The 88,390-nt window shown below is 46.8% G+C and carries 76 protein-coding genes and 1 rRNA gene (1 of these 77 running past the window's edge); 28 read left to right on the top strand and 49 right to left on the bottom strand.

Annotated elements, in window-relative coordinates; genetic code table 11:
• The first annotated feature begins 3 nt into the window (after positions 1 to 3).
• Positions 4 to 119, top strand: a 5S ribosomal RNA gene (gene rrf, locus MO387_RS07270).
• A 288-nt stretch (positions 120 to 407) separates the two neighbouring features.
• Complete coding sequence (locus tag MO387_RS07265) at positions 408 to 2,858, top strand: GGDEF domain-containing phosphodiesterase (protein WP_242326161.1); 2,451 nt, start codon at positions 408 to 410, stop codon at positions 2,856 to 2,858.
• Here the strand turns inward: MO387_RS07265 and MO387_RS07260 are convergent.
• Both MO387_RS07260 and MO387_RS07255 read right to left on the bottom strand, forming a co-directional pair.
• Positions 2,815 to 3,798 (bottom strand): alpha/beta fold hydrolase, encoded by a 984-nt coding sequence (locus tag MO387_RS07260; RefSeq protein ID WP_242326159.1) that lies wholly within the window; start codon positions 3,796 to 3,798, stop codon positions 2,815 to 2,817. The two genes, MO387_RS07265 and MO387_RS07260, sit on opposite strands and share 44 nt — an antisense overlap.
• Positions 3,799 to 3,893: 95 nt before the next feature.
• On the bottom strand, positions 3,894 to 5,705 hold the full coding sequence (locus MO387_RS07255) for a DUF885 domain-containing protein (RefSeq protein WP_242326157.1): 1,812 nt from the start codon (positions 5,703 to 5,705) through the stop codon (positions 3,894 to 3,896).
• A gap of 210 nt (positions 5,706 to 5,915) precedes the next feature.
• Here MO387_RS07255 and add point away from each other — a divergent pair, with 210 nt between their 5' ends.
• Positions 5,916 to 6,911: an adenosine deaminase gene (gene add, locus MO387_RS07250; protein WP_242326155.1), complete on the top strand. Its 996-nt coding sequence runs from the start codon at positions 5,916 to 5,918 to the stop codon at positions 6,909 to 6,911.
• A gap of 93 nt (positions 6,912 to 7,004) precedes the next feature.
• Here the strand turns inward: add and hemN are convergent, their stop codons facing one another.
• The 5 genes from hemN to MO387_RS07225 form a co-directional block, all read right to left on the bottom strand.
• Positions 7,005 to 8,381 (bottom strand): oxygen-independent coproporphyrinogen III oxidase, encoded by a 1,377-nt coding sequence (gene hemN / locus MO387_RS07245; protein WP_006084752.1) that lies wholly within the window; start codon positions 8,379 to 8,381, stop codon positions 7,005 to 7,007.
• Between the two features lie 261 nt (positions 8,382 to 8,642).
• The gene (locus MO387_RS07240) at positions 8,643 to 9,101 is read right to left on the bottom strand and encodes a DUF2489 domain-containing protein (RefSeq protein ID WP_242326154.1); all 459 of its coding nucleotides are present in this window, start codon (positions 9,099 to 9,101) and stop codon (positions 8,643 to 8,645) included.
• Positions 9,102 to 9,175: 74 nt separating this feature from the next.
• Positions 9,176 to 9,736, bottom strand: coding sequence for a Der GTPase-activating protein YihI (yihI, locus tag MO387_RS07235; protein WP_006079359.1), 561 nt, complete (start codon positions 9,734 to 9,736; stop codon positions 9,176 to 9,178).
• Positions 9,737 to 9,826: 90 nt separating this feature from the next.
• Positions 9,827 to 10,465, bottom strand: coding sequence for a class I SAM-dependent methyltransferase (locus MO387_RS07230; protein WP_107950056.1), 639 nt, complete (start codon positions 10,463 to 10,465; stop codon positions 9,827 to 9,829).
• Between the two features lie 821 nt (positions 10,466 to 11,286).
• Positions 11,287 to 11,910, bottom strand: a complete 624-nt coding sequence (locus MO387_RS07225; RefSeq protein WP_006079361.1) for a c-type cytochrome — start codon at positions 11,908 to 11,910, stop codon at positions 11,287 to 11,289.
• A gap of 168 nt (positions 11,911 to 12,078) precedes the next feature.
• On the opposite strand from MO387_RS07225, the gene yihA reads away from it, so the two are divergent.
• Positions 12,079 to 12,738, top strand: coding sequence for a ribosome biogenesis GTP-binding protein YihA/YsxC (gene yihA / locus MO387_RS07220; RefSeq protein WP_006079362.1), 660 nt, complete (start codon positions 12,079 to 12,081; stop codon positions 12,736 to 12,738).
• Between the two features lie 1,270 nt (positions 12,739 to 14,008).
• Here yihA and polA read toward each other — a convergent pair.
• A complete protein-coding gene (gene polA / locus MO387_RS07215) occupies positions 14,009 to 16,774 on the bottom strand; it encodes a DNA polymerase I (protein ID WP_242326152.1) in 2,766 nt (921 codons plus the stop codon).
• Between the two features lie 387 nt (positions 16,775 to 17,161).
• Between polA and elbB the strand changes: the two genes are divergently transcribed.
• Positions 17,162 to 17,824, top strand: a complete 663-nt coding sequence (gene elbB, locus MO387_RS07210) for an isoprenoid biosynthesis glyoxalase ElbB (protein ID WP_006084747.1) — start codon at positions 17,162 to 17,164, stop codon at positions 17,822 to 17,824.
• Between the two features lie 81 nt (positions 17,825 to 17,905).
• Here elbB and glpG read toward each other — a convergent pair whose 3' ends face one another.
• The 5 genes from glpG to MO387_RS07185 form a co-directional block, all read right to left on the bottom strand.
• On the bottom strand, positions 17,906 to 18,751 hold the full coding sequence (glpG, locus tag MO387_RS07205; RefSeq protein ID WP_107950052.1) for a rhomboid family intramembrane serine protease GlpG: 846 nt from the start codon (positions 18,749 to 18,751) through the stop codon (positions 17,906 to 17,908).
• A complete protein-coding gene (glpE, locus tag MO387_RS07200) occupies positions 18,748 to 19,053 on the bottom strand; it encodes a thiosulfate sulfurtransferase GlpE (protein ID WP_006084745.1) in 306 nt (101 codons plus the stop codon). The genes glpG and glpE overlap by 4 nt, the downstream gene beginning before the upstream one ends.
• Before the next feature lie 101 nt (positions 19,054 to 19,154).
• Positions 19,155 to 20,180, bottom strand: coding sequence for an L-threonine 3-dehydrogenase (tdh, locus tag MO387_RS07195; RefSeq protein WP_220591547.1), 1,026 nt, complete (start codon positions 20,178 to 20,180; stop codon positions 19,155 to 19,157).
• 11 nt (positions 20,181 to 20,191) lie between these two features.
• Positions 20,192 to 21,385, bottom strand: a complete 1,194-nt coding sequence (locus MO387_RS07190) for a glycine C-acetyltransferase (protein ID WP_242326150.1) — start codon at positions 21,383 to 21,385, stop codon at positions 20,192 to 20,194.
• 287 nt (positions 21,386 to 21,672) lie between these two features.
• Positions 21,673 to 22,320 (bottom strand): TetR/AcrR family transcriptional regulator, encoded by a 648-nt coding sequence (locus tag MO387_RS07185; protein WP_107950050.1) that lies wholly within the window; start codon positions 22,318 to 22,320, stop codon positions 21,673 to 21,675.
• 142 nt (positions 22,321 to 22,462) lie between these two features.
• Here MO387_RS07185 and waaA point away from each other — a divergent pair, with 142 nt between their 5' ends.
• Positions 22,463 to 23,728: a lipid IV(A) 3-deoxy-D-manno-octulosonic acid transferase gene (waaA, locus tag MO387_RS07180; RefSeq protein WP_107950048.1), complete on the top strand. Its 1,266-nt coding sequence runs from the start codon at positions 22,463 to 22,465 to the stop codon at positions 23,726 to 23,728.
• 26 nt (positions 23,729 to 23,754) lie between these two features.
• On the opposite strand, the gene MO387_RS07175 is transcribed toward waaA, so the two are convergent.
• Positions 23,755 to 24,510, bottom strand: coding sequence for a 3-deoxy-D-manno-octulosonic acid kinase (locus tag MO387_RS07175; RefSeq protein ID WP_107950046.1), 756 nt, complete (start codon positions 24,508 to 24,510; stop codon positions 23,755 to 23,757).
• 98 nt (positions 24,511 to 24,608) lie between these two features.
• On the opposite strand from MO387_RS07175, the gene MO387_RS07170 reads away from it, so the two are divergent.
• From MO387_RS07170 to MO387_RS07155, 4 genes are all read left to right on the top strand, one after another.
• A complete protein-coding gene (locus MO387_RS07170; protein ID WP_107950044.1) occupies positions 24,609 to 25,658 on the top strand; it encodes a glycosyltransferase family 9 protein in 1,050 nt (349 codons plus the stop codon).
• A gap of 24 nt (positions 25,659 to 25,682) precedes the next feature.
• Entirely contained in the window at positions 25,683 to 26,756 is a 1,074-nt protein-coding gene (locus tag MO387_RS07165; RefSeq protein ID WP_107950042.1) for a hypothetical protein, read from the top strand.
• An 84-nt stretch (positions 26,757 to 26,840) separates the two neighbouring features.
• Entirely contained in the window at positions 26,841 to 27,947 is a 1,107-nt protein-coding gene (gene vioA, locus MO387_RS07160) for a dTDP-4-amino-4,6-dideoxy-D-glucose aminotransferase VioA (RefSeq protein WP_107950040.1), read from the top strand.
• Entirely contained in the window at positions 27,947 to 28,507 is a 561-nt protein-coding gene (locus MO387_RS07155) for a galactoside O-acetyltransferase (protein ID WP_107950038.1), read from the top strand. Before vioA ends, MO387_RS07155 begins: the two co-directional genes overlap by 1 nt.
• Before the next feature lie 74 nt (positions 28,508 to 28,581).
• Here the strand turns inward: MO387_RS07155 and MO387_RS07150 are convergent, their stop codons facing one another.
• The gene (locus MO387_RS07150; protein ID WP_107950036.1) at positions 28,582 to 29,496 is read right to left on the bottom strand and encodes a WavQ; all 915 of its coding nucleotides are present in this window, start codon (positions 29,494 to 29,496) and stop codon (positions 28,582 to 28,584) included.
• A gap of 291 nt (positions 29,497 to 29,787) precedes the next feature.
• On the opposite strand from MO387_RS07150, the gene rfbB reads away from it, so the two are divergent.
• The 7 genes from rfbB (at position 29,788) to MO387_RS07115 (ending at position 36,251) form a co-directional block, all read left to right on the top strand.
• Positions 29,788 to 30,846: a dTDP-glucose 4,6-dehydratase gene (gene rfbB / locus MO387_RS07145; RefSeq protein ID WP_107950034.1), complete on the top strand. Its 1,059-nt coding sequence runs from the start codon at positions 29,788 to 29,790 to the stop codon at positions 30,844 to 30,846.
• Positions 30,847 to 30,934: 88 nt separating this feature from the next.
• Complete coding sequence (gene rfbA / locus MO387_RS07140; RefSeq protein WP_107950032.1) at positions 30,935 to 31,804, top strand: glucose-1-phosphate thymidylyltransferase RfbA; 870 nt, start codon at positions 30,935 to 30,937, stop codon at positions 31,802 to 31,804.
• A 47-nt stretch (positions 31,805 to 31,851) separates the two neighbouring features.
• Positions 31,852 to 32,733 (top strand): dTDP-4-dehydrorhamnose reductase, encoded by an 882-nt coding sequence (gene rfbD / locus MO387_RS07135; protein WP_107950030.1) that lies wholly within the window; start codon positions 31,852 to 31,854, stop codon positions 32,731 to 32,733.
• A gap of 10 nt (positions 32,734 to 32,743) precedes the next feature.
• Complete coding sequence (gene rfbC / locus MO387_RS07130) at positions 32,744 to 33,283, top strand: dTDP-4-dehydrorhamnose 3,5-epimerase (protein WP_107950028.1); 540 nt, start codon at positions 32,744 to 32,746, stop codon at positions 33,281 to 33,283.
• 20 nt (positions 33,284 to 33,303) lie between these two features.
• Positions 33,304 to 34,134, top strand: a complete 831-nt coding sequence (locus MO387_RS07125; protein WP_107950026.1) for a hypothetical protein — start codon at positions 33,304 to 33,306, stop codon at positions 34,132 to 34,134.
• A gap of 70 nt (positions 34,135 to 34,204) precedes the next feature.
• On the top strand, positions 34,205 to 34,696 hold the full coding sequence (gene coaD, locus MO387_RS07120) for a pantetheine-phosphate adenylyltransferase (protein WP_006084735.1): 492 nt from the start codon (positions 34,205 to 34,207) through the stop codon (positions 34,694 to 34,696).
• Between the two features lie 79 nt (positions 34,697 to 34,775).
• Positions 34,776 to 36,251 (top strand): capsule assembly Wzi family protein, encoded by a 1,476-nt coding sequence (locus tag MO387_RS07115; protein ID WP_107950024.1) that lies wholly within the window; start codon positions 34,776 to 34,778, stop codon positions 36,249 to 36,251.
• A 74-nt stretch (positions 36,252 to 36,325) separates the two neighbouring features.
• Here MO387_RS07115 and mutM read toward each other — a convergent pair whose 3' ends face one another.
• The 8 genes from mutM to MO387_RS07075 all read right to left on the bottom strand — a co-directional run bounded on the left by mutM (position 36,326) and on the right by MO387_RS07075 (position 43,381).
• Complete coding sequence (mutM, locus tag MO387_RS07110) at positions 36,326 to 37,141, bottom strand: bifunctional DNA-formamidopyrimidine glycosylase/DNA-(apurinic or apyrimidinic site) lyase (RefSeq protein WP_011845381.1); 816 nt, start codon at positions 37,139 to 37,141, stop codon at positions 36,326 to 36,328.
• Between the two features lie 34 nt (positions 37,142 to 37,175).
• Positions 37,176 to 37,631, bottom strand: coding sequence for a hypothetical protein (locus tag MO387_RS07105; protein ID WP_006084727.1), 456 nt, complete (start codon positions 37,629 to 37,631; stop codon positions 37,176 to 37,178).
• A gap of 88 nt (positions 37,632 to 37,719) precedes the next feature.
• Positions 37,720 to 38,703, bottom strand: coding sequence for a GTP 3',8-cyclase MoaA (moaA, locus tag MO387_RS07100; protein ID WP_107950022.1), 984 nt, complete (start codon positions 38,701 to 38,703; stop codon positions 37,720 to 37,722).
• Positions 38,704 to 38,719: 16 nt separating this feature from the next.
• Positions 38,720 to 40,531, bottom strand: coding sequence for a bifunctional molybdopterin-guanine dinucleotide biosynthesis adaptor protein MobB/molybdopterin molybdotransferase MoeA (locus MO387_RS07095; RefSeq protein WP_107950020.1), 1,812 nt, complete (start codon positions 40,529 to 40,531; stop codon positions 38,720 to 38,722).
• Between the two features lie 33 nt (positions 40,532 to 40,564).
• On the bottom strand, positions 40,565 to 41,155 hold the full coding sequence (gene mobA / locus MO387_RS07090) for a molybdenum cofactor guanylyltransferase MobA (RefSeq protein ID WP_006084724.1): 591 nt from the start codon (positions 41,153 to 41,155) through the stop codon (positions 40,565 to 40,567).
• The gene (locus MO387_RS07085; RefSeq protein WP_107950018.1) at positions 41,139 to 41,849 is read right to left on the bottom strand and encodes an energy-coupling factor ABC transporter ATP-binding protein; all 711 of its coding nucleotides are present in this window, start codon (positions 41,847 to 41,849) and stop codon (positions 41,139 to 41,141) included. Before MO387_RS07085 ends, mobA begins: the two co-directional genes overlap by 17 nt.
• 3 nt (positions 41,850 to 41,852) lie before the next feature.
• A complete protein-coding gene (locus MO387_RS07080; protein ID WP_006079398.1) occupies positions 41,853 to 42,560 on the bottom strand; it encodes an ABC transporter permease in 708 nt (235 codons plus the stop codon).
• Positions 42,557 to 43,381, bottom strand: a complete 825-nt coding sequence (locus tag MO387_RS07075) for a substrate-binding domain-containing protein (protein WP_006079399.1) — start codon at positions 43,379 to 43,381, stop codon at positions 42,557 to 42,559. Before MO387_RS07075 ends, MO387_RS07080 begins: the two co-directional genes overlap by 4 nt.
• Before the next feature lie 284 nt (positions 43,382 to 43,665).
• Between MO387_RS07075 and MO387_RS07070 the strand changes: the two genes are divergently transcribed.
• Positions 43,666 to 45,048: a sigma-54 dependent transcriptional regulator gene (locus MO387_RS07070; RefSeq protein ID WP_006079400.1), complete on the top strand. Its 1,383-nt coding sequence runs from the start codon at positions 43,666 to 43,668 to the stop codon at positions 45,046 to 45,048.
• 1 nt (position 45,049) lies between these two features.
• Complete coding sequence (locus MO387_RS07065; protein WP_006079401.1) at positions 45,050 to 47,203, top strand: cache domain-containing protein; 2,154 nt, start codon at positions 45,050 to 45,052, stop codon at positions 47,201 to 47,203.
• A gap of 350 nt (positions 47,204 to 47,553) precedes the next feature.
• Here the strand turns inward: MO387_RS07065 and MO387_RS07060 are convergent, their stop codons facing one another.
• Both MO387_RS07060 and MO387_RS07055 read right to left on the bottom strand, forming a co-directional pair.
• Positions 47,554 to 48,012, bottom strand: coding sequence for a GNAT family N-acetyltransferase (locus MO387_RS07060; protein WP_107950016.1), 459 nt, complete (start codon positions 48,010 to 48,012; stop codon positions 47,554 to 47,556).
• 100 nt (positions 48,013 to 48,112) lie between these two features.
• Positions 48,113 to 48,772, bottom strand: a complete 660-nt coding sequence (locus MO387_RS07055; protein ID WP_106648874.1) for a 7-cyano-7-deazaguanine/7-aminomethyl-7-deazaguanine transporter — start codon at positions 48,770 to 48,772, stop codon at positions 48,113 to 48,115.
• 215 nt (positions 48,773 to 48,987) lie between these two features.
• Here MO387_RS07055 and MO387_RS07050 point away from each other — a divergent pair, with 215 nt between their 5' ends.
• Positions 48,988 to 49,728, top strand: coding sequence for a transporter substrate-binding domain-containing protein (locus MO387_RS07050; protein ID WP_107950014.1), 741 nt, complete (start codon positions 48,988 to 48,990; stop codon positions 49,726 to 49,728).
• A 12-nt stretch (positions 49,729 to 49,740) separates the two neighbouring features.
• Here MO387_RS07050 and MO387_RS07045 read toward each other — a convergent pair whose 3' ends face one another.
• A complete protein-coding gene (locus MO387_RS07045) occupies positions 49,741 to 51,099 on the bottom strand; it encodes an isochorismate synthase (RefSeq protein ID WP_012197876.1) in 1,359 nt (452 codons plus the stop codon).
• A gap of 520 nt (positions 51,100 to 51,619) precedes the next feature.
• Between MO387_RS07045 and MO387_RS07040 the strand changes: the two genes are divergently transcribed.
• The 3 genes from MO387_RS07040 (at position 51,620) to MO387_RS07030 (ending at position 55,235) form a co-directional block, all read left to right on the top strand.
• Positions 51,620 to 52,990, top strand: coding sequence for an ABC transporter ATP-binding protein (locus MO387_RS07040; protein ID WP_107950011.1), 1,371 nt, complete (start codon positions 51,620 to 51,622; stop codon positions 52,988 to 52,990).
• Positions 52,991 to 53,296: 306 nt separating this feature from the next.
• On the top strand, positions 53,297 to 54,487 hold the full coding sequence (locus MO387_RS07035; RefSeq protein WP_107950009.1) for an HD-GYP domain-containing protein: 1,191 nt from the start codon (positions 53,297 to 53,299) through the stop codon (positions 54,485 to 54,487).
• A 112-nt stretch (positions 54,488 to 54,599) separates the two neighbouring features.
• Positions 54,600 to 55,235 (top strand): paraquat-inducible protein A, encoded by a 636-nt coding sequence (locus MO387_RS07030; protein WP_011845398.1) that lies wholly within the window; start codon positions 54,600 to 54,602, stop codon positions 55,233 to 55,235.
• A gap of 65 nt (positions 55,236 to 55,300) precedes the next feature.
• On the opposite strand, the gene MO387_RS07025 is transcribed toward MO387_RS07030, so the two are convergent.
• Genes MO387_RS07025 through MO387_RS07010 form a run of 4 tightly spaced genes read right to left on the bottom strand, consistent with a single transcriptional unit; the run spans position 55,301 to position 60,906 of the window.
• Positions 55,301 to 55,606 carry a DUF3240 family protein gene (locus MO387_RS07025; protein WP_006079422.1) on the bottom strand — a complete coding sequence of 102 codons (306 nt, stop codon included), beginning with the start codon at positions 55,604 to 55,606 and terminating at the stop codon, positions 55,301 to 55,303.
• Positions 55,603 to 58,656, bottom strand: a complete 3,054-nt coding sequence (locus MO387_RS07020; protein WP_242326149.1) for a CusA/CzcA family heavy metal efflux RND transporter — start codon at positions 58,654 to 58,656, stop codon at positions 55,603 to 55,605. The genes MO387_RS07025 and MO387_RS07020 overlap by 4 nt, the downstream gene beginning before the upstream one ends.
• 1 nt (position 58,657) lies before the next feature.
• Positions 58,658 to 59,686: a membrane fusion-like protein gene (locus MO387_RS07015; RefSeq protein WP_242326148.1), complete on the bottom strand. Its 1,029-nt coding sequence runs from the start codon at positions 59,684 to 59,686 to the stop codon at positions 58,658 to 58,660.
• Entirely contained in the window at positions 59,683 to 60,906 is a 1,224-nt protein-coding gene (locus MO387_RS07010; protein ID WP_107950002.1) for a metal transporter, read from the bottom strand. The genes MO387_RS07015 and MO387_RS07010 overlap by 4 nt, the downstream gene beginning before the upstream one ends.
• A 145-nt stretch (positions 60,907 to 61,051) precedes the next feature.
• Between MO387_RS07010 and MO387_RS07005 the strand changes: the two genes are divergently transcribed.
• The gene (locus MO387_RS07005) at positions 61,052 to 61,597 is read left to right on the top strand and encodes a LuxR C-terminal-related transcriptional regulator (protein ID WP_006079428.1); all 546 of its coding nucleotides are present in this window, start codon (positions 61,052 to 61,054) and stop codon (positions 61,595 to 61,597) included.
• Positions 61,598 to 61,710: 113 nt separating this feature from the next.
• Positions 61,711 to 61,857: a hypothetical protein gene (locus MO387_RS07000; RefSeq protein ID WP_086014207.1), complete on the top strand. Its 147-nt coding sequence runs from the start codon at positions 61,711 to 61,713 to the stop codon at positions 61,855 to 61,857.
• A gap of 23 nt (positions 61,858 to 61,880) precedes the next feature.
• Here MO387_RS07000 and MO387_RS06995 read toward each other — a convergent pair whose 3' ends face one another.
• Together MO387_RS06995 and MO387_RS06990 are read right to left on the bottom strand one after the other, a co-directional pair.
• On the bottom strand, positions 61,881 to 62,831 hold the full coding sequence (locus MO387_RS06995; protein WP_107950000.1) for a putative sulfate exporter family transporter: 951 nt from the start codon (positions 62,829 to 62,831) through the stop codon (positions 61,881 to 61,883).
• Positions 62,832 to 63,119: 288 nt separating this feature from the next.
• Positions 63,120 to 63,683, bottom strand: coding sequence for a malate synthase (locus MO387_RS06990; protein ID WP_012090627.1), 564 nt, complete (start codon positions 63,681 to 63,683; stop codon positions 63,120 to 63,122).
• 252 nt (positions 63,684 to 63,935) lie between these two features.
• Between MO387_RS06990 and MO387_RS06985 the strand changes: the two genes are divergently transcribed.
• Both MO387_RS06985 and MO387_RS06980 read left to right on the top strand, forming a co-directional pair.
• A complete protein-coding gene (locus MO387_RS06985) occupies positions 63,936 to 65,465 on the top strand; it encodes a DUF3612 domain-containing protein (protein WP_107949998.1) in 1,530 nt (509 codons plus the stop codon).
• 368 nt (positions 65,466 to 65,833) lie between these two features.
• Positions 65,834 to 66,253, top strand: a complete 420-nt coding sequence (locus tag MO387_RS06980; RefSeq protein WP_107949993.1) for an SH3 domain-containing protein — start codon at positions 65,834 to 65,836, stop codon at positions 66,251 to 66,253.
• Positions 66,254 to 66,395: 142 nt separating this feature from the next.
• Here the strand turns inward: MO387_RS06980 and MO387_RS06975 are convergent, their stop codons facing one another.
• The 17 genes from MO387_RS06975 to MO387_RS06895 all read right to left on the bottom strand — a co-directional run bounded on the left by MO387_RS06975 (position 66,396) and on the right by MO387_RS06895 (position 86,818).
• Positions 66,396 to 66,722, bottom strand: a complete 327-nt coding sequence (locus MO387_RS06975; protein WP_012090624.1) for a DUF3325 domain-containing protein — start codon at positions 66,720 to 66,722, stop codon at positions 66,396 to 66,398.
• Positions 66,719 to 68,308, bottom strand: coding sequence for a PepSY-associated TM helix domain-containing protein (locus MO387_RS06970; protein WP_107949990.1), 1,590 nt, complete (start codon positions 68,306 to 68,308; stop codon positions 66,719 to 66,721). The genes MO387_RS06975 and MO387_RS06970 overlap by 4 nt, the downstream gene beginning before the upstream one ends.
• Positions 68,305 to 68,673, bottom strand: a complete 369-nt coding sequence (locus tag MO387_RS06965) for a hypothetical protein (protein WP_107949988.1) — start codon at positions 68,671 to 68,673, stop codon at positions 68,305 to 68,307. The genes MO387_RS06970 and MO387_RS06965 overlap by 4 nt, the downstream gene beginning before the upstream one ends.
• Positions 68,666 to 71,845, bottom strand: a complete 3,180-nt coding sequence (locus MO387_RS06960; RefSeq protein WP_107949985.1) for an efflux RND transporter permease subunit — start codon at positions 71,843 to 71,845, stop codon at positions 68,666 to 68,668. The genes MO387_RS06965 and MO387_RS06960 overlap by 8 nt, the downstream gene beginning before the upstream one ends.
• Positions 71,846 to 71,849: 4 nt before the next feature.
• Entirely contained in the window at positions 71,850 to 72,899 is a 1,050-nt protein-coding gene (locus tag MO387_RS06955; protein WP_107949983.1) for an efflux RND transporter periplasmic adaptor subunit, read from the bottom strand.
• A gap of 27 nt (positions 72,900 to 72,926) precedes the next feature.
• Positions 72,927 to 73,568: a nickel transporter gene (locus MO387_RS06950; protein WP_107949980.1), complete on the bottom strand. Its 642-nt coding sequence runs from the start codon at positions 73,566 to 73,568 to the stop codon at positions 72,927 to 72,929.
• Positions 73,569 to 73,608: 40 nt separating this feature from the next.
• A complete protein-coding gene (locus tag MO387_RS06945; RefSeq protein WP_107949978.1) occupies positions 73,609 to 75,795 on the bottom strand; it encodes a TonB-dependent siderophore receptor in 2,187 nt (728 codons plus the stop codon).
• 402 nt (positions 75,796 to 76,197) lie between these two features.
• Positions 76,198 to 77,445, bottom strand: coding sequence for a glutamate-5-semialdehyde dehydrogenase (locus MO387_RS06940; RefSeq protein ID WP_107949975.1), 1,248 nt, complete (start codon positions 77,443 to 77,445; stop codon positions 76,198 to 76,200).
• Positions 77,446 to 77,493: 48 nt separating this feature from the next.
• Positions 77,494 to 78,594: a glutamate 5-kinase gene (gene proB / locus MO387_RS06935; protein WP_107949973.1), complete on the bottom strand. Its 1,101-nt coding sequence runs from the start codon at positions 78,592 to 78,594 to the stop codon at positions 77,494 to 77,496.
• Positions 78,595 to 78,605: 11 nt separating this feature from the next.
• Positions 78,606 to 80,102: a sodium/proline symporter PutP gene (putP, locus tag MO387_RS06930; protein WP_012090617.1), complete on the bottom strand. Its 1,497-nt coding sequence runs from the start codon at positions 80,100 to 80,102 to the stop codon at positions 78,606 to 78,608.
• A 3-nt stretch (positions 80,103 to 80,105) separates the two neighbouring features.
• Entirely contained in the window at positions 80,106 to 80,282 is a 177-nt protein-coding gene (locus tag MO387_RS06925) for a hypothetical protein (protein WP_006079436.1), read from the bottom strand.
• Between the two features lie 163 nt (positions 80,283 to 80,445).
• Complete coding sequence (locus MO387_RS06920; RefSeq protein WP_242326147.1) at positions 80,446 to 82,518, bottom strand: FUSC family protein; 2,073 nt, start codon at positions 82,516 to 82,518, stop codon at positions 80,446 to 80,448.
• Positions 82,519 to 82,523: 5 nt separating this feature from the next.
• Entirely contained in the window at positions 82,524 to 83,387 is an 864-nt protein-coding gene (locus MO387_RS06915) for an HlyD family secretion protein (protein WP_006084695.1), read from the bottom strand.
• A gap of 6 nt (positions 83,388 to 83,393) precedes the next feature.
• Positions 83,394 to 83,594, bottom strand: coding sequence for a DUF1656 domain-containing protein (locus tag MO387_RS06910; RefSeq protein ID WP_006079439.1), 201 nt, complete (start codon positions 83,592 to 83,594; stop codon positions 83,394 to 83,396).
• Between the two features lie 181 nt (positions 83,595 to 83,775).
• On the bottom strand, positions 83,776 to 85,131 hold the full coding sequence (gorA, locus tag MO387_RS06905; RefSeq protein ID WP_107949968.1) for a glutathione-disulfide reductase: 1,356 nt from the start codon (positions 85,129 to 85,131) through the stop codon (positions 83,776 to 83,778).
• 179 nt (positions 85,132 to 85,310) lie between these two features.
• Positions 85,311 to 85,874: a hypothetical protein gene (locus MO387_RS06900; protein ID WP_107949966.1), complete on the bottom strand. Its 564-nt coding sequence runs from the start codon at positions 85,872 to 85,874 to the stop codon at positions 85,311 to 85,313.
• A 152-nt stretch (positions 85,875 to 86,026) separates the two neighbouring features.
• Entirely contained in the window at positions 86,027 to 86,818 is a 792-nt protein-coding gene (locus MO387_RS06895) for a hypothetical protein (protein ID WP_107949964.1), read from the bottom strand.
• 268 nt (positions 86,819 to 87,086) lie between these two features.
• Between MO387_RS06895 and prlC the strand changes: the two genes are divergently transcribed.
• Positions 87,087 to 88,390, top strand: the 5' portion of a protein-coding gene (prlC, locus tag MO387_RS06890; protein WP_107949962.1) for an oligopeptidase A. 736 nt of this gene lie beyond the right edge of the window; 1,304 of the gene's 2,040 nt are visible here — the first part of the coding sequence; it begins with the start codon at positions 87,087 to 87,089; the stop codon falls past the right edge of the window.

The raw sequence follows: 88,390 nt of genomic DNA, 5'->3' as shown, positions 1-88,390 counted from the left end.
TTGCTTGGTGACAATAGCCTTGTGGAACCACCTGATCCCATCCCGAACTCAGAAGTGAAACGCAAACGCGCCGATGGTAGTGTGGGGTCTCCCCATGTGAGAGTAGGTCATCGCCAAGCGCCTAATTATCTCATTGAGATGTAACGAAGCCAGCTGAATAAGCTGGCTTTTTTGCGTCTGCGATTTGTTAAATCAGCGTTAATACAGAACATTGTTCTATTCGTTTTAGCTCTGGTCATTTCGCTAGTTCTTTACGTTTTTTCCTTCCTTTATTTCAGGCTTTTATACTCTAAGTTCATTATTTACATCAAGATCTCGCTTAGTTTGATAAGTCCTTTTGCTTAGTGGTTAGTTTCCCGTTAGCATACAAAACTATTCACATTTTTGTTAAAGGCTGTCTGTTGCCTATGCTTCGTAAGCTTTCGCTCGCGGTACTGCTCCCTCTGTGTATGCTGACACTATATTTAGTGTTGGTCATAGGCGAGTACCTGTTTGAAAGCGATCAAGTGCGTGCTGAATTGGCGCAGCGACAATCGACACTGATAAAGCAGCAGTTGTTTCGGATGCAGAATGTGGTTCAATCGGCGCAGGCTTTACAGGATGTGGAGCGGATCGAGCAGGAGGTTTCCTTAGCAGCGCTGGATATGGGCACTATGGTTTATATCTTAGTTGATGCTGATAGCCGTATTCGTTTTGCAAACCATACTGTTTGGCGCGATAGCAATGCCATGCAAGTCATTGATGGTTATGATGCTACTCGTCATCGTGCAGTGGTTCAGGCTTTCCTGCCACAAATTCTCGTTAATCTCGAACGCTTAACCATTCAAGCATATTATCCCGTCTTGCCTCAGTATGGTGGTGCGGTTGATTTGATTTATCTTGAAGCCGATTTAGCGCCTTTAGTCGCCGAAGCTTCCGCTAAGTTACAACAACGTTTTATGCGGGTTTGGGGGCTGGGTGGATTATTACTGATAGGTTTTACCTTCATTCTCTATTTCCTGTTGATCCGTCCATTCCAAATATTAAGCGAGGCCGCTAAACAGGTAGGGACTTCTTCCTTTTCGACATCGATCCCTTGGAGCTCATCAGAAGTCCTATCATTGCAAGCCAGTTTGCAACAGGTACATGAACGTTTGAGTCGTGCCGTGAAACAGTTGAATGATAGCGAACTGCGCTGGCTGTTTGCAGTGGAAGGCTCGCGGAACGGTATTTGGGATTGGGATATCAGCACGGGTGAGGTTTTTCTTTCTGATCGCTGGAAAGAGATGATCGGTTATGCACCGGATGAATTAGCGGGCGTATTCCAGACTTGGGAAACGCGGTTACATCCCGATGATAGGGATATCGTACTTGATGCGTTGCAGGAGTACGTTAGCGGTAAAAGTAAGGAATTTGAAAGTGTCCATCGCCTGCGACATAGAGAGGGGCATTATGTGTGGGTGCTGGATCGCGGCATGTTGGTTGATTGGGACCCTCAAGGACGTCCGACTCGGATGATCGGCATTCATATGGATGTGTCAGAAAGTGCCAAGAACCATGCTGCGATTAATGAACTTGTGGATCAATCGGTTACGGGTCGTAAAATGTTGCCCGATGTCTTTATGGCGCGACTGTCGCAATTTTTAACCCAAGGTAATAGCTCTGGCCAATGGGGAGCATTGTTGCTTGTTGAGGTAGATAGATTAGGCTTGGTCGCGACTCTAAACTCCCACGAATTAGAGCGTTTACTCACGCAAGTGGCTGCACGTCTATCGAGTTATTTCACTGAGAATATTACCGTTGGTCGATTGGAGTCCGGTGATTTTGTTTTGCTGGCGAAAGACTTAGCGATTGATGCTTCAGTGGCTGCGCGTCGTGCTTTAGCGCTTGCGAGTGAGTTAAGGCAAGTGATTGCTCGACCATTCCATTACGGTCATCATCACTTTGAGCTCAGCGCGAATGTGGGGATTTGTTTGCTCGACAGCATAGAGACCTTAGATCCAGCTTTAGTCATGCGCCGCGCCGAGTTAGCAGCCTTGAGTGCTAAGCAACCTGGGCAAGCGGGATGCGCTTTCTATCATGCTGAGATGGATTTACGTCAGAGCCGTGATGAACAGTTACAACAGGAATTACAGGCGGCATTACAGCAAGATAGTATGACGTTAATGTTCCAACCTGTGATGAATGCGCACAGTGAATTGGTCTCGGCTGAAGTGCTCACGCGTTGGTATCGTGCCGATGGCGAGTTTATCCCACCTGCAGAGTTCGTGGCGTTAGCCGAACAGGGAGGAATGATTGCAGAACTCGATTTTTGGGTCGCTAATCGTGTGTGTCAGTTTATTCAGACATCCCATGCCCAAGGCCGGAGTTTACCGACTTTAACTCTTAATATCAGTGCATTCTCATTTGGTCAGGCAGATTTTGTTGATGCATTGGTTGCGTTAGTTAAAGAGCATGGCATTGTGGCTCATCAACTGGGTATTGAGCTCAATGAGGCCGCATTGTTAATGCAACCACAGTTTGTGGCTGAGCGCGTGTCTAAGTTAGTTGATGCAGGGATAGGCATCGTCCTCGATCATTTCGGTTCTGGATCGAGTGCTTTGAGTTGTTTAGCCAACCAGCCATTAGTTGCGGTTAAATTGGATATGAGTTGTATTGATTCATTAGCCGCAATGCCACAAAGAGTGAAGGCGTTAATTGTCTCTGCGCAGCAGTTTAATTTGCACGTGGTGGCTAAAGGCGTTGAATCACCCCAATACTATCAAGCCTTTGTTGAATTTGGCTGTGATGGTTATCAGGGCTATTTATTCAGCCGAGCGTTAAACCAAGTGGACTTTATCCAGCTTGTTTGTCCTCGTCCTTTATTGCGAAGCGTTTAAAGAAGTCGAGGGCATAATTTAAGGCTTGGTTCCGATAGGCGTCTTTTTCCATAAAAATCTCATGGGCAGCCCCTGCGATCACCTTCAATTGGCAATGAGTGCTCACCGCAAGATTCTGGGCTGCATTATCAACAATCTTATCTTCACTCGCTTGCAGTATCAGGATCGGCGTGCGAATTTGCGCTGTTGCCAGTACGCAGGTGTCTGCTGCATCTAAAGATTCTGTCAACCAACGGTTAGTTGGGGAACCGAGTTGTAACTTAGGGGCCGCGTCATACAAGTCTCGATAGGCTTGGTATCTACTTTGGCAATGGGTTAGCTCATTTCCTTTGAAGGGAACCGGTTTATAGTTCTGTCCTCCAAGCACATAGTTAGGTTCGCCGCCATTGAGAGTGGTATCGAGTTTACTGGCTAACCAGCGCACGAATGCTTTTGGCATAGGTAATTTGATGCCATACATGGGCGCTGAAAATGCCGCGGCGGTAAAAATATCGGGATGCTGTTTGAGATACAAAGTGCCAATCGCGCCGCCCATTGAATGGCCAAGTAGCATGAGTTGTTTGTAGTTTTGCGGTAACACTTTCTTTTGCATAAACAGTGCAAAATCATCGATATAATCATTGAATCTTCGCACGTGGCCCATGTGCGGATTGATTGTCATACGATCCGACAATCCTTGGCCACGGTGATCGATGGCATAAACTGAGTAACCCTGTTGGTACAAGTCGAAGACCAATTCTTGATACTTTAAATAGGATTCAACTCGGCCACTACTGAGAACGATTGCGGTATGCGCTTGGGGATGTTTGACCATCATATAAGCCAGCGTGATGCCATCAGCTGTGATCAGCGTGTCTTGAACAACGCTTTGCCAGAAGGCTTGCTGCTCTGAGGTATTTAAATCGTGTTCAGTCGAAAATGTCGCTTTGGCTTTGCTCATACTCAGTCGCAAATCATTTGGCTTGAATGGTTTGTTAGAGTGTAACAGACAACCATGGGAGTCTGAAAATACCGACTCCCATGAATTTCATTAACTTAGCGTGTCGCCTTTTTCGCTTCAATAAAATCATTGATTTGCTGTTCGAGGATCGACATAGGTACAGAGCCATTTTCGAGCACAGCATCGTGGAAGGCACGAATATCAAATTTGTCGCCGAGTTCCTGTTCTGCCTTGGCACGTAATCGTTTGATTGTTAACTCACCAATTTTGTAGGACAAGGCTTGTCCTGGCCACGAAATATAGCGGTCAATTTCGGTAGTGACATTGTGCAGTGATAGTGCGGTATTGCTGGCCATAAAGTCGATGGCTTGTTGACGACTCCATCCTTGGGCGTGCATGCCAGTATCTACGACTAAACGGGCCGCGCGCCACATTTCATAGGTTAAGCGCCCAAAGTTACTATATGGATCTTGGTAGAAACCAGCTTCTAAACCTAAATATTCGCAATATAACCCCCATCCTTCACCAAAGGCAGATATATAGCCATAACGACGGAAATCTGGGAGTGAGGTTAGCTCAGAGTTGAGTGATATTTGCAGATGATGACCAGGTACGGCTTCGTGCAAGGTTAAGGCTTCTAGCTCGTAGAGTGGGCGCTTATCCAATGCATAAGTGTTGACCCAGTAGTAACCGGGTTCATCATCGCTGTTCGATCCTGAATATCGCCCAGTGGTGTATTTCGGTGCAATTTCGGCGGGCACTGGCGCTATACCATAGGGTTGGCGTGGGAGTTTGCCGAAGTACTTAGGTAGCATGGCATCGGCTTTTTTGGCAATAAATGCCGCTTCTTTGAGTAACTGCTCGGCACTGGTGGTGTAGAACTGGGGATCGGTCCGCAGGAAATGTAAGAAGTCGGCAAAGTTGCCTTTAAAGCCAACGGACTTGATGATTTGCTCCATTTCTTGGCGGATACGTTGTACTTCTTTTAAGCCCAGTTCATGCACTTGCGTCGACGTCATATTCAAGGTCGTATAATAACGTACCCTATTCTCATAAAATTCTGCGCCGTTAGGTAAACTACTGGCCGCGATATTTTCCCGTGCATTGGGAATGTACTCTTTAGTCATGAAATCATAAAAGTTTTGGTACAGAGGTAGAACTTTTTGCTCAACTAAAGCGCGGCCTTCTTGGGTCAGCTGAGTTTTTTGTGCCTCAGTGAAATAGCTGGGATATTGAGTAAAAGGTTTGAAATAACTGCTCTTTTCAACAGGGACGATATAAGCACTGATACTGTCTTCAAAGCCATTGAGTGTTACTTTTGGCGGCGTTATTCCCTCGGCTAATCCTTGTTTTAGCCAGTGGGTTTGCTGGGCGAAATAGGTAGGGAGAGTATTGAGTTTGGCAATATAGTTGCGGTAATCCTCAAGGGTGCTGAATCTTCCCTGTGCGATTGACGTGATATAAGCGTGGAAGCCGCTTTCCGCCGTAATGGGCAGGTAATAATCCTTGAAACGATATAGGTCGACATCGTTTTGGATCTGATCTTCCAGTATTTGAGCGTTAATCTTATCTTCTTTACTCAAACTGCTGCGGTCGAGTACTTTGAGCTGCGCTAGTACTGCGATTTGACCTTGATTAAGCTTAGCGAGCGCGGCTGGCGAGAGATCCGCTAATTTTCCTGCTGCACTGGCATCGCCCATGCTGTAAGCCATTTCAGGACTCGCACTGAGCTGTAATTGCCAGCTCTGGTCGATAATCGCCTGCAGCGCGGGAGCTATGGGCTCAACTTGCGATTGTGTTGTCGATATTGCCTGTGGCGCTGCGGTTTGGCTATTTTCTGTGGTTTGAGTGGCAGTGCAGGCGCTTAATGCGCATATCAATAAACTGGGGGTTAAGAGTTTATGCATAGTCGATCTCTGATATTTTCGTTGTTATTGAAGTCATTATGCCTGATGAATACGGCAGTTCCTTGTATGGATATTAAGCAGAATTGTGACTGAATGTGAATTTAAATGCGTTTGGCGCATAAATGCCCCTGAAAATGCGTGTTAAACTTAGTGTCCGCCCGCGACCAAATAACAAAAGCATTGGCTGGGTAGTTCAAATAGGGGTTAAATATGATTGATACATCCATTCCATTGGTGGAGCTGCATCGTCACCTAGACGGTAATGTGCGAGTAAACACCATTTGGGAACTAGGACACCAACACGGCATTGCGCTACCTGCCGATACTTTAGAGACTCTCGCACCTTTTGTGCAAATTCAGGGGAAAGAAACTAGCTTAGTCGCCTTCTTAAAGAAGCTCGATTGGATGGTTGGCGTACTCGCTGACTTAGATGCGGTTAAACGCGTTGCCTATGAAAACGTTGCCGATGCGGCGTTGTCTGGCTTAGATTACGCTGAGTTACGTTTTAGTCCTTACTATATGGCGATGAACCATAAGTTACCGATTGAAGGCGTAGTTGAAGCGGTAGTCGACGGCGTTAAAGCGGGCTTAAAAGACTATAACGTGAAGATCAATTTGATTGGTATTTTGTCACGTTCATTCGGTCAAGCCGCTTGTACTCAAGAACTTGAAGGCTTACTCGCCCATAAACAACATCTCGTGGCTATGGACTTAGCTGGCGATGAAATGGGCTTCCCTGGCGAGTTATTTAACGATCACTTTAAACGTGTTCGTGATGCAGATCTTGCGATTACGGCTCACGCCGGTGAAGCCGCGGGTTCGCAAAGTATGTGGCAAGCGATTCAAGAACTTGGCGCGACGCGAATTGGCCACGGGGTGAACGCGATTCACGATCCTAAGTTGATGGAATATCTCGCTAAGCACCGTATTGGTATCGAATCTTGCCCAACCAGTAACTTGCATACTTCTACAGTCGCTTCTTACGCTGAGCATCCTTTTAGAACTTTTATGGATGCAGGCGTATTGATCAACTTAAATACCGATGATCCCGGTGTGAGCGCTATCGACATTAATCATGAGTATCGTATTGCTAAATCCGAACTCAAATTAACCGATGCCGAATTGGCGCAGGTGCAACGCAACGGCGTTGAAATGGCGTTTTTATCCGATAGTGAGCGTAAAGCGCTGTATGCCGCTAAGGTATAAGCTCTGAGTCATTACTAAAAATAGCTATAAATAAAAAATCCGACTCTAGAGTCGGATTTTTTATGAGCGTTCGCGAGTGCAGCGATAAGCGCTTTAGATCACGCGCGAGAACTGTTGCTGACGCGCTTTTTGACGATAGTAAAGGTCGAAACACATACAGATATTGCGGATCAATAAACGGCCTGTTGGGCTAATAGTGATCTGTCTGTCGACGATTTCAACTAACTTGTCATCGATAAATGTCTGCATTAACTTAAGATCTTCCGCGAAATAGGTTTCGAAGTTAATCCCCAATTTTTCATCAATTTTCGCCATATCCAGTTCGAAATGGCAAATCAGCTGTTTAATCACTACGCGGCGGATTTCATCGTCACGGTTCAGGCTACAACCTTTCCACAAAGCATGGCCTTCCTTATCTATGGCTTCATAGTAAGGGCGGATATCTTTCTGGTTTTGCGCATAGCAGTCGCCAATCTGGCTGATGGACGACACGCCAAGACCTAACAAATCGCATTCTTCTTGGGTGGTATAACCTTGGAAGTTGCGGTGCAGTCTGCCTTCGCGCTGTAACTTGGCTAACTCGTCATCGGGTTTAGCAAAGTGGTCCATACCGATATATTGGTAGCCAGCGCCAGTTAAGGTCTCGATAGTTTGGTGCAGCATTTCGAGTTTTTGTTTTGGCGAAGGTAAATGCTCGTCTTTGATCTTACGTTGTGCAGCAAAGCGCGCAGGTAAGTGAGCATAGTTAAATACCGACAGACGGTCAGGCGATAAATCTAAAACGCGCTGCATAGTGACGGCAAAGGTTTCTGGCGTTTGGTGTGGCAAACCATAGATTAAATCTATGTTGGTCGACACAAAACCCATGGCTTTCGCTTTGGCCATCAAGTCGAAGATAAATTGCTCGTCTTGTTCGCGATTAACGGCAATTTGTACTTCTTTATTGAAATCTTGTACGCCGATGGAGATCCGGTTAAAACCCGCTTCTTTCAACGTGTCGAGCATTGACAGTTCTATCTCGCGAGGATCGACTTCAATTGAGTACTCGCCTTCTTCCGCAAAGTTAAAGTTAGCTTTAATCAATGACGTAAGTTTAAGAATCTGCTCAGGATTTAAGAACGTAGGTGTACCGCCGCCCCAATGCATTTGGGTCACACTGTAATGTTTAAACAGGGGCGCACGTTTGATAATTTCTTGGCTCAAATATTCAATGTACTGATCGGCTTTGTGTTGGTGGCGGGTGATGACTTTATTACAGCCGCAGTAATAACAAAGCTTGGCGCAGAACGGGATATGAATATACAGCGACAGTTTATCGCTTTTGCTATTTTCAATGGCCGTCAGCAGGTTTTGTTCGGTGAATGTGTCATCGAACTCCAATGCCGTTGGGTAAGAGGTATAACGGGGACCGCTGTAGTTATACTTTTCGATCATCGACTGATCCCAGCTAATCTGAGTGGGCTGCTTCAAGGCGTGTCCTCCGTGGGTAAATTAGCAACAAGCGAAGTATGCAAGGTTCTTAAGTAAATAACCTTGATCTAGGTTGTAAAAATGACGTCTGTCTTTTTAGAAGTTACGCAATATCTATCAAAAAAGTACGCTTGTCTGTCGATATGTGGTGGTTTTGTGCGCAGGCTCACGGGAGAAAGCAGAGTAAGATTTGAGTGGGTTTTATCGAGATGACCTCAAAACCACAACATAAGTGGTCTTGAGGTATAACAATGAGCGGGTTTAATGCATCGCTTTGGCTTGGTAATCCGCCAGTTTTTTCGCGTCATCACTAATGCCTTGCTCTAATGCCGCTTCGGACTTCATTCTGATCAAGTCTAACTTCATCCTTTCTTGCTTAGGCAAGGCTTGGCGAGCATCCATGATGGGATGATCTTTAATTAGCTCAAAGTGTTTGAATAATGAAGGGTAATAGGGAGCCACGCGCTCACTCAATGACAGGATTTCAAATAATCGCCCAATTCTGACCACACCTTCAGAGATCTCACAGCGGTCTTCAATCATGGCTGTGGCGATATAGCGGATATCATCTAAAACTTGGGCGCGTTTTGCATTCGCCGTGACTTCACGTTCGGCCTGCTGACGCTTTTTTTGCTGCTTGAGTTTTAGGATTAAGAAGGTGGCGTAGCTACTAAGCGCTACTATGATGATAAAACCGAGAATAATGATAGCCGTAGACACAGAGACTCCTTATATGAATGGCATAAGGAGCACAGCTAAAAAACTGAGTTCCCTATGCCTTAGCACTGAGAGGTTTAGAACTTGTCTTGATAATCTTTCAGTAAGTCGGCGCCTGATTCGAACTTGTCGAACAACTCATCGTCAGACAAAGACTTAGCTGGTGATGAAGGTGCATCATCATCCATATCATCGCTAATACCCAGTTTAACCATCAGAGCTTCTATCTTATTCAGCTGTTGATCTAACCATTTTTGGTCAACATCGTTGAGATCACGGCCTTCTTCAAGCATATCTAACAGCTGATTTAGTCTTGGATCTTCTTCCAATTTCAGCAGTTTTTGCTCGTCAGTCAGCTTAGCTTGTTTCACTTTTGGCTGAGCGGCTTTATCTGTAACCACTGCCGCTGGAATCGCTAAAGCAATAGGCTTCTTGCTGCCATGACGCGGGTCTTTTTTCTTCGCGGCCTGCTGTTGCGGCGCTTGCGCTAAAATTAAGCTTTCGTTATGACGACTGCCTGATTTATTGCCAGAATCTTTACGTTTGCCAGTCGCTACAGCGCGATCTTGCTTCTTCACTCTTGGCTGTAACTTAGGGCTGTTCTCGCCGCCCTTGCGTGTTTTCTTGCTACGAGACATGGTCTTCTCAATTGTTTACAACGTATGGCCCCGTAGACTAAGGTTGAGCTTGTCTACAAGGTGCGAAATTAGGCCGAGTGTTATACCAGATTATGATGTTTTTTGCATCAAAACGAGGTCCTTTGCGGCAAATAATAGTTCAAAATCGCTATTGTTTGCTAGGTACTCGAAGGTTTGTCGCTGGTAAAAGCTCACATGGGTGAGGTTGTTCTTGTAATGCCACTTAGCAAAACCATCTAATTCAGTCAGTAACGGTGTGCTTATCGCTAACCAACCACCTGGATGAAGTAGTCGAGAGAGTAAGGCCCACTCTTTTATTGGGTACTGAAAATGCTCAAAAACGCGATAACAGCAGATAAAATCATATTCTTGCTTTAACACATCATGATTCGGGGCAAAAAAGGGATCGTATTGGTTTAACTTGTGGCCCGCATTTTCTATGGTCGCCAAACTCTCATTATCGAGTATGCGTCCAAAATTCAATCCTAATAAACGACCAGCTTGCTGCTGCTCTAATTGCGCTAACAGCGGCAAGATAAATTGCGATAGCTGCTTTTGCTTCAACGCAATGCGTGAACGACCGTATCTTTGTTTCTCTGCCGCGGGTGGTAAATGGCTATTGGCATCCGCAAAGGTTAACTCACATGTCTTGCAAACATAAAAACTCCGTTTTTTATCTTGATGAAGGAGTTGTGTCTGACTGTTATGACAAAGAGGGCATCTGGGCATTGAGTCTGCTGAAGTGGTTATTAAGGCTTTGATTGTACCAATTATATTGGTCGAGTGCACATTTTAGACACTGGTGGTGTATTTACACCAAAGAAAAAAGGCGGCAGTTAAACTGCCGCCTTACAAAGGGTGCTTTAGCACCTTATCCTGATTCCAAGTATCCATACTTGCTATGCGACTTTCCCGGTCGGTATCCTTCTTTTTTTTACTGCTTTCCCTGCATTATTTTTGTTAATGGTCTTCCAGACACTTTATTTTTTTCTGTCGCCATCCTGACCACAGTTTCCGTAGATGGTCTCGCGACACATCATTGTATAGCATCGTCATCATTGACGTTTAGTTAACCATCCATGTTATTTAAGTACCTTCCAGTGATAACAAGCATCCAGCCAGTGCATCCTAAGCTTATCGCTTCCTTTGCTACAGTTTACATCATGTAAACTGTGTCCTGATGGGGCAAGTTACCCTGAGTGTAAGGCGTTTTGCTAGAAGCAAATTGGCGTTATCGGCCATCCCTTACAAAATTGTGCTGACCTGGATTTCAAGTGGAAATCACGACTCTTGTTATTATTAGAGAGTGGTCTTAAGTATATTATTGTTATTGAGTGTCTTTATTCTTATATCTTGAATGTTAATTATACCGAAACCTGTAAGTTATTATTAATCTTTTTGTACAAACAGATGGGTTTATCTCGGTACGGGGCTTATTAAACCCAAATCTGTGATCTATGTCAAGCAGGAATCTTATGCAGTTTACGTTCACGTCAACTTGGTGGTGTAAGAAAAGGGTGATAATACACCCTTTTCTTAACTGACTAAGATTATTTCAGGCTAGAAAGATACTTAGATAGTGCGTCGATATCGCTATCGCTTAGCTTTTTAGCCACATCTTGCATCATGCCGTTCAGATCATTATGACGACCCGCTTCACGGAATTTTGTCAGTTGGATCTTGATGTAGTTGGCGTGTTGGCCAGCCAATGTTGGGAAGCCTGCAAGTTCAGCGCCTTTACCATCTGGGCCATGACATGCCATACAAGCGGTAATGCCACGTGAAACATCGCCACCTTTGTAAAGTTTAGCGCCTAACTCAGGGACATCTTTCGCTTCAGCCACTTGGATTACTTGGCTAGAAAAATATGCAGTAATGTCGAGAATATCCTGATCGCTTAGAGGCATTGCCATGCCACTCATGATAGGATCCATACGACCGTCTTTACCGCCAGTTTGCGCTGCACTACGGAAATCATGTAGTTGCTTTTGGAGGTAAGTGGCGTGTTGGCCCGCAAGTTTAGGGTACATATCGATCATACTGTTACCGTCCATACCATGGCAGGCTGAACAGACAATGATTTTCGTTTTTCCCGCTTCAGCATTACCTTCAGCAATCGCAGGTGAAGATATGGCGGCAATTACAACAGACAGCGCAAGAGCTAGCTTTTTCATGGCGTTCCAACTTCTGGTTAAGATTATTATCCTGAGCTTACTAGGGTGACCCGCAAGCGTGGTAAAATATGATTAATGTGATCGGAGTAATATTTTACACGAAAACGTGGAAAAGTAAGTAATTCTTCATAAATTATGGTATTGCGTAAAAAAATTTCGGAGTAAATAGTGACTGAATCTCGTATAGATTTTCGTAGGGCAAAGTTTTTAATCAGTGCACCTGACATTGCACATTTGGATCAATATCTGCCCGGCGATGTTGGAGTTGAGATTGCATTTGCTGGCCGCTCTAATGCTGGAAAGTCTAGTGCACTCAATGCATTAACTGAGCAAAAAAGTTTAGCAAGAACCAGTAAAACCCCTGGCCGAACTCAATTAATTAACGTATTTGAGTTAGATGCTCAGCGTCGTTTAGTTGACTTACCTGGCTATGGTTTTGCACAAGTCCCGCTTGCGTTGAAAAATAAATGGCAGCAGGCATTAGGTGAATATTTGCAAAAACGCGCTTGTTTAAGTGGCGTGGTTGTCTTGATGGATATACGTCATCCACTAAAAGATCTCGATATGCAGATGATCGAGTGGGCGGTTGCCAGTGAAATCCCTGTGTTAGCTTTGCTGACCAAGTCAGACAAATTAGCTCAAAGCGCTAAGATGAAAACGGTAAATGAAGTGCGTCTAGCGTTGAGTGAGTTTGGTGACTGGGTACAAGTTGAGCCTTTCTCATCGCTTAAAGGAACCGGTAAGCCTAAAGTGTTGGCTATTCTAAATGAATGGTGTCATCCGCAATGGTTGACTGATGAGTTAGATGCGGCGAACAACGCCGAATAATATTGCCTGTTTTGGCATACATGGTCGAGTTTGATTGTGTATGCCGCCCCTCTGTTTTCCTGTAATTTTTCCTTATCTTTCCCTCTTGTTAAGCTTTTATCCCTATTAACTTTTCGTCAATTTCAGGCAAAAAAATAGCCGATGACAGTGTCACCGGCCAAAAATATTAGCTCTTTTGGGGAGAAGCTAAATTCAACAAGACTCAAGCACCACCAAATTAGCTTCAATGGTTCTCAATGAAACTAGCATACAGCCAATTTACTTTTTATTAAAGTAAATACTCTAAAATTTACCTAAAGTCTGAAAAAAGAGCAAAAAAAAGCCTCAGCAAACAAGTTGCTGAGGCGCCAGAATTTGGCTCATCACTATAAGTGAAATAAAGGTCTGAAAGATAGAACATCTTAACCTCTGTACCCTACGCAGAGAATATTACTCCATTTATCTTTAAATGGAAAACAGTTTTTTCAAAAAAGAGGTAATTATGTGCGCTTGATCTCAGGTTGTGAGTGAAAAAGCATCTTAAATTGATCTTAAAATTTCATTAAAAATGCTTAATCGGCTGATTTAGCGGGGTAATCCGAAATTTATATACAAAAGAGATCAATATTTGAGATTTAATGTTTTTACTCTAAATCTGGCTTAATGTTTTAGTGTACGCGTGAGAGAACAACCGTTATGACTGCTTTTGAGCATATATGGCTGGCTTTAACGCCGTTTCGATTCGTGTAATCACACCCTTGAGTCTCCATCTGCTGCGGCAGTGTATCGATGAGCTCTACTGCTAAATGTATCAGGTAAAGATTGTGTGGTAGTGAGTTATGCATATTGCTGCCGATGAAGTTGCATCGTACTTAATGCACTAGTATTTGTGGGGTAAGGAATGTTTGGTTGCGAGTCATGGTTTGTGTCGTCTGTTAAGTTGCGCTGCGCTTAACGAACTAGCGTGTTCGGAATACAGATTGTTTGGCTGTGAGTCATACATTATGTCGCCAGTTAAGTCGCGCCGAACTTGATGGTCTAATACGTGTGGAGTCGAGATTGCTTCGTTGAGAGTCATACATTGTGCTGCCGATGCAGTGTTTCTTAACTTAATGATCTGATTTGTATTGTGAAAAGATAATTTTCGCACAGTGATGAAAGGGACTCAGTATTGATGTGCTTAGAGATGATTAAGACGGGAGAGAGCTAACCTGAGTTCAAAATATTGAATTCAGGTTAGCTTTATTTACTTTAAATTATATTGATAGTGTTGGTTTTGATGTCACTAAGGTTAGTGGGCTTCATCCCAGTTATTACCAATGCCCGCTTCGGCAAGCAGTTCAACATCGAGATCGGCGGCTTGTGCCATTAAAGTACAGATTGTCTTTTTAAGCGCTTCTGCTTTATCCGCATCGACTTCAAACACCAATTCATCGTGAACCTGCATGATCATAGTGATTTCGCCTTGGGTTTCTGTCTTGATCCACTGGGCGATATTGATCATGGCCTTTTTGATGATGTCGGCAGCCGTGCCTTGCATTGGGGCATTAATCGCAGCACGTTCAGCACCTTGGCGGCGCATCGCATTACGATCACGGATTTCGGGTAAATAGAGGCGACGGCCAAACAGAGTCGATACATAACCTAGGTCGGCAGCCCCCGCACGCGTTTCTTCCATATAGCGTAATACGCCAGGATAGCGGGCAAAGTAGGTGTCGATATAGGTTTGTGCTTCGTGGCGTGGGATATCGAGCTGACGCGCTAAACCAAAGGCTGACATGCCGTAAATTAAGCCGAAGTTAACCGCTTTGGCGCGGCGACGCTGTTCTGTGGTTACTTCATCAAAGTCCGTGCCAAACACTTCGGCAGCCGTAGCTCTGTGAATGTCTTTGCCCTCGGCGAAGGCTTTGAGTAAGCCGGCATCTTGGGATAAATGCGCCATGATCCGTAGTTCGATTTGCGAGTAGTCGGCTGCTAAAATTTTACGACCATCAGGTGCGATAAAGGCTTGGCGAATACGGCGACCTTCTTCGGTGCGGATAGGAATATTCTGCAGGTTAGGCTCGCTCGATGATAAGCGTCCTGTTGCCGCATTGGCCTGATGATAGCTAGTGTGCACACGACCCGTTTTAGCGTTGACCATTAGTGGCAGTTTATCTGTGTAAGTGCTCTTTAATTTAGATAGGCTGCGATGTTCGAGGATCACCTTTGGCAGAGGGAAATCTAACGCCAATTCGACCAACACTTCTTCCGCGGTCGATGGTGCGCCCTTGGGGGTCTTTTTGGTGATCGGATAACCTAGCTTTTCAAAAAACAATACTTGCAGTTGCTTAGGCGAACCAAGGTTAAATTTCTCACCGGCAATGTCGTAGGCTTTCTCTTCTAAGGTATCGATTTTACGCGCCAGCTCATCGCTTTGTTGGCCGAGTAACATGCTATCGATTAATACCCCTTGGCGTTCAATATCCGACAATACTTGGATGAGCGGCAATTCGACTTCGGTAAACATAGCGGCCAGTTCCGCTTCTTTTTCGAGTCTTGGCCACAAATGTTGGTGTAAACGCAGGGTGATGTCGGCATCTTCGGCCGCATAAGGCGCAGCCGTTTCCAGTGGAATTTGGTTGAAGGTCAGCTGTTTTGCACCTTTACCGGCGATTTCTTCGAAGCTGATATTTTTATGGCCTAAGTACTTGAGTGCTAAGCCATCCATATCATGGCGCGAAGCCACTGAGTTGAATATATAGGATTCGAGCATAGTATCGAAAGCGACGCCCTGCAGTTTGATCCCCGCATTGGCTAAAATACTGATATCGTACTTAAGATTTTGACCGACTTTCTTAAGTTTTGGATCCTCAAGCAGTGGACGCAGTTTTTCTAGCGCGACGGTTTTATTGATTTGAGTCGGCGCGCCAACATAATCATGGGTCAAAGGCAGATAAGCCGCTTTTCCTGCCTCAACGGCGAAGGAGATCCCGACTAATTCCGCCACCATGTAATCTAAGCTGGTGGTTTCGGTATCTACTGCCATCAAGTCGGCTTTTTTAAGCTTAGCAATCCAAGCGTCTAATTCAGCTTCCGTGAGAATGCAGTCGTACTGCGTTGCAATCGCTTCGACTGGAGTCGAGTCTTCCTGTGTCTCGGATGCCGCATCAATTGGGGTATTTGCAGTGATTTTATTATCTAAGACTTCGGCTAACCAACGCTTAAACTCCATCTCGCCGTAGCATTTGATCAGTTCATCTTTGTCCGCAGGCTTGATGGTGAGTTCGTGCCAGTCTTGCTCAAGTTCGACATCGGTTTTGATGGTGGCGAGTTCGTAAGAAAGCTTGAGCATGTCGGCATTTTCAATGATCTTCGCCGCCATGGTTTTAGAACCCCTAAAGCCTAGCTCGGCGACTTTTTCGGGCTCCGCTAATAAGTTACTCACGCTGCCGGCTCCTGTGAGCATAGCGAGCGCTGTTTTCTCACCAACGCCGGGTAAGCCGGGAATGTTATCGGCCTTGTCGCCCATCAGCGCGAGCAAATCTATGATACGGTCTGGACCAACACCAAATTTAATCGCGACTTCTTCTGGGCCCATTATGGTGTCTGTCATGGTGTTGATGAGCGTGACGTTCTCATCGACTAACTGCGCCATGTCTTTATCGCCAGTGCTGATAAGCACTGCACGGTTTTCTAAACTGGCTTGGCGAGCAATAGTGCCGATCACGTCATCGGCTTCGACGCCGGAAATCGAAATCAGTGGTAAACCCAGTGCACGAATAATGCGGTGTAAAGGTTCGATTTGCGAACGTAGGTCATCAGGCATAGGTGGGCGCTGTGCTTTGTATTCGCTGTACATGTCATTGCGGAAGGTTTTGCCCTTGGCATCGAACACGACTGCGATATGGCTTGGCTGATAGCGAGTCAGCAAGCTGCGTAACATATTCACTACGCCATAAACGGCACCGGTTGCTTCGCCCTTTGAGTTTGTCAGGTGAGGAGGCGCATAATAAGCGCGATATAAATAAGAAGATCCATCCACAAGCACAAGTGGGTTTTTAGCGACGGTTGGCATAAGTATTTTTCGTTTATCGATGACTTAGATGGCGCTAAGCATGCCACATAAGCGCTATTTCAGCCACGGCAAAATGATTCCCAGCCTGTGGATAAGTCTGTGAGTGAAAAAGTCAACTGAGAATAATGGCGATGATTACGGCTTAGTGCGATATTTTTAAGTTGTTGTTTTTTATATTTATAAAAGATTTGTGTGAGTTCAATACTGTTTCTTAAAAAATCTTCCCAATTTGTGGATTTTTTATTGACTCCGTAAAATACATCTAAGGATTGGCTTAATTTTCGGCACCCGTCAGATTCGACGAATTAAGTTAGCACGATTTTTAATCAGATCAACTAGTTTGTTTGTAGTTTGTTAAAACTTAATGACATAAGAAGGATATTTTTAATGAAAAAAGTCGCAGTGTTACTGAGTGGATGCGGTGTTTTCGATGGAACAGAGATCCATGAATCGGTTTTAACGCTTTTATGCTTATCCAAAGCGGGGGCTCACTACCAATGTTTTGCACCTGATATCAAACAGATGCATGTGGTCGATCACCTCACTGGCGAGGTCGATGCGACAGCAAGTCGTAATGTGCTGGTGGAGTCGGCGCGCATTGCCCGTGGCGAAGTTAAAGCGACCACAGAATTAGCTATCGCCGAATTTGATGCCTTGATCATTCCCGGTGGTTTTGGTGCGGCGAAAAATCTGTGTAATTTTGCGACGAACGGCAGCGAGTGTGAAGTCGATCCGCTGGTCACAGATTTTATCAATGAGTTCATTCTGGCGAAAAAGCCCGTTGGCTTTATCTGTATCGCACCTATGATGATTCCACGTTTATATCCCCATGGCGTAAAAGGCACTATTGGTAATGATAGCGATACTGTTGCGGCGTTCAATTTGATGGGTGGAGAGCATCAAGTCGCGACTGTGCATGAGATCGTCGTAGATGAAGCGAATCGAATTGTCAGCACTCCCGCTTATATGTTGGCTGGAAGTATTGCTGAAGCGCATTCAGGCATCGAGAAGCTGGTTGCTAAGGTACTGGAGATGACTGACGCGCGTTAGGTTTGTAGAAGTGCAAGAGCGCGTCATTGAACCAAGATAAATCCCCATACGTTCTTGTGGATTTATCTTGGTATAACGGGATTAGATTGAGCTTGAGGACTTGCGGCTATCGAATAAACCTTGGGCTAACCCTATGAGTAAGCCACCAATGTGGGCACCGTTCGCAACGGCAACCCCTAGAATATCCGTGAATCCCAATGCCAACCAAATCATCATAAAGGCCATATATGATGGCGGTAAGCCTATACCTGCCACAGGTTTACGTAACCCCATTATCCAAGTGTAGCCCACCACGGCATACACAACGCCAGATAGCCCGCCGAAGTTAGGTCCACCGACATAATATTGGATGACGTTTGGCAGTGTGCCCGCCACAAACAGCAAGATTAGCAATGGCGCTGTGCCGATACGGGTTTCGATTTTACCGCCTAAATACCACCACCAGAGCAAGTTAAAAATGACGTGCATGGCTGAAAAATGCAGCAGGCTCGGGGTAAAAACACGCCAGAACTGGCTGAACTCTGAATTTGGTACAGCGCCAAAATAGGACAGTGCTGCGTAGGCTTGGTTGGCGAACCCTAAGTTCATCGCCGCAAAAATGAGTACACAAACTGCAAATATGATGAGTGTGACTGGGCCTGCACCAGTAATGAATTGGGTAAACAACTGTAGTGAAGGTGCGCCGTAATCTATCTTAGTTTGGGTATCGCCGTGTTCCCACGAGGCTTGTAGATATTTACTGTCGTAGGGATGAGCCATGAAATGGGCAAACTCTTTACGCGCTTGCTCCACATCTTTGTCATGGATGACGAGAATGGCGACACCTTGCACCAGCGGCTCAATTTGGCAGTCAATGTGTTCACCTTTGAGGTAATCGACAAATGCCTGTGCGGCTCTACTGTTGGGGAGTCGGCCAATTTCTATCATGCATTCGCCTCATGCCAAGCGCTATAGCCGCCGTCTAGACTGTAAACGTCATCAAATCCTTGCTCGCATAAATACTGCGCCGCATTTTGGCTGCTCATACCGTGGTAACAAACCACTACCAGTGGGCTGTCCATATCGGCTTGGCTAATAAATTGCGCTAGGTTTTCGTTATTCAGGTTAGTTGCACCTGCAATATGGCCGTTGGTGAAGCTATTGCCATCGCGGATATCGACGATTTGCACTGGCTGTGCTTCGGTCATTTGCAGCAATTGATTAACGCTTAAGTGTTTAAAGGAAGACATAATAAAACCTGACAGAGCTAAGAGATGGAAATCAAGATGGGATAAGTGTGCAACAAGGGGCTGCGAGTGTACAGCCCCTATCGAGGTTATGCTCTGCAGGATTAATCCCAGCTGAGGATCACTTTACCCGATTGGCCCGAGCCCATAGCGTCGAAACCTTGTTGGAAATCATCAATCTTGAAGTGGTGAGTGATGATAGGCGAAATATCTAAGCCCGATTGGATGAGGCTCGCCATCTTGTACCAAGTTTCGAACATTTCGCGGCCGTAGATGCCTTTAATGACCAAACCTTTGAAGATCACTTTGCTCCAATCAATCGCCATTTCGCCACCAGGAATACCCAGCATAGCGACTTTGCCGCCGTGGTTCATGGTATCTAACATGGCGTGGAAGGCTGATGGTACGCCAGACATTTCTAATCCAACGTCGAAACCTTCGGTCATGCCCAGTTCTTTCATCACGTCTTTTAGGTTTTCTTTTGACACGTTCACAGCGCGCGTGGCGCCCATTTTACGGGCCAGCTCTAAGCGGTATTCGTTGACGTCGGTGATCACCACATGGCGAGCACCTACGTGACGACATACTGCAGCCGCCATGATGCCGATGGGACCTGCGCCGGTGATCAACACGTCTTCACCGACTAAATCGAAGGATAATGCTGTGTGCACAGCGTTACCAAACGGGTCAAAGATTGAGGCTAAATCATCGCTGATATCATCAGGGATTTTAAAGGCGTTAAAGGCGGGGATAACTAAGTATTCTGCAAATGAACCTTCACGGTTTACACCCACGCCAGAGGTGTTACGGCATAAATGGGTGCGGCCTGCGCGGCAGTTACGGCAGTGGCCACAGGTAATATGGCCTTCGCCAGACACGCGGTCTCCAATCTTAAAACCACGAACTTCTTGGCCGATATCAACCACTTCACCTACATATTCATGACCAACAACCATAGGGACTGGAATGGTTTTTTGTGACCATTCGTCCCAGTTGTAGATGTGCATGTCGGTGCCACAAATCGCCGTTTTTTTAATTTTGATCAGCAGATCGTTGTGGCCCATCACTGGCTTAGGCGCATCGACTAACCAAATACCTTTTTCGGCTTTTAACTTGCTTAGTGCTTTCATTGTCTTAAGTCCTAAATAATGCCCATTTCTTTGGCAATACGGGTAAAGGCGGTGATCGCTTTGTCGAGTTGCTCACGGGTATGTGCCGCTGACATTTGCGTACGGATACGGGCTTGTCCCTTAGGAACCACAGGGAACGAGAAGCCAATAACATAAATATGTTCTGCTAATAAGCGGTTAGCAAAGTCGCCCGCCAGTTTAGCATCACCAATCATCACTGGGATAATCGCGTGGTCTGCGCCGCCTAAGGTAAAGCCAGCTGCTGACATTTGCTCACGGAAATAACGGCTGTTTTCCCATACGGCTTCGCGCAGGGCTTGGCCCGACTTGAGCATTTCTAACACATGGATAGATGCAGTCACGATTGACGGCGCTAATGAGTTAGAGAACAGGTAAGGGCGTGAACGCTGGCGTAACCAGTCGATGACTTCTTTTTTACCCGAAGTGAAACCGCCCGATGCGCCGCCTAAGGCTTTGCCTAAGGTGCCTGTGATGATGTCGACTCTGTCCATCACATTGCAATATTCGTGGGTGCCACGGCCGTTTGCGCCAATAAAGCCTACCGCGTGAGAGTCATCGACCATCACCAGTGCGCCGTATTTATCGGCTAAATCACATACGCCTTTAAGGTTTGCGATCACGCCGTCCATCGAAAATACGCCGTCGGTGGCGATCAAGATGTTACGGGCGCCAGAGGCTTTCGCGGCGATCAGCTGAGTTTCTAAATCGGCCATGTCGTTGTTGGCATAACGGAAACGTTTGGCTTTACATAAACGTACACCGTCGATGATAGAAGCATGGTTTAACGCATCGGAAATAATCGCGTCTTCTGCATCTAACAAGGTCTCGAACAGACCGGCGTTTGCATCAAAACATGAAGAGTAAAGAATGGTGTCTTCAGTGCCGAGGAATTCGCTCAGGCTAGCTTCTAGCTTTTTATGGATATCTTGGGTGCCGCAAATAAAGCGCACCGACGCCATACCAAAGCCGTGGCTGTCTAAGCCCTGTTGGGCGGCTTTGATTAGCTCAGGGTGATTCGCTAAGCCTAAGTAATTATTCGCGCAAAAGTTAACAACTTCTTGCTGATTAACTTGAATGGCAGTCTGTTGCGGTGAGGCAATAACACGCTCGCTTTTATATAAGCCTTCGGCTTTGATGTCTGCAAGCTGTTGATTAATCTGTGCGTAGAATGAGGTAGAGGCCACCTGATATCTCCTTAGTTAACTTTATTCTGATTTTGGGAGTGGCGGCATTCTAACTCTAAACCCAATCGGCCTACAGCCTTTTTTTCATGCAGGTTCGCAAGATAAACGAGTTTAGGGCTAAAGCGGTTTTTACATTATAAAAACTAATGTGCAACATAAGTTTGCCACTGTTTAACTGAGTCTTCTTTTAAGGGATGTAGAGCGAAAAACGGGTTCGCACTCAGTACTATAATTGCTTTGAGTCCAGTACCGAATGCGAGTTCCCAACAAAGGTGTTTGGGATGATGTTAGAGGGATTCTTGATTCGCTAACGCGTGATAATGCTGCTCTAGGCGAGTAAACGTTGCGACGGATGTCGGGGTTGCATAGGCTTTGAAAATCATCAGTACCCTCAACACACCTTCATAGAGCGTCGCTTTAGTGATGGTCGATGTGCTGGATTGCGTGAGTTGGTAACCAATCCAAAAGCTGACGATCATCTTGATGGTATCTGCCAGTGGCGTGATTTTGTCGCTCTCTAAGTTTAAAAAGCCATCTTGCTTAAGTTTATGCAGCACGTGGCTCGAACGCGTTAAGACTTGTTGCTGTGCATGCAAATAGCGTTTTTTTAGCTCTTCATCGCGGGCGAGAATATCCGCAAGGTTGGCGTACATGAAGCGGAATTGCCACAAGGTATAGAACATGGCATCGAAGTAGCCGATTAACAGTTCCACATCCACTTGCTTATCTTCATAGGGTTGGAAACCCGATTCGAGATGATTCTCATATAAGCTGAAAATGCAGCGGATAATGTCTTCTTTATTGCGAAAATGGTAATAAAGATTCCCGGGACTCATATTTAAGTGAGCGGCAATGTGATTGGTGGTGATGTTTCTTTCGCCATGCTCGTTGAACAGTTCAAGACTGGCATAGATTATTTTGTCGCGGGTTTTCATAAGTTATCCAAATTGCTAGTGAACGCCACATCATAGATAGAGTTAACCAACGACCGCCATACTGCTGGTAAATTATCCCTAATTTGGTGCATATGCTAACATTGCCGCCATTCATCAGGCAAAACTCATAAGCACGTTTTTAATGAATCGTTTTCTCTATTCCACGATCTTATATTTATTATCCCCTTTGCTAATCGTCTATTTAGCATTTCGTGCTATCAAAAGTCCCGATTACCGTGGTCGTTGGGGGGAGCGTTTTGGATTAACCCAACTAAAATCGACGGATTTACTGATCCATTCTGTGTCTATGGGGGAAACGCTCGCGGCAATCCCCTTGATCCGTTTGATTATGCAATCACACCCTGAGCTAAGTATTACGGTTACCACAACCAGTCCAACGGGGTCTGCTGAAGTGCGCAAAGCCTTTGGTGACTCAGTGCAGCATTGTTATTTGCCCTTTGATTTACCTTGGTGCGTGCGGCGTTTCTTGCGCCAAGTCTCACCTAAATCTTGCATCATTATGGAAACCGAACTGTGGCCTAACTTGGTTGCTGTTGCTGCTAAACGCGGTGTGCGCTTGATGTTAGCGAATGCTCGCTTATCGGCCAAGTCGGCGGCGCAATATGCTAAGCGCCCTAAACTCAGTCGACCTATGTTGCAACGACTCGATGTTATTGCGGTGCAAACTCAAGTGGAAGCGCAGCGTTTTATCGAGTTAGGTGTATCGCCGGACAGAGTGACAGTATGCGGTAGCTTGAAGTTTGATCTCAGTATTACGCCTGAGCGTTTAGCCAATGCCAAGCTGTTGCGTCAGACTTGGGGACGTAAAACCTCGCCGATTTGGGTCGCAGGCAGTGTGCATCCTGGAGAATTTGACGCCATGCTCATCGCCCATAGGCAATTATTGGCTCAGTGGCCCGATGCCTTGCTGATTATTGCACCGCGTCATCCTGAGCAGTTTTCTGCCGTTGCTGAGGTTGTTGCCAGTCAAGGTTTTGAATTAATTCGTCGCAGCGGTAATCTTCCTGTGACGGCCACGACTCAAGTGCTGGTCGGCGATACCATGGGTGAACTTCTGACTTTTTATGGCGCGGCGGACCAAGCCTTTGTCGGTGGCACGCTGATCAATAATGGTGGCCATAATCCCTTGGAGCCTGTTGCTATGGGCGTACCTGTTATGGTGGGGCCGAACCATTGGGACTTTGCCCAGATTACGCAGATGTTGGCGGATGCTGGTGGGTTAAGGGTTGTCGCTTCGGCGGATGAACTTGCCGCTAACTTGATTGAGTATTTTGCTAAACCTGAGTTACGCCAGCAGGCGGTGAACGCGGGATTGGCTGTGGTTGAGGCAAATCGCGGTGCCTTGCAACAACAATATCTTCTCGCGCAATCTTTAATAACCGCTTAATTCAACTGGATAATTCGTTTAGTGGATCAGGCGCTTTGCATCGCCGCTTGATAGCCTTGCATAAGTGATGACCAGTTATCAGCGGTGAAGGCAAGGTTTGGTAACTTGCCTTGTTCTTTATTGAAGGAACGTAAAAGTCTGTCTAGATTCGATTGCTGCCATTGCGGGCTCGGTGTTTTTAACTCACCACGGTCGAAATCGATAAGATAAAACCGCTCTGGCGTTAAGAGTTCAGTTTGTGCGGGCTGGAACAGAATATTCTTGGCATTGAGGTCGGCGTGGTACACACCACGCTGATGGAATTGGGCGATGCAAGCCCCTAATGCCTGCCATTGCTCTGTGCTCATGACCCCTTTGCCAAGTTTAGCGACTAAATCTTCGGCGCCTTCGACCCGTTCGATAATGATATCGGCGCGGTAAAATAATCCATCGCGCACTATGTTGGCGGCAATCGGTTTAGGTACAGCAAAATCTTCGCGATACAAAATGTCTAATAAGCGTAACTCACCCATGGCGCGGGTATTTTCGAGGCCAGTATAAACGTAAGCATCTTTGCTGAATTTCTCCATTAAGCCGCCACGCCAATAATGACGCAATACCCAATGACTGTGCTCAAATGCCACAAACCAAGTGGTGTAGCGGCCTTTGGATGAACCGACGACAGCATTTTTAGCCCGCCAAAAATCCACCGAGAACCACGCGGGATCGATATCTGTTGGCGTATCTTGGCAAACTGCCATGTGACCTTGGGCGGTTTTTATGAGCTGTATCTGAGCATTCATCGGAGATTTGTTGACTTAAGCGTGGCACCTAGGGCCATTCTACATTAAGATCCTTAGCTTGCGCCAAATAACCTTAAGAGCTTTTAGCTTCAATCCCAATGAGTTTAAATCCCAATACCATGAATTCTCTTTGTTTGCTGCGCTTATCCGCTATCGGTGACGTCTGTCATGCCGTGGCAATGGTGCAGGCGATTCAGCGGCAATACCCCGAGCTCAAAATCACATGGGTGATCGGTAAACTCGAATATCAATTGTTGAAGCATTTACCCGGCATTGAGTTTGTTATTTTCGATAAATCTCAAGGATGGCGCAGCTATTTTAATTTGCGTAAGGCCTTAAAAGGCCGACGTTTTGACGTGCTGCTGCATATGCAGGTTGCGCTACGTGCTACCTTGGCTTCATTAGCCATTTCGGCAAAGGTGCGCATAGGTTTTGATCGTGCCCGCGCTAAAGAAGGTCAGTGGCTAGTGACAAATCACAGGGTGGAGCCCTTGGCCAAGCCCCATGTGCTCGAAGGATTTATGGGATTCGCTAAGGCGATTGGCGTTAACGATCTCACTCCTCAATGGCATATTCCTGTGCCAATTGCGGATACTGAATTTGCCCAGACACAGATTAAAGACAATGAAAAAGTCTTTATCATCTGCGCCGCAGCCAGTAAGGCTGAACGTAACTGGTTGCCCGAGCGTTATGCCGCCGTCGCGAGCCATGCGATTGCGAAAGGATTTAGAGTCATGCTGTGCGGTGGCCCAACTCAACTTGAGAAGGATTTAGCCGAGCAAATTTTGCAGGCTTGCCCCTCTAAAATCGATAATTTAGTGGGCAAAACCAGTCTGACTCAACTCTTAGCACTGCTAAAACGCGCCAGTTTAGTGTTAGCGCCAGATACCGGTCCTGCGCATATGGCGGTGACCCAAGGCACGCCAGTCATTGGTTTATATGCCCATTCCAATCCTGGGCGCACAGGTCCGTATCTATCTCAGCAATATGTGGCGAGCGCCTATGATGAGGCCATCAGGTTGCAGCATAGTGGACAAATTAAGTGGGGAACTCGCGCTAAAGGCGAGCATCTAATGTCATTGATTAGTGTTGAAGCTGTGATTGAGAAGTTTGATCTGGTGGCGTATGACACTAAAACTTCAGAATAAATTTATTTGGATTAAAGGTTAATTATGGCTCCTCAAAAAGCCCCTAAGTTCTTGTTTATCCCAGTCTCATCGGCTGAGGGCATAGGTGAGTATATGCGCTCAATGATCATTGCCGATGAGGTGAAAAGAACTTGGCCGAATGCCGAGATAAAGTTTATTTTAAGTGAACAAGCACCCTATGCGGCTCAATGCCCTTATCCGGCAGTGCTACTTGAAGATACGCCGACTAAACAAGTCAAAGCGGTGAATCAAATCATGTCTGATTACCTGCCCGATATAGTATTGTTCGATGCTTCTGGGCGTAAATCACAGTTAGTCCATGCCCATAAACTCGGCGCTAAGGTCATATTTCTCAGCCAGCACAAGCGTAAGCGTAGCCGTGGAATGAAAATTGGCCGCGCTTTAGTGACGGATTGTCATTGGGTCGTGCAACCAGAATTTGTGATCGGTCCTATCAGTTGGTTAGATCGCCTGAAGCTGAAACTCATTAATAAACCCGCGCCTTTGAATATAGGTCCTGTCTTTACTCAGCCCGATGCAAGCACTCAAGCGGCATTATTAGCGCAATATCAGCTAACGCAAAATGAGTTTGTATTATTTAATGCGGGTTCTGGTGGGCACAAGGTAAATGGCGAATTAGCCGCAGATATTTTTGCTCAGGCCGCTCATGAAAGCTATAAAGCATCTGGCATAACAAGTGTCATGGTTTTTGGCCCTAATTATCCAAATCCTCTGCCTGAGCTTGAGGGGGTAGTTGTTATTCCTCAATTGAATAATCAGCAATTTATTAATATTTTGGCCGCGGCTAAGGCTGCCGTATTGAGCGGTGGAGATACTTTATTACAAGCGATAGCGCTGCACAAACCGACCTTGGCTGTTCCTGTATCTAAGGATCAGCCGCCAAGGATTGAAAAATGTGTATCAGAAAAGTATGTAATAAGTTGTGAAACTAAATCAGAAGCCATAGGACATAAGATTGCCTTGCTCTTAGATCCTACATTAGCTAATCAGCTAATAACCTCATTAGCAAGAGGCGAGCAGCTTAACTGGCTTGATGTGGCGATGAAGGAGTTGGCATTTTTGTTAGATCTTGGCTGATTTTTTATGATGAGTCATTTTTAGCCTATTAATCTTACCTGGCTAGTATGCAATATTTCTGCATTATTTATTGAGAGAATACATATGTCTAAACTGATCCCAGTGACTCAACCATTCTTGCCCGAACTGAATGAATTTACCCCATATCTTGAAGAAATATGGGGTAATCGTTGGTTAACAAATAATGGCCCATTCCATCAGAGACTCGAAAAAGAACTGGGTAAGTATCTTGGTGTACGGCATGTCTCATTATTTAATAATGCTACGATCGCGCTAATCACGTCTTTGCAGGCATTAAAGATATCTGGAGAAGTGATTACAACGCCATATTCTTTTGTTGCGACGAGTCATTCTATTTTATGGAATGGGCTCGTGCCAGTTTTTGTCGATATAGATCCCAATACGTTCAATATAGACCCTAAAAAAATTGAGGCTGCAATCACACCTAAGACATCGGCTATTATGCCAGTCCATTGTTACTCCAATCCTTGTGATGTTGAGGCGATCGAGGCTATTGCAGATAAACATGGGCTTAAGGTCATTTATGATGCTGCTCATGCATTCGGTGTTAATTACAAAGGTCAGAGTTTACTTAACTATGGTGATTTATCTATTTTAAGCTTTCATGCCACGAAAGTGTTTAATACTTTTGAAGGTGGAGCTGTGATTAGTCCAGATGCAGAGACCAAATTACAAATCGATAGGTTGAAAAACTTTGGTATTGAGGATGAGTTAACGGTTACCGCGGTAGGCATAAATGGAAAAATGAGTGAAATCAATGCTGCCTTTGGTTTGGTGCAGTTGAAATATATTGCCCAAGCAATAGAGCAACGAAAAGTTATCGATCATCACTATAGAGAGAAGCTTGCTGAAGTAGAAGGAATTAGGGTGCCTGAATTATCTAAAGATAGTAACAGCAACTATTCTTATTTCCCTATTTTGGTTGAGTCATCATATAGTCTGACTCGAGATGAACTTTATGAAAAACTAAAGAAAAACAATATTTTATCTCGTCGTTATTTTTACCCGTTAATCAGTAATATGTCTATGTATAAAGGGTTGGAGTCTGCTTCAGTAGCTCATCTTCCCTATGCGAATGAGACTTCAAATAAAGTATTGTGCATTCCTATTTTTAATGAGATGGAAATTGATGATGTTAATTTAATTATTGACTTGATAAGGAGTATCTAATGGCCTATTTGAGCCGTGATGAATTAGAAAAGATGGGATTCGCTTCAGTTGGAGAGACAGTTTTTATTTCAGATAAAGCATCTATCTACGGTACTGAGAGAATTACTCTTGGTAATAATATTCGCATTGATGATTTTTGTGTGTTATCTGCTGGTACTGGCGGAATCGTCATTGGCGATTATGTCCATATAGCCGTTTTTTCCTTATTGATTGGCGCTGGGGAAATTGTGTTATCTGATTTCAGTACATTATCATCTCGTGTCAGCGTATATTCTAGTAGTGATGATTACTCTGGTGAGTATATGACAAACCCCACAGTGCCAGCAGAATTTACAAATGTAAATCATGGTGATGTATTAATTGGAAGGCATGTTGTCATAGGCAGTGGCAGTGTGATTTTACCTGAGTCTATTATTCATGATGGTGTTGCTGTCGGGGCATTATCTTTGGTTAATAACATATGCCATGAATTTGGCATATACGCTGGCGTGCCAGCAAAGAGAATTAAAGAACGGCAGCGGAAGTTACTTAATATTGCAGATATTGCAAATCTTAAGTAGATTCACTTTACATAAAGATATGCCTAGTATTTATGCTGAATAAATGCCAAGCATATCCCTTGTGGCTATAGCCGTCAGGATAAATTAAAAAATGTTTTTGATTCCAGCATAAAATCAGTCACAGATTGTGCATAAGCCTTATCGAGTTTTTCAAAATGTTGTCTTTTTAGACGCCTGGTCGAATTGGCGAACTCTAAGTCTTCCAATCCATAGGCTATGCCATACCGATTCTCAATGTTGGGATACCATTGTTCTTTTGTGACACCTTCATCCGGTACTACAATTGACTCACAACCACATAGAGAGGCAAACGATGAATAGGCAGAATAAGTGTCATATGAAATAAATTGTTTTACCCGCTTGAAGATTTTTGCTGTTTCTTCATGTGATAAACCATCAATAAGAATTGCATCTTTTGGGTGGTATGTTTTCGGCTTTATTTTATCTTTTCGGATAGAATATGCGACACCAGCTCTAGACTCCTGTGTATTTTTTTCATTGTATATTTCATAGGGGATATGCAAGATGTTGAGAATGTTATTCGATAATGTCGAACCATGGAAATGAAAGTCGTTGACGAGACCATGGTCAAATTTGAAATAAAGTTCATTAGCACCATAGAAAACCTCTCCGGTAAAGAAACCTGGTTTGTTTAACAACCATCTAATGATATTTTTTGCTTTTAAAGGATTTCCAAAAACGAGCTCAGGGTATATAACAATATCATTGTCAGTGATTTTTCCTTTATATACTGGCGTGTTGAATTCAGGGTTAGTTCTATATTGCCTAAATAATCCATCAATAGACTTATTAATAAACTTTTTTAGTCCAGAGAGATCTTTTTTGCTGAATTTATATTGCTGAAAAAAAGGAAATATCACAGCATTACCACCGAGCTCATTAATGAGATGGCATAGTTTGTGTAAAACAATCACACCTCCAGAGGTTCGATTATATGAAGGTGCAAAAATGATGTATCTCGTTTGCATTATCTAACCTATTATGTTGCTTAAGTGAATTTTTGTCTTAAGTTGTTGATCTTGATGGTAAGGCTAAGTATTTTAACATTGCTTAGAAAGTATTGTAACTAGTTGTGTAGGCTTGTTGGCATCTCAATGCATTCATCCGATTGTTTAGGAAAAGTCATAACAATATTTTGGGTGGGTAGGCTATGGCTTTGTGCCTACCGTCTTTCTGTTACTTTGGTTGATCGTGTACCTTTACTGAGTGGTTTGATATCATAAACCTCATAATTTTTGTGATAATTTTTTGAGGTTGGAATGAAGATCTTAGTAACGGGTGGTGCAGGGTTTATTGGTTCAGCATTGATCCGGTATATCTTAAGTAACACCGAAGACTCGATCGTGAATCTCGATAAATTGACCTATGCGGGTAACTTAGAATCTCTGGCTGGCGTTGAATCGAATCCAAGCTATCAATTTGAAAAAGTTGATATTTGTGACAGAGCAGAGTTAGACCGTGTATTTTCTGCTCATCAACCTGATGTTGTTATGCATCTTGCTGCTGAAAGTCATGTCGATCGTTCGATCGATGGTCCTGCCGCTTTTATTGAAACCAATATTATAGGCACATATCAGTTGCTGGAAACGGCTCGTCATTATTGGCGTGGACTCGATGCTGAGCGACAGTCACGGTTTAGATTTCACCATATTTCTACCGACGAAGTGTTTGGTGATTTGCCTAATATGACGGATCTTTTCACTGAGACGACATCTTATGCGCCCAGTAGTCCGTATTCTGCCTCTAAGGCGTCGAGCGATCATTTAGTGCGTGCCTGGCATCGCACTTACGGCTTGCCAGTTATTGTCACAAATTGTTCGAATAACTATGGGCCCTTCCATTTCCCCGAGAAGCTTATTCCCTTGATGATCTTGAATGCTTTGGAAGGCAAGGCTTTACCTGTCTATGGTAACGGCCAACAGATCCGTGACTGGTTATATGTGGAAGATCATGCCCGCGCACTTTATCGAGTCGTGACTCAGGGCGTTATTGGTGAGACTTATAATATCGGTGGGCATAACGAGCAGAAAAATATCGATGTTGTGATGGCTATTTGTGAGTTATTGGAAGAGTTGGCGCCGACAAAACCTAACGGCGTAAATCGTTATAGTGATCTCATTACCTATGTTGATGATAGGCCTGGGCATGATCTGCGTTATGCTATTGATGCGTCTAAGATTGCGTCAGAATTAGACTGGCATCCTGAAGAGACTTTCCATTCAGGTATTCGTAAAACGGTTGAATGGTACCTCGCCAATCAATCTTGGTGCCAACATGTGCTTGATGGTTCATATCAGCGTGAACGTTTAGGTGTGTAACCATTTCACTCAATAAAGTTAATATGATTTTAGGTTTCAGTCATTTTGCCGTGGCTTGAAAGCTAAGCTCTAACATCTAGGATATTTAATGAAAGGTATTATTCTTGCGGGTGGTTCTGGTAGTCGTTTATATCCTATCACTCGAGGTGTCTCTAAACAGCTATTGCCTGTTTATGATAAGCCCATGATCTATTATCCATTGTCGACACTTATGCTAGCAGGAATCCGTGATGTATTAGTGATCACTACGCCGGAAGATAATGCGAGTTTCCAGCGATTATTGGGTGATGGCCGCGACTTTGGTATCCATATTTCCTATGCAATTCAAGAGAGTCCCGATGGCTTAGCGCAAGCATTTATTATTGCAGAAGATTTTATTGGTAGTGACAGTGTTTGTTTAGTACTCGGCGACAATATTTTTTATGGCCAATCTTTTAGTAAAACCTTAAAACAGGTCGCTAGCCGACCTACGGGGGCGACGGTATTTGGATATTACGTCCGAGATCCCGAGCGTTTCGGAGTCGTGGAGTTTGATCAAGATTACCGCGCCATTAGTATTGAAGAAAAACCAACTACACCTAAATCAAATTGGGCTGTGACTGGTTTGTACTTTTATGATAATTCGGTCATCGATATTGCTAAAAGCATCAAGCCCTCCGCCCGTGGCGAGCTTGAAATCACTGAGGTGAACCAAATTTACCTTAATGCCGGCAGCTTAAATGTTGAAATTCTTGGGCGTGGTTTTGCCTGGTTAGACACTGGTACGCATGAGAGTCTGCATCAGGCCTCTTCCTTTGTGCAGACAATTGAAAATGTACAAGGTCTAAAAGTGGCATGCTTAGAAGAAATTGCATGGCGAAATGGCTGGTTGAGTGATGCTGAATTGATTGCTCTCGCTCAACCTATGCTAAAAAATGATTATGGTCGCTATTTAGTCTCACTTATGGATAAGCGATAGTCCTATGACTTTTCATTCAGTTCGATTCATTGTGGGTAGATAAGCCGATGAAGATACTCGTCACAGGTGCAAAGGGACAAGTCGGTAGTCAATTGGTTGAGAAACTGAGCGGCGGCATTAATACCCACGTGGAATTATTGGCAGTGGATCGACACTTGCTGGATATCACCGATGAGTTGGCCGTAAATGCTTGCATTGAACGTTTTCGCCCTGATGTTGTGATCAATGCCGCCGCTTATACTGCGGTGGATCGGGCGGAGCAAGATGAACTTAATGCAAAGCGTGTAAATCACTTGGGGCCCCTTTATTTAGCTGTTGCGGCCAATAAGATTAAAGCCACTATGATCCACGTTTCTACCGATTATGTGTTTTCTGGTGATGCAAAAGTTCCTTATATTGAGTCAGATACAGTCGATCCTCAAAGTGTTTACGGTGAAACCAAGCTGGCGGGTGAACAAGCTGTTATAAATACTAATCCTCAGCATTTTGTTTTGAGAACTTCATGGGTTTTTGGCGAGACTGGGGCTAATTTTGTCAAAACGATGTTGCGTATTGGTCGTGAACGGTCGGATATTCGTGTTGTCTGTGATCAATTTGGGAGTCCCACTTATGCGGGTGATATTGCCGACACGCTGATCGCTATGGCAAAACGCTCAATGGAGCATGAATGTCCTTGGGGTATCTATCATTTTAGTGGCTCACCCTACGTTTCTTGGCATGAATTTGCACAGTATATTTTTGACGAGGCCTATGCCCAACGGTGTCTAAATACGCACATTAAGGTTAAGCCTATTACTACATCTGAGTACCCCACTGCCGCTAAAAGACCCTTAAATTCACGGTTGAATTGTACAAAAATTGCAACAAACCTAGGTGTTTATGCGAGTGATTGGCGATTGGCGTTTAAAGACATTAAGGCCTATTTATAGTAGTAAGACCATGAATATTATAGAAACTAACATTGTAGATGTGAAAATTATCGAGCCTCAAGTTTTCGGTGATGAACGTGGCTTTTTTATGGAGACTTGGAGTCAGAGAGATTTCCAACAAAAGGTCGCCGACTGCCTATTTGTGCAGGATAATCATTCGAAGTCTTGTAAAGGGATACTGCGCGGTTTGCATTATCAGACTGATCAAACTCAAGGCAAACTTGTACGAGTTACCTCGGGTGAAGTCTTCGATGTGGCAGTTGATTTGCGTAATAATTCCCCGACTTTTGGCCACTGGGTTGGTGTTTACTTATCCGCAGAAAATAAAAGACAGTTGTGGATTCCTGCAGGCTTTGCCCATGGTTTTTATGTCACGAGTGATGAAGCTGAATTTGTGTATAAATGTACCGATTACTACCATCCAGCCTCTGAACAGAGTATTGCTTGGGATGATCCCGAGTTAGCAATAGCTTGGCCGATAACTGTCCCTCCCATATTGTCTGCTAAAGATAAGATGGGGACGGCATTTGCCGATGCTTTTACATTTTAGTTCGTCGAGGTTTACTGTAAATGTATGATCGAAAACGCCAAGCGATAGTAATTCTTGTGAGTTATTATTCGCATTACAAGGAAAGCGCACTTAAGTACAGTGCCGATATTCTGTCAAAAATTTCCGACAAAGTTAAAATCTGCGTTGTATACAATACGGTTGAGGCGCGTACGCAAACCACTCAATATGATCACTTTATTGATTTTGAGCTTGAAGGCAGTAATAAAGGTTGGGAGTTTTCTGCTTGGGACGAAGGGCTTGCCCATGTTCGACAGCAGATTAATATAGCAGATGATGATGTACTGATTTTTGCTAATGATACTTTTTGCCACCATTGGCCGTTTTCATCCCTTAATGTGAAATTTATTAGTCAGGCTATTAATTGCGCTAGCTTTGGTGAGGTAGTGGGCGATATAAAGCATTTTAAACAGACCATTCAGTTAAACCAGGTGACGGGTGATGCTTGGATTGCGTCTTATTTATTGGCAGTACATATGAAGGATATCGGGCTATTACTACCGTTCGATAAGATTGGTTGCGATGATGATTTTAAAGCGTCGATTCTAGTCAATCATGGCAAGATTGAGTTTGCCCGTAGCTGTGCTGAAATACAAAACCATTTGTCGACTTATATGTTTCCTACCAAACAAGGTAAAGGCTGGTATAACGCGAGTTGTAAAAATCCAGAGCTGATAAAGCTTAAGGTGATCGCCATTCTCAATGAGATACTATTGTCTATAACTTGTGTTCAGCGTGGCGGTAAGTTAGTTTCATTTCATCCGCAGAAGTGGATGCGATCGTTAAATCGTTTTCGGCGGAAGTGGATGGCATTTAAGCGTAAATTAAGTTAGCAGCGTGTTTTAGGGTATCTTCTTGGGTGCCTTTAATGAATATATGATAGCGGTGGGATGTACTTTTACTATGCACACAAGAGCGATTTATCCTGGGACGTTTGATCCCATTACCAATGGTCATGCCGATTTGATTGAGCGAGCGGCTAAGCTGTTTAAGCATGTGATTATTGGTATTGCAGCCAATCCTTCTAAGCAGCCAAGATTCACCTTAGAAGAGCGGGTTGAACTGGTAAATCGTGTCACCGCTCATTTGGATAATGTTGAAGTGGTTGGATTTTCGGGTTTACTGGTGGATTTTGCCAAGGAGCAAAAGGCCAGTGTGCTAGTGCGTGGCTTACGTGCGGTATCTGACTTCGAATATGAATTCCAGCTAGCAAATATGAATCGTCGATTGAGCCCAGATCTGGAAAGCGTGTTTTTAACGCCTGCCGAGGAAAATTCCTTTATCTCCTCAACCTTAGTAAAGGAAGTCGCTTTGCATGGTGGCGATGTGAGCCAATTTGTTCACTCAGAAGTGGCGACAGCATTAGCAGCAAAGCTTAAGCTGGCTAAACCTTAGATTTTAGCCGCTTTTTACGTAGGCGTTTTGTGTTAACTTTGAGGCATTGTGGCCTCGCGATGATACTTAAAAGGATGTTATGAAGGCTTTTTTAACCCCCACGATCCTTGCTACTAGCATTGCCTCTGGCCTATTTTTTTCTTCAATGCTTGCTGCTGCCCCTTGGGTTGATGCCTCGGACATTTATCTTCGAGCCGATATTCAAGCGTTGGCCGATGCGGGTGTGATCACTGTTCCTGTGAATACTTATCCCTTGATGTGGTCAGGAATTGGCGGCGATTTAGCAAAAGTAGAGCCTGAATTGCTTTCTCCTAGTCTAGTGCAAGCCTTTGCTCGGGTTAACTTTTACTATCAAAATGCTGTCGATAATCGCGGCAATGCGAGGGTTAAAGTCTCGGGCGCGACCGATCCTGCTCGTTTTCAACACTATGGCTCCAATTATCGCGAGAAAGGTGAAGTGCTGGGTTCCTACGAGTATTTAGGATCGCGTGTTGCCTATAAGGCGACTGTGGCAGAAACCTATGATCCACAAGATAATAAAAATTTTCGCCTCGATGAGTCATATTTTGCCATCATTTTCGGTAATTGGATTGCGACCTTGGGTTCGGTTGAACAGTGGTGGGGGCCTGGATTTGACTCTGCATTGCACCGCTCTAATAACGCTCGCCCTATGCAGTCGCTAACACTGAGCCGCAATAATGCTGCAGCCTTTGAAACGCCTTGGTTATCTTGGATTGGTCCTTGGACATTTAAAACCGGATTTAGCTTAACGGAAGTTGATCGTGCTGTGCCTAAAACGGCTGAGTGGGATATGCGCTTAAGTGCAAGACCGATTAAGCAGCTAGAAGTGGGTCTGTCGTGGTCTACATTGTTTTGCGGAGAGGGCCAAGATTGTAACTTCAACTCTTGGTGGGATTCGGTTGCCAGTAATTCAGTTTGCCTCGATGGCAGAAGTGATTGCGCGCCAGATGAGCGCCGCGATGCGGGCCATAGAACCCAAAGTATCGATATGCGTTATAGCAGTTCTTTGCAGGATATTCCTGTGGGATTATATCTCGAACATAGTTGTGAGAATGGCAGCGACTGCGGCTCACTTTGGGGGATTGATACCCATTTTGGCACATCGGGAAAGCAGTTTAAGCTGTTTATGGAATATTCGGACACCTATGTAAAATGCGATGGTGATAGTGCCAATTGCTTCTATGAAGATCCTGTCTATCTAAGTGGTTCTCGTTATTATGGCCGTGCTTTAGGCTCAACCTATGATAGCGATGCTCAAACGTTTGTGGTGGGATTAGTCGGCCAGTTTAGTAACAGCCGAGGTTTTACCTCTTTATTGCGTTATGCGAAGTTGAATAAAGATGGCACTAATGTGGCGAGCACTTGGGCGCCACAACCACAGAAGGAAGATTTGTTGATGCTTGAGTTTTCCTATCGTATGCCTGTATGGAAAGGCATGTGGAGCTTAGGTGGCACGGTATCGAGATCGGAATTTGATGTTCAAGAAAATGATACTAATGCCACGCTCTTTAGCAGTTTTGAGTATCGCTTCTAATCGTAGCTCACATCTGATAACGACAAAAATGCCAAGCCAATGCTTGGCATTTTTGTTTATGAAATAATGCAATGTTAGCGTGTCTGGCAAATGCCACAGAATACTGTGGTGCGTTGGCCTAAACGGATTTCACTCAATAGGTTACCGCAGCTGGTGCAGGTTTCACCGCCGCGACCATAGACATGCAGTTTTTGGGCGAAGTAGCCCGGCTTGCCATCGGCATTGGTAAAGTCTTTGAGCGTAGTGCCGCCTTGCTTAATGGCGTGGGCTAAGATTTGCTTCACTTCGGCAACTAAAACGGTCAAGCGCTCGATATCGATTTTACCTGCTTCGGCTTCTGGATGAATGCCCGCCGCAAACAGGGCTTCATTGGCGTAAATATTACCCACTCCCACCACGATATGATTATCCATCAGGCAGAGTTTGATGGCCTTTTTCTTGCCCGCTAAAGCTGCCGCTAATTGTGCGACATTAAAGGCTTGAGTCAGTGGCTCTGGCCCCAGTTTGGCGAGTAATGGATGCGCTTCTTCTGGGAGTTCACACCATAGCCAAGCACCGAAACGTCTAGGATCGTTAAAACGTAAAATACGGCCGTTGGCGAGCACTAAGTCGATATGGTCATGCTTTTCCACTGGGGTATCGTGGGGCAAAATCCGTAAACTCCCCGACATGCCTAAATGCACTATGCTAGTGCCCGCATCAGTGTCGATTAACAGATACTTAGCACGGCGTCGCACTTGGCGTATGACTTGGCCGATAATTTGTTTGGCAATGTCAGGTACTGGCCAGCGCAGCGAACCATTGCGGATCACAAGATCAACCACGGTTTGCTCGACAAGGAAGGGTGCAATACCCTGACGGGTGACTTCAACTTCAGGTAATTCCGGCATGGATTCTTTCTTATCTTAAGTAAAATTGGGGACATTAAGCTGCGGGTTTCGCATCGAGGATCGGTTGCAGTTTAGCTCGTAAACTCGGAGGCACTAAATACCAATTGCCTGCGGGAGACTTTAACGCGCCTTCATTGGGGAAATAGATCCACAGCTGAGCATCGCGGATATCTGCAATCTGAATGACTAATTCTTGTGGATTATCTGTGGTTTCTGGTGCCGCCGTTAAAGGAGACACCCGTATGGTTTGCCACGCTTTAGCCCATTCATCACAGTTGAGGACTGTAGTGTCGCACTCCCATTGTGATGCTTGCTTGTGCAGCCACATCCCATTGAGTTGCAGCTGTGAAAGCGGCGCATTATCGTCAAATAGCAGCTGAGCATCACTCGGAACATTATTGGTCTTGTTATCCATAAAAGTCAGCACGGCGACCATAAAGACACAGGCGACAATAATGACGTTATTCCATTGCTTACGAGTTAAGGCCATAGAAATGTGTGACGCTAAGTATGGGGTGATGCTTCGAGTTTATCACGGCCAAATTGAGATGCTAGCCCTTAAGCGATTGAGGGGATGCTTAACCACCAGTGGCGTTCATAAAGCGTAGGATTTGTACCTGATTATTGCCAAAGTCGTGTTGCTTAGGCTTGAGGTTAATGCCCGCGAGAATAGCGGCTTTAAGTCTCTCAATATCTGCGGGAAATTCCCTGACTATGCTTTTGAGATCAACGGCATGCTCATTTCCTAAACACAGCAATAATTGGCCTTCAACTGTGACGCGCACTCGATTACATTCGTGGCAGAAGTTGTGACTGTGGGGTGAGATAAAGCCGATATGGATTGGGCTGTCGGCCATAGTGTAATACCGCGCTGGACCGCCAGTACGTTTGTTAGATAGCTGCAGCGGATAGCGACTTTCTATGATGGCTTTGACTTCATCGCTGCTGCAATGACGGGCGCGTTTACGCTCATCTATTTCGCCAAGTGGCATCTCTTCGATAAAGGCGATGTCTAAACGGCGGTCACGGCAGAAATCAACTAAATCAATGACTTCATTATCGTTCTGCTGTTTTAAAATTACCGCATTAATCTTGATACGTTCAAAGCCCGCCGCAATCGCGGCATCGATACCGTCGATGACTCTGTCTAACTTACCGTTACGTGTTAACTGGGTAAACAATGTGGGGTTTAAGGTATCTAGGCTGATATTGAGGCGCTTTAATCCTGCAGCAAACATGGGCTTAGCGAATTTTGTCAGCCTTGAACCATTAGTGGTCATGGATAAATCTGTCAGCCCAGGCAGTTTGCCAAGCAGACTCACTAGCTGATCGCAATCGGTGCGAACTAAGGGCTCGCCGCCAGTCAGGCGAATTTTAGTCACACCAAGCTCGGTAAAGGCTTGGGCAATCCAAGCTAATTCTTCGAGGTGGAGTACGTGGTCCTTTGGCAGAAAACAGGGATCTTCCGTCATGCAATAGACACAGCGAAAGTCGCAGCGGTCGGTGACTGAGAGCCGTAAATATTCGACCTTACGGCCAAAGGAATCCACCATTAGACTCATAAAAACTCACTGGATCTTAAAGCAGATCCGCAAAGGTTTGAATAAACACAGTTTCACCTGCATTCACGGCTTCTGCATCATCGCCTATGATGATGAGACAATTCCCTTTGACCATTGAACTTAACATTCCGGAACCTTGGTTGCCTGTGCTGCTCACGTGCAGGCGTCCATCTTTGCCAAGCTGATAAATCCCGCGAATAAATTCGGTGCGGCCTTGGCGACTTCGCAGGGTTTCATCGCTTATTGCGGGGAATAGCTGTGCTTGCCAGTTCACTTCACCTGCCAATTTTCGCAAAGCGGGCTGCACAAACTGCAGAAAAGTGACCATTACCGCTACAGGGTTGCCCGGCAGCCCGAAGAATAAGCTATCACCGATTTTGCCGAAGGCGAGGGGCCGACCCGGACGCATGCTAATCCGCCAAAAATCGATTTTGCCTAAGCGGGCCAGTACGGTTTTAATGTAATCCGCATCACCGACTGACACGCCGCCAGAGCTAATGACAACATCGGCAAGGTTGGCGGCTTTAGCGAGCGTCGCTTCGAGTGCGGTTTCAGAATCTTCGATAATGCCTAAATCGATAACATCACAGCCAAGACGTTTTGCCATCGCTTTGATGGTAAAGCGGTTTGAGTCATAGATGCAGTTGGCCTTGAGTGCTTCGCCAGGTTGGCTCACTTCATCGCCGGTGGAGAAGACGGCAACGGTTGGGCGGCGATAAACATTCAAACGATTGAGCCCAAGTGAAGCCAGTAAACCTTGTTCGGCGGCGCTTAGGCGAGTGGCTTTGGCGAGGGCGACTTGGCCTCGGGCGATATCTTCCCCCGCGAGGCGAACGTGTTGACCCGCCAGAATACGACCGTCGAAGCTAACATTGTCGTCGACTTCTTTCGCTAGTTCACGGGGCTGCACTGTATCGGCACCCACGGGCACAGTCGCGCCCGTCATGATTCGCACAGTTTCGCCGACGTTAAGCGTGCCCGAATATTGATGACCGGCAAGGACCTCACCCACCCGTTTTAAGGTAGCAGGCATGGGGTCTTGATAGACAAAGGCGTAGCCATCCATAGCCGAATTGGTTTGTTGCGGCACGTCGACGGGAGAAATACTGTCGCTGGCCAGTACGCGGTTATCTAAGGCATCTAAGTCAATTTCTTCGACCTCTGCCACGGGGGATACATGGGATAAAATCTGCGCTAAACCTTGGCTGACGCTGAGGTTTTTGTTGTCGCCTATGGCGCAGGCATCTACGGCTGAAATCGGGTATTGGAGTGGTGCTTCCCAGTTTTGAGCATACTCAATGACAAAGTCGGCAATCTGGCTGACATTGTTGAGATCGAGTCGGCGCAGCTCACTTGGAAGTGCATCGCTTGGCAACTGAGTGTCATCGCAACAGGCGATGGCGAGGATATTTTCATCTTGGGTGTAGATAAAAGGTTTGCCGTGGGCGGCGCGGTGCAATTCAATTTTAGGTAAAGCGAGTTTTTTAAAGCCTTCGACGAGGACGATATCGACTTTGTCGGCTTCGATTTGCTTGAGCAAATGGACTAACTCAGGATCGCCATCGCGCGCATCTTCTGTCATTAGCGCCCAGCGCACGTGGGAGGCGACCAGCATTTGCCGCGCACCCGCTTTACGCATTTCGTAACTGTCTTTGCCGGGAATATCCACGTCGAAATTATGGTGCGCATGTTTGATCACGGCTAAGCGCAGACCACGTTGATTTAATTCGGGGATCAATTGCTTGAGTAAGGTGGTTTTCCCCGTGCCACTGTAGGCACAAAATCCGAGAACGGGAATAGCGAGCGGATTGACGAAGGGGTTACTCATTTGCACCTCTAATTTGGGTTATTGGAGCCTTAGCTATTTGGTAATTTCCATGGCCAGTCGTTGTTTTTGTTCTGGCGTATTCACATTTACAAAGGCATTGGGCTGGTCGGAGAAAGACTCCACAACAAAGTGATGCTTGGCATACCAAAAGTCCACTTTACGCTCACCCGCCTCAAGAAACGCTTTCATCGAGTCACGTAAGCTGGGTTTTAACAGTAAGACGACGGGTTGTTCATATTCACCGTCACTGGCGACGGCGATCTCCGCATCTTCAGCCTTAATCGCTGCCAGCATACGCGGCACAAGGTCGGTTGGCAGCAGTGGGCAGTCGCAGGGCACTACCAATAAGTAGTCTGCATCCGTTTGCCCCATTGCGGTGATCATTCCCGCCAAAGGGCCGAGGAAACCAGTATGTTCATCGCTTATCACCTTAAAACCAAACTCAGCATAACGTGTTTGGTTGCGATTTGCGTTGATCAGGATCTCCTTAACCTGAGGTTTTATTCTGTCTATTGTGTGCTTAATCATGGCTTCGCCGTTTAATTCGACGAGTCCTTTATCGTCGCCGCCCATGCGACGCGCCATGCCACCGGCGAGAATAACGGCATCAATTTGCGATGACATATAAAGACTCCTGTGCTGGCAAAGATTCTGGGTGTTGATAAGCGGTCGTCACTCGTTCGCCTTCTATGTGCCACTGCTGTTCGCAGATGGAGGTTAACGCGCAATTCTGATGACTACTCAACAACATACCTGTGCCTTCGTGTTTGAGTTGTTGGATCATTTTTAATACGAGCTCTTGGGAATCCTTGTCCATATTGGAGGTCGGTTCGTCGAGCATTAACAGTTTAGGTTGTAGGATCCAAGCGCGCGCAATGGCGAGCCGCTGTCTTTCGCCGCCAGAGAGATTACTGGCTCTGGCGTGTAGCAGCGACCCGAGCTGCGCCATCTCAATCGCTTGAGTAATACGTTGTTTCGCCTTGGCTTTTGTTTCTGAACTGAAATTCAGCCCATAGGTGAGATTATATTCCACTGTGCCGTCGAACAAATAAGGATGTTGGTGCAGATAAACGGCTTTGCCTAATAAGGGATTGCGTCGCCACCAAGCATTTTTGGCAAAACCTTCAGTCTCAATTTTACCTTTAGTTGGCGCCATCAAGCCCGCAAGAATTTTCATCAAGGTCGATTTACCTGTGCCGTTGTCGCCTTGCAGATAAATCACATCCCCTTGGCAGAGCGCTAATGCGTCGGCCTTGAATAACAGGCGCGCACCAAAGGACATCTCTAAGTCACGGGCGATCAGTTTGACCTTAGTCATTGCTTAATGGCTCCTTGGCATGGCTTTGCCGCGTAAACCACCGAGGGCAAAGTTGAGGATCAAGGCCAAGATTAGCAGCACTAGCCCGAGGGCGATAGCTTGGGCGAAGTCGCCTTTGCTGGTTTCGAGTGCGATAGCTGTGGGTATGTTACGGGTTACGTTTAAAATATTGCCGCCGACCATCATAGAACAACCCACTTCGGTCAAAATACGACTAAATGCCGCGACAATCGCCAGCAGTAAGGGCATACGTAGCTCGCGGCAGACTGTCCATACGGCGCGGCACCAAGAGGCACCTAAAGTGCGTGAGGTTTCCCATGCTCTACGGTCAACGCTAGTAAAGGCGGCTTGGCTCATCGCAATCAGTACCGGCGCGCAGATCAACATTTGCCCGAGGATCATGCCTTCTTGGGTGAATAACCATTTTAGATCGCCAAGAGGACCATTGCGGGTGAGCAGTAAATAGACCAGCAGACCGATAACCACAGTGGGGATAGATTGCAGAGTTTGAACTAAGTTAGTGACTATCCATTTACCGCGAAATGGCGCAAACGCCAGCACAAAGCCGAGTACCATAGAAGGCACCAGCGTGATGAGCAGAGCCGCGAAAGATACCGAAAACGAGATCGAAATGATGGACCAAACGTCGGGGTCTAAAGAAAACAGCAGGCTTAACGCCTGCTGTAATAGTGCTAGCCAGCCGTCGCTCATTCGCTATAAGTTGCCTTGAACAATTGCTCGCCATCAACTTTGAAGTTATTGATCATGCTTTGACCTTCTTTGCTGATCAACCAGTCACTGAACGCTTTAGCGCCTTTGTGGTTTAGATCTGGGTACTTAGCAGAGTTGATCAGGATAACTTGGTATGGGTTGGCTAAGGTTTTGCCGCCATCGAAATCAACACCAAGATCTAGCTTAGTTTTGTAAGCTACAAAAGTACCACGGTCAGACAGAGTGTAACCTTGCATTTCGTTTGCCATTAGCAGGGTTTTGCCCATGCCTTGACCTACTGAAGTGTAACCTTTGAAATCGGGTGTCACACTTGCCGCTTTCCATACTTCTAACTCTTTGATATGAGTGCCTGAATTGTCACCGCGGGAGATAAAAGGTACGCCTGATTTGGCAATTTTCGCGAAAGCTTCTTCGGCATTTTTGCTGTCACGGATTTTTGCTGGGTCATTTTTAGGGCCCAGTACCACGAAATCATTTTCCATGATACCACGGGGCTCAACACCAAAACCGTCGGCTACAAATTTAGCTTCGGCACTTGGCGCATGAGTCATAACTAAATCCACGTCACCTTGCTCACCCAGTTTCAGGGCTTTGCCTGTACCAGTGGCGATAACTTGAACCTTGTAGCCAGATTCACTTTCAAACTTAGGTAACAGTTCTTTTAATAGGCCTGAGTTTTCAGTGCTGGTGGTCGTGGCTAACTTGATAACTTCAGTCGAGTGAGCGGGTAAAACGGTGAACATACTGGCTGCAACAACCAGGCCCAGTAGTGACTTAATATGAGATTTCATGTTTAGCATGGGTACTCCTTGGCGAAAAATAGGATTCCAACTCAAATGCCTACTGAGTGGAAGGTCTCGTAAATTGTAATACGTTCGGTTGAAAGCAAATTAGATGCCAAGCTGAGAATGCGGTCATTTTCTTCACAGCTTAACCTAATTTGTGAGCTTGATCCCAAGCTTAACAAATACTCTACAGACAAATTGTCTCAGCACCTACTTCCTGTGGTTCATAGTGACCTATTCATCTATTTTCAGTGCTAGAATTGGTCGCAAATGAGTCAAAATGTCCAGAAGCAGACAATATGAGCCAGATAGATAATAACCTCAAGCCTCTTCCATCGGCAGTATCGGTACTGATTGTTGATGATGAACCCGGAATGCGCAGTTTTTTAAATAAGGCACTCTCGAAGAAATTCGCCTTAGTCGAAACAGCAGGCAGTATCGAAGATGCGGAGCAGCTACGTAGCCGCTGCCATTTCGATTTGCTGATCGTCGACATTCGCTTGCCAGGCCGCTCAGGTATCGAATGGCATGAAGCGCTAGATGAGCAGGGTCGTCGTTCGGACATCATTTTTATGACCGGCTATGCCGACATGGAAGTGGCGATTACTGCGCTGCGCGCGGGTGCGTCTGATTTCATCATGAAACCTTTCCACCTTGAGCAGATGATGACTGCGGTCGATCGTTGTATCGAACGCCGCCTGCTCAAACGCGAGAATTTGATGCTGCGCCGTGAGGTTTCCATCGGTTATTCATCGACCATTATTGGCAGCAGTGAGGCCATGAAGTCGGTGAAACATATTATCGAACGTGTGGCGCCGACCAATGCCGTGGTGTTGATCCAAGGTGAGTCGGGCACGGGTAAGGAATTAGTCGCACGCCAATTACATTTACTTAGTGGACGTCAGGGACCTTTTGTCCCCGTTAACTGTGGCTCTATCGCCCCTGAACTGCTTGAAAGTGAATTGTTTGGCCATACCGCCGGTGCATTTACGGGGGCGAAAGGCAATCGTGAAGGTTTATTCAGTTTTGCCTCGGGCGGGACGATTTTCCTCGATGAAATTGGCGAAATGCCACTGAAAATGCAAACGGCATTGCTCAGAGTATTAGAGCAAAAAGCGATTCGCCCTGTGGGCAGCGAGAAAGAAGTGAACATAGATGTACGAGTGATCGCGGCCACCAATCGTACTTTGATTGATGAAGTGGATGCGGGGAATTTCCGCCGTGACTTATATTATCGACTGAATGTGCTCGATATTTTAATCCCGCCATTACGTGACAGACCCGAAGATGTGGTTGAGTTAACCCATCACTTCACTCGTCAACTCGCCGCCGAATTAGGGGTTAGAGAAGTCGTGTGGAGCCATGAGGACATGGTGAAGTTGCAACAACACGAGTGGCCGGGCAATATTCGTGAGCTGCGCAATATGATTGAGCGCTGTATTTTGCTGGGCAAACCGCCGGCGGAATATTGGAAACAACAGCTAAAGAGTGAGTCTTTATCGACATCGGGTTATCCATTGGATTGGCCATTAAAAGAAGTCGAAAAACACCATGTGACCAGCGTTGTGGACTTACATTCTGGCAATAAGTCTGCCGCGGCGAGGGATTTAGGCGTTTCGCGTAAGACCTTAGATCGTAAGTATAAAGAGTGGTTTGATTTCAGCGGCGATCAGGAGTCATAGGGTGTCATTCTTCACTCACTTTTTTGGTGTCAGTTGGCAGCAAATGCAGGCCAAGGTGCGCTATCGCATATTAATCCTGACATTACTGCCTATTCTACTGACACTGGTGAGTTTAGTGTTTATCACTATTTACTGGAATATCAGTTACACAGGTAAGCAGCTGTTTATGAAGGTTAAAGCTGACTTATCTGTTGCCGAAAATACCTTGCAGCAAGTACAAGTACGGCAAGAAAAACAACTCGAACGTGTGGTAACGTCTTGGACCTTTCAAAATGATTTTAGGCCACTTTTCAGTGGTAAAGAATTAACTGGTGAAGTCATCCACAGAGCCAGTCTCGACGCTTTTCTCCTCGAACAGAAAAAACAACTTAACCTCGATTATCTGCGTCTCGTCACTGTCGCCGAAGCGGCCGCTGACCCTGATTTACGGCAGATCCTCCCAAAGATAAACGGTTTATTACCTTATTCCGGCTTGATGGTGTTGCCGCCCGAACGCTTATCTCGCATCGACCCAGAATTAGCGGTCACTGCGAGCATCCCGATAGTCGCGACTTTGCGGGCGCAGAGCCCGACAAAAACCGTTGAAGAACGCGGTTTATTGAGCCGTAGTCTACTGCCCGTGCCTGATATGCAAGGTAAAGTGGCGTGGTATCTGGATGGCGGCATCCTGTTTAATCGTGACATTCGGATTGTCGACCACATTCGTGATCTGGTGTACGACAAGGGCACCTTGCCCGAGCGCTCCATTGGCACTGTGACCATCTTCTTAGATAACATACGTATTTCCACTAACGTGCCACTGCACTTTTATCCCACGGGCAACGAGACGCAAGGTCGCGCGCTGGGCAGTTTAGTGTCGGAGGAAGTTAAGGAAAAAGTATTAACCCAAGGCGAGCAATGGGTCGATCGTGCCTTCGTGTTTAACGATTGGTTTATATCCGCTTATGCTCCCTTGGAAGATATTCGTGGCCAGCGTGTTGGCATGATCTATACGGGGTTTTCTGAGTCACCTTTTATCCATAATTATTTATTAAATATCATAGAGCTGGGCACGATTCTAATGTTGGTGCTGTTGGTGTCAGGCTTGCTGGTTTATCGCGGCGCCTATAGCTTGTTGCAGCCGATCGAGCGTATCCACCATGTTGTTCAAGCGGTGCAGTCGGGGCGCAATATTCGTATCGGCGCTTTAGGGTTAGATAGGGATAACGAGTTATCGAACTTGGCCGAGCAGTTCGACAGTATGCTCGATCTGCTGCAGCGCCGAAATGCCCAGATCCAAGCGGCGGCAGAGCAGCTTGAAATGAAGGTCGAAGAGCGTACCCGCAGCTTGCAGGACAAAACCTTAGAGTTGCAACGTAACGTGGCGTTACTGAATGAAACACGTCAACAGCTCGTCACCAACGAGAAGCTCACCGCACTCGGTGAATTGACCGCAGGTATTGCCCACGAAATCAATAATCCGACCGCCGTTATCCTCGGCAACATGGAGTTACTGCGCTACGAACTTGGCGATAATGCTGAAGTGGTAAAAGAAGAAATTGATCTCGTGATTCAACAGGTGGGACGGATCAGCACCATTATCCGCAGTCTGTTGCAGTACAGTCGTCCAGGCGAATTTAACGCCCCGTTAGAAATGCATCCGATTACCCCCATTATTGAAGAGATGCTGGTGTTAGTGCGGCATTCGATTCAGAAACAAGAAGTAGTTTTGATCACTGAGTTAAACGCCAGTTGTCCAGTGCAGGTCAATCGACCGCAGTTGCTGCAAGTCTTGATTAATCTGGTAGTAAACGCGGCGCATGCGATGGACGGTAAAGGACGTATCTGGGTGCGAACCTATGACTGGGTGCAGCAAGATATGCCGATTGGCGTCAAAATCGAAGTGGAAGATGAAGGTTCTGGGATAGCACCAGAGCAGCTAGGGCGGATTTTCGACCCCTTTTACACCACGCGTAAGGATGGCACTGGTTTAGGGCTTTCGCTCAGTTACGGCATTATTAAACGGATTGGCGGCACGATAGAAGTGAGCTCAACCTTAGGTAAAGGCACATTATTTACCATAGGTTTGTACCATGAGGCGAAGGAAGATCAGCAAAACAATCCCTACGAGGGCTTACATATTGCGGGCAACTACAGCGATATGTCTGCCGATTAGCTTAGCGGTTTAGTTTTGCCGAGTGAGATATGGCTGTTTGTTGTATTCGATTGATTACGTGACATTTAAATATGGCTGCAGTTGTTAGTTCTACTTTATGTGGCTTTGCATCACCGAATTTTAGGCAAAAAAAAGCCGGATGATGAATCCGGCCACAAAGAGTGTGTGTGAGCAATGTCGTGCTTGCAAACTCAGGAGCTCCGTAACAACGTCGATTACCAGTCATCGTTGTTAAAGATGAGTTTTGGAACGCACGTTAACGATAATCATTCTCAATTGTGTTTGCAAGCTATTTATTGAAAAAAATGCACATCTTTACAAATATCGTTTCGCTCTCATCCATTAACAGTTTAGATCGACTTACGTAGATGCAGTTTATGGTCGACTAAGCTTTTAGGATCGGCGTTGAGCTCGGTAATTAAATATTGATTACTGATCAACAAATTTAGCATCGCAGGAAAACGGTTCATCGTTTTCACCTGAATATGGTTATAGCCTTGACGGCATGCCCAGGTTTCTTGATATTCGAGTAGACTCTGCGCTAAGCCTAAACGTCTAAAGTCAGAGGCAACGCCACCTAACCAACTATAAAATATGGCCTCTTCTTGCTCGTAACCCAGTTTAAACCCTGCCAATTCACCTTCCACATACGCAACTAAGATCAAACACTTTTTGCCCTGTAAGCGCTGATTTAGCACTTCGTTGGTGAGGGGGCGATCGAGTTCAGGGATTTGTTGACTAAGTTGGATAAGCTGAGTGGTTAACTCGGGAGTCAAACCTGACTCTGCTTTTATTTCGATAGAATACATTGCTTGCTCTCATAAAAAATCAGCCCCACTCGCGCGTTAACAGGAGCAGGGCTGAGCTATTAACTGGTCAAATTATAACAGGTCTGGCCAGTTGAGTTAATCAGGAAATTGACTCTTGCGGATTAGTTCGCAATATCTTGTCTTGTAAGACTTTTAGCAAAACCCCGTAGGCAGGCAGGAAAAGACCTAAGCTCACGATCAGCTTAAAACCGTAATCGACAGTGGCGATTTCGGGCCAATTGGCCGCCATAAAACTATCGGAAGAGGCGTAAAAGGCGATGCTGAAAAACACTAAGGTATCGACCAAATTACCCACTAAGGTCGATGCTGCAGGCGCGACCCACCAAGAGCGGCTCATTCGCAGACGGGCAAAAACCTTAATATCCATTAACTGGCCAATCAAATAAGCAGCAAAGCTGGCGAAAGCGATTCGGAACACAAAGGTATTCCATTCTGCAAGTGAGTCAGCGCCTTGGAAGCTACCTTGATGGAACACAACTCCCATCACGTAGGAAATCATCAAAGCGGGAATCATAGCTTTGAGTATGATGCTTCGTGCGGCTTGTTGGCCAAAAATACGGACAGTGAGATCTGTGGCTAAGTACACGAATGGAAAGCTAAATGCGCCCCAGGTTGTGTGGTAACCAAATAGCTGAAATGGCAATTGTACTAAGTAGTTGCTGACGCAAATAATCAGTATATGGAATCCTACTAATAGGAATAAGGCGCGGCGAAGCTGCGCTGTGGTTAACATTAACATATGTGGCCTTTTTAGTTGTGTAGGGCGGGGTGAGGGAACCCGCTAATTTTCAATTTATTATGTTTACGACAATATCACCGAACATTACCGATCGCAGCGAGGCGAAATCGGGTCGCCATTATAGTGGCCGAGTTTTAAGATGCAAGCCTGCTGTTTAAATGTACGCATAGAATGAAAACTCTTCTACACTTTGTGTACGTCGAAGGAGGATAGCCATGAGACGATTCTTTGCTATTTTTTGCTTACTTTTAGCCGTGTTACCTGTATCCATTTGCGCCGCCCAGCCGATTGTCGTCAATGTAGCGACGGCATCGTGGGATGATTTTGCCAATCGTGATGAAACGGGCTATTACTTCGAGTTACTCCAACGGATTTTCCCTGAGCCAGAATGGCAACTTAAGGTGCAGTTTATGCCCTTTGCCCGCAGTTTATATCTTGTTGAGCACAATCGTACCGATATCACCCTCAGCGTTTATAAGGGAGATACTAAAAAGGCGCTGTTAACTGAGAATACGGTTGAAGTGGATTCTATCGATGTAGCGGTGACCGCCGAGTTAGCGGCGACTTGGACAGGACTTGAGAGTCTATCCCATAAGAGGGTTCAGGCCATGTTGGCCTATCGATACAATATGTTGACTCCCGTGCCCATGTACTACGAAGAAAGTAGCGATATGCTGACTATGCTCAATAGCTTAAATGCAGGGCGCATAGATGCCGTGCTGGATTATAAATCTAATTTGCTTATGTATGTGCCTAAGCTGAAGGCGCCACAAAATTTTGTGATTATTCAAGGCGTACTCAAGGCTGAAACCTATTTCGCCTTCGCGAATACTGAAAAAGGTCAGATGCTGAAACACCATTTTGACCTTGCACATAAACGTTTAATTGATTCGGGTGAACAGGACAGGCTTTACCTTGAAACGCTTGAAAAACGAAGGGTTGATGGTGAAAAATAGACCTTAGGCTTATTACATTTCGAACAGAATCGACATGATAGTCGCGAGTTTATTTTCAAGCTCTTGCCACTCAGCTTCGGGCTCTGAACCCGCAATAATTCCCGCCCCCGCAAATAGGTTAATCCGACCGGGTTCGATCAACGCACTGCGGATTGCCACTGAAAACTCACTCTCGTATTTATTGAAATAACCGCAGGCACCAGCGTACCAGCCACGAATATAACCTTCACGCTGACGAATAAAGTTCAATGCCGAATGCCGCGGTAAGCCACCCACTGCAGGGGTTGGATGCAGCGCTTGCAACAGTTGGAAATCATTCACGCCCGGTTTTAATTCGGCTCGAATTGCGCGATGTAAATGTTGAATATGATTCAGTTTAAAGATGGTCGCTAATTCATCGGCGCCAACATAATTACTCAGCGGTGTGAGCATATTCACTATGTGACTGCGAACGAGTTGGTTCTCAACGCTATTTTTGTTGTCTTCTAGCAAGGCATTCGCCAGCGCAATATCTTCTTCTTGATTGAGGCCGCGAACTGTCGTACCTGCGAGTGCCTCAGTGAATAATTCCTGCTGACGGCGGCGGAATAAACGCTCTGGTGAGCAAGAGATAAAGGTGCGTTCTGGACTGAATTGGAAGCCAAATTGGAAGCTGTTGGGATTACGTCCCTGCCAGCAAGCCAGCACCATCCAAGGATCGATAGGTTCGTTGACTTCAAGTTGCGTTAAGCGGGATAACACGACTTTTGGGGTATCTTGATTGAACTTAGGATCCACCACTTGCTCGACTAAGGTTTTCCAGCGTTCAAAATTGGGCTTGTCACTGCGGCCAAGAGGAACGATTTTCTTCGGTGGTGAGAGTGGTTTAGCGGGCATCACAGCTTCGATGGCGGCGATGGCCTTGTCGATTTCGCTATGGTGATCATTCTCGGCAAAATTAAGATTTACTAACAGACTAAACTTGCTACCGCTGCGTCTAAATTCAATGCGCGGCAGGATAAAGCGGCTATTACCGAACTCAGGCCAAGACTCTATAGTGCGATCGAAGGCAACACCGCCATAGTAGCGAATATTCTGATTCGTCGATAAGGCTCGCTGCTCTTGGTAGGCCATGGCCAGTTGCTGATCATTGATTCCGGTTTCAAATTTGAAGTCTTTACATACCCCAATCGCCGCGACTTCTTCGATTCTGTCACGCCCATGCCAGTAAATACGTGGAAATTGTGTCTGCGATGCCAACCATGAAATTAAAGGCATAGCGACAGTTGTAAGCGACAACTGCGCTATCGGTTCCGTCGGCGGAACTTGCTTTAATTGAATGAGTTTGTCGATGAGAGACTTAAGGTCTTCAGACAGGGCATGAGCGGGCAAATAGAACTCCAAAGTAAAGATAAGGGATAAAGGCGAAAGCTGAAGGTCACTCTGTCAGCGTTAATAAATTCGACTCAGGTTAATGTACTCTTTTTCAAGTCATTTACCTTTAGTTGATTCAGTCTGTAAATAAGAATCTTTCGCTCAAATTAAAGGCCAAGGTCGAGAGTGTCAAGATGTAAGCCCCCAGCGTGTGACTTTCGCCATAGTCTCATTTTGCGCTGATAAAAAATGTGACTTGAGTGGGTCTTTTTGTCGGGCAAGTCACCCTCGGTGGACATTTTGTCTCTTAGTCGTTAAATGTACTTTCCCTTTGTCGTAATTAGTCGATCTAGGTTGGTTTTTAAACGTTTTTCGGTTGAGACAGAATAATCGCGGTCCACAATAGCTGGCACATCTTAAATTTTCTACGTGACAAGTTAGATGCCTATTAACGTATGACTCGCCGTGGGAATGAAAAGACTACTAGGGTGAAGCCTTGTCATAGGATGTTCGTTAGATCTTTATAGGCAGATATAGCATGAAACTCTTAGATCTCGAAGGCGTTAGCTTCAACTATGGCAGCCAGTTACCGACGGTATTGCAGGAAGTTAACTTGGCTATTGGCACTGGCCAATGTCATTGCGTGAGCGGTCCTACGGGCTCAGGAAAATCGAGTCTGCTAAACCTACTGGCGGGCGTGTTAAATCGCCCGCATGAAGGTGACATCTGGCGTTATCCTCAATTGGTTACGGGTCTGGTAATGCAAGACCCACAAACTCAGCTACTAAGGCAAACTGTTGGTGCCGAGGTGGCTTTCGCCTTAGAAAACCTCGGTATTCCCGCCGAGCAAATACTACCTAAAGTGCAATTAGCACTGCGGCGCGTGGGCTTGTATTTGCGCCTCGATACCCAAGTCAGCACGCTTTCCCTCGGTCAAAAATATCGTTTAATGATTGCCGCCCAACTGGTGTGCGAGCCGCATTTACTACTGCTCGATGAACCTTGGGCGCAACTCGATGATCACGGTGTGAGTGAGCTGCTGGTCGTGCTCCGCAATCTTATCCAAGATGGCATGGCGCTAGTGTTGGTTGAACATAACGCCGCGGCCTTCGCTGAGATTATTCAGCATTACTGGCAGTTAGAGGCCGGCAAGCTATCCGAAGGCGTCTATACCGTGACCGATGCGCCGCAAGTTGAGGCACCTGCGTGGCGAAATCAACCTAAGTTTGAGCACTTAGGTAAAGTCTTGGTCAGCGCCGAAGCTTTTGATTTTGGGTTCGATGCTTGTCCTACATTATTTGCGTGTCCGCAGGGATTTCAACTGCAGGCGGGTGAGATAGTGACCTTAGTGGGAGATAACGGCTCAGGTAAAACGAGTCTGCTGAAAACCATAGCTGGCGTACTTAATTTTAGGCAGCGTATTCCGCTTAAAGTGCTCGGGAGAAGACCTAAGTTGGGGATTTATGGCGCTGAGTTGGGACTGCTGATGCAAAGGCCGAGTAGGCAATTATTCGAGACCAGCGTGCTCGCCGAAATGCAGTTTAGCCTTAGGCGTTTTGATCTCCCCAAAGAACGCGCAGCGCAGATGTTGGATGAATTGGATTTATTTAGCTTAGCTCAGCTGTCGCCCCACAAATTATCCTACGGCCAACAGCACTTGATTGCCTTAGCGTCACTCGCCTGTTTACGCCCTAAAGTATTGCTTTTGGACGATCCATTGGCGGGGATGGATAAGCATTACTACGGCAAAGTGTGGTACTTGCTGAAGCGGTTAAGCTCTCAAGGTTGCGCTATTTTGCTCAGCAGTCACAGAAGTATTGAACACAGCGCTGTATCACGGCAACTGAGTTTACGTAATGGTTTATTGGTGGAAGAGTCAACTGAAATGGCTGAGCGTTATGTGGGGTAGTTGTGAGCTTTTCGCGCGTGATGGTCGCCGGTTTTGAATGCCTAGCCCTTAGGCATTTATTGAAAAAGTGAGAGTGTGAAACGGGTCTTGCCTAAGCCTTGAGCCCTTATTCCATCGCATACTGTTTAATGCATTTTGTTTATCAAGAAAGTCTATGGTGATTTTCTAATGCGCGGCTTAGAATGCCCCTCACGCCTGTTCTATAATAATCAAGAATAACAACAGAACATTTGAGCGTAGGTCGCTTTTATGTCGTATGGTTAAGTTGATATTTTATTCGGGCACATCATCCTTGGGGTTGTAGATATGAGTGAGTCGGCAGAATCAGTTGAGCTTATCAAATTACCTGTGTCGCAATTGACATTAGGTATGTTTGTCAGTGCCATAGACAAAAATGATAAAGGTCAACTTGCTATTGCAAATGCTGGACAAATTAAGCACAAGGATGCGATTTTAAAACTGGCCAAAAGCGGTATTAAATTTGTTTGGGTAGACGCCGAGCGTTCGGCAGAACATTGCGGTTTAAAGAAAAAAGCTACCAACGATAGTCAAACCGACAATCGAAAAGCGCCAGTGAGTCGCGATAAGCAACAAGCTCAAGCTAAGGTTATGCTGACCGAAGCGAAAGATCTTATTCGTAAAGTGTTATCAGAAACCTTCGAAGGCAAAGCCATCGAAGTTGCGCCCTTCGAAGCGTTAGCCGATACCATGATTGAGTCTGTCATGTTAGATGCTGATGCACTTAAATGTATGTCTGCGCTCCGTTCAAAAGATGCCTATCTACTCGAACATTCAGTGAATGTCGCCTTTCTGCTGGTAACCTTTGGTAAATATCTACAACTGGATCGCGATATGCTGCGGCAAATGGCGGTCGGTGGGATTTTGCACGATATTGGCAAGATTAAAGTCGATAATAAAGTGCTGCACAAGCCGGGTAAACTGACACCAGAAGAGTTCGAACATATGAAGCTGCATCAAGTGTATGCGCTTGAAATTATGAACGAAACTACTGGTCTGTCGCAGATCAGTAAAGATATCTGCTTAATGCACCACGAAAAGTTAGATGGCCGTGGTTATCCAAGGGGCTTGAAAGGTGATGAAATCCCCCGCCATGGCCGTATGAGTTGTATCGTCGATATCTTCGATGCGTTAACCGCGACGCGCTGTTACAAAGAGGCCATGAGCCCTGCCGCGGCCTTTAAAATTTTACTCAGTCTGACGCCATTCCATTTGGATCAAGAATTGGTCTATGAGTTTATTCGTTGTATTGGTGTTTACCCTGTGGGTTCCTTAGTTGAATTATCGGACGGCCGCGTTGGTATTGTCTGGGCTTCGAAAGACAGAGATGCACTGCATCCAATCGTAAAGTGCTTTTATTCTTTAAAAGTAAAACGTTACACAGATGTTGCTATGGTGGATTTATTAAAATCTGAGCTGTATATCGAGCGCGGCGTGTCACCGAGTTCATTGGATATCGATCCAACGCCTTTCTATTAATTTTCAAATTCTGCCTCTAACGCCGGTCATCTGTATCGATGGCTGGTGTGAACGATTGCAGAGCCTGCGCTAAAAACCGTAAACTGAATGTCTTCTCCAGTCTGGCAATGGGATGAACAGTGCTATGAAATCATTATTTCCTATTTTTATCATTCTCTTATCTTTGGCTTTATTAATCCCTGGGGTGACTCAACCTATTTTGAGCATTAGCGGCACTATCGATAAGGCCAAGCTGACCGAGCAGGGCATAGAGCAAGTTGCTCAACGTTTCGATGAAGACTCGGGGCGCGACAGCGCTCGCGGTATGCTGAGTATGGTCAGTGGTTTGCTTGGGCTCAATAGCCTTAAGGGCGAAGTCGAAGTGCTACAGAAAACTCGCAGTATTTGGGGAACGGTAACCGAACTTTATCACTCTGGGAATGGGCTCGTCGCGGGATTAGTCATGTTATTCAGCGTGGTAGTGCCGGCCTTGAAGTTGAGTTTAATGCTGGCACAGCAATGTGTGAGTTCGATTGGTCTGAAACTGAGGATTAATGCCGTCGTCAATGCACTCGCTAAGTGGTCGATGGCCGATGTGTTTGTGGTGGCGCTGATCATCACCTTTATGGCGGGGAACGCCTCTGGTGGTATGGGGGAAATGCTAAAAACACAGGCGCAATTTGAAAATGGATTTTACTTCTTTACCGCGTACTGCATTTTATCGATATTGAGTGGTTTTTTAGTGCGGCGTCCAACGCCAATTTTGTAGCGAGTTTATAAGGCATGCCGACCTTAGCGATAAGGTCGGATGCCTAGATTTAACCGCGCAGTGAGTTAGGACAAAGTGCCATTTTGATAAATGGGCATAATCCAATAGCGGCAGGGATTATGTTTGCAGACCAAAGCCAGTGCAGCGAGCAGCGCCGCTTGTTGCGCAGCGGGGTGCATGATTTCGAACTTACAAAACTCCCGATAACCTTCCACTTGTTCCTTGATATTAAAATGGCTGTGTTCACGGCTAAAACCACAAATATTCCCTAGGCTAAAACCCGACAGAAACTCCAACTCTATCAAGGTATCGACTATGTCGTCCTTAATATCATTTTGGGCGATCAGTACTAACAGTTGTTCTGTGCTCATTTACGTTTCTCCAGCCAAAAATACAGAATTGGCAGTAAATACAGTGTGGTAATGGTTGAAGTGAGCAGGCCGCCAATCACCACAATCGCTAAAGGTTTTTGAATTTCAGCCCCAGGGCCCGAGGCAAACACCAGTGGCATAAGACCAAACATCGCCGTAGTCGCCGTCATCAAAATGGGGCGTAAACGCCGCGCCGCACCTTGTTCTACCCGTTCGCGCAGGTTGCTGAACATGTGCTTGGTTTGTTCGTAATAGCTGACCATTACCACGCCATTGAGCACAGCGACGCCGAGTAGGGCGATAAAGCCAACCGAGGCGGGCACTGATAAATATTCTCCTGACAAATACAGGCTAACTATGCCGCCCATCATAGCGAAGGGAACGTTAGCGAGGATTAAGCCCGCTTTGGCAAGCGAGCCAAATGTCGTGAATAAAATCAAAGTGATCAGTGCGATAGCAATGGGTATCACTAGTAGTAAATTGCTGGTGGCCCGCTGTTGGTTTTCAAACTCGCCACCAAAACTCACGCTATAACCGCTCGGGAGTTTGATTTCCTGCGCGATTTTAGCGTTGAGCTCTTCTACAAAACTCACTATATCGCGACCTTGCACGTTGGTGGTTATCACTGAAAAGCGATTCCCTTGCTCACGCTCGATAAGGATGGGGCCTTGCTTATAGCTTAAGGTGGCGACATCACTCAGGCGTTTTAAGGAGTGATCTGGCATCACCAGTAACTGATTTTTAAGCTCATTAATGCTACTTAAGTGGCTCTGATTGTTAGCAATCAGCACGGGGGTGCGCTTTTTACCTTGTAGCACTTCGGTCACTATTACGCCTTCGAGCTGGCTTTTCAGGTAGCGGGCAAACTCCATGGTGCTCATGCCAAAGCCTCGGGCGAGCTCGTTATCTAAGGTGAGGTTGATAAAAGGACTGCCTTCGATCATCGCCATTTTCACATCGACGCTGCCGCTGGTGGCATTAACCAGCTGTTGGATTTGGCTCGTGAGCTGACCTAAGGTGTCGATATCGTTACCAAAGACCTTGATCGCCACGTCGCCAATGCTGCCGGTGAGCATTTCGGATACGCGCATTTGTATCGGTTGAGTGAAGTTAAAATTAACGCCGGGATAGTCCAATAACACAGTGCGGATCGCATCGATAAGCGCTTCTTTATTTGCAAAGCGCCATTCGCTGCGTGGCAAAAGTTCTAAGAACACATCGGTTTCATTGAGTCCCATGGGGTCTAAGCCGATTTCATCCGCGCCAGTACGCGCCACCATCTGTTTGATTTCAGGAACTTTAGCCAGCAAGGTTTGCTGAATTTGCTTGTCGATGGCAATCGAAGCTTCGAGTGAAATCGACGGAGACTTCTCTAGCTGCAGAATAATGTCGCCCTCATCTAAGGTCGGCATAAAGGTTTTTCCCACTAACCCGAACAAGCCTAGGCTGACGATAAGCAAGCTAAAGGCGATCACTATAAAGCGTTTTTGATGGCTAAACGTGCCCTTGAGACTGCCCAGATAAAGCTGTTTAAGCTTTTCAATCGCCTTAGGTTCCTTGGCGGCTTTTTCGTTGACGAGATAAGAAGCGATAACCGGAATAACAGTTAACGACAACACCAGCGCCGACAGCATGGCAAACACGATAGTGACCGCAACTGGGGTAAAGAGTTTACCTTCGAGCCCGCTCAAGGTCAGCAAGGGCGAGAACACTATCATGACGATCACTGTGCCCGACACCACGGGAATGGCAACGTCCTTGGTCGCGCGAAAAATCAAATGCAGCCGCGGTAATCTCTGCTTAGTGGCGATGAGATTCACCATGTTTTCGACCACGACCACAGATGAATCCACTAACATGCCGATGGCGATAACGAGCCCGCCTAGACTCATTAAGTTCGCAGAAAGATTAAAGTAATCCATCATCAAAAACGTCATCAGCGCGGCGAGTGGTAGCGAGAGTGACACGACCAATGCGGCGCGCACGTTACCTAAAAACAACGCCAGCAAGATGATCACTAGCACTACGGCTTCGAATAAGGCATTGGAGATGGTATCTATCGCGGTATTGATCAGATTTGCGCGGTCGTAAAAGGTGTTTATCTGACTCCCTTCTGGCAAGGTTAGGCTGATTTGATCGAGCTTTTCCTTAATATTTTTGACCACTTGTGCAGTATTGGCGTCTTTCAGGGCGATGATTAAGGCTTCGGCGGTTTCGTTGCCGTCTTTAGTCACTGCGCCATAGCGGGCTAAGTGGCCAATTTGAATATCGGCCAAATCCTGCAGTCGATACACTCTGGCATCATCGGCCTTGATCACTAATTGTTTGAGTTCGTCGATATCATCGATGCGGCCTTCGGCGCGCACTATGATGGTGTCTGTGCCAATGGTGAGCTTACCTGCACCTTCGTTGTGATTATTCTCAACGATTGCCTGTTGCAGCGCCGCAAAGCTCACGCCCGCAGCCGCCATGGCCGCAGGTTTAGGGGTCACACTAAAGCTTTTAGCATAACCACCGAGGATATTCACATCGGCGACACCCGCAACGGTGCGTAACAGTGGGCGGATTTCCCATTCGAGCAACTGCCGTCTTTCCATTAGCGAAAGATTGGGATTTTCGAGTGAAAACATAAAGATTTCGCTGAGCGGCGTACTCATTGGCGCTACGCCACCTGTCACACCTTCAGGGAAACTGTTCCACACGGCGGCGATGCGCTCGCTCACCTGTTGGCGCGCCCAATAGATATCTGTACCTTGGTCAAAATCGAGGGTGATATCGCTTATAGCGTATTTAGTGGTCGAGCGCAGAATCGATTGATGGGGAATACCTAACAGTTCGGTTTCAATCGGCACGGTAATTTGCGCTTCAATTTCCTCCGGCGTCATACCGGGCGCCTTGAGGATGATCTTCACTTGTGTGGGCGAAATATCGGGAAAGGCATCCAAGGGAATGGAAAACCAGGCTCGCGCTCCCGCTAACATAATAATCAGCGCCACAATCAGCACAAATAGGCGCTGCGTGAGCGAAAAGCGGATGACTGAGGTCAACATCTTATTCGCCTCCTAGGCCAAGCATTATGCCTTTAACTGCGGCAACTGACTGGGATAACACTTGGATTTGGCTGAGATCTTTATCGCTTTCAACGATATATTGCTCTGGGGTTGAACCGAGAATATCGATCGTAATCGAGGTGAGCGTGTCGGCGGTTTTAGTGAAGACTTGGCTATCTTGCTCCCAACTAAAAACACTATTTTTAGGCAATAAATACACCGCCTTTTGATACTCGGGTATCACAGTGATCTGTTGTCCTAACAGTAAGTTACATTCCTGCGGCACGGGTGATGACCAAGCGGTCACGAAGGCACCTTCGGCGATGGCCGACATGGACTCAATGGCGATATGGCACTGATTGATGTTTACCGCCGAGAGCGAATGTGACTGGCTCATAGGCACGCTGACTTTGACGCGAATACTGTCGCTAGGCACCAGTGAAAATAGCTGCGAACCCGCCATATAAGGTCCATTCACTTGGTTGAGTTTAACGATCCCCGCCACTGGCGTGCCCACCACTAGGGAGTCTGTGGTGGCATCTGTGCTTTTGACTATCTCCATAAAATGCTGCATGTGCTCGTATTCGAGGTGAGTGCTGAAGTAGTCTTGGCTGATCTCGCGCCACTTTTCGGCGCTGATACTGCCATTGTTTAATAAGGGTTTATTACGCTCATAACGGCTTTTTGCCAGTTGATATAAGCTGCCAGCGGCTTCGACTTGGGCAAGGTAGTGGAACACTTCTGGCCCTGTCAGTTTGACTATCGCTTGGCCCTTAGTAACGAGCTGGCCTTGGCCGACGAGGAAGCTGATCTGCTGGATATTCTCCGGCGTGCTGATCCAGTAATCATTACCGGGGAGGATTTCAACCTGCGCGGGCAATGGGCTGCCCTCATAGCTGGCGACTTTCTGTGGTTGCACATAACTCAGGTCTAAATTACCGAGGGAACTAATTGTTAGGGATTCAGCCTGCGCTAACGTGGCTACACTGGCGGATAAACAGAAAAGGCATGCGCCGTACTTGGCCATCATAATGAAATTCCTAAGGCTTGCAGTTGTTGGGAGTGCAGTTGTTGCTGCGCGACTTGGTTCAGTGCCAAGCGGGATTCGGTATCGAGCGCATCCATATAGCGGCGCAGCCAGACTTCGTAGCTAACTTGATTTTGGTCTTTGACCTTGGCCAGCTCTTCAGTAATGGTGCGGCTAAGGTGTAAGGCTTGGGTTAGCAATGTCTGTTGGTCGAGTAAGTTTTGTTGCTGTTGCTCTAGCTTTTTAAGCTGAGTTTTTAGTTCGATATAGGTACGGTCGAGGTTGAGCGTGTGCTCGGTATTGGCTTGTTGCCATTGGGATAATTCGGTTTGCGATAGGGCAGAACCTAAAGTCAGTGGCACAGAAACGGCGATGCCAAGCTGTTGATCATCAACTTGGTTATCGGCGGTATTTTTAGCCGTGAGTGAGACTGTCCAAGGGTCTTTATCCCCCGCTTGCTGGCTCTGGATGATCAGTAGCTGTTGCTGCTTCTGCAGGCTTAATAATTGCCATAATGGATGCTGCGCGAGAATGTCATTGGGTTGGCTGCTGGCTGACAGTGGCCGCGCGGTTTCGGCTATGTCCTGCGGTATTTGCTCTTGTCCTGTCAGCTGTTGATAGAGGGCAAGCGCCTCAGCCTGTTGCTGATTAAGATCGACCCGCTCCAGTGCAATATCCACCAGTTCGCGTTCTAACAAGAGTATGTGGGCAATCGGTAGTTCGCCCGCATCTGTGAGTTGCTTTTGCTGACTATGAAGCTTGTCGAGTAATTGGCTCTTACGATCTAATTGGGCCAGTTTCACTGCAGCAAGACGATGTTCCCACAGGCTTTGTCGCAATAATCCCGATAAATACAGGCCTTGCAGCACGACTTGTTGCGCCTGAATGCCTTGGGTGAGTTGTTTAATCTGCTTGTCGCTGCTGTGCAAAGCAGGGGATTTTATTGGCAAATTGAGTGAGAGTTCCTGCTCGTAGCTGTTACCATTATCTAGGCTACCTAAGTGACTCAGGCTAATGCTCGGCAGGCCATTGAGCCAAGCTGAGCTGCTCAAGCTTATTTGTGATTGCGGTAACTGGCCGCCCGATTGAGATAGAGAATGTAATCTAGCTTGGCTGGTGGAGAGTGCTTGAGATAGCTCGGAATTCGCGGCGTGGCACAGGAAACTGCTGCTGACTAAGGTCGCCAACAGACATAACTTGATACAAGACGTACTGACAGACATAGGACGATTCTATGGTAATAAAGTGTGCTGTCAGTGTAGGGATTGGTGGGCGAAAGTCGTGGGGGACATGTATCATAAAACCGTCTATGGTACATATGTCCCATAAATTAATTGGTTGATTTTGCTTTTATTTAGGAGTTTTTCGATGAAGGATCTTGTCATTATTGGTCTGTTGGCCTTGATCATATGCTTTAAGCTTTTTGACATCTCATCCGACATTCAATTGGGCATTCCCCAGTGGCATATTGCCCAGGAAGCCATGTTATTAGTGCTCACTGTGATTGGTGCCATGTACTTAAGTTATGACCTTATTCGTCGCTCCCGCGAAGTGAAAGCGTTGGCTAAACGGTTGGAGCATGCGGATAAGAAAATCGACAATATGTCGACGCAAATGCGTTCTGCCAGACAAGAATACAGCCAAGCTGTATCGCAGCAATTCGAGACTTGGGGCTTTACTAAGAGTGAGCAGCAAGTGGCATTTTTATTACTTAAAGGCTTAAGTTTTAAAGAAATTGCCGAAGTTCGCCAGACTAAAGAAAAAACCGTCAGACAACAGGCATCGACCATTTATGGCAAAGCGGCTGTAGATGGACGCCACACTTTCTGTGCTTGGTTTATGGAAGACTTTATTCAAGAACATAATCAAGATCTTGCTGCGAATGAAGCGGCATCAAGTTCTAAGGCGGCTTAATCTGCACTGGATTGGCTTAGCTGTTATAGCTATTTGTTATTGAAAATCGATATTTGCTGAGTTTTTAGTTCTAAACAATAATGAGCATCCCCTAAGTTTGCAGGAAGATGCAATTGAAAAACTGGCTGATTATCGTGTTTTGCCTGATTGCCTTGGTCGCTTCGACGCAAACCACAGGACTCGTGCGTTCACTTATCGAATTTTCCGCCTTTGTAGGCGTCCTCTGCTGGGCTTGGCGAATGAAGCCGACGGCAGAGTAGACTGGCTTTCTGCTAAACCATACTTATTGAAAATAAAGAATATACACTAAAGACGTGATACCAATCGCTGCCCACAGCATGACCCCAAGCAACAAAGGTTTGGGGCCACTCGCCCGCATTTTCTGCACTGTAATTCCTGCACCAATCAAAAACAAACACAGGACTAATGCCCGTTTCGACATCATAAACAAGGTGTCATAAACAGCGTTAAACTGCGGTAACCAATGCGCCACAGCAATGGCTAAACAATAAAAACCGATAAAATACGGTAGGTTAAGTTTGCGCTTATCGCCACCAAACAGCATAGCGCTGACCAGTGCGATGGGGATAATCCACAGGGCGCGGGCGAGTTTTATGGTTGTGGCGGTTTTTAAGGCTTCATCGCCATAGGCCGAAGCGGCGCCGACAACCGATGAAGTATCGTGGATGGCGATGGCACTCCACACGCCAAAATCGTATTGGCTCATATTGAGCAAGTGACCGAGTGCGGGGAATAAAAACAGTGCGACAGAATTGAGCACAAATACGCAGGCTAACGCAGTGGCGGTTTGATCGTTACGCGCATTGATGGCTGGAGCCACAGCGGCAATGGCGCTGCCACCACAAATAGCAGTACCAGAGGCAATCAAATGACCCGTGACATGATCAAATTTCAGTGTTCGGGTGAGCACAAATCCTAAGCTGAGGGTGAAAAAGATTGAGCCAACTATCAAGCCGAAGTTGTGGGTGCTCGCCTCTATCGCCGCGTTTAAGTTAATCCCAAATCCTAAGCCAATGATCGAATAAGACAGGAGTTTTTTGGTGAGTGCGGCGATATTCCATTGCACTGGCACCCAGCCAAGGCTAGCTAAGGTAAAACCTAAGACTAGCGCCATGGGCGACGAGATAAAAGGCGCGAGGCATAACAAGCCCGCACAGATGAAAACGATGCGATGAGTCTTATTATCTTGCTGTGATATCGATGAAGAATTCATAACGCCTTAGGCTCGAGCGATTCGGTTTTATCGTTCCAACCATAGATCTTCACATTAAGCGACGGATACAAAATGGCGATCAATGGGGATTGATCATGGAGACAGATGCAAGGGGGCATTATAGCTGTGAGTATTAGCCTCAATAAAATCAATTAAACTTATCTAGTCAATCAGTTTTATTGACTCTTAGAAGGTTTGGCAAAGCAGGAGGGTAAATCGAAGAAGATGAACTGTGCTCAGTTCATCTTCTTAGCTAGATTATAAATGGCGAGGTTACAGAGCGTGAAATTATAAATTTACGATACTTTTCAGATTGTAATCGCTGCCATCCTTTGCGGTAAATAACTTATCTTGGGTGTCGTTGGCGCTGGACATCCCCGCATGTAACAGGCTGAGCCAATGGCGCGATGCGGCTGAACGTGACTCTGGTGTTCCGACGACCATGTTTAATGACGTTTCGATTTGGATATCTTCCAGATTGGCAACGTCTCTCGCCCCTATCATGCCATTGCGGTCGAAACTGAGTTCAACGTGGCAACCTAGGTCCTGCAACACTATGGCGCAAGGCGCATCTTTAGTGCCGTTAAAAGCCACAAACTGTTTTGGCTGACGTAAACCACTGTGGCTGCCGTCGGCAAAAAAGGCCAACAAGTGTTGGTAGTAAACCACATAGCTGCTCACATCTTGGTGTGAACCAGAGTTGAGTGGAAAGAGGCGGTCGAGGAATTGTTTCGCATTGGCGATCTTTTCGTGCTCGGCGACATTCACTTGGGCCACGGCTAGCACTTCTTCTGCGATGAGGCTGTTTAGATTCGGTTGGATCTGGTTGCTCTTGATAATTGACATATTCATCGCTCGTTCCTCTCACTCTTTCAATTTAAAAATTCAGGGTTTTGATTCAACTTTTGGTTTATCAAAGTTTGTTTTCAACTTGGCTTGTCCGCTTTAAGTGCTTGCCCGCTTTAAGGGTTAGTGGTTAAGCATTTCTTGAATGGGCTGACTCCGCTGGTTTGCTTGAGTCGTTTCTTGATTGCTTAATTTGTAGTCTAGTCTTTTTTTGACTACAATTTCACAATAAAAATTTTACACTGTGAATTTTACAAAATGCGCAATGACCAGAGCTTGATGAGAAAATCACACTTCCTAGGTACAAAAATACGTAACCTACGGAAACGTAATAACTTAACCATGGAAGATTTGTCGGCACGCTGCATTCGAGTCGACGCCGGAAGTGCGCCCTCTGTGTCATATTTGTCGATGATCGAGCGTGGAAAACGAGTGCCGAGTGCCGGAATGCTGGCTGTGATCGCCGCTGTTTTTCAAAAAGATGCCGACTGGTTCCTTGATGATGTACCTGAAGAAAGCGCCATTACGCCAGATAAAGGTCGCCGAGGTGGCATAAGCGGTATGGCGCTCGAACCCAGTTTTTTGTTTTCCAATGATATTTTGCAAATCGCGATACCAGAAATGCTGTCGCAGACGGGGATTTCAGGTCGGCAGTTTGCCCATTTATTGATCCGCGCCCATCAAGAACACCATCAAAATCATTTTCCCGATCTTGAACGTGCCGCCGAAGAAGTCGGCCTCAAGCGTATGCCCTTATCTCTGGACGATATGATGGATATTGCTAAGGGCATGGGATTAAAAATCAAATGGATAGATAGCACACCACAGGAAGTGATCGACGATATGGGCGTGAGTTCACGCCAGTTAGTCACCTCATTTTTTGAGCCGCCCAGCACAATTTATGTGAATAAAATCCTTAAAAATCGTCCTAATAGACTCAAATATGACTTAGCCGTGCACATAGGTCATTGTGTGTTGCACAACAAAGACGGCCTCAAGAGTGTGATGACCTCAGGCCGTAAAGAGGAAGTGGACGAAGAAGCGGGTATGCAGTCCAATACTTTGAACGCGCAGGATATTTTACATGCCTGGCGTGACTTTGAATCGAGCTTTTTCGCCGGTGCGCTGCTGTGCCCTAAAGTGCCTTATCGCCAATTACTCGACCGCCACGGTTACGAGATTGAAGTACACAAGCAACTGCAAGTATCAGCCTCGGTCGCCATGCGGCGCATGACAGTCGTCTCTCCTTATCCCCATTGGCATTATTTCGACGCTTACGCACCGGGCAAGCTCAAGGCGGTTTATCGCGGCAACGGGATCCCACTGCCTTGGGGCAATATGCGGTTAGTGGAAGACCCTTGTCAGCATTGGGCAGTCTTTAGGATGATCAGCGAGCCAACGGTCGGCACTTCGGCACAGATTTCGATTTTAAACGTCGGCAACGAACCACGCATTTACTGCTGTGAGTCGATTAAAGTCGAAGATTCGGCTGGCAACCCGCATGTCCTCTGTGCCGGTATTGATTTGAATCCGGCGATTGAAGCCCAAGGTAAAGATGCCCTGTCTATCGCCCACGATTTGAAAGATGCCTGTGTCGCCAGTGGCGGTTCAGTCACAATTCCAAAACACATTAAAAGTGATCTGGTGAGCGTCGCAAAAATTCTCAATATCAACTGGATAGAGCGCGGGATCAAAAACGACGCCCGCCTGATTTGCTCCCGCGGCGCCGTGTGTCCACGCCAACCGAGTTGCTATCAAGCGGGTAAGTCACAGTGTGATGGGGAATAAGTTTGGGTTAATCACTGTTGTGATTTTATTATCAAGCTGCGCTTGATTAACGTCGTGGGTCTTCAACCCACACCCGACCAAGAGGGGATCAACAGCAATTCCCTCTTGGATCTCCCTTGCCGCCCCCAACGGAGTTGAAAGCCCCTTGTGCTCATTGGCAAATTTGCTATCGCTTCCGAAGGATGCGTCCATGCACCTGCGAAAGCTAGCTCGCCTTCCATGGCGAGACTCACGCGAATTTACCATTCGCCCTGCGGCAACTCCGAGGGGGAATTGTATTCTGCGACATCAGGTATGAAATTTAGGCCCGAAGAGATTTGTCTGTCATGTCTTTTGGGTGTTAGGTAAGAACATTAAAGGAACTAAATATGAATAGGCTATGGGTGCTAGTGCTAGTATTTTTAATGAGTAATTTGATATCAGTTGCTTACGCTAAAAACTGTAAGAAAGGCCAACCATGTGGTAATTCATGCATTTCGTGGAATAAAACTTGCCATGTTGGTACATCAAGTCAGAGCTATAAATCGTCTACATTGTACGGCGCAAATAATATCCAATCCTCTGGTGTTAAAGGTACCAGCGAACCTACATCTGAGAATGTACAAGTATTTGAAGTTACAGTAGATAAGCTCAATGTTAGAGATAAGCCTAATCGTAATGGATATCTACTCGGCTCACTTTTAAAAGGAGAGCGTATTGAAGTTATTACCACCAGTGGTGACTGGAAGGTTTTTTTATATAAAAACCAAGTTGCTTGGGTACTTTCGGTTTATTTGAAGCCTTTGTAAGGGCGAGTCACTGGAATGTGGGTGCTTAATTAGCTATATCGTCACTCGATGTGTATATGGCTTTAAAAAAGAACTCATCTCACAATCCCTACTCTATGATTTTTATCAATTAGCCCCGCTCATAATCGATCTCATTCGGTATTTAATATAACAAACCGAGCAAGCACACTACGGTGCTGGCGGGTAATATGGGCTGTAACCAGCGTGGCTTGTAGCTGAGTAAAATTACTAGGATTATCGAACTTAAACACACCCAGCCGAGCAGTAATACGCTGGCGTACGCTGGGCCGTAATGACGACTGGCAAGCCAATAGCACAGGACGAGCGTTGCAGTACCAGCGGTGCGAAATCCGCGTGCCTGTGCATCGGTTAACGGGCGGTTACGCACGGCGCGGTGGTGGCTAAAATAAGATAAGGCCAACAGCCCCATGGCGATAAAACAGGTTAACAATTCGACTGTGGCTGTCATGATTCAACTCCTAATTCTGCGGTCGCTTTGGTTGGCCGTGTAGCCAGCACTTTTTTAGGGCTACGCAAGCGTTTGGCTGCCATGTAAAATAGCGCCGCAAGTGCGAGCATCATCAGATCAAATCCTGCGAGAACATAGGCTTGGCGCTGTAGATTACTTATCAGCTGATACTGCGAAGTCATGGCATTGAGCAGGGGTAACAGGCCATAAAGCAAGGCGGTGAGTAAAAAGAGTCGTTGCCATGTTTGTTTATCTCGTTTGAAGCAAGCGAGCAGTGCGACTAACGCCCAACTGATAAAGAAACAATGGATTTCCCAGTTCTCTCTATCTGCAAAGGTGACAGGTAAGAGTCGATTGGCGTAGAAATAACTCGCTAACGCTATGGGCAAGCCAGCAAAGGTGGCGAGATTCAACATGTTCACTAGCGTGAGCCCGCTATGATTCTTATCTTTTTTAAGCTGCTTTTGTGCCAGTTTTTCGGCCCACATAATTGCGCCGCTGGCGATCATCACGCAGCCCGTTAATCCCGCCAGTAAATACAGTAAACGTAGGCCTTGGCCAGCAAAGCGACCACTGTGCAAGGCTATCATGGCACTTTGGGTTTGATTCGCTCCCGAAGTCACTGCCGACTGCGCCAACACAGCACCTGTCACAGTAGACAAGTGATACCAAGGCGCTTGCTGATTTAAGTTGTGCTCAGGGGCGATTTTGACTGTTACGCTGGCATTGCTGTCGTTGAGATTATCAAACTGCAAGCCTTCAATTGGTGACTCACCCACGACACTGTGGATCGCACTGAGTAAACTCTGACTATCGAGCATAGTGGCTGGCGTGCCCGTGGCGGCGGGAGTTTGGTAAATGGGTTTCCATTGCGAATAAAAGGCTTGAGTTTCATCACCATATTGCGTGTTAAGTCCCCATGGCATATACATAAACATCAAAGTCACTAGGCCGGTGTAAGTGATCATAAGATGAAAGGGCAATGCGAGCACTGAGCTGGCGACATGGGCATCTAACCAAGAGCGCGGGCCTTTTCCGGGGCGAAAACTAAAGAAATCCTTAAAAATACGTTTGTGGATCACTATCCCGCTGATGATGGCGACCAACATGAACATAGTGCAAAAGCCGACAATCCAACGCGCTGTGAGCACACTCATATAGTACAAGTCGAAATGCAGTCGATAGAGAAAGTCGCCCCCTCGGCTTTCCCGTGCTTTAGGTAAGGCTTCACCTGTTGCAGGGTTAATAAAGCCTTGATGATAATCACCAAATCGCTGTTCTTCAGCGGCGGGATCGCTCCATGCATAGGTCAGTAATGGCGTGCGCTGTGTGGGTAAGTAAATCCACCACGACTCAGCGTCAGGCGCTTGTTGTGCCAAGGACGTGAGGCCCTTGAGTATCAATTGTTGATTATCCGCATGGGCATCATATTGGCTGCCGTGGTTTTCGGGTTGCATCCATAGGTTAATTTCAGCACGGTAATAGGCCGCTGTTCCGGCAAAAAACACCAGAAATAACACCCAGCAGGTGAGTAATCCCACCCAAGTGTGTAGCCAAGTCATTGAACGAAAAAAGGAGTCTTTCATAATCCGCCACCTTGAATAGGATTGATATCCAACGCCTTAGCGGCAAGGTAGGCTAAATACAGCAGACCGCTAAGCGCGAATAAATCCAGCCAGTATCGCCACGTTGATTTAACGCTGAACACCCAAATCACGGCGCAGGTGTACACAGTAAATGACAGCATCATGGCGGTTAACACCCGATCAACCTGAGATAACGGCAGGATTTGCGCGAGCAAAATGGTCGCGACCGCACCTAACAAATAACCCCCGAATATGGCCGCGAGGCAGCGATTACCTATGTGCAGACTATCGCGCCAAATAGCGGAATTTTTCCAACGCGTTAGTCTTTGCATTAACGGCTGAGTCATGGCGATTTTCTCAATCATGATGGCGTGCCACTTTGGCTGAACTGGCGGTTAAATTGGCCCTGTTGGTGTAGGACAACACAGAGATTAACAGGGCGGGCAAAAAGGTTAAGCTGAGGAGCGTTGCCACGATAAGGCCTGCCAACACAACTATGCCAACGCCGCGGTAGAGCTCGCTGCCCGCACCGGGGAATAACACCAGCGGCAATAGACCAAACAAGGTCGTCGCGGTGGACATTAAAATCGGCCGTAAGCGATTAGCGACGGCCGATTTTACGGCGTCAACGACACTAAACAGACCCGATTGCAGGTTTTTACGGCTTTGCTCCACGATCAAAATCGGGTTATTAACGACTGTGCCGAGCAGGATTAAAAATCCAAGCATGGTAATCATATCAAAGGGTTGGTGCCAACCTTGGCCGCCAAGATACGCAAACAAGCTGCCAGTATAATTAAGCACTTGTAAGCCGACTAACCCGCCTGCGAGCCCGAGTGGGATAGTGATCAGCACAAATAACGGATAACCCCAGTGATTAAAAATTGCGACTAATAACAAGTAGATGATCAATACGGCGACCAGAAAATTGCTTGAAAGTGCCGCTTTCGTCGCTTCGAGCTGATCGGCTGCGCCTGAAATATCCAAACTGACATCTTTGCCGACCGCCCCTTGTTGATAGAGGATTGGGACTAATTCTTCCCGCACCTTAGCCACTGCGGTTTCCAGCGCAATGGCGCGCGGCGGAATGATGTAAAGGGTCACGGTTCTGCGGCCATCGACGCGGCGTAAACTGTCGCTATCCATCTGCTCGCTAATATCGGCCAAGGCTTGCAGTGGCAGTACATTCCCCTTAGGCGTCACTATCGGTGCGAGCGCCAATTGCGACAGGCTCTGTTGATTGCCCGCAAGGCTAAAGAGGAAGATATCAACCTTGTTATCATTGAGGAAAAACTCGTCGACATAGGCGCCATCGCTCAGTGCCGAAACCGCATAGCCAAACTCGCTGCCGCTAAAGTCTTGTTCTACAAGACGTTGCCAGCGAGGGGAAATCTGCCACAGCGGTTGATCTAGCGACAAGGTTGATGGGTCTGAATACAGCTGTGGTTCGGCAAATACTTTTTCCGCCGCTTGATACGCCGCTTCGGCAGCACGATAGAGGCTGGCTTGATTCGGGCCAGAAATATCCAAGGCGACTGCGCGGGTGCCGCCATCGTTGCTAGAAATAATCGACCCCCGCGATGAATAGGCGCGCATGCCCGGATATTGCTCAAACAAGGCAGTGAGTGAGCTCATCATGGCCTCCATATCTTGGCTGCGAACGGGTTCGCTCATCACCCAAATACTGCCGACACCTACGCTGAGGGTATAGTATTTTAGCGGCGGAATTTTTTGCTCACCAGATTCAAAGGATGCCGCCTCGGCATTGACTCTCGCAGAAAGCTGAGTCGTTAATTCTTCTGCAATTTTAGCCATTTCCGACAGGTTGTAACCCGGAGGCGCGACCATAGAGGTAAAGGCTTTTGGTTCTTCACCTTCGGGTAAATATTCGGCCGGAGGCATAAGCCAAGCTGCAAGCCCAATCGTCGAGACGAGTGATAGCACAATCACAGCGGCGCGGCGTTTTGCCGATAGCACCAGCTGGCTGACTAAGATCAATATGCGTGATGCTTTGGGCGGCTCACTTTGGTCTGTGCTTGCCGAGCGCATCTTACCGAAGCCAAAACGTGCAATAGCGGCGGGTACGATGAACACTGCGACCAACATAGAAGCGACAATGGATGAAGCGATGGCAATCGCGATATCCGAGTACAGTTGTCCCGCTTCTTGTTTGATAAATAGAATGGGCACAAACACCAGCACTGTGGTGAGTGTCGAGGCCAGTACCGCAGGCCACACATCGTAGATACCACTTATGGCTGCTTCGAGACGATCTAATCCGCGTCTGCGTGCTTGTTCAATGCTTTCGAGCACCACAATGCTGTTATCGACTGTCATGCCTATGGCAAAGGCCACACCCGCGAGGGAAATGACATTGATGGTGCGATTAAATACCAGTAGCCCGACGAAGGCGGCTAAGGTACACAGCGGAATACCGATAACACCAATCAGGGTGGCTCGACTCGAGCGCAAGAAGAGGTACATGACCAAGGTTGCCAGTAAGGCTCCTAGGCCCAAATTCACCCACACATTTTCAACCGAATCTTGCACATAGCGCACATCATCACTGAATAACTCTAATTGCATGGCGTGCTGGGCGAGTTGATTTTGATTGATCTGCGCTACCACTGGCATCATGGCGGCTTTGATGGCGATAACGTTAGAACCGACGTCCCGCTTAACCGCTAAGCTGAGGGTACGTTCTTGTTCGGCAAAGGACAGCTCACGGATCTCAGCGTGGTCGAGTTTTATCTCGGCCACGTCTTGCAGCAGAATATTCGTATTACCTTGGCGTTTTAAAATCAGTTGCTTAAGTTGATTTAAATCCTCGAAACGGCCAATCACCCGCAGTAAATAACGTTTTTTACCACTGTCGATATCGCCCGCAGAGGTGTCTTTGTTGCGATCTCTAATGGCTTGGCGCACATCCATAATGCTGATGCCGCGTTGGGCGAGTTTGGCGGGATCGAGCAGTATTTGGATTTGCCGTTCGGCACCGCCTTGAATAGTGACGGAGGAAACACCTTTGACGCGCTCCATTTGTGGGCGAATGAAGTCGTTCGCGAAATCGCGCATCATGTCTATATCTAGATTCAGCGGGTTGCCTGCGACTGGCACGAGACGGAAATACATGAAAGCGTTGTCTGAATATGAACTGCTGTAAAGCCGTGGTTGGTCGACGTTTTCTGGATAAGACGATACTTGGCTGAGCGCATTGCTAACACGAATAAGCGCGTCACTGATCTCAGTGCTTTGGGGGAATTCGAGTTCTATCCATGCTGAACCGGTATCGGCCCAAGAGGTCATGCGTTGTAAGTTGGGTAGGGTGCGCAGGTAGCGTTCCTGCTCAAGCAGAATTTCTTTTTCGACGTCTTGCGGTGTCGCTCCCGGCCAACCAGTGGCCACGCTGATGGTGCGCACATCTAAGTCGGGGATCATTTGGATTGGGATACGCAGTGCTACAGCCGTGCCCAATACGCAAAATATCAGGACTATGACCGACAGTAAGGTGCCATGTTTAATTCCAAACTTCAGCATCCCACTAACCTCCTACTGCAGAGTTGAGTACAGAGACTGGCTGTTGGTCTTGTAGGCTCTCGTTACCGCGGATCACCACGGGCGCATCTTTAGGTAATGGGCTGAGGATTTCAATCCCGATGGCGCTCGTATGGCCCACTTGAACGGTATGCCGTTGGGCTATGTTGTTTTGCACGGTAAAGACACTGAACTGGCCGTCGGGGTGACGGACTAGCGCATCTTGCGGCACGACAACACTGTGTTGCGCCCGCTGTAAGTGGAAGGTGGCGGTGGCCGATGTGCCGGGCATCAAAAGTCCATCCGCTTCGGGAATGGTCAAGCGTACTAAGAAGCTGCGAGCATTGTGGTCGCTCACAGGGACAAGGGCACTCACATGGCCGATAAACGCTTGTTCAGGCAGCATGTCGGCGGAAATGTCAACGTGAGTCGCAGTGGCTACGCTTTGGAACATTTCCTGCGGCACTTGAATGTCGAGCCAGAGCTGTTCTTGGGATACTAAGGTGAAGATTTCAGTGCCGACATTAACCCATTCACCGGTTTCAGTTTGTTTGCTGGAGATCACCCCTGCAAACGGCGCCATCAGTTGGTGGCGGGCGACTACCTCTTTTTGGTGTGCGAGTGCTGCCGTTAAACTCTGCAGATTGGCTTCGGCCTCGGTTAACGCCGCTTGGCGAATCGCGCGCTCTGTTTCGGGGAATAACTGCTGAGCGCTGAGTGTTTGCGCCTCGGTGAGGAGTCGCTGCTTTTCTGCCAGCATGGTCTTAGCGGCTATTACATCGGCTTGACGCTGTGCTAATTGATGTACGGCTAAGGTATCGTCGAGTGCGAGTAAAGGCTGGCCTGCGCGGACTTGCGAGCCCGCATCGACCAGCACTTTGGCGACTAAGCCATTGGTACGTGCCGATAAGCGAGCCACCCGTGCGGATTTAATGGAGCCACTGAGTGGCAACAGTTCATTGGTGCTGCCCGTTTGGGGCAAGGCGACTGTTACAGGTACTGCGCTTGCGTGGACTGCAAAACACAGCAGGTATAAACCTATCATTAAATACCGCACGTTAACTCCATCTCACTATTAAGATTGTTACTGAGTGATAAAACTCGTGGTGGTGATGTGTAAAACGCTATCAACCTCGTTGCCAGCCAGTGTTTGTTTGCCTTCTGTGGTGTGGTTGCTGACGAGCAAGTAGCGGCCTGCATCTGGGGTATCGAGGGCGAATTTACCTTGGGCATCGGTAGTGAAAGACTTGCTCCAAAAACCGGGGCGATACACTTGCACTGAATGGTTCACCAGTGGCGCGCCTTTATAGCTAAGCACAAACTCGGGAGCGCCTGACTTTACTGGCGTAAATTCAAAATCTTGCAGCGCTTTGGTGTGTTCTTGTCCCGTGCGAGCGTAGAGTATTGCGGCCTGTAGTCCGGTCTCAGTTTTCCATGGTTGCCACGCGGTATCGGCATAGAAACTGATGTCACTCTTGCTATCTTGGGTTTTGACCAGTAGATGATCGGCCTGCGCTGTGGCGGTTAACGGTGTCTTGGCATTGGCGGCGAAAATACGCGCCGCGCTTAAGGATGCTAACTCTTCTGCCGAAGCTTGCTCTGAACCCGGTTCGCCAAATTGCACTTTAACCGAACCATCGGTATTACGCTCAAGCCACACTTCATGCGCTTGAGCCGAAAAGGCGATTCCGCCGAGTAAAGTGAGTATTGCAAATGCTTGTTTCATATAATTATCCTTAATGTTGTTTAGGGTAGCGTGCAAATTTTTACAGTGTCCAACGTAGTGACAGCGTGGCATTACGTGGCTCGCCAAAGTCTGCGTAACCCCAGAGTGAGCGGTTATAGTTTTTGTCGAAAATATTGTTAATGTTCACTTGCATCGAAATCGACGGTGTTATTTGGTAGCCAAACATTAAGTCGACGAGTGAGTAGGCTGATTGTGTTTGGCGATAAGCCACATTCGGCGCGCCATCGACGCCATAAATAGTGCCTTGATAGAAAGTGCTGCTCTGCCAGCGCCAGCTTGCGCCCGCAGTAATGCCCGGCAGAATGTCTTCAAAGTTATATTTAGTGGTGAGTTTGAAAATATCTTCGGGTAGATAAGTTTGACGACGTAGGCCATCTTCATCTTCCGCGTCGTTATGGGTATAACCGCCACTGATATCCCATAAGTCGGTAAGCCGTCCGGCAATTTCTAACTCGTAGCCTTTAGTGGTAATGCCATCCACACTTTCGTAGATAGAATCCCCAGAAGGGAGCTGACCTTTACCCGCATATTCGGGTTCGTTGTCTTTATTGGTTTCGTAGATGGCCGCTGACATATTGAGTGTGTCATCGAACAGTGCGACCTTGATGCCGCCTTCGACGTTGGTGCCTTCTGCGGGTTCGAGCAGTTGGCCATCTTCACCAAAATAGGTGCCAGGTTTGAAGATTTCAGTACGGCTGGCATAGACAGAGATTTGTTCGGTCACATCGTAGACTAGGCCATAGTAGGGGATGAAAATGCCGGTTTTTTCCATGGTCGCATCTGTGCTATTGCCCACGAGATCATGTTTTTCGTAGGACCAGTTACTCACGCGTCCGCCGACCATTAACTTCAGGGAATCCAACAGATTGACACGGACTGTGCCGTAAACACCCGATTGGCTTTGCTCATTGGTTTGGCCATTGGTGGGTGAATTAGGAATATTAGGCTTGGGGTAATTGCCCTGATCCGCGACGTTATAGCGACGTTGGCGTCCAGATTCAGTGTTGATGTTATCGAACTCGTTGTCACCGTAGTTAAAACCGATCACAGCGCTATGTTCACGGCCGAGTAAGTCGAAGTTACCCGTTGCATACAGGTTGAAACTGTTGGTATCTGACTCGCGATCATGTTGGGCGGCATAGGTATCGCCCCAAGGGCCGACAAACTCGCCGGTTGATTTCACTATGTTGTCGCCAGGGTAAAAGGCCAATGCATCTATGGTGGCGTTAGCAATACGATAGGCACTGACGAGTGACCAGTCGTTATCGAATCTATGTTTAAATTCGGCCATGAGACTTTTTTGGGTCACGTCCCAATGGGTCCAGTCCTGTGAGCTGGAATAACTGCGGCCGAACTCGACAGCTGTGCCATCGGTATAAAATGCAGGATTAGAGTTCCAGTTATACACACCGTCGGTTTGTGATTTTTGATAGTCCGCAAACAGTGACAAGCTAGTATCTGTACCTAGACTCGTTTCAACTACGCCATAAAGCACTGTGGTATCGCGTTGATAGCGGTCGATAAACGAATCGCCTTTCTTCACCGCACTGACGAATCGACCTTTCACATTGCCTGAATCCGTGAGCCAGCCAGAAACATCGGCCTCAAGTCTATAGGTATTCCATGAGCCATAACTGATACTTGCCGTGGCACGGGTGTCATCCGTTGGGCGTTTGCGAATAAAATTAACCGTGGCAGAAGGTTCACCTAAACCACTTAAGATCCCAGCCGCACCTTTTAATACTTCAACCCGTTCGGCAATTACAGGGTCTAAACCTTGATCTATTGAGCCGCTGTAAACATGGGATGAAGAGGTGGTGATTAAGCCGTCAATTTGCACCCCGCTGTCGAGTGCATAGCCGCGCACGAATATCTGACTATTTTCAGAGGCATCGCCCACCATAGTGACGCCCGGAGTGTGATTTAACACTGACTCCATAGTGACCAAACCTTTATCACTGATCATCTCTTCGGTAATCAAAGTGACGCTTTGCGGGGTTTCTTTGAGTGACATAGACAAACCCGTGGCGCTATTCATTGCCGCTCGGGTGTAGGTTCCTACTACGTTTAATCTTTCTATCTGTTCTGTATCTTCTTTCTCATCTTGCTTAGGGTCCGTATTGGCTTGAACCGTCAAAGTGAGTGTGCTGAGAAGTACAGGGATCAATGGCGAGCGCCATGACGTTAAAACAGATAGGGGAGGCATGGTATTTCAATCCTTTCAGGCGATTTCAGATTAAATGATGATTGGCGATCCTGAGCGCAAATAAAGCACATAGTTGCAAATGAGAATCGATCGCATGATAGGTTTGTTGAAAATAAATGCAATATGCCCAATGTGTAAATTGTTGAAGCGGGGTTGTAACTTATTGGCGAATAGTTTGTCAGCGAGCTGTGATAAGCGGTCGCGGTGAGTGCTTCACTTTTAGCGCATGCCTTACTATAACTCGGTTTCAGGGCATCGACTTGGAACAGAAGCTGTTGTGACTCAAGTTCCTTTAGCCAACAAAAAGGCCACAGTCGTTACCGACTGTGGCCTTTAATCTTTACAATTGAATCGAAATCCTACGGACTTGTTAAGCCTAAAAGTATGATTTACACCTTAGGTTTACGCCCGCACTTGGCCTGTACCTGAGACTAAATACTTCTCAGCGGTCAAGGACTCGAGTCCCATTGGGCCGTAGGCATGTAGCTTAGAGGTCGCGATGCCGATTTCGGCGCCAAGACCGAGTTCGCTGCCGTCGGAGAAGCGCGAAGAAGCATTGACCATCACCACTGAGGCATCGACTGCACGTTGGAAGCGTGCGGCTGTGACTTCGTTTTCGGTGCAAATCACTTCGGTGTGCTGGCTACCAAAACGGGCAATGTGTTGGATTGCATGGTCGAAGTGATCGACTTGGCGAATGGCGATTTCGAGATCTAAATACTCTTGGCCGAAATCGTCTTCTTCCATATAAGTACAGTTTTCGAAGTAGCCACCGGATTGGGTACAAGCATTGATTTTAACCTTATGCTCGGCCAGCGCTTTGGCCACTTTAGGCAGGAATTGCGAAGCAATTTCTTGGTGCACTAATAGGGCTTCGAGGGCATTACACACGCCTGTGCGCTGGGTTTTACCGTTGAGCAGTAAGTCCAAAGCAATATCCAGATCGGCATCTTTATCGACGTATAAATGACACACGCCTTTAAAATGCTGGATCACTGGGATTTTACTGTTGTCAGACACAAAGTTAATCAAGCCTTCGCCGCCACGGGGAATGATTACATCAATATAATCTCGTTGCTGCATCAGTTCCAACATCAGTGCACGGTCAGGATCGGGCACTACTGTGATTAACGCCTCGGGCAAGCCGTACTGTTTCAATACACTTTGCAAAATGGTGGCGATAATTTTGCTGGTGTGCAGCGCCTCTTTACCACCGCGCAAAATCACGGCATTACCGGATTTAAAGCACAGGGCACCCGCATCGGCGGTAACATTCGGACGCGCTTCATAAATCATACAAACCACGCCTAATGGCACGCGCATCTTGCTGATGGATAAGCCGTTAGGTCGTTGACCAATATAACGTTCATTGCCAATCGGATCGGGCAAGGCAGCGATGGTTTCAATCCCTACTGCCATGGCTTCTACGCGTTCTGGCGTTAACGTTAAGCGGTCGAGCATTGCAGGGGCAACGTTATCGGCTGTTGCTCTGTGTAGGTCAATCAAGTTAGCGCTTTGGATTTCGTAGGACTTTTCACGTAATGAACGCGCCATGTCGAGGAGTACAGTATTTTTAAGCTGTTCGTCAACTTGGGCGAGAATAAGAGCCGCTCTAGCAGCTTCTTGAGATAAGTTTTTGATTAAAGTCATATTTACTCCGCTTAGATGTTTACTCGCTCATATTTATTCGGCTGATGCTTATTCGAGAATGGCGATGTTTTTCTCGGAAATGATCGGTCCAGTCTTTTGCTGAAATTCACTGGCAAACTCGCGATCGTCTTGGTCCGTAATAAAGCTAAGTAAACAACTGCTGTAATTGGATTTGGCCTTGGCCAATTTAGTACCATCACCTTTGCGTACTAAAATGGTGTCACCGGCAGAAAAGTCCCCATTGATGGCAACGACATCGTCGCTGGTCAATTGCTCGCTATGGAGATCGAGGGAGATATTAAAGTCATTTTCAACAATGACTTCGCCCTGAGCCTGCGAGGTATGTGTCATCCAGTGCAAGTGATCTTGCATTGGCTTTTCATCGGGGGTAAATAAGGTTCCTGGGTTTTGGCCCTTCAACAATTGATTGAATGAGTCAGCATCAAAACCATTGATAATAAAGGTTTCGATCCCGTGGGAAATCGCCTTCTTGGCGGCTTGTATCTTAGTCCGCATACCACCTGTACCAACGGCACTGCTGGCGCCGCCTGCCATGGCGTAGATCTCGGCATTAATCTCGGTCACCTGCTTGATAAGCTGTGCATCGGGATTTTCATGGGGGTTTTGTGTGTAAAGCCCATTCACATCCGAACAGATAATCAGGGTATCGGCATCGGCCGCTGCGGCTACCATGGCCGAGAGATTATCGTTATCGCCAACTTTGAGCTTGTCGGCGGTCACGGCATCGTTCTCGTTGATGATAGGCAGTAGCCCATGTTCGAGTAGGCTGAAAATAGTATCTTTAATACTGATGTAACGATCTCGGTTGCGTAAATCACCGTGGGTTAACAGTAGCTGTGCGGTCGGGAAATCAAATAACTTGTTCCATGTGGCCATCATATCGGCCTGACCTGCTGCTGCCATGGCTTTCTTCACTGTGACGCTGGGTTTATCAACCTCGCCAAAGTGATGCCATCCTGCGGCGACTGAGCCCGAAGAGACCAAGACAACTTGGATCCCTTGGGCACGACAATAAGTAATAAATTGGGCAATGCCGAGTAAGTAGTGGCTGCTGCAACCTTGTTTGTGGGGTGCAATCAGGGCACTACCTACCTTAACGACAATGCGTTTCCAGGGTAAGTCAGTCATACCTGCGCGCCTCATCTGTCTTCGGCTAAAACACGGCCAGCCTTATGGAATAATTTAGTGGTTTTGGCACAGGGATCAGTATCGAGTAACGAGACTATCCAAATCACCACACTGCTCACGGCAAAGCCGGGGATCATTTCATACACCACTGTGGTTAAGGCTTGTCCATCTGCCAATACCGGGGCATAAATCCAAAACAACACTGTAGCTGCGCCTGACACTATGCCGGCAATCGCGGCTTTGTGGGTTAGGTTCGCTTTATACAAGCTAAACAAAACTAACGGACCGAAAGCGGCACCGAATCCTGCCCATGCATTACTCACCAGTGATAGCACACTGCTAGAGCGGTCGAGCGCCAGTAGACTCGCGACAATTGCTACGCCTGCTACGCCAAAGCGTCCCATTTTCACCATGTCTTTCTCGGTAGATTCTTTCTTCGAAATCACGCGATAGATATCTTCCGTGAGTGAGCTTGATGACACTAATAGCTGCGATGAAATGGTGCTCATGATCGCGGCCAGAATGGCGGCCAGTAAGAAGCCACTAATGATCGGATGGAACAACAACTCAGAAAACACGATAAAGATGGTTTCAGGATCGGTCAGCTTCATACCAAATTTATTGGCGTAAGCGATACCGACAAGACCTGTTGCCAGTGCACCCACAATGGTCACTGTCATCCAGCCCATACCTATGTGTCTGGCGGTTTTAATGTCAGCTACTGAACGAATCGCCATAAAACGCACAATAATATGCGGTTGGCCAAAGTAACCGAGTCCCCAAGATAAGCTTGAGATAAGCCCTAACATAGTGACGTTTTGCATCGCATCGGTGAAGTGTGGAATCGACTGATACGCAAAGTTCAACATAGTGTCAGCGCTGGTAAATTCTTGATATGCCACGACAGGAACTAAGACTAAGGCGACAAACATAATACAGCCTTGGACAAAGTCAGTGAGGCTCACTGCCAAGAATCCGCCTAAAAGGGTATAAGAAACCACAACCGCTAGTGTGACGACTAAACCTATGTCGTAGTTCAGGCCAAATGCTGACTCAAACAATTTACCGCCAGCCACTAAACCTGCTGAGGTATACAAGGTAAAGAAGATCACAATGATCACGGCCGAAATAATACGGATACTGCCGTTGGCATTGCCGAAGCGTTTAGCAAAAAACTCCGGGATAGTGAGGGCGTTGTCCGCCACCTCGGTATAAACCCTAAGTTTTGGTGCGACGATCAAGTAATTGATTAGAGCACCAATCAATAGCCCAAGTGCGATGTAAATGGTTTCGAAACCAACCAAAAACATAGCACCGGGAAGACCCATTAGCATCCAGCCACTCATGTCAGATGCACCCGCTGAGAGTGCGGTGACCTGTGGACTTACCTTACGGCCGCCAAGAATATAGCCTGACACATCGCTGGTGGATTTTTTGTAAGCGAATAAGCCAATGGCGAGCATAACGATAAAGTAGATAGCTAAGGAAATGTAAGCGAGGTAATTCATTGGTTATTTTTCTCCTAACGCTTTGTTATTTTGAATAATACTCGGTTTCAAAATGACAAAGAGATAGGTGCTTAATATTGCAAGTAAACACATAAACTGCATTGATTCCTTAGCGTGTAATCGGGTAAAGCTTGCTACTTGCGAGATGAGATTTTCCTCTGGTGGGTTCTCCGTAGACATAATTTCTCCTTGGTTGATAACTGAATTTATATCACCAATATAGTTAGTGATCTAACTATATTAAGGCATTTTATCGGCCAAATATCAAGCTTCTATTGGATTTAAATGGTTTTGGTGGCAGTAAAAGAGCGGCTTTTGGGGCGAAAAATAGTTTGAGAACTGACTATTTTTCTGAGGTGTTTTTCTGCTCGGCGATACTGTGAGCAGTGCGTTCGAAGGTTAAAGTGATGCGTTCAAACATCCCAGTAATCATAGTGAATTGTTCGTGGGGTAACGGACATTGGGCCAGCGCTTGTAATAAGGCCTCGCTGCTGATTTTAAACTCTTCTGCGACTTGTCCGTGGGCGCAGGCGATAAATGCCTGACCTAAATTGTGTTGCCAGAGGTTGAGTGCATTTTCTAAGCCTAAGTTTAAGTGCGTATCTGAAATACCCTGCAACATGCGCCGAATCCGAATCGACACATGGCCCAGATTAAGTGCCGTAAACACCAGATCGGTAAATACCCTCGAACTCTTGCCCGAGCCTTTTTCATAACTGGCGATCCGCAGCAGTCGATCGCCCATGCGGGCGTTAAACCAAGGCTCAGGATCATCATGCTGCGCGATATGCACCAGATCTTTTTGGATGGATTGCAGCAGACGATATTGCATCAACCGCTGGCTGGGTTCGGTAATCAATTTAAACAACCAATACAGTACCGTAACGCCAACAAAAATCGCTAAGGCATTGCTGACGGTGTTTTCTATCGCAAATGAAATGGTGTTGCTGGGCTGCACTAACACAGCAAACGGCACGCAAATGCCGAGCCCATAGGGCAAGGTCGGTCGATTCGCCAAGGCGAGTAAGCCAATAAAAAACGGCCCAGCGAGCACTAAAACGAGGATTTCGAAATCGCAGCTACTCTGTGCCAGCAAAGGTAAAGCATAAAACACTGTGAGGGGTACCGCGATAGTGATGCCGACAAGAATGCGGCGCAAAATCGTGGTTAACATCGGCAGTGGCTGGCGCGCCATCATGATGGAAAAGACCACGGGCAGCAGGATCATCATGAGGACCGCGCTCGACCCTGTGCCAATCCACAATGAAGCCCCAATGACAAACACCGCCATGCTGCGCAGGCCCGTGGTAACGCCTATTAATGGATCTCGGTGAAACTCCATCGGCGGCGCGTTGAGCTGCACCGCAGAGTGACTGGTCAGCACGTTGTAGCTCTTGAGCACCATGATCAGATCGGCGCTTAATTCCATCGCGACTTTGAGTAAGCGCGTCTCTAACGGCGCGCGGTCGCGGTATTGCATCAGGTTTTGCTGGAGTTGATACCTCAAGGTGCGCGCCATTTTGTAGCATTCTTGGTAATCACTGGATTGCGCCATCAAGGTAAAACTACTGCGCATATTGGCTAAGGATTTCGCGAGTGGTTCGCTAACAAGATGGGAATGATTACGTTGCAGCCGGCCAAATATTTGGATTGCCGCCAATAGCGAAAGGGTTTTATTGCAGAGAAAGTTTGCCGCATGGCTCTGCCCGCGTCCTTCGGGGCCTTCATAAATCACCGCACTGGAATCGTCACTCAGCGCCGATACTGACTCCATAATCGTGTCGATATGTTCATGGCGACTCGCATGTTCCCCCTGTAAATCGAGTTCTAATGCAAGATAGTTAAGCGTATGATTAATTGTGTTTTTAGCATGCAGTTGCAGACTATGTTTTACCTTGCTCGGCCAAAGTAGCGAGCTGACCAAGACGGCGCATATCGCCCCAACAACAATCTCGCTGATCCTCGACTGCGCCACATCGAATATTTTTGCGCTATCGGCCGTGCTCGGGCTTGCCATCACAATGAGCACTATCAAGCAGGCGGTCATGCCCGCCATAGCAAAGGCATAGACAAAGTTTTGCTGGCGTACCATGGCCGACAACCCAGAATTTAGCCCTATCCAGCAGGCGAGTAATCCTAAGGCGAGTTCGGGATAGGGCGTAAACCAGTTGAGTATGGCAATCCCCGCGAGCGCGCCTACTAAGGTGCCGCCGATTTGGCATAAGCCCTTTTCGATCACGAGTCCACTTTCGGGGCGAATTTGCAGGAATACCGCCGACACCAGCGCCCAATATGGCCGTTCTAGATTTAAGAACATGGCCACATATAAGGCGAGCGCCATCGAGATCACGCCCTTAATCGCGAAGATGAGGGTTCGTCGGTCTGGAAAGAATAAACTCTTCAGTAACAGCGTCATAATGACTATTTGTCAGTCTGTAGCTGGATGGAAACTGTCATGCCGACGCTCAGCTCTATGTCCTTAGGAATGCTATCTAGCTGAATATCGACCGGAATACGCTGCGACAACCTCACCCAATTAAAGGTTTGGCCGATTTGCGGCAATAACTGTCCATTAGTAGTGACATTGGTGTTAGCGATTGCTTTACCTATGCTGGTCACTTTGCCATGCAAGACATGGCCGCCACTCATCAGGCTAACATCGGCGTTTTGACCTATGTGAACCAAGGGGATTTTGGTTTCTTCAAAATAGCCTGTGATATAGAGGGAGTCTTGTTTGACCAGCGAAAATACTGAGTTGCCTTTGCTTACATAGTTGCCATTGCGCAGACTTAAATTGATCAGAGTACCGTTTTCGGGAGCGTGAATTTGCGTCCGCGCTAAGTCAATTTTGGCGGTATTCAATTGCGCCTGTGCGAGTTCATAACTGGTTCTTGCCAGTTCGGTATTGATAAAGGCTTCGTCGAAGGTTTCTTTGCTGACCAAGTTGTCATTGGTCAAACCGATACGGCGTTTGTACTTATGTTTTGCCAGTTCCCATGCCAATTTTTGGCTTTCCGCTTTGGCATTCAATTCGGCAATCGTGGCCTTGTAGCGGGTATCGTCCACAGTGAACAACACATCACCTTTATTGACGATTTGATTGTCTTTTACATTCAGTTGATTCACCCAACCGGACACATCTGGCGCTATGGTAATGATTTCGGCGCGAACTCGGCCGTCGCGGGTCCAAGGAGAATAAAGGTAGTGCGACCATATCCAATGTCCCGCGATACCTGCAACCGCGACCACAATGAGGGTGAGGCTGATACGAAAGATTTTTCCCATGAACAATCAACTCCCAAGCAAGTAAATGACCAACGCCAGATAGCAGATAAACAGCCCAACTTCGAACCAAGCTTCGCGCCACAGCTTGTGATAGAGCCCAGTTTGATAGAGTACCAAGCGAGTGATGCAGGAAAGCAGAAAAGCTAAGGGGATAAAGATAATTAATGGACTAAATAACAAACCATCGAACGCGAGTTCTTTAAGCATTAGGCTATTCATCCCGATTACAGTGGCGCAGCGATAACCGCGCTATGTGTTTAAAATGCAAAGTACTCAGTCGAGATTATAGGAAAGTCGCGTGAGAGTTAATGATTTTATGTTATCTGTGATCAATTAGGGCCAGCATTAGCTGGCCCTAAATATGATGAAATCAAAGCGAAAATCACTTCTACCTCATGGTAACAAACTCTTCCGCGCCCGTGGGGTGGATAGCAACGACCGCATCGAAATCGGCCTTAGTTGCACCCATTTTCATAGCGACGCCGAAACCTTGGAGGATTTCGTCCATACCAAAACCAATACCATGAATACCGACGACTTTTTCGTCCTTGCCAGCGCAAACTAACTTCATCTTACAGGCTTGGCGATGGGCCGTGACGGCGGTGTACATTGAGGTAAACGTCGAGGTATACACTTTGACGTTATCATCGCCGTAGTGAGTACGGGCTTCTGGTTCGGTCAAACCCATAGTGCCGATTGGTGGATGGCTGAACACGACGGTTGGGATCAGGCTGTAATCCATTTTGGCATCTGTCATGCCGTTAAATAAACGCTCGGATAACAAACGGCCCGCTTTAACCGCAACTGGGGTGAGCTCTACGCCGCCCGCCATAATGTCGCCGACACAGTAAATTCCTTTGTGAGTGGTATTTTGTTGCTCGTCAGTGATGACATAGCCCTTGCTATCTACTTGCACTTCGGTGTTTTCTAAGCCGATATTGCCCGTCGCAGGTGAACGGCCAATTGCCCAAATTAGGCAATCGACAGTAATGCCTTCACCGTTTTCTAAGCTCAGTGTTAGGCTGTCATCGGAATTTTTAACCACAGCTTTTGGTACGCTATGGGTGTGCAATGTAGGGCCTTCGGTCGCCATGGCTTCAACGAGGGCATCAACTAAGATGGGGTCAAAGTTACGCAGCGGCGCATGTTTACGCACTAATAAGTGAGTTTCACTGCCTAGAGCGTGTAACACGCCAGCGACTTCAACGGCGATATAGCCCGCGCCCACAACGGCAACGCGTTTTGGTTGCTCACGCAGGGCGAAGAAACCATCGGAGTCGATACCATGCTCGGCACCAGGAATATCAGGAATAGTCGGCGCGCCGCCAGTGGCGATGAGGATGTTATCGGCAGTGTAATGTTCGCCGTCCACTTCAATAGTGTTGCCATCGACAAAACGGCCGTAGCCATTTAACAGGGTCACTTTGTTGTTGGCAAAACCACGGCCGTAGGCATCATGAATGCGGCCAATGTAGGCTTCGCGGTTCTCGACCAAGGTATTCCAATCGAATTTATTAACAGTGACGTCGAAACCATAATCTTTGGCGTAAAGGTTCATCGCTTCGGCAACATGGGCGCCATACCACATGACTTTTTTCGGCACACAGCCTACGTTTACACAGGTGCCACCTACGTGTTTGGCTTCGATGAGTAGAACCTTAGCACCACGCATTGCCGCTCGGTTTGCTGAGGCGATACCGCCGCTGCCTGCGCCTAGGCAGATATAGTCAAAATGTTGAGCCATGAGTTTCTCCGTCTTACTTCAAGGATGAGATGCTTTACAGCAGAAGGTCATTGTAGGGGTGTTTGCGATAACAGACCAGCCCATTGCATGACTAACGTATAAGACCGTACTTTGACTGAAAAAGATCCTGAACTTTACACTTACCCGAACTGGGCATCAGCTGTTCATCGGGTCGCCGTCTAGCGGCGATATTGGCAATTAGAGTGATCGTTTTGAGCTGGACCTTCTGCGCCACATTTCAAACATTGCCATTCCTTTTGGCGGGCGCTGAGTTCGTCGGCTTGATACGTAGCGGTGTTATCTTGCTGGCCGCCGAGTTGCGCTTCTAACTGATCCATACGTTTATCGAGCCAGCGGCAGTTGGGATCATTGGCTACGTGTTCACGGCTTGCAAGTTGTTGCTTGCGGCTGAGTTTTTTATTCTTAGCGGCTTTGGTCGATTGCGTGGCTTTAGTGGATTTAGTGGCTTTGTATGGCTCAGCTGGCGTGAGAGTGGGAGCCGAATACTCGAAACTGCTTTGCACTTGGTTAGGCAGATTAATCGGTTTGCCCTCACTGTCGAGCAAGGTGCCTAGGGGCAAAGGCGCGGTTTGTGTCGATTGTAATAAGGACTCTAGACTCGGTTCAGATTCAGGCTCAAGTTCAAGTAATTGCCGTGCGTCAGCCGAGTGTATGACCGGGAGATAAAGTAGAAGTAAGGCAATAACGGCGGTGCGGATGAGATAAAAGTGCTGGGCTAACATTCCCTGTTCCTCGGTAAAATCGATATGAATGGTGAGTCGTTCCGTCGACTTTTTGAGTGTAGTTAGTGAGCGCTATTTTGCCAAATGGAGCGGGATAAATTGACAGAGGAAGGTTGTAATACCGCGCTAAAAACACGGCGCTAAGAATGAAGTTAAAACATTATCGCAAAGTGGATGCCGGCATAGGTCTCATCTTGCGAGCTCATATCGCCATTCGCTATCGCTTCTTGCTCAATATCTCCTTGGGCAATACTGTGGCTGATGTGACCATCGATACTCATGTAGGATGACAGCTGATAACTGGCTTCAAGGCCAAATTGCAGGTTATTGCGGCCATCGTGTTCTTCTGTGCGGTATTTAAAATCAAACCCTTGAGTGATGTATGGCGTGAGGCTAAGTTGATCTGTGACATGCCAATAACTGTGCAAACTCACTTCAACAAAGTAACCCGCAGCTTCGGTTGAATAGACGTAACTCATCGATGGTATTAGCCAAGCTTCTGCGGTGTAAGCGAGTTCGGCAAATAGCTCGTTATCGTGGCAACGGCTATCGCTGTAGCCTTCAATGCGTTGATAGCCCACATTAGCCTCTAGGTTTTCGGCCACATCAAACCCATATTCAAGGCCGATATTCCACTCAGTGTAGGCTTGGCTATCGCCGCGGCCAACTAAAGCGTAGACGGTGATATTGTCTTGCTGGACTGCGGTATTTAGCCAATAGATGCCGCCATCTTGCAGATTATTGCGACCCTGTGAGACGTATTGACTGTCCCACCCTAAATCCAGTGTTACAGCTAAGGCTTGGCTATTCTGGCTGGGCAATCCGGCGCTTGAAATGCTCTCGATACTTTCTAGGCTCTCATTGGCGAATGCGTTGTAGCTAAGGCCGTTGATGCCTAAAGTACAGAGGATGCTCGCCATCAGTTTTACTGAGTGTGTTGCCATATTTTTGCTGATTTAGGTAGAAATGCGTTTGTTAGGGCGAGAATACCTTTCCCATAGATAAGTGTTAATGCGAATTGATTCGATTTGCGATCAAGCCGACAATAATGCTTAGGTACATTAAGCGTAAATGCTAAATGCGAACGAGTTCACTTTTTTTAAGCAGAAATAGCGTTAGCAAGGCGTTCGAAGGGGGCAATCGGTTTTCTCGCCTTGATAAATAGCCCGTTAGCCCTTATCTATAAGTGATACAGATTGTTGAGGAGTCAATATGAGCAACCCTTTGCTTAGCGGCGCAAAATTACCGCTTTTTTCACAGATTAAACCGGAACATATTCAAGTCGCCGTTGAGCATGCCATTGCTCAGTGCCGCACTAAGATTGATGAAGTGCTGCAGAATCAAGGTCCTTACACTTGGGACAACTTGGTCGCGCCACTAGAACAGGTTGACGATGAACTGAGCCAAATTTGGTCGCCCGTTTCTCACATGAATTCAGTGACCAGCACCGATGAATGGCGCGCTGCTCATGATGCTTGTTTGCCGCTATTGTCGGAATACGGCACCTATGTTGGTCAACACCAAGGTTTGTATCAAGCCTATAAAGCCTTGCGTGCATCGAATGAATTTACACAGTTAAGCCAAGCCCAGCAGAAGGTGATTGAACACAGCTTGCGCGATTTTGAACTATCGGGTATTGGCTTAGATGACGCGCAAAAAGTGCGTTATGGCGAAATGGTTAAACGTCTTTCTGAACTCACCAGTGGCTTTTCGAATCAATTACTGGATGCGACTCAAGCTTGGACTAAGTTAATCACGGATGAAGCGGAACTTGCTGGCCTGCCAGAGTCTGCCAAAGCCGCCGCTAAGGCGATGGCCGATGCGCGTGAGTTAGACGGTTGGTTGTTTACCTTAGATTTCCCTTCTTATTTACCTGTCATGACTTACAGCGAAAACCGCAGTCTTCGGGAAGAGTGTTACCGCGCCTTCGTTACTCGCGCTTCAGATCAAGGCCCTAATGCTGGCGAGTTTGATAACAGCCCGCTGATGGACGAAATCCTAGCGCTGCGCCACGAACTCGCATTGTTACTCGGTTTTGACAGTTTTGCCGACAAATCCCTAGCGACGAAAATGGCTGAAACGCCGGCGCAGGTGATGGCATTTTTAAATGAGCTAGCGCTGCGCTCAAAGGATCAGGCTAAAGCTGAATTGGCCGAGCTGAGAGCGTTTGCCGAGACGGAATACGGCGTGAGCGAAATGGCATCTTGGGACTTAAGTTTCTATGCCGAGAAGTTGCAGCAGCACAAGTATGAGATTTCACAGGAAATCCTGCGTCCTTACTTCCCTGAAGATAAAGTGCTCTCGGGTTTGTTCTACACAGTCTCGCGTTTGTTCGGCCTTAAAATCGTTGAGCAAAAAGACCTTGATCGTTGGCATAAAGACGTGCGTTTCTTCGATATTTTCGACGAAACTGACGAACACAGAGGCAGTTTTTACCTCGACTTATATGCCCGTACAGGTAAACGTGGCGGTGCTTGGATGGATGACTGCCGTGTGCGCCGTCAAACCGCCGATGG

This window comes from Shewanella sp. N2AIL, from assembly GCF_022690845.1.
In the GTDB taxonomy this organism is placed as follows: Bacteria; Pseudomonadota; Gammaproteobacteria; order Enterobacterales; family Shewanellaceae; genus Shewanella; species Shewanella baltica.
Note: the sequence above shows the minus strand (reverse complement) of the source record. Positions and strands in the feature narration are given on the sequence as shown.

Bases quoted from the DNA above. Each gene is read 5' to 3' on its own strand.
- rfbB (WP_107950034.1), top strand. From the start codon at position 29,788: ATGAAGATCTTAGTAACGGGTGGTGCAGGGTTTATTGGTTCAGCATTG.
- yihI (WP_006079359.1), bottom strand. From the start codon at position 9,736: ATGTCTCGTAGCAAGAAAACACGCAAGGGCGGCGAGAACAGCCCTAAG.
- MO387_RS07255 (WP_242326157.1), bottom strand. From the start codon at position 5,705: ATGCATAAACTCTTAACCCCCAGTTTATTGATATGCGCATTAAGCGCC.
- mutM (WP_011845381.1), bottom strand. From the start codon at position 37,141: ATGCCGGAATTACCTGAAGTTGAAGTCACCCGTCAGGGTATTGCACCC.
- MO387_RS07125 (WP_107950026.1), top strand. From the start codon at position 33,304: ATGTATGATCGAAAACGCCAAGCGATAGTAATTCTTGTGAGTTATTAT.
- mobA (WP_006084724.1), bottom strand. From the start codon at position 41,155: ATGTCATCGCAAATTGATGCCGTTATTCTCGCCGGTGGCATGGCGCGT.
- rfbA (WP_107950032.1), top strand. From the start codon at position 30,935: ATGAAAGGTATTATTCTTGCGGGTGGTTCTGGTAGTCGTTTATATCCT.
- MO387_RS06985 (WP_107949998.1), top strand. From the start codon at position 63,936: ATGCGCAATGACCAGAGCTTGATGAGAAAATCACACTTCCTAGGTACA.
- MO387_RS07175 (WP_107950046.1), bottom strand. From the start codon at position 24,510: ATGAATGCTCAGATACAGCTCATAAAAACCGCCCAAGGTCACATGGCA.
- MO387_RS07015 (WP_242326148.1), bottom strand. From the start codon at position 59,686: ATGATGGCCAAGTACGGCGCATGCCTTTTCTGTTTATCCGCCAGTGTA.
- MO387_RS07055 (WP_106648874.1), bottom strand. From the start codon at position 48,772: ATGTTAATGTTAACCACAGCGCAGCTTCGCCGCGCCTTATTCCTATTA.
- MO387_RS07265 (WP_242326161.1), top strand. From the start codon at position 408: ATGCTTCGTAAGCTTTCGCTCGCGGTACTGCTCCCTCTGTGTATGCTG.
- MO387_RS06980 (WP_107949993.1), top strand. From the start codon at position 65,834: ATGAATAGGCTATGGGTGCTAGTGCTAGTATTTTTAATGAGTAATTTG.
- MO387_RS07030 (WP_011845398.1), top strand. From the start codon at position 54,600: ATGAACAGTGCTATGAAATCATTATTTCCTATTTTTATCATTCTCTTA.
- MO387_RS06965 (WP_107949988.1), bottom strand. From the start codon at position 68,673: ATGATTGAGAAAATCGCCATGACTCAGCCGTTAATGCAAAGACTAACG.
- MO387_RS07010 (WP_107950002.1), bottom strand. From the start codon at position 60,906: ATGTCTGTCAGTACGTCTTGTATCAAGTTATGTCTGTTGGCGACCTTA.
- MO387_RS07095 (WP_107950020.1), bottom strand. From the start codon at position 40,531: ATGAGTAACCCCTTCGTCAATCCGCTCGCTATTCCCGTTCTCGGATTT.
- MO387_RS07150 (WP_107950036.1), bottom strand. From the start codon at position 29,496: ATGCAAACGAGATACATCATTTTTGCACCTTCATATAATCGAACCTCT.
- MO387_RS06920 (WP_242326147.1), bottom strand. From the start codon at position 82,518: ATGACGCTGTTACTGAAGAGTTTATTCTTTCCAGACCGACGAACCCTC.
- MO387_RS07115 (WP_107950024.1), top strand. From the start codon at position 34,776: ATGAAGGCTTTTTTAACCCCCACGATCCTTGCTACTAGCATTGCCTCT.
- putP (WP_012090617.1), bottom strand. From the start codon at position 80,102: ATGAATTACCTCGCTTACATTTCCTTAGCTATCTACTTTATCGTTATG.
- moaA (WP_107950022.1), bottom strand. From the start codon at position 38,703: ATGAGTCTAATGGTGGATTCCTTTGGCCGTAAGGTCGAATATTTACGG.
- MO387_RS06960 (WP_107949985.1), bottom strand. From the start codon at position 71,845: ATGCTGAAGTTTGGAATTAAACATGGCACCTTACTGTCGGTCATAGTC.
- MO387_RS07070 (WP_006079400.1), top strand. From the start codon at position 43,666: ATGAGCCAGATAGATAATAACCTCAAGCCTCTTCCATCGGCAGTATCG.
- MO387_RS07170 (WP_107950044.1), top strand. From the start codon at position 24,609: ATGAGTTTAAATCCCAATACCATGAATTCTCTTTGTTTGCTGCGCTTA.
- vioA (WP_107950040.1), top strand. From the start codon at position 26,841: ATGTCTAAACTGATCCCAGTGACTCAACCATTCTTGCCCGAACTGAAT.
- waaA (WP_107950048.1), top strand. From the start codon at position 22,463: ATGAATCGTTTTCTCTATTCCACGATCTTATATTTATTATCCCCTTTG.
- add (WP_242326155.1), top strand. From the start codon at position 5,916: ATGATTGATACATCCATTCCATTGGTGGAGCTGCATCGTCACCTAGAC.
- glpG (WP_107950052.1), bottom strand. From the start codon at position 18,751: ATGATAGAAATTGGCCGACTCCCCAACAGTAGAGCCGCACAGGCATTT.
- MO387_RS06895 (WP_107949964.1), bottom strand. From the start codon at position 86,818: ATGGCAACACACTCAGTAAAACTGATGGCGAGCATCCTCTGTACTTTA.
- MO387_RS07155 (WP_107950038.1), top strand. From the start codon at position 27,947: ATGGCCTATTTGAGCCGTGATGAATTAGAAAAGATGGGATTCGCTTCA.
- MO387_RS06940 (WP_107949975.1), bottom strand. From the start codon at position 77,445: ATGACTTTAATCAAAAACTTATCTCAAGAAGCTGCTAGAGCGGCTCTT.
- glpE (WP_006084745.1), bottom strand. From the start codon at position 19,053: ATGTCTTCCTTTAAACACTTAAGCGTTAATCAATTGCTGCAAATGACC.
- MO387_RS06900 (WP_107949966.1), bottom strand. From the start codon at position 85,874: ATGTTAGCCCAGCACTTTTATCTCATCCGCACCGCCGTTATTGCCTTA.
- MO387_RS06910 (WP_006079439.1), bottom strand. From the start codon at position 83,594: ATGCTTAAAGAACTCGCGTTCGATGGTTTGTTATTTAGTCCATTAATT.
- MO387_RS07040 (WP_107950011.1), top strand. From the start codon at position 51,620: ATGAAACTCTTAGATCTCGAAGGCGTTAGCTTCAACTATGGCAGCCAG.
- MO387_RS06975 (WP_012090624.1), bottom strand. From the start codon at position 66,722: ATGACAGCCACAGTCGAATTGTTAACCTGTTTTATCGCCATGGGGCTG.
- MO387_RS07185 (WP_107950050.1), bottom strand. From the start codon at position 22,320: ATGAAAACCCGCGACAAAATAATCTATGCCAGTCTTGAACTGTTCAAC.
- MO387_RS06990 (WP_012090627.1), bottom strand. From the start codon at position 63,683: ATGAATATGTCAATTATCAAGAGCAACCAGATCCAACCGAATCTAAAC.
- coaD (WP_006084735.1), top strand. From the start codon at position 34,205: ATGCACACAAGAGCGATTTATCCTGGGACGTTTGATCCCATTACCAAT.
- MO387_RS06945 (WP_107949978.1), bottom strand. From the start codon at position 75,795: ATGCCTCCCCTATCTGTTTTAACGTCATGGCGCTCGCCATTGATCCCT.
- MO387_RS06970 (WP_107949990.1), bottom strand. From the start codon at position 68,308: ATGAAAGACTCCTTTTTTCGTTCAATGACTTGGCTACACACTTGGGTG.
- proB (WP_107949973.1), bottom strand. From the start codon at position 78,594: ATGACTGACTTACCCTGGAAACGCATTGTCGTTAAGGTAGGTAGTGCC.
- MO387_RS06950 (WP_107949980.1), bottom strand. From the start codon at position 73,568: ATGAAACAAGCATTTGCAATACTCACTTTACTCGGCGGAATCGCCTTT.
- MO387_RS07165 (WP_107950042.1), top strand. From the start codon at position 25,683: ATGGCTCCTCAAAAAGCCCCTAAGTTCTTGTTTATCCCAGTCTCATCG.
- MO387_RS07020 (WP_242326149.1), bottom strand. From the start codon at position 58,656: ATGTTGACCTCAGTCATCCGCTTTTCGCTCACGCAGCGCCTATTTGTG.
- MO387_RS07230 (WP_107950056.1), bottom strand. From the start codon at position 10,465: ATGCCCAGATGCCCTCTTTGTCATAACAGTCAGACACAACTCCTTCAT.
- MO387_RS07085 (WP_107950018.1), bottom strand. From the start codon at position 41,849: ATGACTAAGGTCAAACTGATCGCCCGTGACTTAGAGATGTCCTTTGGT.
- MO387_RS06915 (WP_006084695.1), bottom strand. From the start codon at position 83,387: ATGGGAAAAATCTTTCGTATCAGCCTCACCCTCATTGTGGTCGCGGTT.
- MO387_RS07225 (WP_006079361.1), bottom strand. From the start codon at position 11,910: ATGAAAAAGCTAGCTCTTGCGCTGTCTGTTGTAATTGCCGCCATATCT.
- MO387_RS06925 (WP_006079436.1), bottom strand. From the start codon at position 80,282: ATGTCTACGGAGAACCCACCAGAGGAAAATCTCATCTCGCAAGTAGCA.
- MO387_RS07035 (WP_107950009.1), top strand. From the start codon at position 53,297: ATGAGTGAGTCGGCAGAATCAGTTGAGCTTATCAAATTACCTGTGTCG.
- MO387_RS07075 (WP_006079399.1), bottom strand. From the start codon at position 43,381: ATGCTAAACATGAAATCTCATATTAAGTCACTACTGGGCCTGGTTGTT.
- polA (WP_242326152.1), bottom strand. From the start codon at position 16,774: ATGCCAACCGTCGCTAAAAACCCACTTGTGCTTGTGGATGGATCTTCT.
- MO387_RS07025 (WP_006079422.1), bottom strand. From the start codon at position 55,606: ATGAGCACAGAACAACTGTTAGTACTGATCGCCCAAAATGATATTAAG.
- MO387_RS07260 (WP_242326159.1), bottom strand. From the start codon at position 3,798: ATGAGCAAAGCCAAAGCGACATTTTCGACTGAACACGATTTAAATACC.
- MO387_RS07080 (WP_006079398.1), bottom strand. From the start codon at position 42,560: ATGAGCGACGGCTGGCTAGCACTATTACAGCAGGCGTTAAGCCTGCTG.
- rfbC (WP_107950028.1), top strand. From the start codon at position 32,744: ATGAATATTATAGAAACTAACATTGTAGATGTGAAAATTATCGAGCCT.
- tdh (WP_220591547.1), bottom strand. From the start codon at position 20,180: ATGAAAGCACTAAGCAAGTTAAAAGCCGAAAAAGGTATTTGGTTAGTC.
- MO387_RS06995 (WP_107950000.1), bottom strand. From the start codon at position 62,831: ATGAATTCTTCATCGATATCACAGCAAGATAATAAGACTCATCGCATC.
- gorA (WP_107949968.1), bottom strand. From the start codon at position 85,131: ATGGCTCAACATTTTGACTATATCTGCCTAGGCGCAGGCAGCGGCGGT.
- MO387_RS07050 (WP_107950014.1), top strand. From the start codon at position 48,988: ATGAGACGATTCTTTGCTATTTTTTGCTTACTTTTAGCCGTGTTACCT.
- elbB (WP_006084747.1), top strand. From the start codon at position 17,162: ATGAAAAAAGTCGCAGTGTTACTGAGTGGATGCGGTGTTTTCGATGGA.
- MO387_RS07005 (WP_006079428.1), top strand. From the start codon at position 61,052: ATGAAGGATCTTGTCATTATTGGTCTGTTGGCCTTGATCATATGCTTT.
- MO387_RS07105 (WP_006084727.1), bottom strand. From the start codon at position 37,631: ATGGCCTTAACTCGTAAGCAATGGAATAACGTCATTATTGTCGCCTGT.
- MO387_RS07060 (WP_107950016.1), bottom strand. From the start codon at position 48,012: ATGTATTCTATCGAAATAAAAGCAGAGTCAGGTTTGACTCCCGAGTTA.
- rfbD (WP_107950030.1), top strand. From the start codon at position 31,852: ATGAAGATACTCGTCACAGGTGCAAAGGGACAAGTCGGTAGTCAATTG.